Source organism: Pseudovibrio sp. JE062 (assembly GCF_000156235.1).
Lineage (GTDB): Bacteria > Pseudomonadota > Alphaproteobacteria > Rhizobiales > Stappiaceae > Pseudovibrio.
In genome coordinates this window covers 382,501-497,843 of sequence record NZ_DS996805.1, presented here as the reverse complement: position 1 = coordinate 497,843, position 115,343 = coordinate 382,501, and the positions used below count along the sequence as shown (strand labels likewise).

The 115,343-nt window shown below is 51.4% G+C and carries 76 protein-coding genes (2 of these 76 only partly in view); 35 read left to right on the top strand and 41 right to left on the bottom strand.

Annotated elements, in window-relative coordinates:
- A protein-coding gene (locus PJE062_RS02110; RefSeq protein WP_008546434.1) for a response regulator transcription factor crosses the window boundary here: on the bottom strand, window positions 1-688 show its 5' portion. 5 nt of this gene lie to the left of the window's left edge; 688 of the gene's 693 nt are visible here — the first part of the coding sequence; the start codon lies at window positions 686-688; its stop codon lies off the left edge, out of view.
- Between the two features lie 91 nt (window positions 689-779).
- On the opposite strand from PJE062_RS02110, the gene PJE062_RS25915 reads away from it, so the two are divergent.
- The 4 genes from PJE062_RS25915 to PJE062_RS02090 all read left to right on the top strand — a co-directional run bounded on the left by PJE062_RS25915 (window position 780) and on the right by PJE062_RS02090 (window position 8,532).
- The gene (locus tag PJE062_RS25915) at window positions 780-2,276 is read left to right on the top strand and encodes an ATP-binding protein (protein ID WP_083793195.1); all 1,497 of its coding nucleotides are present in this window, start codon (window positions 780-782) and stop codon (window positions 2,274-2,276) included.
- A 144-nt stretch (window positions 2,277-2,420) separates the two neighbouring features.
- Window positions 2,421-5,288: a discoidin domain-containing protein gene (locus PJE062_RS02100; protein WP_157039019.1), complete on the top strand. Its 2,868-nt coding sequence runs from the start codon at window positions 2,421-2,423 to the stop codon at window positions 5,286-5,288.
- A gap of 141 nt (window positions 5,289-5,429) precedes the next feature.
- A complete protein-coding gene (locus PJE062_RS02095; RefSeq protein WP_008546966.1) occupies window positions 5,430-7,223 on the top strand; it encodes a type I secretion system permease/ATPase in 1,794 nt (597 codons plus the stop codon).
- Window positions 7,216-8,532, top strand: a complete 1,317-nt coding sequence (locus tag PJE062_RS02090; RefSeq protein WP_008546794.1) for an HlyD family type I secretion periplasmic adaptor subunit — start codon at window positions 7,216-7,218, stop codon at window positions 8,530-8,532. Before PJE062_RS02095 ends, PJE062_RS02090 begins: the two co-directional genes overlap by 8 nt.
- Window positions 8,533-8,655: 123 nt before the next feature.
- Here the strand turns inward: PJE062_RS02090 and PJE062_RS02085 are convergent, their stop codons facing one another.
- Both PJE062_RS02085 and PJE062_RS02080 read right to left on the bottom strand, forming a co-directional pair.
- Window positions 8,656-9,288 (bottom strand): tyrosine-type recombinase/integrase, encoded by a 633-nt coding sequence (locus PJE062_RS02085; protein ID WP_037035810.1) that lies wholly within the window; start codon window positions 9,286-9,288, stop codon window positions 8,656-8,658.
- A gap of 370 nt (window positions 9,289-9,658) precedes the next feature.
- Complete coding sequence (locus tag PJE062_RS02080; protein ID WP_008546799.1) at window positions 9,659-10,555, bottom strand: LysR family transcriptional regulator; 897 nt, start codon at window positions 10,553-10,555, stop codon at window positions 9,659-9,661.
- Between the two features lie 116 nt (window positions 10,556-10,671).
- Between PJE062_RS02080 and PJE062_RS02075 the strand changes: the two genes are divergently transcribed.
- The 6 genes from PJE062_RS02075 (at window position 10,672) to PJE062_RS26820 (ending at window position 23,604) form a co-directional block, all read left to right on the top strand.
- Window positions 10,672-11,547, top strand: coding sequence for an MBL fold metallo-hydrolase (locus tag PJE062_RS02075; protein ID WP_008546846.1), 876 nt, complete (start codon window positions 10,672-10,674; stop codon window positions 11,545-11,547).
- 66 nt (window positions 11,548-11,613) lie between these two features.
- Window positions 11,614-12,492, top strand: coding sequence for an MBL fold metallo-hydrolase (locus tag PJE062_RS02070; RefSeq protein WP_157039018.1), 879 nt, complete (start codon window positions 11,614-11,616; stop codon window positions 12,490-12,492).
- Between the two features lie 71 nt (window positions 12,493-12,563).
- Window positions 12,564-13,247, top strand: coding sequence for a glutathione S-transferase N-terminal domain-containing protein (locus PJE062_RS02065; RefSeq protein WP_037035808.1), 684 nt, complete (start codon window positions 12,564-12,566; stop codon window positions 13,245-13,247).
- A complete protein-coding gene (locus tag PJE062_RS02060) occupies window positions 13,244-14,428 on the top strand; it encodes a multidrug effflux MFS transporter (RefSeq protein WP_008546761.1) in 1,185 nt (394 codons plus the stop codon). The genes PJE062_RS02065 and PJE062_RS02060 overlap by 4 nt, the downstream gene beginning before the upstream one ends.
- Before the next feature lie 1,076 nt (window positions 14,429-15,504).
- Complete coding sequence (locus PJE062_RS02055; RefSeq protein WP_008547051.1) at window positions 15,505-16,806, top strand: Hint domain-containing protein; 1,302 nt, start codon at window positions 15,505-15,507, stop codon at window positions 16,804-16,806.
- A 54-nt stretch (window positions 16,807-16,860) separates the two neighbouring features.
- Window positions 16,861-23,604: a type I secretion target repeat protein gene (locus PJE062_RS26820; protein ID WP_008546970.1), complete on the top strand. Its 6,744-nt coding sequence runs from the start codon at window positions 16,861-16,863 to the stop codon at window positions 23,602-23,604.
- Between the two features lie 250 nt (window positions 23,605-23,854).
- Here PJE062_RS26820 and rtcR read toward each other — a convergent pair whose 3' ends face one another.
- On the bottom strand, window positions 23,855-25,444 hold the full coding sequence (gene rtcR / locus PJE062_RS02045) for an RNA repair transcriptional activator RtcR (RefSeq protein WP_008547262.1): 1,590 nt from the start codon (window positions 25,442-25,444) through the stop codon (window positions 23,855-23,857).
- A 316-nt stretch (window positions 25,445-25,760) separates the two neighbouring features.
- On the opposite strand from rtcR, the gene PJE062_RS02040 reads away from it, so the two are divergent.
- Both PJE062_RS02040 and PJE062_RS02035 read left to right on the top strand, forming a co-directional pair.
- On the top strand, window positions 25,761-27,176 hold the full coding sequence (locus PJE062_RS02040) for an RNA-binding protein (RefSeq protein ID WP_247643093.1): 1,416 nt from the start codon (window positions 25,761-25,763) through the stop codon (window positions 27,174-27,176).
- Window positions 27,177-27,819: 643 nt separating this feature from the next.
- Window positions 27,820-29,214, top strand: a complete 1,395-nt coding sequence (locus PJE062_RS02035; protein WP_008546360.1) for an RtcB family protein — start codon at window positions 27,820-27,822, stop codon at window positions 29,212-29,214.
- 626 nt (window positions 29,215-29,840) lie between these two features.
- On the opposite strand, the gene PJE062_RS02030 is transcribed toward PJE062_RS02035, so the two are convergent.
- The 6 genes from PJE062_RS02030 to PJE062_RS02000 all read right to left on the bottom strand — a co-directional run bounded on the left by PJE062_RS02030 (window position 29,841) and on the right by PJE062_RS02000 (window position 45,951).
- A complete protein-coding gene (locus PJE062_RS02030; protein WP_008546869.1) occupies window positions 29,841-32,297 on the bottom strand; it encodes a hypothetical protein in 2,457 nt (818 codons plus the stop codon).
- Between the two features lie 269 nt (window positions 32,298-32,566).
- Window positions 32,567-39,079: an autotransporter domain-containing protein gene (locus PJE062_RS26645; RefSeq protein ID WP_050773814.1), complete on the bottom strand. Its 6,513-nt coding sequence runs from the start codon at window positions 39,077-39,079 to the stop codon at window positions 32,567-32,569.
- 403 nt (window positions 39,080-39,482) lie between these two features.
- Window positions 39,483-40,172, bottom strand: a complete 690-nt coding sequence (locus tag PJE062_RS02020; protein WP_008546574.1) for a Crp/Fnr family transcriptional regulator — start codon at window positions 40,170-40,172, stop codon at window positions 39,483-39,485.
- A 211-nt stretch (window positions 40,173-40,383) separates the two neighbouring features.
- On the bottom strand, window positions 40,384-41,634 hold the full coding sequence (locus PJE062_RS02015; RefSeq protein WP_008546438.1) for a site-specific integrase: 1,251 nt from the start codon (window positions 41,632-41,634) through the stop codon (window positions 40,384-40,386).
- A 468-nt stretch (window positions 41,635-42,102) separates the two neighbouring features.
- Window positions 42,103-42,513, bottom strand: a complete 411-nt coding sequence (locus PJE062_RS02005; protein WP_008547222.1) for a hypothetical protein — start codon at window positions 42,511-42,513, stop codon at window positions 42,103-42,105.
- Window positions 42,514-42,615: 102 nt separating this feature from the next.
- The gene (locus tag PJE062_RS02000) at window positions 42,616-45,951 is read right to left on the bottom strand and encodes a M10 family metallopeptidase C-terminal domain-containing protein (protein ID WP_008546177.1); all 3,336 of its coding nucleotides are present in this window, start codon (window positions 45,949-45,951) and stop codon (window positions 42,616-42,618) included.
- A 1,385-nt stretch (window positions 45,952-47,336) separates the two neighbouring features.
- Between PJE062_RS02000 and PJE062_RS01995 the strand changes: the two genes are divergently transcribed.
- The 5 genes from PJE062_RS01995 to PJE062_RS01975 all read left to right on the top strand — a co-directional run bounded on the left by PJE062_RS01995 (window position 47,337) and on the right by PJE062_RS01975 (window position 53,327).
- Window positions 47,337-47,597 (top strand): DUF4212 domain-containing protein, encoded by a 261-nt coding sequence (locus tag PJE062_RS01995; RefSeq protein WP_008546250.1) that lies wholly within the window; start codon window positions 47,337-47,339, stop codon window positions 47,595-47,597.
- Between the two features lie 12 nt (window positions 47,598-47,609).
- Window positions 47,610-49,397, top strand: coding sequence for a sodium:solute symporter family protein (locus PJE062_RS01990; protein WP_008546604.1), 1,788 nt, complete (start codon window positions 47,610-47,612; stop codon window positions 49,395-49,397).
- A 106-nt stretch (window positions 49,398-49,503) separates the two neighbouring features.
- Window positions 49,504-51,330, top strand: a complete 1,827-nt coding sequence (locus tag PJE062_RS01985; protein WP_008546762.1) for a DUF294 nucleotidyltransferase-like domain-containing protein — start codon at window positions 49,504-49,506, stop codon at window positions 51,328-51,330.
- A 60-nt stretch (window positions 51,331-51,390) separates the two neighbouring features.
- Window positions 51,391-51,912: a hypothetical protein gene (locus tag PJE062_RS01980; RefSeq protein ID WP_037035803.1), complete on the top strand. Its 522-nt coding sequence runs from the start codon at window positions 51,391-51,393 to the stop codon at window positions 51,910-51,912.
- Window positions 51,912-53,327: an exonuclease domain-containing protein gene (locus tag PJE062_RS01975; protein ID WP_008546435.1), complete on the top strand. Its 1,416-nt coding sequence runs from the start codon at window positions 51,912-51,914 to the stop codon at window positions 53,325-53,327. The genes PJE062_RS01980 and PJE062_RS01975 overlap by 1 nt, the downstream gene beginning before the upstream one ends.
- A 2-nt stretch (window positions 53,328-53,329) precedes the next feature.
- On the opposite strand, the gene PJE062_RS01970 is transcribed toward PJE062_RS01975, so the two are convergent.
- The 6 genes from PJE062_RS01970 to PJE062_RS01945 all read right to left on the bottom strand — a co-directional run bounded on the left by PJE062_RS01970 (window position 53,330) and on the right by PJE062_RS01945 (window position 62,996).
- Complete coding sequence (locus PJE062_RS01970; RefSeq protein WP_008546904.1) at window positions 53,330-54,646, bottom strand: hypothetical protein; 1,317 nt, start codon at window positions 54,644-54,646, stop codon at window positions 53,330-53,332.
- Window position 54,647: 1 nt separating this feature from the next.
- Window positions 54,648-55,205, bottom strand: a complete 558-nt coding sequence (locus tag PJE062_RS01965; protein WP_008546931.1) for a hypothetical protein — start codon at window positions 55,203-55,205, stop codon at window positions 54,648-54,650.
- A gap of 10 nt (window positions 55,206-55,215) precedes the next feature.
- Window positions 55,216-56,607: an FAD-dependent oxidoreductase gene (locus PJE062_RS01960; protein WP_008546517.1), complete on the bottom strand. Its 1,392-nt coding sequence runs from the start codon at window positions 56,605-56,607 to the stop codon at window positions 55,216-55,218.
- Window positions 56,591-57,409: an FTR1 family protein gene (locus PJE062_RS01955; protein WP_008547300.1), complete on the bottom strand. Its 819-nt coding sequence runs from the start codon at window positions 57,407-57,409 to the stop codon at window positions 56,591-56,593. Before PJE062_RS01955 ends, PJE062_RS01960 begins: the two co-directional genes overlap by 17 nt.
- Window positions 57,409-60,819 carry a multiheme c-type cytochrome gene (locus tag PJE062_RS01950; protein WP_008546985.1) on the bottom strand — a complete coding sequence of 1,137 codons (3,411 nt, stop codon included), beginning with the start codon at window positions 60,817-60,819 and terminating at the stop codon, window positions 57,409-57,411. The genes PJE062_RS01955 and PJE062_RS01950 overlap by 1 nt, the downstream gene beginning before the upstream one ends.
- A 143-nt stretch (window positions 60,820-60,962) precedes the next feature.
- Window positions 60,963-62,996, bottom strand: a complete 2,034-nt coding sequence (locus PJE062_RS01945; protein WP_008546407.1) for a hypothetical protein — start codon at window positions 62,994-62,996, stop codon at window positions 60,963-60,965.
- A 516-nt stretch (window positions 62,997-63,512) separates the two neighbouring features.
- Between PJE062_RS01945 and PJE062_RS01940 the strand changes: the two genes are divergently transcribed.
- Together PJE062_RS01940 and PJE062_RS01935 are read left to right on the top strand one after the other, a co-directional pair.
- Complete coding sequence (locus tag PJE062_RS01940; RefSeq protein WP_008546415.1) at window positions 63,513-64,661, top strand: iron-containing alcohol dehydrogenase; 1,149 nt, start codon at window positions 63,513-63,515, stop codon at window positions 64,659-64,661.
- A gap of 145 nt (window positions 64,662-64,806) precedes the next feature.
- Complete coding sequence (locus PJE062_RS01935) at window positions 64,807-65,763, top strand: ornithine cyclodeaminase family protein (RefSeq protein ID WP_008546514.1); 957 nt, start codon at window positions 64,807-64,809, stop codon at window positions 65,761-65,763.
- 19 nt (window positions 65,764-65,782) lie between these two features.
- Here PJE062_RS01935 and PJE062_RS01930 read toward each other — a convergent pair whose 3' ends face one another.
- Both PJE062_RS01930 and PJE062_RS01925 read right to left on the bottom strand, forming a co-directional pair.
- A complete protein-coding gene (locus PJE062_RS01930) occupies window positions 65,783-66,508 on the bottom strand; it encodes a transglutaminase-like cysteine peptidase (RefSeq protein ID WP_208982104.1) in 726 nt (241 codons plus the stop codon).
- A gap of 117 nt (window positions 66,509-66,625) precedes the next feature.
- Window positions 66,626-67,981 carry an HlyD family type I secretion periplasmic adaptor subunit gene (locus PJE062_RS01925; RefSeq protein WP_008546480.1) on the bottom strand — a complete coding sequence of 452 codons (1,356 nt, stop codon included), beginning with the start codon at window positions 67,979-67,981 and terminating at the stop codon, window positions 66,626-66,628.
- 159 nt (window positions 67,982-68,140) lie between these two features.
- Between PJE062_RS01925 and PJE062_RS01920 the strand changes: the two genes are divergently transcribed.
- The gene (locus PJE062_RS01920; protein WP_008547086.1) at window positions 68,141-70,468 is read left to right on the top strand and encodes a type I secretion system permease/ATPase; all 2,328 of its coding nucleotides are present in this window, start codon (window positions 68,141-68,143) and stop codon (window positions 70,466-70,468) included.
- 9 nt (window positions 70,469-70,477) lie between these two features.
- Here the strand turns inward: PJE062_RS01920 and PJE062_RS01915 are convergent, their stop codons facing one another.
- Window positions 70,478-70,876: a hypothetical protein gene (locus PJE062_RS01915; protein WP_008546829.1), complete on the bottom strand. Its 399-nt coding sequence runs from the start codon at window positions 70,874-70,876 to the stop codon at window positions 70,478-70,480.
- A gap of 11 nt (window positions 70,877-70,887) precedes the next feature.
- Entirely contained in the window at window positions 70,888-72,315 is a 1,428-nt protein-coding gene (locus PJE062_RS01910; protein ID WP_008547328.1) for a TolC family outer membrane protein, read from the bottom strand.
- A 305-nt stretch (window positions 72,316-72,620) separates the two neighbouring features.
- On the opposite strand from PJE062_RS01910, the gene PJE062_RS01905 reads away from it, so the two are divergent.
- Window positions 72,621-77,885 carry an S-layer family protein gene (locus PJE062_RS01905; RefSeq protein WP_008546791.1) on the top strand — a complete coding sequence of 1,755 codons (5,265 nt, stop codon included), beginning with the start codon at window positions 72,621-72,623 and terminating at the stop codon, window positions 77,883-77,885.
- A gap of 54 nt (window positions 77,886-77,939) precedes the next feature.
- Here the strand turns inward: PJE062_RS01905 and PJE062_RS01900 are convergent, their stop codons facing one another.
- From PJE062_RS01900 to tpiA, 4 genes are all read right to left on the bottom strand, one after another.
- Window positions 77,940-78,794 carry a VOC family protein gene (locus tag PJE062_RS01900; RefSeq protein ID WP_208982103.1) on the bottom strand — a complete coding sequence of 285 codons (855 nt, stop codon included), beginning with the start codon at window positions 78,792-78,794 and terminating at the stop codon, window positions 77,940-77,942.
- Between the two features lie 23 nt (window positions 78,795-78,817).
- Window positions 78,818-80,446: a CTP synthase gene (locus PJE062_RS01895; RefSeq protein WP_014285907.1), complete on the bottom strand. Its 1,629-nt coding sequence runs from the start codon at window positions 80,444-80,446 to the stop codon at window positions 78,818-78,820.
- A gap of 177 nt (window positions 80,447-80,623) precedes the next feature.
- Complete coding sequence (secG, locus tag PJE062_RS01890; protein WP_008547142.1) at window positions 80,624-80,989, bottom strand: preprotein translocase subunit SecG; 366 nt, start codon at window positions 80,987-80,989, stop codon at window positions 80,624-80,626.
- A gap of 122 nt (window positions 80,990-81,111) precedes the next feature.
- Window positions 81,112-81,861 (bottom strand): triose-phosphate isomerase, encoded by a 750-nt coding sequence (tpiA, locus tag PJE062_RS01885; RefSeq protein WP_008546634.1) that lies wholly within the window; start codon window positions 81,859-81,861, stop codon window positions 81,112-81,114.
- Window positions 81,862-82,106: 245 nt separating this feature from the next.
- Between tpiA and PJE062_RS01880 the strand changes: the two genes are divergently transcribed.
- From PJE062_RS01880 to lexA, 6 genes are all read left to right on the top strand, one after another.
- Window positions 82,107-83,993, top strand: a complete 1,887-nt coding sequence (locus PJE062_RS01880) for a SurA N-terminal domain-containing protein (protein ID WP_008547123.1) — start codon at window positions 82,107-82,109, stop codon at window positions 83,991-83,993.
- Window positions 83,994-84,138: 145 nt separating this feature from the next.
- On the top strand, window positions 84,139-85,176 hold the full coding sequence (trpD, locus tag PJE062_RS01875; protein WP_008546766.1) for an anthranilate phosphoribosyltransferase: 1,038 nt from the start codon (window positions 84,139-84,141) through the stop codon (window positions 85,174-85,176).
- A 13-nt stretch (window positions 85,177-85,189) separates the two neighbouring features.
- On the top strand, window positions 85,190-85,981 hold the full coding sequence (trpC, locus tag PJE062_RS01870; RefSeq protein ID WP_008547018.1) for an indole-3-glycerol phosphate synthase TrpC: 792 nt from the start codon (window positions 85,190-85,192) through the stop codon (window positions 85,979-85,981).
- 59 nt (window positions 85,982-86,040) lie between these two features.
- Window positions 86,041-86,544, top strand: coding sequence for a cyclic pyranopterin monophosphate synthase MoaC (gene moaC, locus PJE062_RS01865; RefSeq protein WP_008547268.1), 504 nt, complete (start codon window positions 86,041-86,043; stop codon window positions 86,542-86,544).
- Window positions 86,541-87,755: a gephyrin-like molybdotransferase Glp gene (gene glp / locus PJE062_RS01860; protein ID WP_008546724.1), complete on the top strand. Its 1,215-nt coding sequence runs from the start codon at window positions 86,541-86,543 to the stop codon at window positions 87,753-87,755. The genes moaC and glp overlap by 4 nt, the downstream gene beginning before the upstream one ends.
- Before the next feature lie 263 nt (window positions 87,756-88,018).
- Window positions 88,019-88,741, top strand: a complete 723-nt coding sequence (gene lexA / locus PJE062_RS01855) for a transcriptional repressor LexA (RefSeq protein ID WP_037035800.1) — start codon at window positions 88,019-88,021, stop codon at window positions 88,739-88,741.
- Here the strand turns inward: lexA and PJE062_RS01850 are convergent.
- Complete coding sequence (locus tag PJE062_RS01850) at window positions 88,637-91,216, bottom strand: ComEC/Rec2 family competence protein (RefSeq protein WP_008546786.1); 2,580 nt, start codon at window positions 91,214-91,216, stop codon at window positions 88,637-88,639. The genes lexA and PJE062_RS01850 overlap by 105 nt on opposite strands.
- Window positions 91,217-91,341: 125 nt before the next feature.
- Between PJE062_RS01850 and gltX the strand changes: the two genes are divergently transcribed.
- From gltX to PJE062_RS01830, 4 genes are all read left to right on the top strand, one after another.
- Window positions 91,342-92,766 carry a glutamate--tRNA ligase gene (gene gltX / locus PJE062_RS01845; protein ID WP_008546549.1) on the top strand — a complete coding sequence of 475 codons (1,425 nt, stop codon included), beginning with the start codon at window positions 91,342-91,344 and terminating at the stop codon, window positions 92,764-92,766.
- Between the two features lie 231 nt (window positions 92,767-92,997).
- Window positions 92,998-94,290 (top strand): citrate synthase, encoded by a 1,293-nt coding sequence (gene gltA / locus PJE062_RS01840; protein ID WP_008546659.1) that lies wholly within the window; start codon window positions 92,998-93,000, stop codon window positions 94,288-94,290.
- A gap of 241 nt (window positions 94,291-94,531) precedes the next feature.
- The gene (locus tag PJE062_RS01835; RefSeq protein WP_208982102.1) at window positions 94,532-94,984 is read left to right on the top strand and encodes a hypothetical protein; all 453 of its coding nucleotides are present in this window, start codon (window positions 94,532-94,534) and stop codon (window positions 94,982-94,984) included.
- Window positions 94,985-95,159: 175 nt separating this feature from the next.
- Window positions 95,160-95,645, top strand: coding sequence for a hypothetical protein (locus PJE062_RS01830; protein WP_008546591.1), 486 nt, complete (start codon window positions 95,160-95,162; stop codon window positions 95,643-95,645).
- A 13-nt stretch (window positions 95,646-95,658) separates the two neighbouring features.
- On the opposite strand, the gene PJE062_RS01825 is transcribed toward PJE062_RS01830, so the two are convergent.
- Complete coding sequence (locus PJE062_RS01825; protein WP_008547276.1) at window positions 95,659-96,123, bottom strand: GNAT family N-acetyltransferase; 465 nt, start codon at window positions 96,121-96,123, stop codon at window positions 95,659-95,661.
- 297 nt (window positions 96,124-96,420) lie between these two features.
- Here PJE062_RS01825 and PJE062_RS01820 point away from each other — a divergent pair, with 297 nt between their 5' ends.
- Genes PJE062_RS01820 through PJE062_RS01810 form a run of 3 tightly spaced genes read left to right on the top strand, consistent with a single transcriptional unit; the run spans window position 96,421 to window position 97,861 of the window.
- Window positions 96,421-96,876 carry a hypothetical protein gene (locus PJE062_RS01820; RefSeq protein WP_008547313.1) on the top strand — a complete coding sequence of 152 codons (456 nt, stop codon included), beginning with the start codon at window positions 96,421-96,423 and terminating at the stop codon, window positions 96,874-96,876.
- 12 nt (window positions 96,877-96,888) lie between these two features.
- Window positions 96,889-97,395, top strand: coding sequence for a hypothetical protein (locus PJE062_RS01815; RefSeq protein WP_008546552.1), 507 nt, complete (start codon window positions 96,889-96,891; stop codon window positions 97,393-97,395).
- A gap of 10 nt (window positions 97,396-97,405) precedes the next feature.
- Window positions 97,406-97,861, top strand: coding sequence for a hypothetical protein (locus PJE062_RS01810; RefSeq protein ID WP_008546844.1), 456 nt, complete (start codon window positions 97,406-97,408; stop codon window positions 97,859-97,861).
- Between the two features lie 135 nt (window positions 97,862-97,996).
- Here the strand turns inward: PJE062_RS01810 and lpxB are convergent, their stop codons facing one another.
- The 14 genes from lpxB to rpsB form a co-directional block, all read right to left on the bottom strand.
- Entirely contained in the window at window positions 97,997-99,193 is a 1,197-nt protein-coding gene (gene lpxB / locus PJE062_RS01805; protein ID WP_008546491.1) for a lipid-A-disaccharide synthase, read from the bottom strand.
- Window positions 99,190-100,050 (bottom strand): LpxI family protein, encoded by an 861-nt coding sequence (locus tag PJE062_RS01800; RefSeq protein WP_008546584.1) that lies wholly within the window; start codon window positions 100,048-100,050, stop codon window positions 99,190-99,192. The genes lpxB and PJE062_RS01800 overlap by 4 nt, the downstream gene beginning before the upstream one ends.
- Window positions 100,051-100,067: 17 nt before the next feature.
- Window positions 100,068-100,868: an acyl-ACP--UDP-N-acetylglucosamine O-acyltransferase gene (gene lpxA, locus PJE062_RS01795; protein WP_008546289.1), complete on the bottom strand. Its 801-nt coding sequence runs from the start codon at window positions 100,866-100,868 to the stop codon at window positions 100,068-100,070.
- Window positions 100,869-100,876: 8 nt separating this feature from the next.
- A complete protein-coding gene (gene fabZ / locus PJE062_RS01790; protein ID WP_008547327.1) occupies window positions 100,877-101,353 on the bottom strand; it encodes a 3-hydroxyacyl-ACP dehydratase FabZ in 477 nt (158 codons plus the stop codon).
- Between the two features lie 123 nt (window positions 101,354-101,476).
- Window positions 101,477-102,541: a UDP-3-O-(3-hydroxymyristoyl)glucosamine N-acyltransferase gene (lpxD, locus tag PJE062_RS01785; protein WP_157039015.1), complete on the bottom strand. Its 1,065-nt coding sequence runs from the start codon at window positions 102,539-102,541 to the stop codon at window positions 101,477-101,479.
- Window positions 102,542-102,608: 67 nt separating this feature from the next.
- Window positions 102,609-104,990 carry an outer membrane protein assembly factor BamA gene (bamA, locus tag PJE062_RS01780; RefSeq protein WP_008547293.1) on the bottom strand — a complete coding sequence of 794 codons (2,382 nt, stop codon included), beginning with the start codon at window positions 104,988-104,990 and terminating at the stop codon, window positions 102,609-102,611.
- A 201-nt stretch (window positions 104,991-105,191) separates the two neighbouring features.
- Window positions 105,192-106,328, bottom strand: a complete 1,137-nt coding sequence (rseP, locus tag PJE062_RS01775) for an RIP metalloprotease RseP (protein ID WP_008547147.1) — start codon at window positions 106,326-106,328, stop codon at window positions 105,192-105,194.
- Window positions 106,329-106,367: 39 nt separating this feature from the next.
- Window positions 106,368-107,540, bottom strand: coding sequence for a 1-deoxy-D-xylulose-5-phosphate reductoisomerase (gene dxr / locus PJE062_RS01770; protein WP_008546639.1), 1,173 nt, complete (start codon window positions 107,538-107,540; stop codon window positions 106,368-106,370).
- Between the two features lie 55 nt (window positions 107,541-107,595).
- A complete protein-coding gene (locus tag PJE062_RS01765) occupies window positions 107,596-108,486 on the bottom strand; it encodes a phosphatidate cytidylyltransferase (protein ID WP_008546463.1) in 891 nt (296 codons plus the stop codon).
- On the bottom strand, window positions 108,486-109,259 hold the full coding sequence (locus PJE062_RS01760) for an isoprenyl transferase (protein ID WP_008546902.1): 774 nt from the start codon (window positions 109,257-109,259) through the stop codon (window positions 108,486-108,488). The genes PJE062_RS01765 and PJE062_RS01760 overlap by 1 nt, the downstream gene beginning before the upstream one ends.
- Window positions 109,260-109,282: 23 nt before the next feature.
- Window positions 109,283-109,840 (bottom strand): ribosome recycling factor, encoded by a 558-nt coding sequence (frr, locus tag PJE062_RS01755; RefSeq protein ID WP_008546529.1) that lies wholly within the window; start codon window positions 109,838-109,840, stop codon window positions 109,283-109,285.
- A 97-nt stretch (window positions 109,841-109,937) separates the two neighbouring features.
- Window positions 109,938-110,657 (bottom strand): UMP kinase, encoded by a 720-nt coding sequence (gene pyrH, locus PJE062_RS01750; RefSeq protein WP_008546436.1) that lies wholly within the window; start codon window positions 110,655-110,657, stop codon window positions 109,938-109,940.
- A 64-nt stretch (window positions 110,658-110,721) separates the two neighbouring features.
- Window positions 110,722-111,645, bottom strand: coding sequence for a translation elongation factor Ts (gene tsf / locus PJE062_RS01745; RefSeq protein ID WP_008546834.1), 924 nt, complete (start codon window positions 111,643-111,645; stop codon window positions 110,722-110,724).
- Between the two features lie 168 nt (window positions 111,646-111,813).
- Window positions 111,814-112,611 (bottom strand): 30S ribosomal protein S2, encoded by a 798-nt coding sequence (gene rpsB / locus PJE062_RS01740; protein WP_014285935.1) that lies wholly within the window; start codon window positions 112,609-112,611, stop codon window positions 111,814-111,816.
- 358 nt (window positions 112,612-112,969) lie between these two features.
- Between rpsB and PJE062_RS01735 the strand changes: the two genes are divergently transcribed.
- The gene (locus PJE062_RS01735) at window positions 112,970-113,656 is read left to right on the top strand and encodes a hypothetical protein (RefSeq protein ID WP_008546493.1); all 687 of its coding nucleotides are present in this window, start codon (window positions 112,970-112,972) and stop codon (window positions 113,654-113,656) included.
- Between the two features lie 105 nt (window positions 113,657-113,761).
- Here PJE062_RS01735 and dnaE read toward each other — a convergent pair whose 3' ends face one another.
- Window positions 113,762-115,343 carry the 3' portion of a DNA polymerase III subunit alpha gene (gene dnaE / locus PJE062_RS01730; protein ID WP_008546382.1) on the bottom strand. The gene runs 1,853 nt beyond the window's last position, so only the last 1,582 of its 3,435 coding nucleotides appear in the window; its start codon lies off the right edge, out of view; its stop codon occupies window positions 113,762-113,764.

The window sequence follows — 115,343 nt, the reverse complement described above, 5'->3', positions numbered from 1 at the left end:
TCTGGAACGTATAGCCCTTACCCCATTCGGTCAGAATGTGCATTGGGTTTGAAGGTTCAACTTCGATTTTTCGTCGCAAGCGCTTGATTAAGGTATCTACAGAGCGATCGTCTTTGCCAGCGTGCTGGCGTGTTCTGGCAACAGCTAGAATGTCTTCTCGGGAAAAAACAACGCCGGGACTTTGCGCAAAAAAACGAAGGACCGTTGCTTCACTTTGTGTGAGAGGCACGGTGAGTCCTTTAATGTTAGACAGACGGCGAAGCTGAAGATCGAATGTCCAATCACCAAACTCCATTGTAGAGGTTGTGTGCTGTTGAGTGTGATCTTTGCGACGACGTAGCACGGCACGTGCGCGTGCCATGATCTCTGCGAAAGCGAATGGTTTGACGATGTAATCATCAGCGCCAATGTCAAGCAATGCTATGATTGTGTCCTGATCACTGAGTGAGCTCATCATAATGATAGCAGTATCAGAGCGTTCTCTAATTTCGCGGCAAAACACTTTTCCTGAAGGGCCAGGCATTACGATATCGACAAAGCAGAGATCGATTTTTGTCTTGTTCCAAACCTGCCGAGCCTCTGGAACACTCGTCGTGCGATGGGTCGAATAGCCAACATTGGACAAGGCTGCTTCTAACTCTTCTCCGAGAATGTGATCATCGTCTACGATCAAAATACTCTCGCTCATCCAGTATAAACCTCAGATAATCATTTGACTTTGCAGCACGCATATATTGTAGCATCTTTGCGTCAACTTGTCCCAATGTCGAGATAGTTAAATGAAATCAATGAGGTTTTTAGCCCGTTTTACTCTTGGTCAACAGCTAATGTTACTGGTTATTGGGCTGGTAATGGCAATTCAGCTCGTAAATGTGATTGTAGCACGTATAGCTGATGTACAGTTTGTATCAGCTGGTCAAAAAAGCCTTCACTTTACACTGGCAGGGAGGTCATTTCGTGGAGCTCTAGCCCTGCCAGAAAACCAACGTGTCAGATATACGCAAACCCTATCTAATTTAACTGTCCATGTAGAATGGGGAACTCCGCGAGCACTTCTTGAAGGTGACAAGCGACGCCCTGATATAGAGGCTGAAGCACTTTCTTGGTATAACCTTGCGGGGCTGCCAGTTTCAGAAGTGATTGTGACAGAACGTGGCTTTCCAACTCCTCCTCCGCCCCCTGGAATGAAGGCAAATCAGTCACCTATATTAGGTCTTGGAGAACCTCCACGTACCCTCTTTGCACATGAGCTTGACTGGAAAACAGCCCCAAGATGGGTCTTTGAGGAGAAACCGATTTCACCAGAGAGCCTTCTGGATTTTTTTCGACTTCAGCCACGTGCAGAAGTGCACAGGATAGCATTACGCCATGATGCGACTGGTGAGTGGCTAACAGTCTATCATCTTAGACGTTTGCCACCGATCAATGTCGCCTACACAAATCTTATCATCTCGAGCCTCATTTCTCTTTTAATAGCAGTAGTCATTTTCTTGATCAGCCGGCGCGTTATGAGGCCCTTTTGGCGTCTTTCACATGAAGCAGAACGGCTTGGCCGTGGTGAGACTACTTCCATTTTGGCTGTAGAAGGACCTCGTGATACCCGAGAAATCATCAAGTCATTTAACCGTATGAATGAGCGTGTTTCATTGGCTGTCGACTATCAAGTCGGCCTTTTGCGCAGTCTTGCTCATGATTTAAAGGGGCCTTTATCCGGGGTTAAAAGGCTTAGTGAAGCAATCAAACCAGATACGGCGAGACATCAAATTTCAGCTCGTTTGGATCAAGTACAGAATACCTTGGACTCGATAATGATTTTTTCACGTGCGGTGATGCGAGATGGAGACTTCCAGCGTGTAGACCTCTCACTTCTACTGGACGTGGTGATTGAGGAGCGCTGTGAGCTGGGAGATACCGCTGAAATGGCAGATGCAGCGCCTGTCATCGTGTCATGCCGCGTGAATGCAATCCAGCGCTGCTTATCCAACCTCGTTGAGAATGCCTGCAAGTATGGTGGGGCAGCTTATGCAACTGTTTCTGAAGATGGCGATGAGGCTGTTATCACCATTGATGATAATGGCCCTGGCATTCCAGAGGATGAGCTGGAACTCGTATTCCAGCCGTTTGAGCGTTTGGTGACAGACGTACCCGGCAGTGGCTTGGGGCTAGCAATTGTGAAGACAATTGTAACGGACCAAGGTGGTTCTATACGTCTGTTAAACCGCGCTGAAGGTGGGCTGCGAGCTGAGCTTTGTCTTCCGCTCCACCGACAGGATTAATCAGCCTTTCAAACTGTGACAGATGTTTGTCACAGTTTGTCACGAGACCCGAAAACAGACCCGCAGTATCCATGTAGGAGTTGGACAATTCCGTCCTTAGAAACTCGGCGTTGCGCTCACCTAAGGTTTGCTTAGGTAAAAAGCGTGCGCCCAACACTTGGATTAGAAAAAATGGGCACCAAGTACGTTAACTCCAAAAATACACATATTGACGGCAGCGTTACCCTTGGCGGAATCTCAAGAAAGAAAAGAAAAGACTCTAACCTTCTGGGTTCTGAGGATAATGATTCAGTGACGCTGGACTCATTCCATAGGTCCGGTAGCGGCGTAAAGAAAAACTCGAACCTCCATTACTATGGTGATGAAGGCATAGATGCATTGAAATATAGCGGAAATAATATTCAGTCGACTGAACTCACAGTGCTGGATGGAGACACCGTCAATGTCGAAGGAGGCTATTCGAAAAATGATGGACACATCAGGTTCAATTCGCTGAGTGTCGTTGCACACAATGTTGAGATATTCGACTTTACTTACAACAATGACACTGCTGACTTTTACGGTCTGTCTTATGGCGTTACAGCCTATATGGGGGATGGTAACGATGATCTAAATGGTACTGGCCATGCTGATACGTTTTATGGTCAGGATGGACATGACGAGATTTATGGTCGTGGGGGCGATGACCACATTGATGGCGGTGCAGGCATCGATACAATATGGGGTGGTGATGGGGCTGACCAAATCGACGGTGGTGATGACGCGGATACGATCTACGGCGGTGATGGGGCTGATCGGATAGAAGGTGGCAAAGGCAATGACATAATCTGGGGTGGTTCATCTGGAAACACAGTAGCCAGTGCCAATGAAATGCATGGTGGTGCAGGTGATGACATCATTCATGGGGCAACCTATGTAGCGACAACACCCAATGTCGATATAGCTGTAGACCATATCGACATAGCTTATGGTGGTGAAGGCGACGATGTAATTTACGGATATGACGGGAATGATATTCTCGATGGCGGTACCGGCGCTGATACTATCTATGGGGGAACAGGGAACGACATTCTTTCCTCAGGCTCGCTAAAGGACCAAGCCGTAAGTGACCAGCTTTGGGGCGGGGCTGGCGCGGATATGTTCATCATTGGTGATGGCAGCACTGATTATACCAGCGACTTGGTTATTGATATTTCGGCAGCTTTTCCTGACAAAGGCAATGATTGGACATCTATCCTGGATGCGGCTGGCAGTGCAGCGGGGATTATACCGGGTGTGAAAGCACTCGGTACAGTTGCGAAAGCAATAGCTTCTGGCTTTGATGCTTATTACACAGCAACAAACTCATCAAAGACGACATTTACCATTGATGCTAGTTGGGGCAAGACAGCCGAAGTTCAGATTAATGACTTTAACCCATTTGAAGATCACGTCATGATTCCGGTTGCAGTCGAAAATGGTAATTTTGACACTAACTACGAATTTATATGGAATCCCGCTGGCAGTATCGCGTTCGCGGTAACAGACAAACGTCAGGGTGAAAACCAACAAATCGTTGTCGCCAATTGGGCTGAGGATCTAGTTGACTATGTTCCCGACTATATGACCAAAGATTACCTAGGCGAAACAATTAATGATGAAGTTCTTAAAGCGATCGGATTCAGTATGCGAGAGAGCTACTCCATGTATGATGGGGAGAACTTCTATTATGGAACCGATAAACAGAATATGGGTGATTGGGCCGGAGAAATGCAAGGCTCCAATCTGGGTTACATAGATATTGGGGCCTACTCAGGTCGGACGATTTACGACGACGTAACCGATAACTATCGTTGGGCGGGAACCAATTATGGTGATATCCTTGGTGGTTTCGTACCAACCGCAGTCAATTCCACCTCAACTGCGAAAGCAAATAAAGCTCAGGACGTAGTACTGTGGGGTATGGGAGGAGATGACCTGCTGTTTGGCGGTAAAGGTAAGGACTTCATTTTTGGTGGTGAAAATCTCGATGGCTCATCTGACAGTGATACCGTGGCCTTTTTTGATGCGGTTTCTGTAGACGTTGATTTGGGCTTCAAGCAATGGGATAGCAGCTACAGAATGTACTACGCAACCTCTGAAGCCCTCTATGAGGGTGAAGATGAGGCAGATGGGGACCAATTATTTGAGATCGAAAATGTAATCGGATCGCATGGACACGATATCATCACAGGTGATGACGAGGGGAATATACTGTCGGGTGCTGGCGGAAATGACAGGATAACCGGCGCTGGTGGAAACGATACGCTAGTTGGTGGCATTGGTGTCGATGCCTTTATCTTTACCGCAGATTCTGGGCAAGACACGATAACGGATCTAGGCATCAATGATATTCTTGTTTTCAAAGGGCTAACTGCATCAGAACACGAAGCGTTGATCAGTTCTCTGTCCGATGCAGGCAATAGTCTTTCAACTGACAATAACAACTCAGTCACTTTGACAGACTTCGATAAATCTTCGTTGCAAACAAGTGTCTCCGTCAATGAAGACAATGCAGCAACTTATGACGTGACTTTAACGGCATCTGAGTTAGCTAAACGGGTGTATGATGAAGATATCACAAACCTGACAGACACGCTGATTGCTACCAGCGCAGCAGATCAATCAACCAACTACTCGGATAGTGACTACCTCGCGTACAACGTGCTTGATGGTGACGTTGATACAATCAACCACACACATAGAGATGATGCTGCTCCATGGCTTAGCATTGATCTTGGTGAAGATGCTCTGATTGAGTTCATTGACCTAGAAAACCGTCAGGATAATTGGACAAGTTCTCGTCTAAAAGGCGCTCAAATCGAAGTCTGGGATGATGACGTAAAGGTGTGGTCATCCTCAAATCTGACTTCAGCACATAACCAGCTGATCGAGGTTGGTGGTATCATTGGTGACGAAGTCCGTATCGATCATCCAAATGGCGATTATCTGCACATTGCTGAGATCGATATCTATGGTGATTTCATAGCCTAAGAAATCACTAGGACACGGGCCAAGGAAGGCCCGTGTCTCTCTGATCTCTGGTGTGACTGTTGTTTGTGGTTACGCCTAGCACAGCCGCCACCTATCTAACCTGTCTTTATGGGTTTCTTGCTTACTGATCGTGAGTGAAACATGTCTTCACAACAATCTATTGCACCTAAGCGCCCGCTGGTATCTGAGGCGTTTGGTGCGTCGCGGTCCGGGTATGCGGGCGTTGGGGTTTTAAGTCTGGTCATCAACCTTTTGATGCTGACTGGCCCGATGTTCATGCTGCAGATCTATGACCGGGTTCTGGCCAGCCACAGTGTTCCAACACTGGTGATCATCGCCAGCTTCGCCGGTATCCTCTACCTGTTCTTTGCTCTGCTTGAAGGCATTCGTGCCCGCGGCCTGTCACGTATCTCGCAGGAGATCGACGCCCGCCTGTCACGCACCGCGTTCCTCGCCAACCTGCGCGTTCCGCTGCGCATGGGCAACACCGGCAAAAACGTCGACCCGATCCGCGATCTGGAGACCATGCGCCAGTTCTGGGGCGGTCAGGGTCCAGCCGCGCTCTTCGATATTCCATGGATGCCGATCTATCTGGGTCTGGTGTTCGTGCTGCATTTCTGGCTTGGCATTCTGGCCCTGGCCGGTGCCGTGATCATCTTGTCTCTGGTGCTTGCCAACGAGTTCATGAGCCGCGCGCCTGCCAAGGAACTGGCCGCGCAGAATGCTCAGCGCAGCAACACCCGCACCGGCGCCCGCCGCAATGCGGAAGTGGTGCGCGCCCTTGGCATGAGCGCAACGCTCACCAACAAGTGGGATGAAGCCAACGCCCGGTTTTATGATGCCCAGACCAAGGCCGGTGACCGCGCCTCCCTGTTTGCCACCGCCATCAAAGCCTTCCGCTTCCTGCTCGGCTCCGCCGTTCTGGCTGTTGGCGCCTGGCTGGCGATCCTTCAAGAAGTCTCTCCCGGTGTCATGATTGCCGCCTCCATCATCACCTCCCGTGCCCTGTCTCCCGTTGAGCAGGCCGTTGGTCAGTGGCGTGTATTCATCGCTGCCCGTCAGGCCCGTGCCCGTCTGGAAAAAGCGCTGGAAGGTCTGGATGAAAGCGCACCAGAAACCGAACTACCTCTGCCAAGCAAGACCCTTAACGTGCAGCAGATCGCAACGGCCCCTCCAGGGGCCCGCGCCGTCACGCTGGCTGGTGTGAACTTTGAACTCAAGGCCGGAGATGGCATGGGCATCATTGGCCCGTCCGGGTCCGGCAAGACCAGTCTGGTCCGCGCGCTTGTGGGCGTCTGGCCGATCCATCGCGGCTCCGTGCGCCTTGATGGCGCCGAGCTGGGCCAGTGGTCTGAGGACCGTCTCGGCACCGCTATCGGCTACCTGCCGCAGGACGTGGAACTGTTCGACGGCACCATTGCTGAAAATATCTCGCGCTTTGCGCCTGAGCGCAATGACGAGAAAATCCTCGAAGCGGCTCAGCTGGCCAATGTGCATGAGCTGGTGACCGGCCTGACAGATGGCTATGACACGCAAGTAGGCGAAGGCGGGGCTCTGCTTTCTGCCGGTCAGCGTCAGCGCATTGGTCTGGCCCGCGCGCTTTATGACAGCCCGTTCCTGATCGTACTGGATGAACCAAACTCCAATCTGGATGCAGAAGGCGAAGCCGCATTAACCCGCGCCATCAAACTGATGCGCCAGAACGGCAGCATCGTGATTGTTGTGGCGCACCGCCCAAGCGCGATCTCAGCCGTTGAGCTGCTGCTTGTTGTAAAGGATGGCCAGCAGGCCGCCTTTGGCCCGAAAGAAGAAGTCCTGCCAAAAATCAGCGCCCCAACCGGCGTGCCTGCACCAGCTGGTGCTCCGGCCCCTGGCGCTAAGCCAGCGCCAGCTGCTGCAAAAACAGGACCATTGAGCGTGGTGCCACATGCCTGAGCAAACAACACTTTCCTCCATTCAGTCCTCTCGTAAAAAACACCTGCGCTGGGGCATCGCTCTTGTGGGCGTTCTGGTTCTTGGCCTTGGAGGCTGGGCTTCTGTTGCCAAGATCAACAGCGCGGTGATCACCTCCGGCTCCATCGCGGTTGATGGTCAGGCCAAGAAGGTGCAGCATCAGGAAGGCGGCATTGTCGGTGAGATCCTCGTCAAAGACGGCGACGAGGTCAAAGCCGGTGACGTGCTGTTCCGCCTTGATGAGACCGTGGTCAAAGCCAACCTTGCCATCACCCGCAAGCGCCTGCATCAGATGCAGGCTCAGGAAGCCCGCCTTTCCGCTGAATGGCGCCGCGAACAACGTGTGATCTTCCCGGAAACTCTTGTTGAGCTGGCCAAGACTGACGAGATTGCCGCCACAGCTCTCGATGGCGAACAGGCTCTGTTTGACGCCCGCCAGCAAGGCATCAAGGGCCGCAAAAAACAGCTTGGCGAACAGATCGCTCAGTTGGAGCAGCAGATTGAAGGCCTGCAGGTGCAGCGCGATGCCAAGGCAGAAAGCATCGATCTGGTCACCCAGCAGCTTTCTGACTTCTCCTCACTTTTAGAAAAGCGCCTGATCAACGCCTCTCAGGTCACCGCCATCAAACGCGAGCGCGCCGAGCTGATCGGTGATCGCGGCGGGCTGATCTCCCAGATCGCCCAGACCAAGGAAGCCATCAGCGAAAAACGCGTGCAGATCCTGCAGCTGGACGAGGAGTTCCTTGAAAAGGTGCTCTCTGACCTGCAAACCATCCGCTCTCAGATTGCAGAGCTGGAAGAACAGGAAGTTGCCGCAGAAGATCGCCTCAAGCGCATCGACATCCGCGCGCCGCAATCCGGCTATGTGCACCAGCTTGCGGTTCACACCGTGGGCGGCGTGATTGCACCGGGTGACACCCTGATGCTGGTGGTGCCGGAAGACAGCGAACTGGTGATCGAAAGCCGTGTTCAGCCAATCGACGTGGACCAGCTGCAGGTGGGACAGGACGCTTACGTGCGCCTTGCCGCCTTCGACCAGCGCACCACACCGGAGCTCAGCGCAGCCGTGCTCAACGTCTCTCCGGACCTGACCCGTGATGAGGTCACCGGCGAGCCGTTTTATCTGGCCCGCCTGAAGATCCTGGAAAGCGAGATGCCAAAGCTGAACGGCCAGACCCTCGTCCCCGGCATGCCCGTCGAAGGCTTCATCCAAACCGGCGAACGCACCGTCCTCTCCTACTTCATAAAACCCCTCCAGGACCAGATCGCCCATGCGCTTAAGGAGAAGTAAGGGCCCCTTACTTCCTTGGAGGGTGAGCAATCTGCCAGCAGAGAGAGAAGGCAATCAGTCTATAGGCTTCAGGTCAAACACTGAAAGAAGATATGGAGCTGCTCCCTTCCAGCTCCTTGTCTTCTAAATGTCTATTTTCTCTGACAACGAAAGTGCATCTTCAAGGTCTATACCTAGGTATCTGACAGTACTGTCCATCTTTGTGTGACCAAGAAGAAGCTGCACCGCTCGAAGATTACCTGTCTTCTTGTAGATCTGCGCGACTTTAGTTCTGCGTATTGAGTGTGTGCCGTAAGAGCTTGGTTCTAGCCCGATTGATAAAACCCACTCTTTCAGCATGCGGCCATACTGTCGCGTCGAAATATGCGGCTTGTCATGAAACCGACCAGGCCATAAGTACTCTGACCCGACCATTTCTGGACTGTCGATCCATTTTGACAAGGCTGATCTGGTTCCCTCCATAAGTTCAAACTGAACAGGCTTGCCGGTCTTACTCTGTATTATTGAAGTGCGCTCTTTCATTCGCCCCGCAACAAAAACGTCAACTACTTTCAAGCGGACAAGATCGCACCCTCTGAGCTTGCTATCAATTGCTGTATTGAACAAAGCCAACTCACGCGTTTTCCCTGCAAGTTCTAGGCGGACACGAATAGCCCAAACGTGTTTCGGTAGTAAAGGCCGTTTTTGACCGATGATCCTGCCACGATTCCAAGCAGGCTTTGTTGGTCGGATCATAGGAAGGTTTGTAATGGTCATAACAGCTCCTCCATGCCATCCCTCAACCACCACATCAAACCGATTTTACTGCATGTAGAAGACGGTTTTGAGATCTAGATTTATAGACGTCGGAACGAGCGATGTGCTCGGAGGATGAGCTTAGACTTCAATAAGAAAACTAAGCCCTTATCTGGTTGGCATTGTCATGGGCCACAAGCGGACATTCGAGCAGGTCTATCAAGGGTTGAGTTAGCTCGCGGGGAAGTTTTTGTAGCAATACTCATAAATTATCTTTGATGACGTGTGGGCCATGACTACCACCGTATGGCCAGGACCTGGCACTGCAATAGAGCTGTTTAAACTAACATGCGGACAGAAATGTTCTGTTAGAGATTTCTGCTGGCACAAATCACTCCACCTTGCCAAACCTTTCTGCCAAATGTTTGAGGAATAGGCTCACACGTTTGGGTTGAAACTCCCGGTTAGGATAGACGGTATAAATGCCGACTTCTGGCAGAGTGACATCAAGTGATAGAGGCGTGAGTGAACCGTCTTCGGCCTGCTCTGCTACCATAATCTCAGGCAAAAGACCGATACCCATGCCCTTCATCAAGGCTTTTCGATAGAACTGTGTTTGATTGACCACCACTCGCCAGGGCAGACGATACTTGGAGAGACCCATATCGGTCACTATGGGCCAACTATCTCCGAAACGTGAGGCACCGAAAGCCAGACAAGCGTGCTGATCTAGGTCCTCTAGCTTTTTGGGCGTGCCATGCTTGGCCAAATAAGAGGGCGCAGCATAAAAGCAAAGGCGCGTGTCTGTTAATTTGCGCACAATCAGCGAGCTATCTTGCATGGAAATGGCCAACCGGATGGAGAGGTCGACATTCTCGCTGATGAAATCAGTCTGGCCATTATCCAAAACCAGATCAAACAGGATATTGGGATAGAATCCCTGAAAGCTCTCGATTGCGCTGAGCAGATGGGGGGCGCCCAGCCCTTCTGGTGCAGCCAACCGAATGATACCGGAAAGGGCCTCGCCTTCTTCGTTCGTCATGTCCTGTTCAAGCGCCGCCAATTGCGCTAGTGAAATCTTGCAGCCCTGATAATAGCGATGCCCGACTTCAGTCACTTCCATGCTGCGAGTGGTGCGATTGATCAGGCGCACCTTCAGCATCGCTTCCAGATCACTAACATGCCTCCCGACAATGGCTGGGCTGACATTCTGGTCCTGCGCCGCCGCAACAAAGCTCCCCAGTTCCACGACGCGGCAATAGAGAGCCATTTTCCGCAATTTATCCATTCGATACTTTTTGTATTTTATATTGTTAATAGAAGACCAATTATCTCAACAGAAGTCAATTGTATCTTTGCCTTATCCGCGCGGCCCTTCCGTGCAGTCCAAGAAAGGGAAAGACGATGAAAAAGACAATGTTGAGCCTGCTGGCCGCCGCTGCCATCTCAGGTGCCACCTTCACCGCCCCCGCCATTGCTGCTGGCGATCATGACGAAATGAAGCCAGTCATGATCCAATTGAAAGATGGGGTCTATCAATTCCACATGGCCCATTATTCCAGTCTGGTGGTGATCACTGATGAAGGTGTGGCAATTGTGGATCCCAACCACGAATTTCGCGCCAAAGCCTTACGAGCAGAGATTGCCAAACTGACCGACAAGAAGGTGGTCAAGGTGATCTATTCCCACGCTCATTTCGACCATTCACGCGGCGGCAAGATCTTCAAGGATGAAGGTGCGGAATTCATCAGTCATGAGAATTGCACCGAACTTCTGGGTCGTGATCTGGAAAAACGCGTGGTGCAGCCGGATGTCACCTATGAGAAGGAACATCGCATCGAGCTCGGCGGCAAGGTGATCGATCTGAAATATTTTGGCTCCAATGACGGCCAGTGCAATAGCGTGATCCATATGCCCGAAGACAAGGTGCTGATGGCTGTCGACTGGCACTTGCAGGGTTTTGTCAATCTGCCCGGCCGCCTGAACACCCACGATTATGTCGGCTCCCTCAACACCTTGCGCCGCGTGCACAAGGAGCTGGAATTTGACACCGTGATTTCCGGTCATATGGCAAAGTCATCACCTGCTCAATTAAAGGAAGATTGGGACTTCAACGAAGCCCTGTTCAAGGCGGTATGGGATGGCATGCAGGCAGGCAAATCTATCGAGGAGCTGAAAAAGACCGTCAAGCTGCCCGACTTCAGCCACTGGGCCATGTATGAGCAGAATCTGCCAGCCCATGTGGAGCGCATGGCCTATTCCATCTGGCATGGCCACTAAGCAACGCCTCAATCAGTGCCGGGTGTAAACCACCCGGCCTGTCAGCCAGCACAATGGAAGAACAAGATGAAAAAGCTCTCAACCCTGTTGGCCGCGGGCATCCTTGCCCTTGTCGGTTCCACCATCCCCGTACTTGCTGAAGGCCCAAAGATCGAAACCCAAAAACTGGGCGAAAATATCTATGCCATCAGCGCATTGCACTATACCTCCCTCGCCGTCATTGGCGACAAGGGCGTGCTGATCACAGATACAGCCAATCCTTATCGGGCCTCACTGCTCGCTAAGGAAATCAGCAAACTGACGGACCTTCCCGTCACCAAGATCGTCATGACCCACGAGCATTATGACCATGTGGGTGGTACCGAGGTCTTTGCTAAGGCCGACGTGATCGCCCATGAGAATTTCGAAATGTTCATGGATCAGGATCCCCTTGGTCTGTTGCCCGATCAGATCGATGTGACCTTTGAAGAAAAGCTGACCCTGAAAGTGGGCGAGACCAAGGTGGAGCTGAGCCATTTCGGCCCTGCTGATGGCACTGCCGTGGCCGTGGTGCATCTGCCAAAAGAAGGCATTGTCGTCACCTCTGACATGTATTTGGAAAATGCTCTCACACCGGGCTGGGCACTGACGGATTCAAACCTGCTCGGCTCCCGCCAAATCCTCAATGAACTGGCCAGCTGGGACTTGAACCATGCCATCAACACTCACTCAAACAATACCGATCCGGCTCTACTGAAGGCTTCTGCTCAATTCTATAACGATCTCTATGATGCAGTCTTTCCTGAGATGCAAAGGCTGGCAAAGGAAGACCCCCGCCAGTTGATCAAACGTGTCTTACAAATGCGCCAGGAGGTCAGCCTGCCCGCCTATGAGCAATGGGAGAATTACAAAGACCTTCCCGATTATGTCCTGAAAATGGGCTTTGCCATCATCCATGGCGGCTAACCAATGAACCTCAAGGCGCGGTCTTGTTGCGCCTTTCCCCCACCCTTCTCAGTATTTGCGGGACACATGACATGAAGCTCTATTCCTTTGACACCTGCCCCTATTGCATCCGAGTCAAGATCATGGCTGGCCTGAAAGGCATCTCTCTTGATGTCATCACCCTTTCACCCGGCACCATCCCGTCCGAGCTGAAAAGCCACATTGCCAGCCTAACCGTGCCCATCCTGAAAGACGAGGATCTCGTGCTGCAAGACAGCTCGGACATTATCCATTATCTCGATCAGAAGGGACCACCGCTGCTGCAAAACTATGAGATGAGTGAGGAGCTGGAAGCATGGCAACGCGAGGTCAATGTCGCGCTGAACAGCCTTTGCTATCCGCGCATTCCGCATCTCTTGCCAGGCGAGCTTTCCAGCATCGGAGCCCGTGGCTTTTTCAATACAACCATGCCCAAGCGCATTGGTCGCTCATTTGAGGATGCCTTGGCATTGAGCGATCAGTTTGCCGCCCAGATCAAAGCCAGATTGGCAAAGGTAGAACACATTCTCACCTCAGACACTTTGAGCCTCGACAGCATCATCTTGCTTGCAGATTTGCAGAGCCTTTCCATGGTGGCTGAGTTCACCCTACCTTCCGACTTACGAGCGCGATTTGATGCTCTGATGAAGAAAGCTGCCATCCTGCCTTTCACCAAAATTGATCGGCACGGCAAAGTCCAATGTCCCACGGAAGCAAGACAAGGAGAACCAGCATGAGCCGCCGTACCTTTGCCCTCATCATCATTTTCATGCTGACGCCTTTGGGACCATTGGCCATCGATATCTTTTTGCCCTCTGTCCCGGAAATGCTGAGCGTGTTTGAGGCCACAAACCAGCAGATGCGCCTGACCATACCGCTCTATATCTTTGCTCTTGGTTTCGCCCAATTGGTGGGTGGCCCGATCTCGGATCGCTTTGGCCGTCGAGCCTCCGCCATGATCGGCCTCTCGCTCTATGCATTGGGCAGCCTAGGCGCCGCCTTTGCCCCCAGCCTCGACTGGCTTTATGGCGCGCGTCTGGTGCAAGGCTTTGGAGCATCGTTTACCATGGTCACCACCTTTGCCTGGGTGCGCGACAATTTCGAAGGCGATGAAGCAGGCAAATGGCTGAGCTATATGAGCGGCCTGACCGGCTCTGTTCCCATGATTGCACCGATGATTGGCGGCATATTGGGTGTTATTTGGGGGTGGCAAGCAGCCTTCTTCCTGATGGCAGCAGCAGGCCTTTTGCTTCTGTTCCTGACACCTCTTGCCTTGCCACCGACCCAAAAGCGCCACCGCACGCTTGGCGCACCCGATCAAATCACCTGCAATCTAGGCGACATGGCCCGCAACCGCGCCTTTATCCTTTATAGTCTTGCCAATGCTGCCACCTTTGGCGCGGTCATGACCTATGTTTCCATCGCACCGGAAGTTGCCATGGAGCAAGGCGGCATGAGCGAGATGCAATTCGCAACCATTCTTGGTGCCATTGGCCTGCTGCAAATGCTGTTCAGCTTCCTCGCTCCGCGTATGGTTGAGATGATTGGGGCACCTACAACCGTTCTGGTCGGGCTGTCTCTATCCGTCATCAGCGGGCTTGGCCTGTTGTTTGTGCCGCAAAGTGTCACGATGACCTTCTTTGCCTTTGCTGCTCTTGGCAGTGCTGGCTTCAGCTTGATGATCGGTATCTCTACGGGCCTCACCTTGCAACCCTTCCCCAATTGCGCAGGCCTTGCAGCGTCCATAGGCGGTTTCTTGCGCATGTTCGGCGGAGCATCGATCGCCACACTTACCAACCTTACAGACCTTCAGGGACCAGCTACTCTAGCCACTGCTCTGCTATTTTCGCTTCTTCCGCTCACCTTTTTGCTTTTCGATAGAAGAATGGAATCTAAGATCGAAGGAGAAACTTTTTAAGGAAAATCATCTTCAAAACGGCATGCCAGTTTTGTAGCTCTAGCTCATCGTCACGATCTCAATTCTATAGTAAATCTCTTCAATGTTCGTTTTTTATAGATGACATCAAAAAATTCACATCTGCAGCAAAAATCAGCAGTCCGCCCTAAGTGCCATGCTGAATGAGATCGACATGAAGTTGAGAACGCAAGCCGTCCAAGCCAACCTCTGCTTTGGTCATGCAGCTATATGCCAAGCGTACCGAGACAGGGCCAGAAGCCGCCATTCGGGGACTTCAATCTTAGATTGAACGATAACCTCCGCTTAGTGGAGCAAGTTCCCATAGGCTAATACTTGTCACAGATTAACAAAGTCATCAGTGCTTCAAAGGAGATCACTATTAAGAGACGATGAGATCACATTTTGCTCCGTGGTGCGCTTTAAATTGGAGCACTTCATGAATGTGGGAGATATATTCTGTGCCGAAAAGCACACACTTAAAAGTAGCAATGTGCAGAATGAATACATAATGTCACTAGATGGACTGTGTTTGTGAAAGGAGACAGGTGGATTTACGCGATCTTTGGCGTTTTGACATTTTAAAATGCTATCAAGCCTGGCCTAGTAAATAGATTAGATGAATGTAATTGCTCTAAGTTTATATTATAGTCAAAGCTGTAGGATGAATTAAATGCCTATAAATAATACCAGCAGAAATATATCGTATATTTTGTTTTTTGCTATTCTTACAACTTCCTGCGTTAAGTTAGCTTACAAGACCTCAGACCCCTCTGAATTGGGCTGTAATATCTACGATGTGGTGTATTACAGTATTGATAACACTGTTGATACTGGGCAGGAAAAATCTTCACATACTCTAACGTTAGCGCTGACTATTCTTAACAATAACAAGTGCATTGATACTTACACTGCGGACTTTTCTAAGGTCAGTTTAGATAGGTTTCCAGACGCAGTCTTCCCAAGGTCCACACTTACTTTTGCAAATCGGTGTGTTCAGGTGAAGCAACATGGAAGCAATGAGACGCATACTCCTGTCAAAGAGAACGTTTATTGCTTGAATAGCAAGGTAAATTAAAATGACCTCTAATGGGAAATACACAATCGGCGTTGCAGAACTCTCTCTAGAGTTACCTGTATTGCCATTATCATTACCTGCATCGCACATTGTCATTTTGGCCAAAGACCCGTTTGGAAACACCTTATGGCAGTTGAATGGTATGTCAACGGACACTCAAGGGAAGCCCGCACCAGTTGGTTATCCATGGGATGTAAATGATACAATTCAAGGATTTTTTGGTACAAATCCATTCGATGGAGAAGTGTTCTTAGATGAATCTAAGATGTCAAACTACACTCCTATCGTTTTTGGCGATTATGACGAAATCAAGGTCAATGGTACCTTCTATGAGTTGTTCGAAGATGTAACACAAAGTATCAATGAACAAGGCTTGGCATACGAGCTATTAGACCAAAATAGCAATAGCTTTGCTGGTACAGTTCTTCGGGCGTTAGGAATTTCACCTTCTGTTTGGTTCCTAAATAAAGATTTGAATTTCACAAGACCTGTCCCCGGCTTTTCAAAGGATTTACTACCAGAAAATCCTAGCAAAAAGAACTGTTTCCTTTCGGGCACCCCCATCTTGCTGGCAGACCGGTGTGACAAGCCTATCGAAGAGATTGTTGTTGGCGACGAAATACAATCTTACAATGCATCTGGCGAGCTTGTTGCCGGTCGGGTTTCCAAGATATTTCGCAAACAGTCAAAGCACATCTTAGATGTCTTTGGCCTGATGATAACACCTGGCCACGTAACTTATTGTGGCGATGGTCAGTTTGCTGGTCAGCATGTTCCGATCATTGATATTTTGCGTACAGATGGTGCTCTTGTTCAAGCTGATGGTTCGATGATCCGTGCCACAACAGGTTACAATGTTGGTAGTGAGGAAGATCTGTTTGTATGGGCTGTGACGGGGACATCCCAATCAGAAAACACAATCAACATTGAAGATAAAAAACAGATCCGTGTTGGTTCACGATTTATCTTAGATGATGGCCGAGATGTTTGTGTGCTAGATTTGATCAAAGCAGCAGGTGGAACGTTGACAGAGGACGGTTACATCCAAACAAGCGCTTCTTCTGAGCAGTTACCTTTCCTTTGGATCTTTTCTAACGAACTTCCTGCTCCTGAAGATTATATTCTTCAGCGCTCTCAAGTTAGCCTCACCGAAATTTATGAAGTAGGTGAATGGGATGGGAAATGCTCAAGACTGACTGGAAGCGATATCCAGTCGCCTCGCACTATCTTCACTCGTTCAGAAGATGAAGTTAAACGAGGCAAACCCAATATCCCGTTGTGCTTGCAAGATAAGCCGCAATAACTTCTTCGCCATTTCTTTTTCGCACCGCTGTGCACCATTTCTGCGATAAATCCAATGACCCAAACTGACACTGTGGCTGGCATTCGCACGCCTATCTTTGATTGCTCATCTGTTTTAAACGATGTTGCCGATAACACAGCAAAAGCGCTCGTTCCTCCCTCAAGTATCTCTCACCGCCGACACTTATCTGAAGACGGCGCGTCATATGTCACTTATAATTTTGAGGTTGAGGAAACCCATACCTACATTGCTGGTGGCATTCGCGTTCATAACACTTCATTGCTTGATTACCTCCCTAAGGATGCAACTAATGTACAGTACATTCCATCAAATGAAGATGGTTTTCAGGAGATGTCATACGATGTACCGGATGGAGGCTATGTTGTTGAAATAGGTTCCGGTTTTGACCCTGATAGTGACACTATCAGGCGGGAACGGACTGTCACTTACGAAGAAAAAGACTTAACTCTAAAGGCTGTTACCACTTACGACAAAGAGACGGGGGCAATCAAAGATGTTGAGGTTAATGCCTTTGAGTATCGCGGTGTCGATTATGGTGGAGCAGTTGGACAAACACTTGGCTCGCAGTTTGGAGCGTTGATTGCCGGAGATAACGCATTTGCTCAGATTGCTGGTTCAACCATCATAGGTACAATTGGCCAGAACTTTGGACAGTTCCTGCAGAACTCGCTTATTTATGTGACGCGTGACGCGACTGATACGACGCTCGGCGCACTTGGAGATATCTTAGTAGATTATACGCTTGACAACTTCGGCGAGGAGTTAGTCCTCAATCTGAAAGGTCAAGTTACGGGCTATTTTTCATCTGTTTTACTTGGTGAGGCGGCAGAAGCTCTGGGCCTAGAAGGGTTTGAGGCAGGATTGTTTACAACGACCGGGAACACCATTACTCGGCAGTTGACAGATAACCTCACTAAACCAGGAGTATGGGCAGGTGGGTTGCAAATTGAAGAGATCACTGCCGGTTTTGATGCTAGCTTGTTTGGCAATGCTATAGGTAGCTACATTGGCTCAACCCTCGCAAATGAAGTCATCGACATTGATTCAGCTGGTGAGGGAATTTTTGCCTCAGTTGGTTCTACTGCTGCCAGCTTATGGCTTGGTGCAAGCTCAATCGGCTCAGCAATATCGAGTGCAGCCAGTGGCGTCGCTTCGGCGGTAGGTTTAGGCGCATCTGCTGCGGGTTTGTTCCTCACATCAATGATTTTGCCCGGTATTGGAGCTTTCATTGGTACAGTTGGCGGTGCATTTATATTCGAAACTCTGGATCGATGGACTGGTGGTTGGTTATCAGATACCTTCGATCGTTGGATCGGAAACAACCCTGCCTATTATAGAGATCTCTCCTTTGATCAGGAACTAGACACATTCTCAGCCTCAACAGGCTTAAGTAAAAATACGCAAAGTAACCACCGTGATACAGTTCGCAGCATGGAGAGTGCATTTAAAGAAACAATGCAGTCTATCATCGATGATATCGGAGGCGACGTCGAGTGGATAGGAGCTGAAGAAGCCGTCAGTTTCGGTTTTCACCATCCCCGAGGAACTTATGGTTGGGGAGATTTTAAGGTCTCCGTTTATGATACGGATAACAACCAAAGGATCATAGTTCACGGAACTGACATTCGTGGCATGATTAATGTTGCAATTCAGCATAACCTGCAAAATATTCAGTTTGTTAGTGGTGATGCGATCAAAGCAGCAGCACTTGCGAAGTGGCAAGAAAGTGTAGATCAATTAGGAAATGGGCAAACGTCAGTTAAGATTTTAACTTCAGTTCCAGAGAACATTGAAGCCGATCTGGCTACCTATCTTCGCTATTCTCAAATCGCCTCAGATTATCGTAAGTATCTCGACAACAAAGGAGCCATTGACGAGTTACTCATCAGTGAACCTGACAGCGCATTTACAGCTGGTTGGATTGCAACGCTATTAGCTGCTGGTGAACTTGGCTTAGACCAAGCTCATAACATGACAGGGAATGCGGGAGACAATACGCTACTAACCGGAGAACAGAACGATATTGTAAGGGGTCTTGCCGGCGATGATCTTATCAAAACCTACAGTGGTGATGATAGTCTCAAGGGTGGTGCTGGTGATGACCGACTGTTTGGCGGTGCTGGTTCAGATGAGTTGAACGGCGATAGTGGTAATGACTATCTTGATGGCGGCATCGGTGATGATGAACTCTATGGAGGTTCAGGTGATGACACTTACATCTTTGGCCGCGGATATGGCCGAGATGAAATCAACTCGAGCGCTGGCGGTAACGATACCGTTCGCTTTATCGATCTGAACCTGGAAGATGCTTTTATCAATATCGCAAACTATGGTCGCAGTTTACAGTTCACCTGGGAAAAGGACGGCCAGTTTGACCAGCTCTTGATCGATGCCAGTGGCTCTTGGATTGAGCGCTATGAGTTTGCTGACGGGACAGTCCTGAAGAAGATTGAAGTTCTGGACGATCTCAGTGTGAAGGCAACGCTAATAGATGATACAATCCGAATTCTTGAGAATACTGGTCTAAGTTCCACTCCAATTATTGGTACAGCTCAGGGTGAGCGCATTGATGGCACTTATCTTGGAGACACTGTTCGTGGACTTGATGGTGATGACAAACTCTATGGGCTGGATGGTAGAGACACGCTTGAAGGTGGCGAAGGTAACGATAGCCTTTATGGCGGCAACCATGATGACCGACTGTTTGGCGGTGCAGGTTCTGATTTCCTGAGAGGCGATAGTGGTAATGACTATCTTGATGGCGGCATCGGTGATGATGAACTCTATGGAGGTTCAGGTGATGACACCTACATCTTTGGCCGCGGATATGGCCGAGATGAAATCAACTCGAGCGCTGGCGGTAACGATACCGTTCGCTTTATCGATCTGAACCTGGAAGATGCTTTTATCAATATCGCAAACTATGGTCGCAGTTTACAGTTCACCTGGGAAAAGGACGGCCAGTTTGACCAGCTCTTGATCGATGCCAGTGGCTCTTGGATTGAGCGCTATGAGTTTGCTGACGGGACTGTCTTGAAAAAAATAGAGGTGCTGGATGATGGTCGAATCCAGATAACTAAAATAAATGATCTGGAGGAAGTGCAAGAAAACACTGACTTCAATACAACACCTTTGGTTGGTACTCAGAGTGCAGAAACACTAAAAGGAACATATCTTGGTGATACTATTCGTGGGTTGGATGGCAACGATACCCTCTCTGGGCTGAATGGTAATGATACGCTTGAAGGTGGCGAAGGTAACGATAGCCTTTATGGCAATAACCATGATGACCGACTGTTTGGTGGTACAGGTTCTGATTTCCTGAGAGGCGATAGTGGTAATGACTATCTTGATGGCGGCATCGGTGATGATGAACTCTATGGAGGTTCAGGTGATGACACTTACATCTTTGGCCGCGGATATGGCCGAGATGAAATCAACTCGAGCGCTGGCGGTAACGATACAGTCCGCTTTATCGATCTAAACTTCGAAGACGCATTCATCAGACTTGCAGATTTTGATAACAAACTTCAACTTACTTGGGAATATAATGGGGTATTAGATACTCTTCTCATAGATGCTCGCGGTGCTTGGATTGAACGTTATGAGTTTGCTGATGGCACAATTTTGTCCAAGATTGAAGTACTAAGTGATGGCTCTATACGAGTCACCAAACTAGATAATGAAACTTTCATTCTTGAAAATGTCGGTCTAAGTTCTACTCCAATTATTGGTACAGCTCAGGGGGAGCGCATTGATGGCACTTACCTTGGAGACACTGTTCGTGGACTTGATGGTGATGACAAACTCTATGGGTTAGATGGTAGAGACACGCTTGAAGGTGATGAAGGTAACGATAGCCTTTATGGCGGCAACCATGATGACCGACTGTTTGGCGGTGCTGGTTCAGATGAGTTGAACGGCGATAGTGGTAATGACTATCTTGATGGCGGCATCGGTGATGATGAACTCTATGGAGGTTCAGGTGATGACACCTACATCTTTGGCCGCGGATATGGCCGAGATGAAATCAACTCGAGCGCTGGCGGTAACGATACCGTTCGCTTTATCGATCTGAACCTGGAAGATGCTTTTATCAATATCGCAAACTATGGTCGCAGTTTACAGTTCACCTGGGAAAAGGACGGCCAGTTTGACCAGCTCTTGATCGATGCCAGTGGCTCTTGGATTGAGCGCTATGAGTTTGCTGACGGGACAGTCCTGAAGAAGATTGAAGTTCTGGACGATCTCAGTGTGAAGGCAACGCTAATAGATGATACAATCCGAATTCTCGAGAATACTGGTCTAAGTTCCACTCCAATTATTGGTACAGCTCAGGGTGAGCGCATTGATGGCACTTATCTTGGAGACACTGTTCGTGGACTTGATGGTGATGACAAACTCTATGGGCTGGATGGTAGAGACACGCTTGAAGGTGGCGAAGGTAACGATAGCCTTTATGGCGGCAACCATGATGACCGACTGTTTGGCGGTGCTGGTTCTGATTTCCTGAGAGGCGATAGTGGTAATGACTATCTTGATGGCGGCATCGGTGATGATGAACTCTATGGAGGTTCAGGTGATGACACCTACATCTTTGGCCGCGGATATGGCCGAGATGAAATCAACTCGAGCTCTGGCGGCAATGATACAGTCCGCTTCATTGATCTGAACCTGGAAGATGCCTTTATCAATATTGCCAATTCTGGTCGTAGCCTGCAGTTTACCTGGGAAAGAGGTGGCCAGTTTGACCAGCTCTTGATCGATGCCAGTGGCTCTTGGATTGAGCGCTATGAGTTTGCTGACGGGACAGTCCTGAAGAAGATTGAAGTTCTGGACGATCTCAGTGTGAAGGCAACGCTAATAGATGATACAATCCGAGTTCTTGAGAACACCGGTCTAAGTTCCACTCCAATTGTTGGCACAGCTCAGGGTGAGCGCATTGATGGCACTTACCTTGGAGACACTATTCGTGGACTTGATGGTCGTGATAAACTCTATGGGCTGGATGGTAGAGACACTCTTGAAGGTGGCGAAGGGAACGATAGCCTTTATGGCGGCAATCATCATGACCAACTGTTTGGGGCTGCTGGTTCAGATTTCCTGAGAGGAGATAGTGGTAATGACTATCTTGATGGCGGCATTGGTGATGATGAACTTTTTGGTGGTTCCGGCGATGACACCTACATCTTTGGGCGCGGATATGGCCGGGATGAAATCAACTCGAGCTCTGGCGGCAATGATACAGTCCGCTTCATTGATCTGAACCTGGAAGATGCCTTTATCAATATTGCCAATTCTGGTCGTAGCCTGCAGTTTACCTGGGAAAGAGGTGGCCAGTTTGACCAGCTCTTGATCGATGCCGAGGGGGCCAGGATCGAACGTTATGAATTTGCTGACGGGACTGTCCTGAAGAAGATTGAAGTTCTGGACGATCTCAGTGTGAAGGCAACGCTAATAGATGATACAATCCGAGTTCTTGAGAACACCGGTCTAAGTTCCACTCCAATTGTTGGCACAGCTCATGGTGAGCGCATTGATGGCACTTACCTTGGAGACACTATTCGTGGACTTGATGGTCGTGATAAACTCTATGGGCTGGATGGTAGAGACACGCTTGAAGGTGGCGAAGGGAACGATAGCCTTTATGGCGGCAATCATCATGACCAACTGTTTGGGGCTGCTGGTTCAGATTTCCTGAGAGGAGATAGTGGTAATGACTATCTTGATGGCGGCATTGGTGATGATGAACTTTTTGGTGGTTCCGGCGATGACACCTACATCTTTGGGCGCGGATATGGCCGGGATGAAATCAACTCGAGCTCTGGCGGCAATGATACAGTCCGCTTTATCGATCTGAACCTGGAAGATGCCATGCTGAGTTACACTAGATACGGTAGTAATCTGCAGTTTACCTGGGAGAAAGATGGTCAATTTGACAACCTTTTGATTGACTCCAAGGGCAATAGGATTGAGCGCTATGAGTTTGCTAATGGAACAGTCCTTAGTAGTCTTAGCGTCAGAGAAAGTGGGTTTGTTGATTTAAGAGGCTTCTCAGATGGTTATGATAATGTAATTTTGGGTTCAGCTCATGATAATTGGGTATATGGCGGCTCAGGTAACGATACGTTGAGTGCAGGCAAGAGCACAGGTACAAGCTGGCAATATCTTTCGGGTTACGATGGCAATGACATGTATCTGTACAGTCAAGAAAACAGGTACACATTTGTAACTTACGACGAGGTAGCAAATGGTGGCTATGATACAGTAAAGTTCACAGATCTAAACTTATCTGATTTGAGTGTTGGAGCCTATAAAATCAATGAAACAGACCCTAATGGTTTAAGCCTAACGTTTATTTGGTCCAAAAATGGTGTCGATGGTCAACTCAGAGTGGCAAATCTAGCAGAACACGTAGAAAGGTTTGAGTTTGCCGATGGCACCTCTTTGAGCAAACTTGAAATTCTTGACGACGGTCAGGTAACGTTAACGGGAACAACTTCAAGCGACGTTATTACTGCAGGAGAAGGCTCTGACATCTTTGTCTTTACTGATACAGAAATAGGCAATGATGTTCTGACTGACTTCAAAGCTGGTGCTAACTCTGAAGATGTTATTCACTTCAATGCAGCTCGTTTTATGAACTTTGACGAAGTCATCGCAGCAGCTCAAGATAATGGAGTTGATACTGTCATTAGCTTGGATGCAAATAATACAGTAACTTTGAAAGATGTTGTACTGTCCGATCTCCACTCTGATGACTTTCGGTTTGTTTGATAGGTAAGGAATTGTTTAACCGACGTTCAAGCAATATGGACGTCGGTTAAACCTTCGCCTAACAACCAGTAATGGCATGGACGCTTCGATAGTATATGCTTAGAGATATCTCGAATGTCCGGTTATGGTCAAAAGCCTTACAAAGAGATTACTGGCTTTAAACTATGATCAGATTATACGATCCGAAGCAAGCTAACCACTGTTAGTGATAGACTGGCTCCAAGGTTTGGGTATGGCCTAGACTTGATGCTCACCTTTGTTCTGATAATAAGCCCCACGATAAGTCAAACTTATCGAGGTACTTCCTTAAGCGGTCTGCGTCGTTTTTGCTGGTTTTGGTTTTGCGGGAGGTGGCGAATAGGGTTCGGCCGGCTTCGCTTAAGCTGGTGCTTTGTTTGCAGGTGCGGATGACGTAGGCGAGTTGGACTTTATCGAATGGATCAAGTGAGCTGAGTTGGTTGCCCATTATTGAAGCCAGAAGCTGTTCATCTGGATCTGACATTGCGCTTGCCCAGTGTTGCTCAAGTGTTTCAATCTCTTGCTCAACTAAACTAAGTGTAATACGTGCGCGTGGAGCCAGCGTGCATAAGCGCTGTATTGAAGCGCCCAAGTCGCGGAAGTTGCCAGGCCATAGGGTTGCTGGTGATGTGGCAAAGCCCAAGTATCGGGTATATGCGTCTGCGTTGAAACCTACTCGGGTGCCGAGCAACTTCTCGCAGCGGTTAAGCTCATACTCAATGTTTGGCTCAATATCCTCTCGCCGCTCAGGCAGTGAGGGGAGATGAAAGGTCCATAGGTTGAGGCGGGCGTAAAGGTCTGGGCGGAACTTGCCTTCAGCAACCAACTTGCCAAGGTTTTGGTTGGAGCCTGCTATCAGCTGAAAACGACTAGTGATTTCATGGTCTGAGCCAACTGGAAGGAAGCGCCCTGTTTCAACCGCATGCAGGATCATGGCTTGCTCATCCAAGCCGAGTTCGTTGATTTCATCCAAAAACAGGACGCCACCATCGGCCTCCCTCAAAAGGCCACGGCGGTCTGAGTTGCCATTGCCCATTGCGCCGCGACGATGGCCGAACAAACTGGACATAGCGCGCTCTCCTTTGAGCGTTGCGCAGTTCACATGCACCAAGCGGCCTTTCACTCTCCTTCTCTGTAGCTTTAACTCATAAATTCGCTGCGCTAATTCGCTTTTTCCTGTGCCTGTATCTCCTAGCAACAATAGAGGGGCATCAGAGTTGATGGATACAAGCTCAATGCGTTCGATCAGTTCGTTGAATGCTTTGCTCTTGGTTTTAATTCCGGACTTGAGGAGCGCATTGTACTCCTCGGAGATTAGATCAAAGCGTTGCTGCAGAGCATCATAGCGCGACAAGTCCAGATCTACGATGGAATATGAACCGCTGACATCATCTTCACCGGCACGAGGAGGAGATGTTTGTACCAGCTTTGCAGGGATGTGCCGAGACTCTGTGAGTAGGAACCAGCAGATCTGTGCGACATGAGTTCCTGTCGTTAGGTGAACGAAATAGTCCTCCCGGTCTTCATCAAACCCATAATCCTGCGCAAAATCCAACAGAGCTCCGTAAACCTCCTGAAAGTCCCAGGGATCACGTAGGTCGACTTGTTGTAGCAGGACTTCTGTTGCTGGGCTTGCTTCTTCAATTTCTGCTTTGACGCGATGAGCAAGTCTGCTGAAGTTATGATCATACAGTAGCTCTAAGCGATGAATAGGGAAGCTGCCATGCTGTGTTACTGCGATTGAGGGACGCCAACGACGCTTCTTGCCTGCATCTAACTGTGTCCCGAGAAACCCAATAATTACGTTCTTTTTCAAAACCATATCCAAAATAATAAAATGCGATACAAATATATATGAAATGCTGGCGGTAGTTTTGTCAAGATTGGTTATACATTAGATAAATCAGTTATTTAGGTGATTTTTGCTTTTTTATTTTCCCGTTTCAGAGTTCGAGCCATTCTTATGGACATGAACGAACGCAAGGAACGGAACCATGGCAAACAAATCACTGTTTGCGTCATTGAAGGGACGCTTTTCAGGTAAGACCGATGCCATCAACAAGTCTGGTGGGCAGGCTTACAAATATGAGGATCGACACAAGCTGGCTCAGCTTGCAGTAACCGGAACCATTGGCGACTTGTTTTATCAAGATGCGCAGATGGAGCTGGAAACGGTTCTTAAAACTGCTGAAAATGTAACTGATGAATTTCTGGCAAAAACAGCAATATACGCATGTCGGCACGGTAAAATGAAAGACCTACCCGCTTTGCTGCTCGCGGTTCTTGCCTCCAGAGATCCCGTTCTGCTTTCTAAAGCGTTTCCGCAGGTTATTACCAATGGCAAAATGCTGCGCAATTTCGTGCAGATCATGCGATCTGGTCAAACAGGACGAAAATCACTTGGTACGCGACCAAAAGCACTTGTGCGTGACTGGTTGAATGGGGTGAGTGATTATCAGCTGCTGCAAGCTAGCATCGGTAATGATCCTTCTCTCGCAGATGTGATCAAGATGGTGCACCCGAAACCAGATAACGCTGAACGCGAAGCGTTTTACGCATGGCTGATTGGCAAACCTTGCGATGCAAGCAAACTGCCAACGCAGGTGAAGGAGTATTTGGCTTTTAAGGAAAAACCGACGGAAAGTGCACTGCCAGATGTACCTTTTCAGATGCTGACGCATTTGCCGCTGTCTAAGCAAGATTGGGCTGAGATTGCGGTGCGCGGCAGCTGGAACATGGTGCGCATGAACCTAAACACATTCCTTCGCAAGGGGGTTTTTGAAGATAAGAAAGCCGTGAAGAAAATTGCGAATATCCTTCGCGATCCAAAACGGGTGAAAAAGGCAAATGCCTTTCCGTACCAACTTCTTACCGCTTATCAGGCGCTATCTCCTGAAATGCCGCGGCAAATCAGAGAGGCACTGCACGACGCAATGGAAATTGCCGTTTCAAATGTGCCGGTGTTTGATGGAAGTGTTGTTGTCTGCCCGGACATATCAGGTTCTATGAGCTGGCCTGTAACAGGGGGAAGAGGCGGCGCGACAACAGTCACTCGCTATGTAGATGTTGCGGCTCTTGTTGCTGCTACTGTGCTTCGGCACAACAAAAAAGCGACAGTTCTGCCCTTTGACTTTAAGGTTCAAAGCATTCCGCTCGAGCCTAAAGATACGATTATGACCAATGCCAGACGGCTTTCAGAACAATGGGGCGGAGGGACAAGCTGCTCAGCGCCACTGCGCTGGCTCAACCAAAGACGAGAGAAACCAGATCTTGTGATCTTAGTTTCTGACAACGAGTCTTGGGCTGATCAGTGTCGTGGAAGTACGACAGGCCTGATGAAAGAATGGCAAGAGCTGAAACGTCGGAACCCTGATGCGAAGCTCGTGTGTATCGACATTGCGCCTTATGGGACAACGCAAATGCAGTCACGACCAGATGTACTGAATGTCGGCGGGTTCTCTGATGCAGTATTCAAGCAGATTGCTGCCTTTGTAGATGGGAAACTGGATGCTGACCAATGGGTTAGTGAGATAGAAGGGATCGAATTAAAATAGCAATTTAGGGTAGTGCCTGTTGCTCGTCAGCACCATTGCCCGCTTTGAAAAATCAGGCGAATGCTGAAGGAACTACATTGCACCATACTAGGGACCACCCGAGTGGGTTCGACTCCCCTCCTTGCAGGCGCTCTTAGGCTTGAGCGGGGCCCCAATTGTTTCTTCCCTCCTTGTCGCCATATCTAATTAAACAGTCAGGGCGAATGCCTGCAGAACTACATCGATTGTTAATCGCCAGGTCGCGGGTTCGAATCCCGTCACTGCCGCCATCTATGGCAGTGTAGCTCAGCGGTAGAGCAGGAACCGTTTTGCAAACACCTTGTCGCCCTGACTGATTATTGAAACATAAATTTGCCTTGCAGCTTCGGCTGCAAAACGGGGATGCAGGTAGGATTACAGGTAGACGCATCTTAGTGGTGAAAGCCACTGAGATAGGAGGTGGAAAACCACTTCTTGTGCCAGTTCAAATCTGGCTCGGAGCAATCCGATGGCGGAAATTTATCTTACCAAACCTTGCCCTACAAAGGCTGGCGGATGCGAGCGGGACTACATTGGATATTGCTGGTTCGAACCCAGTCTGCATAAGCAGAACGTCCAGCTAACCTCTTGCCGCCGGTTCTTTGTAAATACTCTATGAGAGATGATGATGGAAACCGAAACTCTTACAAGTGAATTGCTGAAAGAATGGGGACACGTACCGGGTAAGGCGTTTGGCGCAGCTCTTCGAGATGGCCAGATGGCCCTTGACCAAGGCCTGAGCTTTGATGATGTCCGTCAGCAGCTTGCACCATATATTCCAACCCCAACACTTCCGCTTGCACCTTCTGGCACAAAGCCATTTTATGCAAATATTGAAGCACAAAGCGTGGATGAAAAGGCCAACTTAGAAGCTGTTCAGCATCATATGACTGAGCTTATGCGTACACCAACGGTAGAGGCCGGTGCCATTATGCCAGATGCATGCCCGGCCGGACCTTTGGGAACTATCCCGGTTGGTGGCGTGGTTGCTGCACGTAATGCGATTCATCCGGGAATGCATAGCGCGGATATCTGCTGCTCAGTGATGATCACTCTGATGAAGGATGTTGACCCGAAAGCCGTTTTGGATGCAGCGCAATCAGTTACTCATTTTGGTGGTGGAGGGCGTCCGAACGGGAAGCGCTTTACTGTTTCATTGAAGCTTTTGGATCAGTTCCGCAAGAATAAGTTCTTGAGCAACCCGAAGATCTTGCGAGCTGCGCAGGAGCATATGGGAACACAGGGGGATGGTAACCACTTCTTATTTGTTGGTGTTTCTCGCGCAACAGGACAAACCGCGATTGTGACACACCATGGATCACGTGGACCAGGTGCTCAACTTTACAAGATTGGTATGAGTATTGCGGAGAAATACCGCAAGAAACTATCACCAAAGACCTTGAAGCAGAATGCTTGGATTCCGGCCGATAGTGAAGAAGGGAAAGCGTATTGGGAAGCACTGCAGCTTATCCGTAAGTGGACTAAGGCAAACCATAATGCACTTCATCAGGCAACAGTTGAGGTCTGCCAATCAGAGATGAGTGAGAGGTACTGGAACGAGCACAACTTCGTGTTTGAACGGGACGGACTTTATTACCATGGAAAAGGTGCGACCCCTGCATGGGACGATTATGCCAGCGATGCAACGGGCCTTACGCTTATTCCGTTGAACATGGCTGAGCCTGTGCTGGTTGTGCGCGGTAAAGATGCCAAACATGCGCTGGGGTTCTCTCCTCACGGCGCGGGACGAAACTACTCCCGTTCTGAGCATAAACGCCGTATGTCCACCAAAACTGCAGAAGAGATTTTGCAGGAAGAGACGAAGGGGCTGGATATCCGTTTCTTTGAAAACAAGATCGATATCTCAGAACTCCCTTCCAGCTACAAGAAGGCTGATGCAGTCGTCGATCAAATCAAGAAATTCGATCTAGCTGAGATCGAAGACTACATCGACCCTTACGGCTGCATCATGGCAGGCAACATGGAGCCATTCTGGAAAAAGAAAAAAGCAGGGCGCTAAGGTGCCCTGTTTGATGCTTCCATGAAGCCTACTCAAATAACATCAAAGCGCATTTGACGTGCTATTTATTCATTCCGCCAATCACGTGATACTACTTGCGAAATGCACAATCGCTAGCAAGCATATCTTGAAGTAGCAAAGCCCACAGCCTATTGCACTTTGCAAATTTGAAGTGGAATATCAGCAATAATCGCCTCGATAGTAGGTGGGGTAAAATTCACCTATAATTGAGTCCATGTGCTGGCAGAAGGCTTCTAGATTTATGTCGAACGTCCGCAAATGGTCACAAGCTATTCGCTGCACCCGCGAAGCCCTGTGTTCCGGTTAAAGTTTGCAGAAGCCCCTTCGGTATAAATCTATACTACTCAAAAGCTGTTGTTGTGAAAATGTGTGTTGCGACCAGTATGCAACTCTATTTTTCGATCGGCAGATTTCTGCCTCTTTGTCTGCTTGTCAGAATGAAAGTTTATTACTCTCCAACATCTATCCCTAGTTTATAGGTCGGGTACAGCGGACGTATACAGCTTTTCTATGCCCATTCTTCATCGCACAAATCGCCGCTCATACACAAAACTCCCCGTCACCACGGGGAGTTTGAAGAACACTCTGCTCTGCAAAGGAAAGACTTAATCAATAGGGGCCAGATCCGGTAAGCCAATTTTGTAGTATAACTTATTGCTGTCATCGCCACCTTCCGAATGCCTGTGCACTTCTATAAGGTGGCCATTATTATCCATGGTTACAGCAAGATTAGAGCCATGGTCGTATTTCTTACTTTCACTCCAGTCTATCTTTTTTTTCTCAAATTGTATTTTTCCAGTACGGTAGTATAGGTCAACGCTGCTACCGCGACCTCGATGAACCTCCACACAATTACCACTATTGTCCATCGCTACTGAGTGATCAGAGCCTGAATCGTATTGGATACTATCACCCCAACTTATGGTCTTCTTGCTGAAGTCTATTCTGCCAACGCGGTAGTAAAGTTTATCGTCGTTACCAGAAGCCGGGTTGCCTCTATGTATCTCTACGCAATTACCATGATCATCCATTGCGATGGCAATGTCAGCGCCCGTGTCATACTTGTCGCTATCTCCCCAATGTATTGTCTTTGCAGTGGAGTTAATGATCCCAACCATGTAGTAGAGATTGTTTTTGTCGTCACCGCTACCGGTGTGTAGCTCAACGCAGTTACCATGATTATCCATCGCGACTGCGACCTTGGTCCCGGTGGTGTAATTTTGATTATTGCCCCAATTGACTGTCTTGGTACCTATATCCGCAAGTCCAACGGCATAATATAGCTTATTGCCACTCCCACTTTCCCTATGTACACAGATACAGTGGTCTTTATTATCCATAGATACGGCAAAGTCGGAGCTGCTTGTAAAATATATACCGTTTCCAAAGTCGATACGATTGTCGGAGAAATGTGCCCTTCCTACTCGGTAGTAAAGTTTGTTGCTGTTTCCGCCGGAGCCACGGTTCATTTCCAGGCAGCCTGAGTTGTAATCTGTAGCGATCGCCACCGAGGAGCCTGTAGTGTAATTAATGCTAGGCCACCAGACAGCATCGATAGCGGTGTCCGCCTTCCAAGTCGCGACTGAAAACACTCCAGGGAAGAAAGGCGGATATGGGAAAGCACTTCTGGATGTTGCAAAAATTTCAATACTGGTGGGTGATGTAATCTGAAGACCCTTTCCCCATCTGAAATTGGCGCCCAGTTCAGACGGTGTCATCATATCCACACTTGGCATATAGTTCGCTTTGAGACCAGCTAAGCTGATAGCACCTGACATATCATCGTATCTTGCTTCCGCGTCGGCTGATGAGGAGGGGCCAGTTTCCAATAGTATTGGAGCACGAACTTGCGTTACAGTTGCGCTATGATCTCCTTCAATCTGGAGCCGATATAAACCAAAACTTCTATCGGTGCCGTGCATCGTGAAAATAAAGAGCTGGCCATCTTCCTGTGTCGCGAGAGCGAAGCCACCCTCCGGACTAAATGTGTCAGGAAGATCTTTTTTTGAAATCAACTGAATGAGATCAAACTGGTCGGGTTGTGTACTAATTTCAGCTGTTTTAGATCGATAGACGCTTAGCCCCGGGCTATCCCCTGCAATGACAATGTATTTCCCTTTTTCATCACCTACTGACTTTTCTTTCGTCATCCCTGCGCCATTTACCCCGCTATCGTCTCTCGGGATCGTGGTCAGAAGTTTCATCGGTTTGTTTTTTGCCGTGGGGCGGACATCGTAGATTTGTACTTCTGAGCAGGTGTTATGTTTGTCACTTTTCTCCAGAGCAAGTGCCATATAGCTACCGCAGACTTGAACACCTCCTGGATGACCCCATGCGGGATCATGTTCGGTATTATAAGTTGCTTGAATTATGTCACTGCCTCCATATTTTTTTTGGATTTTATTTCCAATCATATATGTACCTTGCTGATGGGGAAGCAGTACGTCTGTGTGTGTGAAAATTAACTTTGATCCAAAAGCGCCAACTCCTTTAAAATGTGAGTAGATCGAAGTGTGGATGGTCAAATAGTAGCCAGTCCCGCCAGAGTTTGCATTGACACTGTCAAAAGTCGCTGCTGCATTTACCAACTGTAGGTTCTCCGGAATAATTTCCGCCGCATCACCGCTTTCAATCACAAATCTGGCGTTGTTGGTTTTTCCATTTGTGCTACTTGCATCCACCGTCCAATAGTGCCCCTCGGAACCTTCGGTTGGGAAAACTCTCTGCACCGGCAGGAACTGAGAAGTCATGGTTTCGTATGTCTGATCGCTTGTGCCTGCATCGATTTTGTTCACGTTCCCAATCGGATTGGCGAATGTGAAATAGATGCTGATAGGGTTTTCAGGCGACGCAGATTTGTATTTTACCCAGCCAGCGCACCCTGCAACGGACCTGTTCGCTTCATCACACTCGACGGTTACTTGGCCACCATCAGCAGTTATTTCTTTTGGCCACTCGTTATCATCTGCGAGTTGACCATATTCTAAGTGAGCTTGCTCAAAAGTGAAAATGGATGAGGTGTTATTGGTGATTTCTAAGCGAATGCGGTGGTCTTTTTGCATAGGCTCTCTCCCTAATGTTAATACGCTGCCATCGAAATAATGTTGTTATTTGGCTAAGTGCCGTTACACATTGCTATCATTGGTTACGAGAACAGATGCTGTGGCCATCGTGCGATGAGGTAAGTGCGCAGGGAACAGTCCAGTCGCCATGCGTCTCATGCAAGGATATCGCATTTTAATTCTCGTTCTGTTTTAAGAAAGTTCGCCCGCCGCTGTCGATTGCGGACAGCGGCGTGATGGTCTGTGCGGTGATGGAAGCTCAAAGATGATCAGAAACGCAGGGTAAGGTTTGCCCTGACCCCCTGATCGGTGAGCCCAGAACCGAACCGACCATTGTAGGACAATCCAATGGCTGCATCCTCTCCCAGGTCAACTGCAGCGCCCACATCAAGCACCAGGGCATCTCTGGCAACCGGTGCACCCGCGACAGAAAAGTTACTTCCACCATTAAAGGCATGGCTGGCAAACGGCTCCTTGCCGCCGAACGCATGCTGCCAAGCGGCTTGAGCTGAAAGCTTCGCGCTGAACTCACCAAGATCAGCCAGAGTTCCTATTCGCAGCCCGATAGTGGTGAAGGTGCTATCCATGGTTTCGTGACCAGCCGTCAGAGCCGCTGTACCGCCGGTTTCAGAGTACCCGTCGCTGGATAAGCGGACGTAAGACACATTGGCAAAAGGCTCCAGACTGCTTGTGTTGTGATCAAAACGATATCCCACCTCACCAAAGAACTGGGCAGTTCGAGCATCATAGGAACCAGCCAGGTTTTCAGAGAGGCCAGTAAAAGCAACCGAGCGTGCTGTGTCGATATCATGCCATGCATAGCTGCCACCAACACGGAGCCCCAGAGCATCAAACTGAGCTCCACCATAGGCACCCAAATACACTGTATCTACTGTTACAGAGGACCTTCTGCCATTCACCTCTAATCTGTTATTATCGTAGCCGCCAAAAGCTCCAAGACGGGTATTATCACCGATCAGGACATCGCCTCCCACAAACAACCCGCCGACCGAGCGATCAAGCCCTGCAGTGTTGTGGTTTCCACTCCAGCTCCCCCAGCCGCCAAAGCCTTGCCCCCAGAAGGAAGCACTCTCGCTGATACGTTTTTCAGCCTGCGCCTGTCCGTCGGCGGCCACAGCTCCGGTTGCAATGCGCATACGGTTCAGCACTGCTTCGCGTGCAAAGCGGCTGTCCTCAAGCAGTGCTGTCCTGATCGAAGCGTGTACTTCGCCAGAGAGCTGATCAAGTGCCTGCGGAGCTTCTTCGTCAGCAAGGTTGAGCACCGCGTTGTATAAAGTCCCGCTGTCAAGCGAAAACACACCGTCGCCCGTTGCGCATTGATTAGCGCTCATTCCTGAAACGCAGAACGTGGGCACGGCAAGTTCTGAAGTCAGAAAAACACTATTAGGATCATAGGACAGGGCAAAATTGAAGAATGCAAAATCATCGGTTGGTGTAGGGGAATCGAATGTTCCATTAATGCCACCGCCTGCAGTGATGATGGTATAAGTCGTGCCGGCGGTATAGGTCGATCCATTATCAGTTCCGTTCTCCGGCATGACATGCACCGTTCCACCATTGATCGTAACGGTGTTACTGGCAGCTAGAAGATCACTATTGACACCTGCTGCAGCGCCCCCGTTGTTCAACTCAACCTCATAAACCGAACCGGCATTGAAAACAGTTGATGTCGTGTTCATCGTACCAATGGAGTTACCAGGTGCAATCACAGCACCGGAGTTGACTGTAACTGCTCCAAGAGTACCCGACCCTCCAAGGCTGCCGCCATCAGTCCTAACATCTCCAATGGATCCATCAACAACCAGTGCTCCACCAGACACTGTGGTGTTGCCAGAAAAGGTATTGGTGCCGGTTAGGATGAGTGTTCCGAGACCAGTCTTTTTGAGAGAACCGGTTCCGGTCAAATCGGAGGCAATAACGGTCGAATATCCTGTACCTGCATCAGTGCCATCTCCGACCCGGATCGCAGTTGCCCCTGTTAGTGCAATATCTCCGCCAGAAACACTGTATCCGTCCGTTGCAAACTGCATGCCTTTGGAGACAGATACCCCAGCACTATCTACCGTGACAGCACCCGCCTCTGCCTGAAAGATCAGGAAGCTGTCTGGATCGTGGGGTGCACTTCCCGTGCCGTCGGCATCAGTCCAGTTGGTACCAGTTGCGCTCCATGTCCCCGAGCCGCCATGAATGGTGCCGTCTGTACTGGTTACCGCTCCGTTCCAAAAACTCAGCAGGTTTGCATTGACCAACAGATTGACCTGACCCGCTGTGGCGGTTTGGATGTCGTAGTTGAACTCCGTTGGCGCTAGACCTATCTCAAGGTCGTTATCGGTCAAACTGCCGCCATAAGTGATCAGGTTATAGACCCCGGCGTCAAAACCACCCACATCAGTGATATTGAGCGATCCATCCAATGTCAGATCACCGCCAACAGCAATGAGGTCGCTGTCCACGCCTGCTGTCCCGGACGGAGAGCCGAGTTCGAAATCCAGAACGGATGCGGAGGTCAGATTGAGGTCACCGCCGACCGTTAGCGTACCCGGGCTATTGCCTGCAGCAATCGTTCCGCTTGTGACTGTTGCCGAACCGTTGATCGTGCCTGAGCCGCCAAGGACGCCGCCGTTGACTGTAACATCACCAATGGTGCTATTAACAACCAGCTCACCGCCTGAAACAATGGTGTTGCCGGTATAGGTGTTGGCGCCGGTCAGGATAGTGGTGCCTGCAAGCTGATTGACAATGCCGTCTCCCGAAATTGCAAGTGAGAAGGTGTAGTCAGTATCCGTATGGTTGAAGTTAATTACCCCGTCACCATCACCAAATTTAACCGCTGCAGCATCTAAAACACCTGCTGCCAGAGCCAGATCACCTGCTGCAGCACCAATGTTGAGCGTGCCACTGGAACCTGTCATCCTGCCCAGATGAGCGCTATTCTCCACCTCAACCACACCACCATCTGAGATCGTCAGAGTACCCCGTCCGAGCAATCCGATGTTCATATAGTGGCTGTTTTCCCAGAGAGACCCATCTCCAGTCACGACTACGTCCCCCGAAGAACCAGCTCCAGAACCGATAACCCCTTTTTGACTGGTCACCCGACCACCTTCGGCAATGGTCAGAGTTCCGGTCCCGTCACGTCCCACGGCAAGACTGATACCTTGTGTATCCAAACCGAAATCGTTCTTCCAATGCGACCCTTCTCCAGTCACCTCCACAGTTCCGGTGGAGCCTGCATACGAGCCGATATTGCCAGAAATGCCGGAAACTAAACCGCCCTCCAAGATACTCAGGGTTCCGTTTCCATGGTATCCAATGCCAAAAGTACTCCCAGCTTGAAAACGTGTACCAGGGCCTGTTACCGTTACAGCTCCAGACGAACCGGCGCCCGTAGCGACAAAGGTATATATTCTTGCAGAAACATCGCTGCCATCTGCAATGATCAGAGATGCTGTTGCAGAACCGCCAACGCGAAAAAATTGGCCTTCACTGAGGGTAGCACCATCCCTGAACTCCAGTACTCCTTTTGAAACAGTGGTGCTGCCGTTGTAGGTGTTGTCACCCGTCAAGACGAGAGTTCCAAGACCCGTTTTTTGCAGTGATCCAGTCCCGGTCAGGTTGGAAGCAATGGTTGAGGTGAAACCGGTGCTCAAGTTGGTTCCGTCCCCAACCCTGAAAGAAATGTTATCAAACTGAGAACGAGCATTCAGAACCACATCTCCGCCAGTTACGCTGTAGCCGTCCACGGCAAACTGCATGCCTTTGGAAACCGAAACCCCGGCGCTATCCACCGCGACTGTGCCTGGAGTTCCCTGGAAAATCAGCGTGCTATCCGGTTGATAAGGTGCACTTGCTGAACCGGTGGCATCGGTCCAGTTGCTCCCGGCACTGCTCCAGGTGCCAGAACCACCATGAACAGTTCCATCAGCACTTGTCACCGCTCCATTCCAAAAGCTCAGCTGGTCTGGATTTACCAGAAGATTGACCTGTCCGACTGTTGCAGTCTGCACGTTGTAAAGAAAACCTATAGGTGCAGTGCCTACGACCAGACCGTTATCGGTCAAACTGCCGCCATAGGTGATTAAGTTATAGACCCCAGCGTCAAGGCCACCCGCATCGGTAATATCGAGCGTTCCATCCAGCGTCAGATCACCGCCAACGGCGATGAGGTCACTGTCCACGCCCGCTGTGCCAGACGGAGAGCCGAGTTCGAAGTCCAAAACAGATGCGGAAGTCAGATTAAGATCGTCAACGATGGTCAGTGTACCGGGGCTGTTGCCTGCAGCAATAGTTCCGCTTGTGACTGTTGTCGAACCGTTGATCGTGCCCGAGCCGCCAAGGGTGCCGCCATTGATTGTCACATCACCGATGGTGCCATTAACAACCAGCATGCCACCGGAAACAATGGTGTCGCTGGTGTTGGTGCCCGTCAGGATCGTAGTGCCGGATAGCTGATTGACGCTGCCAGTCCCGCTGATATCTGCGGAGAAGGTGTAGTCCGTATCCGTATGGTTGAAGTTGATTACCCCGGTACCTTCGCCAAATCTAACTTCCTCTGTATCAAGGGTGCCTGCCTTCACAGCCGTCTCCCCTGCCGCAGCGCCGATATTGAGTGTGCCTTGCGAAATAGCATCATAGGCTAGGATGAAAACGTCATCCGCATCCACGATCGCACCATCCGCGATCGTAAGCGTCCCCGGCGCTTTATCCCCGACGACAAGACGATCACGGTTCTCCCATACGGAGCCTGCGCCCGTCACTATAACCAGGCCCGAACTGGTCCCACTGAAGCTGGTACTGTCAAAGCCAATGATGGTGCTGTCAGAAGTGACCTTGCCACCATTCTCTATTTTTAGGGAGCCGACACCATACTGGCCAACATTAAGAGAACCGGCCTCCCAGACGGAACCCTCATCCGTCACAGTCACGGCACCTGTGGCATCAGTTCCACCTATGGCGCTGGCCTGACCGCTGGTAACCCTGCCGCCATCGGAAATGGTCAGCGTTCCGGTCCCGTACAAGCCAATTATAGAGTTGGTAGTAACATCTAACGAAGCTGCTGAACCCGTCACTGTCACGCTGCCCGACACACGGCCAATAAACATATTTTCGCTATTAACCTCACTGCCCTCTGCAATGATTAATGCGCCGGTGCCGGCATAGCCGACCCTCAGCTCTTGAGTGTCGGTCAAAGCACTCAAGCCGCGCAACTCCAGCGTACCGCCGGAAATTATCGTGTCGCCGGTGTAGGTGTTGGTCCCTGTCAGTGTCACGGTGCCGTTGCCGTTCTTGGTCAGCGCGCCGGTTCCGGTAAGCGCGGTGGCAATGTTGCCGCTTTCGACTGTATATGAGCTGCCCAGAAGGGTGCCGCCCATAACTGTTCCATCTACTAGTGTGAATGCACCAGTGGTTAAGGTTTCGCCTGTTGCGATGGCAAGTGCCCCACCATCGACCGTGGTATCGCCAACTGTTTCGCTGTTGGTGACCTGCAATCGGCCGCCGGTGATGCTAATCTCACCGGAGTCTGACGATGCAGACCCGCCCCTTAGCTCCAAAGTGCCCCCCGACACTGTGGTGCCTCCGGTATAGGTGTTGGCCCCAGTTAGGATAGTGGTGCCGGAAAGCTGATTGACCATTCCGTTTCTGCGGATAGCAGACGAGAAAATGTAGTCGGTATCCGTGTGGTTGAAGTTGATCACCCCGGTACCGTTTCCGAACTTAACCGATGGGGCATCAAGCATGCCAGCAGCAACAGCCGTCTCGCCGCTAGCCGCACCGATGTTCAAAACGCCAGAACCCGTCGCGTTAGAGCCCAGCCGGGTCACACCGGAGACGCTCACTATTGCATCTTCTGAAATCGTCAGAGTGCCATCGCCGTCGCCCCCGACATCTAAAGTGCCCGAACTCTCCCAAGTCGACCCGGTACCGGTCACCTCAACAGCACCGGTTGATCCGCTGCCCGAACCGATATTGCTGTTCGCATTACTCACCGAGCCACCATCAGATACCTTCAGAGCACCTTCACCAAAATCGCCGACAGTCAGCCACGACGAGTTGATCCAGGCTGATCCGGTGCCAGTTACTTCGACACTACCGGTTGAAGAGGAGTAATGGCCGATACGGCCGTGCGTATTGCTCACTGTGCCGCCATCAGACACCATCAATGTACCATCGCCGCTGACACCGATAACCAGGTCGTCGGTATTAGTCCAAGTTGATCCGGTGCCTGTCACCTCAACACGACCAGAAGAGCCTCCAATGCGGCCGATCTTGCTGAATGCATTGCTAACTGCACCACCATCAGACACCGTCAAAGTACCATCGCCGTTGTCACCGACATAAATCCAGTATGAAGACCCCCAGGTTGACCCAGTGCCTGTCACTTCAACTCTACCAGTTGAACCGTTGTTACTGCCAATATAGCTGCCGCTATAACTCTCCAATGCGCCGCCATCAGAAACAATCAGAGAACCTTGGCCATAGTCGCCGACAACAAGATCTTGAACGTCTGCGGTTCCATTGGTGCCTTTATCCGTAATGGTGGCCAAATTGGGGAGCGTGGTGTCAATGGTAACATCTTGACTGTAATCCGGAGTAGTATTGCTACTCCAGTTCTCTCCAGTAAACCAGTCGGCTGAAGAGCTGCCGTCCCAAGTCTGTCCAAGGGCATCGCTTGCTCCGGACAACATCAGAGGCCCTGAGGCAACTACCGCAGCTGCAAGAAAAGGTGCATGGCTTGCTATAGTGCCAGCCACTTTGGTCATGCGTCCACCGCGCCGCAGATGGTTCAGAAAGTGCTCAAAACATGTTCTTCTGGGGGAAGTAGTCATAGGGCTGTCGGAACTCTTGGTTCAAAATCTTTGATGTACCCATCTCACCTCAAAACCTGAGTGTTTTGACGTGAAATGACGCGGAACTTATCGGTGACTTGCTTAGGAACGCTGGTCAGTGAAACGCCCCTAAGCTAAGTCGCTACAGATCTTTCTTCCCAATCATTCGTCAGACGGCACGTCGATACCGGCGGCAGCGGTCAAAATGCTGACACTTGAATATCAATGGGATGAAATTACATAGGGATTGTACGTAGCAAGCACCGCAAAGAATGCTAAGAACTTAGCAATCTGGCTATTTACTCAGATTTATGCACACGGCATGAGCCGTCAGATCTCAGAGAGACAAATGCTCGGCTCTGGCGGCATCAATCCAATCTGACAGAGCTTGCTCGTCCGGTACGGAAATTGCGCCATACTTCAGTACGATCAGGCCATTTTTTTCCAGCTGTTTGAGCGCTTTACCCATAGAAACACGTGAGGTGCCCACAGCGATAGCCAACTCAGACTGGTTCCAGTTGAGCATTCCTGGCACTTCTGAAGCTTCGAGCATGTTCTGCAAAAACACCGCGGTATAAGCAGGCAAAGGCAGCAAACGCAGATCGTCCAGCATATTCAGCGCCACGTTCAAACGGCTCAACGTTGCTGGCAAAGCTGCGCGGGCGATCTCGGGATGAGCGTCCATTAGCGTCAGAAAATCAGCTTTGTGAACATAACCAACTGTCGTTTTACCAACTGCAACAGCATTTTGCGTCCGTTTGCGGCCGGTTAGCACGCCTATGATGCCAATGAAGTGACCCTCGCCAAGCACTGCAAGAATTGTTTCTCGGCCACTGGGGCTGAAACGTCCCATTCGAACTGCACCTGAACGCACAATGAGCAGACGATCACCCTCATCACCAGTCGAGAAGATCGTGCGGCCGTCCTGATAGGTGTGGCGCTGCTCGACAGCTGCAAAAGCGGCCTCGACCTTTGGGCTGAGCAGGCCAAGGAACTTGAGGCTCCCGTGATCCAGTAATCCTGTCATGGCCAAGGTTCCTTAAAAAGCGTTGAGGGCATACACTTCATCACGTATCCCGATCATCGCCATTGTTGTCAACACACCATACTGCTAGTTGCAGAGCTTCAATCGTGACCGCAGCTAGCGATAGCCACGAATGTCTGCTTGTGGTCAAAAGCCTCATACGGTGCTCACAAATATCCAAATAATCACCTCCCATAGGCCTGGAACCGAGCTCTCACTCCCCTCCTTGCAATCCTGCTTCAATCCGTTCACCAATCGCCTCTGACAGCACCCGGATTGGATGGGCATCATGGTTCACATAGCGATTGGTGATGGTCACGTTGCGGTGGCGCAGGAGGTGACTGATGAGGAAGGCGTTGCTGCCTGCTTGAGCTGCGAAGGTGCCAACCGTGTGGCGAAGATCGTGAATACGAACATCAGGAATATTGGCATGGATGCGGATGCGCTGCCATGCATTCTCAATGACTTCAATCGAAATAGGTTGTGTCGGATCTTTACAACCGGGCAACACATAAGGTGAACCATCCACTCGTGGGAATTCAGAGAGGATTTCGATGGCACTGCTACTTACCGGATGAGGTTTACGTTCATCTCCTTTTCTTGAAGGCAGTGCAAACGTGGCCAATTCAAAATCAATATGCTTCCATTTCAGGGTTGCAATTTCACTCAAGCGCGCACCGGTGTAAAGCAGCAGGCGTAAGCAACAAAGAGCTCTTGGATTCACAGGTGTCTTCCGCTTTGCAACATCCTTGGGCAAGTGCTTGGCTGATCTCTTCCCGGCTTTTATGATCCAGGGAAGACCTTCCTGATCTGCCAGCTCAAGGGTACGCCCCAGTCTTTGCAGCTCTTCCTCTGACAGGAAACGATCACGCTCATTTTCCTTGTACCGCTTGACCAACCGAACCGGGTTGCTGTGCTCTGGCCTTAGGCCCCATACTTCAGCCAGATTGAACGCCTTAGATAAGACCGCCAGAACTTGATTGGCTTGACGAGGTGTTGCTCTCAACGAGTGATGCAGCTTTGCAATATCCTGCCGTCTGACAGAGTTGAGTTTCATGAGCCCCAATCGTGATCGAACACACCGCTTTAAGAGACGTTCAATGTCTTTCATTGTCTTAGGTTTATTGTGAACCTGCACATGTTTGCTCATGTAGATATCAAGAAGCACATTCACCGTTGGAGCAGCTCGTTTGTTTTCCCGCTTTAAGAGGGGATCATCTCCGTTACGGACTGTTGCCAACACATTGGTCGCCAGATCTCTGGCTTGATCTGGGGTTAGCTCACCATATCTGCCAAGGCTCATACGACGGGAGCGGCCTTCATGCGTGCGATATTGCACAATGAATGTTTTTGCACCGCTCGGCATCACCTGAAGGCCGAACCCTTTGAGCTTGCTATCCCAGAGGAAGTGCTTTTTGGTTGCTGGACTTGCCGCGTCCACCGTTCGCTTCGTTATGTTTGGCATAGACACACCTCTTCCGCTGACGGCTCCTGACAGGAGCCACCACACATACGAAAATGTCAGTTGAAATATGTTACCGATTGCTGCTGTTTCTGACGGCCTGACAGCTAGTGACGACCTTTAAGGTTTTCTTTTAGGACCTGTGCAAAACAGCATCCAAACCTTTATAGGTCAAAACTTAGCTGCTTACCGTTCTGTGTCAGCACTATGTAAGCAAATGTATGAGATTGAGCGCGAAAAGCAAGGTAGGCAGGCGCAAATAATTTTCTACAACTATTTGATTCATAGTAATGAATCGCTATTCATCGCAAGTGAGCGCTCTATGCTGAAGCGCCTTTTAATCAGTAGGTCCACGGTTCGAACCCGTGCGGGCTCACCATTTAACCTCATGGTATATAAAGAGGTTTAGCAAAGCTCCCTACTGGGAGCTTTTTGCTTTTCTGGAGTGTATTGGAGAATAGCTCTAAGGGCTCAATACATAACCTTATAAAGCATCACATCCGTGGAAGTTTCCCCACCCCTCACCTTTTCACTACCGCGAGCAAGTAGCCAGCCGTCGGCTCTTTCTAGGCGGACCTCGATGAGTTGCATTTGATAATCTTTAGTTTTTGATGGCATTGCGAATGTATAGGCCAGTGTTTTGGCTTTACCCGTGCTTATAAGCTGGGTTTTGGATGTGGAGACTTGAGACTTGGACTGCGTTTCGCTGTCTTTCAGGAAAATCTTAATCTGACCTTTTGGGATAGCCTCATCGCCTGCGTAGGTGATTGTTCCGCTAATTGTTTTGGGTTGGCTTTTCACGGTTTCTGCGTTGGTTGAGACTGCTGAGATCGCAAGACCTGCAGCAAGCAGAGCTGAATGGCGGGTAACTTTGGTTTTCATTGATTTACTCCCCAATCCTCAAAATAAGGCCGAAAGGCCTGACAACGCAGTGATATGTGCAAAAACAGGAGGGGAACCTGAAAGCTCCCCTCCCGGATCTTATCAGACGATCACGAAGTCGTCTGCGGATAGAGTTAGGCCAGCGTTCAACTGAGCGAACTGTACCGCTGCAATATCGCCGGAACCGTCAGCATCGTAGAACAATGCACCACTATCGGTGTCATAGATGATGCGGTCATTTGCATCCTGACTGACACCGGCTGCACTCTTATGGAATGCATTAAGTGCAAGCGGACCGTCACCACCAAGTTCAGCAAAGATATTGCTATCCAACATGATCACATCTTCATCAGTGTTGAAGTCCTTGATCCGGTCAACATTGTCTTCACCAAGCTCGGTAGAGAAGCGGAAGGTATCCTCTCCTTTACCACCGACGAGAAGGTCAGCCCCCAGGCCACCATCAAGGAAGTCACTACCGTTACCGCCATAAAGCTTATCATTACCGGCTTCGCCCGGCTGGATCGGCTCAGGTGGGAACTCAACAGAGACATTCAGTTTATAGGTAGAGCCTTCCGGCACAGCTTCTGACCAGCCATCACCTGGAACATCCGGTGACCATGCGCCCTCCAGAATGTAGTAGGTACCAGTCTCTTCAACCACGAAGACAGTACTGGAATCGCGGTTGGTTGCAGAACCAGGATCTCCGCCACCATCATCGTTCTGTGTGACGATATTGCCATCGCTGTCGAGCAGGCGAACCCAGCTGTCATGGACGTTTGGATCTGCAATGCCGTCAATATCGATCGTGATAATCGTACCGGCAGCCAGCTCAATACTGTAGTATCCACCCTTGCCATTTCCGGTCGCGTTAACTGTTGTGTGAAGAACAGTCGTTGAATCGAAGATGTCCGTGTCTTCTGTCAGAGAGAAGTTGTTGGAGATATCGAAGGCAGTTGCGATCGAGTTGTTCGTGGCATCTGGACCAAGGGTTGCGTAGCCCGTGCCCATGCCTGGGCGTGGAATAGCTTCACCCTGATCAGCAAAGTCACCAAACAGGATGTCATCGCCACCGCCACCGCGGAGCACATCATTACCACCCTGACCAGTCAGAGTATTGGCAGCTTTGTTGCCCTTGATCTTGTCATTATGGCCAGAACCAGAAAGGTTCTCGATGGAAATGTAGGTATCACCTTCAGACTTACCGCGAGCCAGATTAAGCTTCACGCCGCTGGTTGCATCGGAATAGTCTGCAGTGTCGCTACCAGCACCACCATTCAGAACATCAGCACCTTCACCACCAGTCAGTACGTCATTACCTGCACCGCCAGAAAGTTCGTTGGTCTGATCGTTACCTATCAGGTGGTCATCGTAGAACGAGCCAACAACGTTCTCAACATCAACAATGATGTCGTGCTTGATGGTTGTACCACGACCTACGATCTGTACTGGACCGTCAGCATCACCACCGCTGGCAGTGCCATTGGCAAGATCTACGGTTACGCCATCAGAGCTGCCGGAATACACAACGGTATCAATGCCTTCACCGCCATTCATGTAATCCTGCCCGGAGCCGCCAATGAGGATGTCGTTGCCTTCATCACCATAAAGCAGGTCACCGTCACGACCACCATCCAGAATGTCATCACCGCCGCCGCCGTTAAAGACGTCGCCGCCACCCTGACCCCAGAAGTGGTTGTTGTCGTCTGTACCGATAAAGCGGTCGATACGGTCATCAGAACCAATCAGGTTTTCAATGCTGTAGAAGGTGTCGCCTGAAGCTGTACCACCAACAGCAACGTTGGTTTCCAGGTTGACCAGCAGCTGGAACGGGCTTTCATGGCTGAAGTCGACAGTATCAACACCATCACCACCTCTGAACACATCAGCACCAGCCTGACCCATCAGGGTATCGTCGCCGTCTCCTCCGTCCAGAATATCATCACCAGCGCCACCGAAGATGGTGTCGTTGCCACCACCGCCGTAGAGGACGTCGTTGCCATCATCACTCTCGGTCTGGTCTTCAAGCTCATCAAACGGAATGGTGTTGTTGATGTCGCGGCTCGCAAGTGTATCGCGACCACCGATGATCAGATCATCGCCATCCAGACCGAAGATGGTGTCACCACCTGCACCGCCGTCCAGCGTGTTGTTGCCTTCATCACCAAAGATGATGCTGGTCAGCGTATCGCCTGGGTTGGCTGGGGTGTCATCCTCTTCCACAGGAGGCTGCGGAGGAGTGCCGCCAACATAGATAATGTTTTCAACGTTCTCAACTTCACCAAGATCCAGATCGCTGTTCACGACGATGATGGTGTCGTTTCCGCCATCAGCTTCTTCACGAACAATATCATCAATGGAGTCAACAAAGTAAATGTCGTCACCAGCACCACCAGCCATCTTGTCAGCACCGCCGCGACCGTCCAGAACGTTGTCGCCATCGTTACCAATGATGATGTCATCGTAGTTACTGCCGATGCCTTTTTCGATGTAGTACTCCGTTTGATCTTCGTTGTGACCAGCAAAGATCGAAACGTTATTGCTATGGCCGTTCACGGAGGAGAATTGACCAGCTCGCAGATCAAGAATTGTCCCAGCAGTTGAACCGGAGAAGTCGATGGTATCCATGCCGCCGGTATCGTGGATTGTAAATCCGATATCGTGTTGCATACCGTCAGATGTCAGCTCATAGCCGTATTCTGTGCTGTTGAAGCCGTAGATATTGTCGCCAGTGTTCAGGTCGATTTTCTGATACGTCCGTACACCATCTTCATCCACTTCAGAGAAGAAGCGACGAATGGTGGATTCAATATCCGCCATCAAAGGTGTGGATGCCGACCAGCGTGTTGTTTCTCCAACATCGATGCCATCGAAATACGACATCACGCTGTACTGCTGGCGGTCATAGATCCATGTTGCGTTGTTCAGGTAGTTGATCTGAACGCCACCAGGACCGCTGTAGTTGTAAAGACCCGGGTGGTTCAAGCCAAATTCATGACCGAACTCATGGATGAAGCTGTCAAACACATAGCCGCCAATATCGGTTTTGTTTGGCTCGGTGTCATGGAACTTCTGACCGATGCTGACTTTGCGGTTGCTAGAAAACGCACTGCCATCACTTTGCTCACCAATTGCCGGGCTGACAACTTCCATCCAGTGAAGGTCAGGATCATATGGAGCATCATCCACAATCTCAAACTGCAACGGGGTAACAGCTGACCAAACTTCCAAAGCACCGATGGCCGCCGCCTTATACTCCGGATAGTCGTTCAAACCTGTCACATTGATTACCAGCGGCTGAGCGGCGATCTCCGGTGTCAGGCTGCGTGGTAGTGCACTGATGTAATCGATATAAGCTTCGTAATCCTCGCTTTTGCCAAATGGATTATCAGGTGTCTGATCATTTACCCACCATTCATCGGGCTGATTTTGATTTGGCATCTTTGTGTCTCCCTCTCTTACAAAGCTTGGGTTTTTAATGCTGCGTAGTATTGGTGCTCCAACTCAAACCGGTCGTCGCACAGGACGCCGTCGTCACCGGCGTTTTCAGTAAATTGATATGCTGAAGAACTGGAAATTCCGTAGCGAACTCCTCCTCCAAGGAACTCACTACGCAATCATTGGCACTTGTCTCAGATCCACCTCGAAACGAAGCAGATGATTGACCAATGATCACCTTAACCGTGCCATTGAAATGGCGTGTTCTCGACCTGAACACAAATGGAAAAGTGGTCCGTTCGTGATGAGCGCAATTGCGTAGCAATATGCTCTGAAAACAGTCAGGAAACCCCAAGGGCAAAAGCCTTACTTCCTGCCAGTTATCAGACGCGATTAACCATTGGTTATCGATACATCCAGCAACAGAATTTGCGTAGTCATCAAACATGTTTCGATAACTCCAAAATTGCGGCCCACGCAATTGGATCAAGAGAAGGTTCGGTTAGAATTCTATTTATTCTTCAGCGTGTTACGTCACATTATGCATGAGCATTACTCATACAATCGCAGAATTGTTGGCCTCTTTTGACGTAAAGTCAACGCCGATTGAGATGATAATTTCTAAGTGAATAAACGTAATTTTTGATTTTTGTCGAGATAATCGATTAGTTTACTTAACTATTATTTTAGTGAAATTTAGCGGCAATTTATGGAAATATGACAAAGTCAAAAACTGCCAATAAATATTAAAAATTACTAAAGATTTTAACAGTCATAAATTAGAAACGATCTCTCATTTCTATTACGTATGAAGCTATAAAGCTAAAAGACAAACAGCCCACTGAAGTCAGCTATCAAATCGGATTAATGAAGCCAACTTCGACTTGATGAACTCCGTACGTCTCAATGGTACGGAATTCCGGCATCAATCACTTGCAACCAGCTCAAACTCCACAAGTATCTCCAAGTTCTTTCGATCTAATACATAAGTCTTCTCTACGTAAGTAGCCTTGTAAGAGGTTGCCTGTAGGGAACACACTGAGTGGTGAAGGTGGTTTGTTTGGGGAGCGTGAGGATCTTAAGGGATCTCAATCTGTGCCTGTAGGACTTGGTGAAAAACGCCTTTGCTCAGAGAATAGCTGAAGCAAGGAGCTGGCTGGGGCAACTGGATTGCGAAGTGGGTGCGTACGTAATCTGAAATCCGGCTTACTGGCAGGTTTAGTGCCTGTGCTGCAGTGAGAATTGAACTCTAAGAAAGATCCAAAGCTTATCTCCAGTTCTGCTGATCGGTGGGAGGAACCGGTCGTTTCGGCAGGGCCACTTTGTGATTTGGGGGGCGGAAATGCCGTCCGGTCGAAAGTCATCCGGACCCGAACGGGAGGAGATTTATGTCCGAGAACTCATCCAACAACGCTTATTGGGCCGCCAATAAGCGTATCATTATGGTCAGCCTCGTCATTTGGGCGGTGGTTTCATTTGGGTTTGGCATTTTGCTGCGCCCGTTGCTGAGCGGCATCGCTATTGGTGGAACAGACCTTGGCTTCTGGTTTGCGCAACAGGGATCCATTCTGGTCTTCCTGGGAATCATCTTTTTCTACGCATGGCGTATGAACCGTCTCGACCGTGAACACGGCGTTGAAGAAGAGTAAGGGCTGCAAATCATGGATCAGTTTACTATCAACCTGTTCTTTGTGGGCAGCTCTTTTGCGCTCTACATTGGCATCGCGATCTGGGCTCGTGCGGGCTCAACCTCTGACTTTTATGCCGCTGGCCGGGGTGTTCACCCTGTCACCAACGGTATGGCAACAGCTGCTGACTGGATGTCTGCAGCGTCTTTCATTTCCATGGCGGGTCTCATTGCGTTTACCGGCTATGACAACTCGTCGTTCCTGATGGGATGGACCGGCGGTTACGTGCTGTTAGCACTGCTGCTTGCACCTTACCTTCGTAAGTTTGGTAAGTTCACCGTTTCTGAGTTCATCGGAGATCGCTTTTACAGCCAGACCGCCCGCATCGTGGCCGTTGTTTGTCTGATTGTGGCGTCAACCACCTACGTTATCGGTCAGATGACCGGTGTTGGTGTTGCGTTTGGTCGCTTCCTCGAAGTGGACAATACAACCGGTCTGTTGATCGGCGCGTGTGTGGTGTTTGCATACGCTGTGTTCGGCGGCATGAAGGGCGTGACCTACACACAGGTTGCACAATACGTGGTGCTCATCACCGCTTACACCATTCCAGCAGTCTTCATCTCTTTGCAGTTGACTGGCAATCCAATCCCAGGTCTTGGCCTGTTTGGTAACGATGCTGCAAGCGGCGTTCCACTGCTGACCAAGTTGGATCAGGTTGTGACTGAGCTAGGCTTCAACGCTTACACCTCGCACCACGCTGACACCTTCAACATGGTGCTGTTCACGCTGTCTCTGATGATCGGTACAGCTGGTCTTCCACACGTGATCATGCGCTTCTTCACCGTGCCGAAAGTGGCTGATGCGCGCTGGTCTGCTGGTTGGGCACTGGTGTTCATTGCACTGCTTTACATCACAGCCCCAGCTGTGGGTGCGATGGCTCGTCTGAACATCACTGAAATGATGTGGCCAAACGGCGGCGTGAAAGGTGAAGCTGTTGCTGTTGAGCAGATCCAGAACGATCCGAAGTACGACTGGATGCACACCTGGCAGAAGACTGGTCTTCTCGCTTGGGACGATAAGAACGGCGACGGCAAAATCCAGTACTACAACGACAAGAATGCTGACATGCAGACACTTGCCGGTGAAAAAGGCTGGGTTGGCAACGAGTTGACTAAGTTCAACCGTGACATCCTCGTGCTGGCGAATCCGGAAATCGCCAACCTGCCAGGTTGGGTGATTGGTCTGGTGGCTGCCGGTGGTTTGGCTGCTGCGCTCTCAACGGCAGCAGGTTTGTTGCTCGCGATCTCTTCAGCGGTCAGTCATGACCTCATTAAAGGGGCGATCAATCCGTCTATTTCGGAAAAGAGCGAGTTGATGTCGGCCCGTGTGGCGATGGCTGTCGCGATTGTTGTGGCAACTTATCTCGGGCTTAATCCTCCGGGATTTGCGGCACAAACAGTGGCATTGGCCTTCGGTCTTGCAGCGGCTTCGATCTTCCCGGCGCTGATGATGGGTATCTTCTCAACCCGCATCAACAACACCGGCGCTGTTGCTGGCATGCTGGCTGGTCTGGTTGTGACACTGGTCTACATCTTCCTGCATAAAGGTTGGTTCTTCATTCCAGGCACAAACAGCTTCACCGATGCTGATCCGCTTCTGGGTACCATCAAGTCAACGTCCTTCGGTGCAATTGGTGCTGCGGTGAACTTCGCAGTGGCTTACATCGTGGCTGGTATGACTAAAGAAACACCGGAAGCGATCAAAGATCTGGTCGAAAGCGTTCGTATCCCACGTGGTGCTGGCGCAGCTGCAGACCACTAAGTTCAGGGAGCGGCTTACATAAAATCTGTAAGCCGCACTCTACAAAATCAATCCTGCCCGGCTTAGGCTGGGCAGGATCTTACTTCTTCTACCCAAAGGTGGAATCATGCCTCTCACATCTGCGCAAATCCTGCACTTCCTGAAATCTGTGCATCCTTATGATGCCCTTCCAGAGGCGGATCAGGAGGATTTGGCTGGACAGATCGGCGTCTGGGAAAAAGCGTCAGGTGAAGGCATTTACCAGCTCGGCGATGACCTGCCGGGCCTCTTTCTGATTTATGAGGGCGCAGCCGAAATCCGCGACAAGAACAATGCGATGATCAGTCGCCTTGGAATCCGGAACTCATTTGGCGAGCGTGGACTTCTCCTTGATGGTCGCGCTGTCACATCAGCTTACAGCGCAGAACCGACAATTTTATTGGTGTTTTCACCTGAGATTATCGCTGGCCTGATCGCAAAGTATCAACCTGTTGCCCGTTTTTTTGACAGAACACAGAAGCCGCGAAGCCGTGAAAATGATCTGACGGCTATTCCCATTGAAACCTTCATGGCGTCCAATCCACTGACCTGCCGCCCTGAAGATACGGTAAAGCAAGCAGCGCAGCAGATGCGTGACGCACGAGTTTCGTCCCTGTGCGTGACTGATGATGGCAGACTGATTGGGATCATCACCGTACGCGACTTATCTTTTAAGGTGCTGGCATCCGAGCTGCCGGCGGAGACACTGGTTGAAGCTGTGATGACGGCAAATCCAATTACTCTTGGTCCTGCTGCAATCGGATCAGATCTGCTTCACCTTATGATGGAACGTCGCATTGGGCACGTGCCAATCGTGGAAGGGGGGCATCTGGTCGGCATGGTGACCCAGACAGATCTAACCCGTTTTCAGGCCATCAGTTCTGCTGAATTGGTGAGCCAGATTGCAACGGCTAAAGATGCAGAAGAGATTGCTCAGGCGACAGCCAGGATACCAAATCTTCTCGTTCAGTTGGTCGCAGGTGGCAGCCGACATGAGATCGTAACACGCCTGATTACGGATATTGCAGATGCGGCGACCAGACGCTTGTTGTCTTTAGCAGAAAAAAAGCTTGGCCCACCGCCGGTGCCTTATCTATGGCTTGCCTGTGGCTCTCAGGGGCGCCGGGAGCAGACCGGCGTCAGTGATCAGGACAACTGTTTGATTTTGCATGACAGTGTCTCTGAGACTGATCGTGAAGGGTACTTTGTTGATCTGGCTCAGTTTGTCTGCGATGGCCTGAACACAAGTGGCTATGTCTATTGTCCTGGTGATATGATGGCTACCAATCCACGATGGACACAGCCTCTCGCCGTCTGGAAGTCCTATTTTGAAGGTTGGATCAACAAGCCGGATCCGGAAGCGCAAATGCTGAGTTCGGTAATGTTTGATCTAAGGCCAATTGGCGGAGACACATCGCTTTTTGAGAACCTGCAGGTCGAAACTTTGGAAGCTTCCAGCCGCAACTCAATCTTTGTTGCACACATGGTCAGTAACTCACTCAAACACACTCCACCTTTGAGTTTGCTGCGCGGATTGGCGACTATCCGCTCCGGAGAGCACAAGAACACTTTAGATATGAAGCACAACGGAGTTGTGCCTGTGGTTGATCTGGCGCGTATCTACGCGCTGCAAGGGCAGATTGGTGCCGTAAACACCAGAGCCCGTCTAGAAGAAGCACGAGAAACTGGTCAATTGAGCAAGTCAGGCGCTGGAGATCTGTTGGATGCTTATGATTTGATTGCAGAAACCCGCATCCAGCATCAGGCAGACTTGGTCAAACAAGGGGCTGAGCCGGACAACTTTTTGCAACCATCTACTCTGTCAGATTTTGAGCGGGCCCATGTGCGCGATGCGTTTGTAGTGGTCAAAACCATGCAATCAGCCGTTGGGCATGGCCGCGGAATGCTGAGCTAAATAATAATCATAATGGCTGGATTGAGTGAAGGCTTATGAGAGCTGCTTGGGAGGAATAGAATGTTTATCGAATTGATCGGGACCTTTATCGCAGGTATCGCCGGGGCTGGTCTTGTGATGCTGATCAATCATGTTCTTCTTGGTCGCTTGCCGCGCTGGTTCGCTCCTGTTGCAGCGGGCCTTGCAATGCTTCTGACAACAATCTCGAGTGAATATAGTTGGTTTTCCCGCACCAAAGACACCCTGCCAGAAGGTATGGTTGTGGCGCAAACGGTTGAGAGCAAAGCCTTCTATCGGCCCTGGACGTATGTGCAGCCCTTTACTGAACGATTTGTGGCAATTGATACGGCAACTATTCAGAGGCATCCGGATCAGCCAGGCATGAAGTTGGCGCAAGCTTATTTCTTCGGGCGTTGGGCGCCAGTGAATAAGCTTCCTGTACTCACTGACTGCGCGGAAGGTCGGCGGGCAGCTCTGGCAGATGACATTGCCTTTGAAAAAGGCGGTGCGGTGTCGGGGGCGCAATGGGTTGCAGCTTCCAAAGATGACCCGATCATCTCAACAATATGCGGGGCAGGATAATGCTTGTAGGGCTCAGTCTACGACTTCGGATTTTTCTTCTGTTTGCAGGTGTTGCCGCAGCCAGTTGTGCCGTTGTGGGAGCTGCGCTCTATTTCGGATACACCCGTATCCCTGAAACCAATGCTGCCTCCGGATTTATTCTCGCCGGATTGCTTTCCAGTTTTGGTCTGCTCGCCATCTCTGTCAGCATCTGGCTACTTTTTGATGAAAACGTCGCCAAACCGGTGCAGCAACTTTCCGCAGCGATCCGCACAAGAACGCACGCAGATGTGGAAGCATCAATCGACTTACAAAGTGCAAAGTATTTGGGCGACCTTGCACCAGCTGCACAGGCTGTAACAGGGCGATTGACTGACGAAGCCGCCGGTGTGGGTGATCTGGTCGCCGATGCAACTGCGCAGTTAGCTGCTGAACGCGAACAGCTTGCTTTGCTTCTGACTGAAATTCCTGTCGCCATCGTTCTTGTCAGCCCAGCTCACAAGATCATGCTTTATGATGGACAAGCAGCAGATATCCTTGGGCAGGTCCATGTTCCACGTCTGAGTGCATCTATCTTTGATTACTTTGCAGAAGACGAGATCCTTGGTGCTTATAAACAGCTCAAGGAACTGCGCACCGAAATTGCAGTGAGGGCCAAAGGGACAAGAGGTAATCTCAACTTCCAACTGCGCCTTAAAAAGCTCAGTCAGGCATCGGGTTACATGATCCTGATCGACGATGCCACGGCACGCATCGCACCAGAAGCACCCCGACCATTGATCTACGATTTTGACGCCACTCAGCATTTTGAGACTGAAAAAGCGATCGAGCAGCAACTTCTGAAAGATCTGAGCTTTGTTGTGTTTGATACCGAAACCACGGGTTTGATGCCAAACAAGGATGAAATCGTTCAAATCGGTGCTGTACGGGTTGTCAACAGACGGATCATTCCCGGTGAAACAGTAGATCAACTGGTGAACCCAGGTCGCCCGATCCCAGCAGCGTCCACGGGAGTGCACCGCATCACCGACGACATGGTGGTAAATGCCCCAGATCCAGTCACGGCAACTTCAGATTTTCACGTGTTCGCTAAAGATGCTGTAATCGTTGCCCACAATGCCCCATTCGACATGGCCTTCCTGCAACGATACGGCCATATGTCTGGTCATGTATGGGATCATCCTATCCTCGATACCGTTTTACTCTCAGCAGTAGTCTTCGGAGCAGAACAGGAACACACCCTCGACGCCCTCTGCGCCCGACTTGATATCGAAATCCCCGAAGCCCTCCGCCACACCGCCCTAGGCGACGCCCAAGCCACCGCCCAGGCCCTCTGCAAACTCCTCCCCATCCTTACATCCCGCGGCTTCGATACCTTTGGGAAAGTCGTCGAACAGACAAGGAAACATGGGCGGTTGTTGAAGGATATGAACTGAGGCTAGCAGCTATCGTGGGACGTCTTCGAGGCCTGTTTACTAAGGTTCATCTCCTTTTCTCCAGCAACTCTGCCTATAAAGCTGGCCCCTCCGTTCAACTGCCCCACTCCTGCAACCTGAGTTGAAAGCATAAAAACATGACAAACGTCCTGCTTATGCTTCTGATACTCGCTGCTATAACGATAATAAGCATCCGAAATACGAAAATGCATTAGGTGGCTTCTTAAAAAGTCTACACCGTGATTTGTAGTCAGTTCTCCAGTGTCTGCCTTCATTAGAAAATTCTTTGATGCTTCTAATGGTGACAGCCTTGGCACTTGCCCAAAATAATTTGGCCACAAGCTCAACTGAAATAAAACATTGATAAACAATACATAATTCACATACCTCACCTGCAAACTTGCCAACCAAACAACCAACAACACAGACGGTAGCAAAACGTGACGCAAGTTCTCTGGATTTTGGGCAAATCCAGTCCATAGGAGAGCTGATAGGGTGGCGATTGTGAGTGGAGAGAGGTGGGGCTTTCTGAAAATCGTATAAGCTGCAGTGCAGATGAGCAGGGATAATGTGATGAAAGCGAGTGGTTCGCGGGTTGCTGCGTCGAACCAAGTGTCGCGTTTTGTTGCTTGCTCGAACGAGGTGTTTCCCCAGACTGTGAAGTGGCCCTCTGTGAACCGCAGCGCTTCTAGGAAGTAGCTTTCGCCTTCTAACAGAACAACTGCGCCGAAAAACAGGAAGAGTACTCCTGTCGTTGTAAGGAACAAGATGACGCGCACCTCTTTCTTCAAACACCATTCGGTGAAAAGAGAAAGTCCGATAGGGACGAGGAAGGACGGCCTGCAGGCGAGCGCCATTCCTGCGCAAGCACCGGCGAAGCCGTGATGCCCCCTGCCCATGCTTGCCAGAGCCGCAAGGAAGAAGGCGATACCTGTGGCGTCGCTCATCATGCTGAGGCTGACAAGTGGTAGAAACGGGAGGGTTAGAACTCCGGCAAACGCGAGTAATGTGCCTGCTGGTGTGGCTCCATGTGCTCTTGCCACCCATGCAGAAAGTGGTGGCAGTGAAAGCGCAGATAAGAGCGTGAGGTAGAAGACCGCTTGCTTAGCGGTTAGTCCTGCAAAATACAGGAGTTTGCTGAGAGCGATAAAACCGGGGTAACCGGGGAAGTGAGGCCTGAACTCAAGAACACTGAAGCGGATCGTGCCATTGACGAAAAAGAATGCATCGTCAGTCGGAATGCTGGGAGGGTGGCGGAGCAGCCAGATGGACAGCACTGCATAACAGCAAAGAGCAAGGCCCCACCCTACCCGCAGCATCTTAATTTGCCAAAGCTTTCAGAGTGGCTTCGACGGCCGCGTTGTATGCAGCTAGATCAGGCTCACGTTTACCCACACCGAACACGCCTGGATTGCCAATCGCCTCCAGTGCCTGACGCAGGGCTTCATCTGCTGCCTGACGTTTTTCGCCGGGCAGCTCGCCGGCCATTGAATCGAAGAAACGCTTGGATTTAACCACCAGAACCTTCGCGGTTTGATAGTCGTTCAGGTTCTCAGCTCCAGCCTGTAGGCGCCGTGTAATCTCCGCGATGAACGCGCGGTTGATAGCGGCTGAAAGTGCAGGTGTATCCTGCGATGCGAATGCACTCTCGAACGCTTCAGAAAGACCGCTATCATAATCTTTCGTCAGATACGTCAGCTCCTCAGAGATCTCACTTGCAGCGGCTTTTGCAGCTTCAAAGTTGCCTTCAAGTGCGGCCTTCAACATTGCTTCACGTGCATCAATCAGCGGTTCTTTGCCCGCAGCGGCATAAGAATAAGCATATGCCTGCCCTGCTACAAACAGGGAAATCAGTAATGCATAAAACACTCTCATCATGGCAAATCTCCTAGGCGACGCTTTCCGTTTCAATCACAGTTCGCTCGCTGCGGTGTTCATAAATCGTTGTACGGTTGTTCTCACCGTCAATCAGCGCATTTGCAGCCATCTGGCCCATCTCCATAGAGGTGTCCGTGAAGATGTAACGGAAGGTGCCTTGCCGACCACATTGGATCAGATTGTCGAACTGATTGAGGTGAGCAGTTGCTCTGGCTCTTTTTGCTTCATAGCCAACAGACATCAAAGGATAGGCTTGGCTCTGGTAAGTCGAGAAATACTCACCTGTCGCCGCTGCGCTATCAATGCCGAGCTTGTTCAGAACCTCGCACGCCTTGGCGAACATCTGCTCGTTATCCATGTCCCAAAGCGGACTACCCGGATCACATGGGATTTCAAGCATAACCGAGGTATGTCCCTCAGGCGCCATAAAGGGAGAGCGTCTCTTGGGCTCCTGAAGACGAGTGGCCATGATGTTAGGATCAGAGAGATACTGCCAGGTACAATCAGATAGGTTGTCCATCTCCAATGGCATATTGAAGAACCTCAGGCCTCTGAAGGCAAGATCGCTCTCTCCGCCAGTCAGGTTGACCATGTAGGGAAGCGAGAGTGTCGAGAGCACCGCGTCAGCAGAGTAGGAGTTGCCGCCAGCCTTTACAGCTTTGACGCACCCGCCTTGGTAATCAAATCCGTCCACGGGTGCATCATAGATGATCTGTCCACCGAGTGCTTCGACCTTCTGCGCCATACGCTCAAAGATTATGCCAAAGCCATACTTGGGATAGCGATAGCTTTTGGCGTAGGTTCGTGGTGTATCCCTACCAACAGGCAACAGGCGTTTTGCGACATCTTTCAGATCCAGCAGACTGATCCGCTGCCCTGCCCAATCAGCCGAAAGCTCTACCGGATCAAGGCCCCAAAGCTTAGCCGTGTATCCCTCAAAGAAGTTCTTATAGAGCGTCTTTCCAAACCTGCTGGTGATCCAGGTCGCGAAGTTGTCATCATTCGGCTTGGCGAATGGCAACACCGCCAGATCTTTTAGCGCACCGGCTAGCAAAGATGCTGGGGCCGTTTTGAGGATATTGCCCATCGCCAACGGGTAGTCATAAGTACGGCCCTGAAAACGAATGACGCTTTTGCGCTGGCTGGTAAGCAACTCATCACCAACGAGGTCCTCCACCAACTGCAACAGCCCTGCATTGTGGGTGATGAAGCGATGACCGCCATAATCAAAGCGATAAGTTCCATGACGTCCTTCAAAAGTGGTTGTCCCACTTTGACCACCCTCTTTGGCAGCTTTTTCAAGCACAGTGACTTGAATACCGGCTTCCAGCAGACGCAGTGCGGCTGTCAGGCCAGCTGGGCCCGCCCCCAGCACCAAAACGTGATCAGGCCTTTTGAGCATAGCCGCGGCTCCAGAAACTCAGGAATAGTCCAAGATATAGCACCCAGCTTGTAAACTGGATCAGCGTTGGAGATGCGTTATAGCCGAACAAGGCGCGCATGAAAGTGCCAAAGGTTCCCTGATCATCAAGAATGAACGAGATATTGAAGATCTGCTCCACCACAATCGGAACCACATCAATCGCCTGCAGCATATTGATTGCAGAAGAGAACAAACCGGCTGCAATAATGATGATCAGCAGGCTGGTGTACTTAAAGAACGGAGCAATCGGCACCTGACGCGTACCACGCATCATGGCCCAGACCAGAACGATCGATGCAATCAGACCAATGGAGGCGCCAATCAGGCCATTCTCCAGAGTTACACCCTGCCCTGAGTACATAAGAGCGGAGAAGAACAGAACTGTTTCAAAGCCCTCACGCAGCACAGCGATGAACGCCAGAAACACCATGCCCCAAAGGTTGCCAGAGGAGATATGGAACTCCAGCTGTTTCCTAACATGATCAACCTGTGCTTTGGCCTGTCTGTGCATCCAGATAGCCATGTAACTGAGCACCAGAGTGGCGAACAGCAGGATGAAGATCATCAGAAGGTGCTGATAGTGCTCGTTTGAGAACTGATCGATCACCACCTGGAAGACAAATGCAAGGCCAAGAGAAACGAGGAGGCCCAATACGACACCCAGATAAACGTACTTATTGAAGTGGCGAACACCCAGTTTATGCATATATGACAGGATGATACCGACCAGTAGGAATGCTTCCAGACCTTCGCGGAAAGTGATCAAAAAACTAGCAAACATTATGGCTGCTCCAGTGTTTCGTTTAGTTCAGCCATAACAACAGCTTCAGGGTTTGGCAGGTCAGGGTAGGATTGACGAACGGCATCTGTCACCCATTGTGGGTAGATGCGGAACATCATCTTCACATCAACGCTGAGTGGATACGAAACACCTTCTGGCAGAGCAAAGGCTTCATCCCGATAGCCATCCGCTGGGATCTTGGTGTCCTTGATCATCTTTTCATAACGCCAGAACAGCAGACCAACAGGATTGCCATCCTTGTCACCAAAAACCTTCTGGAACATACGGGCATCGGCTGGCACAACGCCTTTTTCATCCATTTTGCCGTCTTCCAGAATGACAGTTCCTTTGGCGTCTTTGACCGTCACATCCAGCCAGAGCTGACGGAAGTCAGCCACACCGGTTGGTAAAGCATGCCCTGCCCCAACATTCTTGACACGAACAACCAGCTGACCATCGTCATCGATACGGCTTTCCAACTCAGCCGCAGTTCTCAGCAACTCGATACTCATGTCTGCGAGTTTTTTGTTGCGCAGGCCAACGAGGTGATGATTGGCACCCGTGAACTGGTGGGTCACCACATTATCTTTAACTTTACCGCCATCCGTAGAGATGCCTGGAACGTTCTCGCCGATCTTCTGAACATCCGCCATCATGTGGCAACTGATGCAGGTTCGGTTTTTGGAAGGATCATCCGGATTGTTGTAGGAGGATTTCTCCCACTCACCATAGGTGTTCACAATCACACTGCCTGTGCCCGGAGCAACCTCGTTATGGCACGTGCTGCACAGCGCAGAGTCTTTGTAAAATGGCTGAGAGTATGACTTGGCATGCACTTCCGGCTTGGCGTTGATCTGGCGGTTTCCAACCCAATGCAGCAGCGCATTGTCATTATCTTCGAATATGTATTTCTCTCGGTCCTTCACATTCACAGTGAAGCTGGCGTTGGTTCCTGCTGTTTTGCCCATGGCCGCTTCAATACGTGTGATGCGGTGACAGAACAGACAACCAGTGCCTTCATCGGAATCCGGGATGCCTTCTTCGAGCGCTTTGAAAAGGCTTGCTCCGCCTTTTTCAAACATATGCCCCTGCTGTGGAACAGTCTTTGGTTCCGTAAACTGCTCTTGCGGTTCATGGCAACCAAGGCACCACTTGCCGAACTCCTTGCCCTCGGTCTGCTCTGCAACAGACTTCACGACCATAAAGTACGGATTGGATTCCCCCATCAGGCGGTGATTTGAGTCAGCCCATTGCTCGAACATATCTGAGTGACAAGAGGCACATGCGGCGGAGTTCACCCAGTCCTTTTCGTGTAAAAGCTTGCGATCATCATCCAGCCGGACCCAGCTTGCACCCAGAGGAAGGTTGCCACGAGACATAATAAAGGCCTGCAGCGCTTCCATGTCGCGTTTAACAGGTTCGGTAGGTTCATCCGGATTAATCTGCATCGCACCGTCGCGATCGTCGTGGCCCATCCCGCCCTGTGTTCTCTGCATAATACGCAGGTAGTCGCTGACAAAATCACCCGAAATCATGTGTTTCAGATTGTCGTGGCCAATAACGGATCTGTCGAACTTTTTGGTAGGCGTAGAACGGTAAAGATAGCCGTTGGTAAAGTTAAACCCGTCCACATGGCAACTCTGACAACTCATCCAGAAATCACCTGTGGTTGGTGTCAGCTTGGCATCATCTGTGTTGCCGCTGTTAAAGAGCGTTTTGCCACGGCGAAGCTTAGGTTCAACCGGATCATTCTTCACAAGGCGAACAGATGGTTTCTCGCTCAACGCTACTCTGGCAAACGGACCGTCACCACCGCGCTTCAGCTCAACCAGATCAAGCGTCATCGCATTTTGCACAAAGATGTCTTGGCCTGAGACCACAAGACCGCGCGGGTTATCGCCCGGGATATGGCGGAAAATCTGCGTAACCTTTGCCCCACCCTGATTGAGTTTACCTTTCCGGCGTGCACGGCGTTTTTTCTTGCTGGTCAGTGCAGTTCTGCGTGTCAGATCAAAGACCATCAGGTCTTCACTGCCCGCCAGTGTTACATAAACCTTTTTGCCATCTTCAGAGAACGCTGCATCATGAGGATTGGAAACAATGCGTGTGCGGTTGTTGGTGTCGATGATATTGATCTGTTTGAACAGATGCTTACGACGCTCAGCAACTTCTTTTTCCTGCCCTCGCTCAAGGCTCAGCAGTGAAACACTTGGGAATACAGTAGACTGAAACTGAAACGGATGATCGAAGTTCCAAAGAACGTGAGGCAACCAGGCTTCTTTTTCATCTGGACTCACCGCGATATCATCCAGAATGCGCGGAACACCTTGAGAAACGGCTTCATCCTTATCCTGCGTTTCAGCAAGAGTAATGGTCTTGAGCCATTTCAGTTTTGTGCCAGCAGTATCCCAAATGGATACCTTGCCAACCATCGCATGGGTAACAATCAGGCGACCATCATTCAGTAGCGCAAGACCGCGCGGCGTTTCTTCACTCTCAACTTCCTGAAGAACACCACGGTTGGGATCAATCGCAATGAGTTTGTGTGCTTCGAATAGAGACACCCAATAAACATCGTTTGCCTTGTCATAAACGATGCCAAATGGACGATAATCTGTATTGAATTCAGAAAGCACCTTGTTGGTCTTCAGATCAACAAAGACCACACGATCGCCTGTGTAATCAGTCAGGCCAACAACATTGCGCTGACCGTCCAGCGCGACACGGCGAACTTCTCCACCAACTGTGATTTCGTGGAGCAAACGGTTAGTGCTGCGATCAAGAACAGACACGCTGCCTGCATCAAAATTGGCAGAAATCAGCTTTGTGCCATCCTTATTCAGAACAAGGGAGCCACTTTCAACGGCAGCATAAGCTGGCACCATGAGTGCCACCAGCGCCAGCAGAAATGGAAAGATCCAGGCTGCAACCTTGACCATGGAATAGCGTTTGGCGTGATGGAACACCAAAATGGATACAGGAAGTGCTGGCAACAGGTGCAGCCAATAGGCCAGCTGCCCTAACACGTTGCCTCTATTGCCAAAAAACGCGAGATATATGCCGCTCAGCACCAGTAAGGCCAGCGCAATCTCAATCATCTGCCCTGTTCTGCGCAAAAACGAACGACCGTTACGCTTGATAAGATCACGATGAGAAAACCAGAATGGAAGAACGAACAACGGAAAGAGGACGAGAGAAACAACAAAGTGGACGGCAAGCGTGGGCTGAATGAGCTGCCACGGAAGACCAACCACATCCCACAGCATCAATCCGCTGATAGTGAGGAAGTAAAGCACGAACTCAGCATGTTTGCTTTTATAACCAAGACGCTTCCAAAACGCTGCTATTGCGCCGGGTTGTGCTGGCTTAGGTCCGTTTGCAGGTACACTATTTTTGCTTGCATCATCCATGAGTGCGGATCGATTCTTTTGTGGGATTATTAGTTTTGTTGTCTCTATAGCTAAATGCGAATGCTTCGCATTTGACTTAAGTTAACAAGCAGAAGAAGCCGGGATGTTTTACACCCCGGCTGTCGCAGTTTTCGGTAAACTACTTATTTTACAGCAGAAACTTTGACCTTACCGGCCATCACCATAGCAGTACCAGCCTGCACGACCTGAGGAACACCATCTGCATCAGTGTCGATGTCTTCACTGCCTGCAACCACGTTCTCACCACTGTCGCCGAGCCACTCCGCCAGCTGCATGCCTTCGTTGACATTGCGGCCATTGATAACAGTGCGGAACCAGCTTTCATAACGCTCAGTAAGGCTTGCCAGATCCAGCAGAGGCTCGCTTTCACCTTCACTGTTGCGCAGGATCAGCATTGCACTACGCAGGCCCGCACTGATTGCAGCGGCAGTGTATGGTGTGTGCTCAGTTGGCTGACCTGGAACCGCAGCATAAGTACCAATTGCCTTGTCATACATCTTCGCTTCAATAGTCAGGAACAGCTTGCGCGCTGCTTCTTTGTAGGCTTCATTCTTGGTCGCAAGGAATGCTGAGGTCAGGCCATGAACAACTGCAAACTGAGTGCCAAGGCTCTGCTCACCTTGCGCGCCTTTACCGATCTCAAAGCCATCAACTGCCAGACCGTTGTCAGCAATCAGGTTCTTCAGGATGAAGTCTGCCTGTGCTTTGATCAGCTCCAGAGCGCGCTTACCACGTGCAGTATCAAGGCTTTCACCGGCATCAGCTGAAGCGTAACCAACCGCAAGAGCATCCTGAGAACGCTGGAAGATGTTCAGCGCCTGCAAAGCGTATGCTGCATCATAGGTGGTTACGGTAGCGCCCTGCTTGCCGTCATAAAGATCAACCAGAGTGCCTGCATCTTTATTGAAATGAAGCGCATCAAGGTTTTTGAAGGTTGCGTTGGTCAGAACACTGGCCGCAGAGAAGACATCGTCAGAAGCAACGTCATTCATTGGATCACTGTCTTTGTTCAGATCCGCAGCTGCTGCAAACGGAGCACCATCAAACACCGCCAGGAACGCAGGGTTCTGGTTGGTGTTCACTTTACGCTGATCACTGTACGCGTAGATCTCAGCAAGTGGCCACAGCATCAGCCATGTATCACGCAGTGTCGAAGCGCCGTCGATCACCTTCAAAGATCCGATTGCCTTCACTGAGTTTTCGGTCTTTTCGGTCACTGCCACTTTACGCGGGAACCAGATTGGTCCGTTTGCAGGGTCATAGAACGCAGTCAGCTTCGCGCCCAGCATCTTGCCATCATAGCCAAACTGGTCACGCAGTGTGACCAGACGATCATTGATCATTTCCGTCAGGATAACACCGTTGAAACCGTCCGCAGTGGAAACGCCAAGTGCATGTACGCCGTCCTGATCCATGACAGCGCTTTCAGCTTCAACTTCCAGATCATCAGCAATGGTGTGCATGCCGCCCATGAAGTCCTGCGCCCACATCACGTCCTTCAACATGATACCGGCAGCCGCACCCGGGTTGAAGGACTTGTCCATGCCGTCTTCCTTCCACGCAAGCGATGCGTAGTCGCGGAAGTAAGCAGGAATGTCGACCTTTACGATCTTGGACTTTCCATGTGCGTTCAGAATCTCGGCTTCATCACCAGAAACAACAGAGGTATCGACTGCCTGCCCAAACTCAGGAAGAGCTGAGATGTATGGGAAGGTAATCGGATACATGTTGAGCGGAATTTCTTCTGCTGGGAAAGCAACGGAGCCAGCCAGCTCAATCACGCGCTTGCCAAGACTTTCCAGAGAACCACCACGAGCTTTGTTCAAAGGTCCGTTGACGATATGCGGGCCCATTTTGGACTGGTAGTTCACCGCATACATTGCTTCTTCAGAGTACTCGTAGCTCTCGATGCCGGCTGCATAGTCAAAAGCAGTTGGCTGGTTGACGAGGTTTGGATCCAAAACATCAAGATCCAGACCAAGGCCTTCGGCCAATGGCTCACCGGAAAGCTCGAACTCGGTGTATGCCAGGAAGCCACCTGCCGGATCAAAGACCTTATCGAGAACCTCGACTTTTACCTCAGGAGAACCAGCCAGTGCTGCGGAGCTGATTGCCACTGCGGATGCGAATGATAGAAGTGCTGTTTTGTTCAACATGCTTTAACTCGGAATCTCTTTATGAGGATATGGCCCAACATGAGCAAACCTCCCCTATCCCCCTCCAATGCGCCGAACCAACCAGGGCAAAACTGATCGCTTCCCGCAATTGAGAATGATTTGCAATCCGAGAAATATGGAAGAGATTTCCTGTCGCAAATGACAAAAGTCAAATATGAGTTAAATAATCAAGATTTAGAAATACTCAAAAATACAATAGGTTATATGGATTAGTGACTACATTACATATCTTCAGGACCACCTTATTTCAATAATCCCAAAATCAAATCAGCACCTTAAATCATAACAGGGTTGTCACCTTACACCCTACAAATGATGCAGCGCGACGAGCTGGCCTTGGTGTAGAACTTACTCCCTCTCATCAAGCACTCGCCTTTCAGAAAACATATCCTCACCCAATCATCCATTTAAGTGAATTAGTTTCACTTCGGCTCTTCAAACTCGGGAAATGTGCATTAAATTCAGGCTGCACAATTTAATTGTCCGGGCAATCAAATGAAATTTAATTATCAAAATCCGACCAAGCTGCTGTTTGGTCAGGGACAAATCTCTGAAATTCGCGGCCAGATCCCAGCAGGTAGCCGTGTGCTGTTGGCGTATGGTGGTGGGTCCATCAAAGCCAATGGCGTCTACGATCAGGTGATGAGCGCACTGGAAGGCTTTACTGTGGTGGTGTTCTCAGGCATTGAACCAAACCCGCATTTTGAGACGCTGGAAAAGGCTGTTGATCTGGTAAAGGAACACGACCTTAACTTCATTCTCGCTGTTGGGGGCGGGTCTGTCGTTGATGGGTGTAAGTTCGTCGCTGCAGCCACTCATTATGATGGCGACCATTGGGACATTCCAAGCGGCAAGCACCGTATTCAGAAAGCCATTCCATTGGCCTCCGTATTGACATTGCCAGCAACAGGCTCTGAGTCCAACGGCAATTCCGTCATCACGCGCAAGTCTACTGGTGAAAAGCTGGCCTTCGGTTCACCACATGTCTATCCGGTTTTCTCAGTGCTGGATCCGGACACGATGAAAACGCTACCTGAGCGCCAGATTAAGAATGGCTTGGTCGATGCATTCGTTCATGTATGTGAGCAGTATCTGACTTTCCCGACGGGCGCACTGGTTCAGGACGGTTACGCAGAAGCACTCCTGCGTACGCTCATTCAACTAGGGCAAACATACTCTGAGCGAGACACAGACGAGTGGCGTGCAAATTTGATGTATGCAGCCAATCAGGGTCTGAATGGATTAATCTCCTGCGGCGTACCGCAAGACTGGGCAACTCACCAGATTGGCCATGAGTTGACTGCTTGTTATGGGATCGACCATGCTCAGACACTCTCCATCATCCAGCCAAGCCTTCTGCGTAGCCAGATTGAGTTGAAGCGGGAAAAACTGGAGCAGATGGGCACCACGGTTTTTGCCTTACCGAAAACCGAAGATCTTGCGGAAAAGACGGTTGATGCTATTGAAGATTTTTATCAGGAGCTGGCAATGCCAATCCGCCTCTCTGATGCAAAAATCACAGAGCAGAACGACATCGATACGCTGATGCAGATCATCGAGGGACGAGATTTCTTGCAGGCCATTGGTGAGCACGGCAAGATCACCTCTGACGTGATCAAAGAAATCGTATACGCAGCACGGTAAACTGATCAGCCCGCCGATCAATCGGCGGGCTTTTTTGTGGGTACCTGTCGTCCTCTATGAAATCTCAAGTGACAAACACAGCCCTTCGCCAGTAATCCTGTGAGATATCAGAGTACTCTTCGCAGATTATGAGGGAGCAACGGGGATGTTGCAGCTGTCCGACACTCAAACAAAAAACGCCCTGCCCTTCCAGCCACTGGTGGAAGCCTTGAGAATCATGTTCAGGGAAGGCTGCGAAATGCCGGTTCGGCATCATCATACCATGGGTGTACCAGACAAAGCAGACGCCACTCTCCTTCTCATGCCTGCCTGGCAGTCAGGTGCCTATTTCGGTGTGAAGCTGGCAAGCGTCTTCCCAAGCAATGCAGACCTGGGCATTCCAGCAGTTTCAGCCACCTATCTTCTATCCGATGGAACTACGGGCGCTCCGCTTGCCTTGGTTGACGGCGGAGAACTGACAGCCCGCCGCACCGCAGCGGCCTCAGCTCTGGCTGCAGATTATCTTGCGCGCAAAGATGCGAAGACATTGACCATGGTCGGTACCGGTCGCCTGTCCGCCAACCTCATCGAAGCGCATTGTGCAACCAGACAGATCACAACCGTATACCTCTGGGGCAGAAACTTCGAAAAGGCGCAGCAAAATGCACGAGAGTTGAGTGTAACGCTCGGCCTCAACGTGATTGCCGAACAGTCATTGCAAAAGGCCGTTGGACAAGCAGACATTGTTTCAGTGGCAACACTCTCCAACGCACCGTTAGTCAAAGGCGAATGGCTGCCAGAAGGATGCCATCTCGATCTCGTCGGCGGGTTCACCCCGAATATGCGCGAAGCAGATGACATAGCAATCACCCGTTCCAGAGTGTTTGTCGACACGCGTGCCGGTGCCATGAAAGAAGCAGGTGATCTGACCATTCCGCTCGCAAACGGCACTCTGAAACCTGAGGACGTAGTTGCAGATCTATACAACCTGACACGAGGCGAAAATCCGGGCAGAACGAGTAATCAGGAGATCACCTTCTTCAAGTCCGTCGGGGCTGCTCTAGAAGATCTGGCAGGTGCGATTCTGGCCTACGAAAACTCAAAGGAACTCCAAAGCGCCTAAATGCAACGGCTCAGCACAACTATCCATTACGGTGCTGAGCCCAGAACCTTTGCCGCATCTCCGCAGTTCTGAAGTGAGTAAAGTACGCATCTCGCTGCATGGAGACCAAAGGCTGGTAATGGAGAAGGTCAACTTCCCTGGTTGCCACCGGACGCAGACTGTCGAGCACATACCGCTCGCCGTGAAGCTGCACTGAAGTCACAGCATGGATAACCTGCCTGCGACTGTCTTTTACCACTATAAAGCGTATATCCGCTTCCGCGTAGCCCAGCGCAAGCAGGCTGAAGTACTTGGCGATGGCATAGTCCTCGCAATCCCCCCGATACCTGAGAAACTGCAAGGGTGCACGCCAGACGTCTGCATGCCCAGCGGCGACAGCTTGCGGGTCATAACCCGCACTTTCATTGATGTAAGAGTTCAGCAAGGAAAGCTGGCGCACCGACGGTGTCTGCCCTACCCCACGCACAATACGAGACCAATAGTCAACCGAGCCAGCACAGCGTACATTACCAGCAATGCACTCTTTCAGCGAAGCCAGCTGCTGATCACATTCCGGCAGCACAGCCTCCCACTTCTTGAAAGCCCGGCTGTTTCCGCCAGAAATCTCAACAGAACCAAACAGCCCAAAGCTTTCATGTGACTTTCGGTTTGCCGGATTGGTGAAGCGGATAAACGAAAACAGACGGCGACGGCGTATTTTGCTGGGATAATCAAGCTTTACAGTATGCGCCTGCCCCTTAGTCATGCTGGACACAATTCCGGAAAGAAAGGCAGCTTTCACCACCATCCCTATAAAGCTTCGTCGCAGCAAACCGCGTTTTCTACGATGTTTGCCCCGGTATTCCGGAAGAGCCATAACGCATTACCGTTCTCTTAGTGCCTCCTCACGTGCACGATTAACCGGCTTAAGAATGTAAGCAAGCACACTCTTCTCACCGGTGAGAATATCGACGGAGGCGACCATCCCCGGCAGGATGGGAAGACTCTTGTTGCGACTTTCTAACTCCGTTTGCTTGGTTTTGATAATTACGGAGTAAAACTGCTCATGGGTCACTTCATCGTAAACAGTATCTGCAGAAATTCCCTCAACTTCTCCATCAAGCCCACCGTAGATGGAAAAATCATAGGCACTCAATTTTACAAGTGCCTGCTGGCCCTGATGGATAAAGGCAATATCCTGCGGTTTGACCTTAGCTTCCACGAGCAAAATATCTTCAACGGGCACGATGGTCATCAATTGCTGCGAAGGTGATGCAACGCCGCCAATCGTGCTCACATCAATTGTATTCACAATGCCATCCATAGGAGCGCGAATTTCTGCCCGCTTGACCTTATCGCCAGCCCCTTTTGAAGTTTCTGAAATGATATCCAGCTGTGCCTGAACCTCACTCATCTCGGCACGCGCTGCTTGACGGAACTTGATGTAAAGGCTCTCAATCTCCTGTTCTGCCTCATCAACGGCAGCTTGCAGCCGCCCCTCAGTCACCTGAAGCGTGTTGATCTGCCCTTCCAGATCCCCAATCTCCCGCTGCAACTTGAGCATATCCGTTCGCGGGATAATCTGTTTTTCAGCAAGAGGCGCTTTCAACTCACGCTCTTCGTTCGCAAGACGCAGTAACTCCATCAGTTTACGCTTCTGGTTCTCAGAGGCTTCCAGTTCCGCCATACGCTGCGCAACACGAGATCGATTGATGGCGACCTGTCCTTTCAGGCCTTCCACATTGGCTTGAAACAGAGAAAGCTCTGAGGCAACAATTTGAGGGGCTTTCTCCTGATAGTGGTCAGTATAAGACAGCTCCTCCCCCCGTTGTGGCCAGACCGATTGGAACTCCAACCGCTCCCGCGCGATCTCCAAAGCAAGCTGCTTCGCGACAAGTTCTCCAAGATTGGAAGAAAAGCCAGTATCATCCAACCGGATCAGCACATCCCCTTTGCTGACGAGATCACCGGTCTTAACCAACACCTCCTTGACGATCCCACCTTCAAGGCTTTGGATCACCTGTATCTTTGCCGATGGAATGATCCGCCCGTCACCACGTGTCACTTCCTCCAGTTGAGCCCAACTGGCCCAAACAACAAATGCCACAAGAAGAAGACCGATGAGCAGGATCAACAATCGTGTTCTGGCAAACACAGCATGCTCCAGCCCGACGGAAACCTGAGCAGCTCCTTTGGGAAGCTGGACAGTTTCAGAGCCTGAGCTAATCCACTTTCTCATCAGCTCCTTTAGATTTAACAGGCGCAAAGATGATCCCCCTAGAAACTCCCCAACAAGTTCCAGAGGCACGCAGCCAACCGGAATCAAGCTATCCTAACCAAGGGTAACTCTCCTTGTTTTTTCTGAATACTACGGGGATCTATTGCGGAGAATTGCAGGTTGGAACTGACAGAAACGGCAACGCCAAAAACAAAAAAAGAAAAGACGCAGGTTTCTGGAAAAGAGGCCAAACCAGACGTGCCCAAAGCGTCTTCTCATGAAGATGATGCATTGGTGATTGAAGGACATGCTTCGGAAGTCGCACCTGAAACTGAAATGCCCCAAGAAAAGAAGTCACCAAAAACACGGCCCAAGGAAGATACGGCAGAACCCCATATCTTAACCGAGATTGATCCTCTCAGAGGATGCCTTGAGATCCTACTTGTCCAGCACAACATGCCCGCTAACTCGGAGAACCTGATCGCAGGACTTCCTCTGGTAGATGGCAAGCTGACAGAAGATCTGCTGCAGAGAGCCCTGCAGCGCGCTGGCTTCTCTACGAAGGCATTCCATCAAAAGATCACCGACCTGTCTTCTCTCTTGTTCCCTGCTGTACTCATGCTGAAATCTGGCGGCGCGCTGGTGGTACTGGAAAAATACGATGAGCACTCTTATGCCGTCGCATTACCCCATGCAGATGGTGGCGCAGTCCTTGCGAAACTGGAAGAACTTCAGGCTCTTTGCAACTGCACTGTGATTGTCGCCAAACCTTTTTACAAACCCGAACGCACTGAAGAAGAAGTAAAGGATCAAGAACAGTCTCACTGGTTCTTTGGTGGCATTAAAGCGGTTGCACGCGATTATGTCTTTGTCGCACTCGCTGCAGCCTTCATCAATTTACTGGCTTTGGCCTCACCTCTGTTCACAATGAACGTCTATGATCGCGTATTGCCCAACTCGGCATTTCCTACGCTCTGGGTCCTAACTCTTGGTGTCACCGGCGCCTTGCTCTTTGATCTGCTTTTGAAGACATTACGCGCATCCCTCATTTTCTTTGCTGGCAAACGCGCTGATCTGATCATCTCGTCCCGGCTGTTCGATCAGGCCATGCACCTGAAGATGTCTCACAGACCCAGCAGCACCGCTGGCTTCCTGAATGAGATGCGCGAGTTTGAGACCATTCGCGAATTCATGACATCAGCAACAATCACCGCGATTACGGATCTTGCCTTTCTGGGAATGTTCCTCGGACTTATCTGGTACATCGGTGGCCCAATGGTCTATCCGCTTTTAGCTGCCATAATCGGTGTGGTCGCAATTGGCTTGATCATGCAGTTCTCAATCAAGAAAGCCGTTGAAACCACTGTTGCAGATGCCACACTCCGAAACGCCTTACTGGTGGAGAGCCTGTATGGATTGGAAACAATCAAGCTTCAGCGAGCGGAGGGCCAACTGCTGGGCAAATGGGAAAGTGCCAGTGCAGCAGCTGCTGCAGCCCAAAACAAGGTCAGATCCTTGTCCACTTGGGCATTGAACCTGACAGGCTTCCTGCAACAGCTCACCACCGTCGCTCTCTTGGTAACAGGAGCCTATCTCTTCTCAGAAAAGCTCATATCCATGGGTGGCATTGTAGCTTGCGTTATTTTGGGCGGTAGAGCCGTTGCCCCGCTCGCTACGCTCTCCAGCTTCCTTGCTCGTTTCCAGCAAGTCAAAGCCGCATACAAACGCCTTGATGCCATCAATCAGTTGCCAAGAGAAAAGCCTTGGGCTTCCAGACATCTGACCAAAACCATTGATGAAGGCCAGCTTGCTCTGAAGAACCTAAGCTTCACATACCCTCAGTCGGAAGAACCATCTCTCAGAAACCTCAATCTTTCAATCAAGGCAGGCGAACGCATCGCGATTCTCGGCCCTGTTGGTTCTGGAAAGTCGACACTAGGCCGCCTCCTGAGCGGTCTTTATGCCCCAGAAGCAGGCAGTTACTCTGTCGACAATCTGGACCATCAACAGTTCGCTCCCACTGAACTAAGAAGATCCATTAGTTACATCGGACAGGATTCCAGCCTCTTTTCAGGCTCGATCAGAGACAACATCAAGTTGGGACGTCCAGAAGCCTCTGATGCTGATCTGGTCAAAGCCTGCGAGCATTCCGGCGCTTTAGAGTTCATCGACGCGCACCCACATGGCTTCGCCAGACTGATCGAGGAAGGTGGCAGAGATCTATCTTCGGGACAGAGACAAAAGCTGATCCTTGCAAGAGCGTTTATGGGCAATCCAAAGATGCTCTATCTGGATGAACCGACTGGCATGATGGACGGGCAAACAGAGCAGCAGTTTATCAACGCGCTGTCATCTGCCATAAAACCAGAACAAACACTGGTAATCGCAACACACCGAACCGCGCCACTCTCACTGGTCGACAGACTTATCATTCTGGATAAAGGCCGCATTCTGGCAGATGGACCAAAAGAAAAGGTCATTCATATCCTCTCAAAGGGAAATGGATGACCAAGCGGCCTAGTACGCTCTCATGTACTCATGGAAGCAAAGGCAGCGGTTGATGGCCTCATCATCCCAAACCGCCTCTTTCATGTACCCAATGGCCACGCCGCACCAGTCCCGCGTTTCTAAGGCCCAGTCAAACCGCAGCTGCACAATGGTTGCCTGCTGAGCAGCCACAACGATTGTGTTGGCCTCCTCAAAGTAATCACGCACCCGAATGGAGATCTCGTTGTGCAGCTCCTCAGGATGCTGAAGATTGAAGTTGTAGCAAACGCCACCACGGTAATAGTCAGAGGTCGCTACCGAAAGATCCGCACTTGTCGCTTCACTCGCCCAAATGCTAAACGATGCCGCTGCCCCCCAAAACAAGAGCACGGGACCACTCACCAGCTTTAGCAGCTTATGCATGTCCATAATCCCCTCCCTCACTGTTTTGGCTTAGGCATAGCAACAGGCGTGCCTCGCACCCATTGAGCAGTAACTCCCGGCAAGGCTTTACCCGGCAACCAGCTCTCTGTCTCTTCATCATCCCGTGCTTTACGATAACCGGCTTCCGCTTGTGCCGGTGGCTGAACGTCAAACGCCTCCAGCAACCCGCCCATAGCCGCAAGCAGCCGGTAATTCGCAAAGGTCTGCGCATACCGCGCAGAAATCTCAGAAACCTCAGTGAAGAACACCGTGTTCTGCGTATCCAGAACATCCAGCAGAGTTCGTTGACCAACTGTGAACTGTCCTTCATAGGAAATCAGCAGCTGCTGTGACGCTGACAGCTGCTTTTTGATGATCGCAAGCTGTTTGGAAAGCTCCACCCGCCGGATCCAGGAAGCCCGCGTCTCCCGTTCCACTTCACGATACGCACGTGCCGTCCGCATGCGCGCCTCTCCAGCGCGTTCTACCTGTTCTGCACGCCGGTTCTTTGTGATGTTGCCGTTAAAAAGATTCCAGCGCATCACAACCAACGCGGTCGCCTGATTGTTCACGCCGGGAAAACCGTTGAGGTTCTCGCCCACACGAGACGACAATTCCAGATCAAATCTGGGATAGTAATCCGCTTCCGCAATCTTAATCTGAGCGTTTGCAGCATCTACATCCGCTTTGCGCAAGGCAATAAGCGGGTTGTTGCGCCGCGCCACATTCAGGACCGCTGGAAGCGTACCCGGAATGCGGCGCGTCACACTTGGCACGCCCCCCAAGCGTCCCACTGGTTTGCCAACCACCTCAATAAACGTCGCCTCGGCCAGTTCCAGCTCTTCAACGACTTCTTCCAATGCCAGCGTTGCAGCAAACACTCTCTCGCTGGCCTGCTGAACATCAGCCACCGACACAACACCGCGCGATAAGCCGGCACGCATATCCGAAGCAACCTTGCTGTGATAGGCAATGTTACGCTGCGCCGCCTGCTTGACCTCAGAAAGGCGGGAGACCTCTACATAAGCCCGCACAGCACTCAAGCCAATGAACTCAGAGCGCTCCCATACACGGAAAGAAGTCGCATCCAGTCGCGCCCGTTGACGTTCAATCTCATAGGTCGTCGCAAAGCCGTCAAACAGCTTTTGCCGACCTGTTGCGCGAACTTCATAAGGACCATAGAAGAACTGATCGCGTTGGCGAGTAAAGCTTCGGTCCGCCCATTCCGCACCTCCACGAAACTCCAGATCAAGGCGCGGCAGCCATTCGCCTTTGGCCTGCTTCAGCTCAAAGCCGATCGCATTGCGATCAAACACTGCTTCACCAATTTCGGGATTGCTGTAAACGGTCAGATTCACTGCGTCTCTGAGAGACATCGCGTGACCTGCTCCGCTCAACAGGCCAACTGCAGCAACGCCAAGGAAAAAAGGCGCAAACAACTTCATACACACGCCCTCTACGCAATACTTAAGACAACCGGGCAACTGAAGCTTTAATTTACTTTATTTTAATATAATGTCATTCCTCAACCAATTAAGTGTAATAAATATCGATACCTCAAAAATTAATAACAATATCACTTTGCAAATTTGATCACGAATACATGTCATTTATACGTATTGCATAATGTATATATAAATTTGAACCCTATTTGATTTAGAATTCAGCGACACAATTTCATCCTTGCAACATTTTCCTCCTCGGAGAATGCCCGCCAACGTCTTGTTCCTGTTTGCAAAGGAAGACCTGTATGCCGACGATCAGAACTGATGAAACGCAAGTCCCTTCAGTCCAGGACACTTCTTCAGAACAAGTTGTTGAGCTGCAACCTAATGAGGGTACATCCGCTCCCTCTCAAAGCCGTCTCATCATTGAACTTCCACCAGATATTGCAGTCGATCTAGAGAACCAGCCGGATGCCCCACCACGCGGCATAAACCTGCTGCTGAATGAGGTTGAATGGGACCCGGTCAGAGAGGTTTTGCTGCTTCCATCAGGCTTAGAACTCGCAGGCATCCAGACAGCCAATAACACTACCCAGATCACACTTGCTGATGGTACACTGCTGATCATCCAGGGACACAGCGAAAATCCTCCATCCATTGAGATTGAAAATCAGATCCTCACTGCACAGGAGATTCAAACAGCGTTTGCCGCTGCAAGAAATGCAGAACCAAGCGCTGGCCCGGAGGCCTCATCAGGCCCGTCCAGTGGGTCAGAACCCTCCAGCGGCAACAACGAGCCACAGTCTCCATTGCCAGCAAGTGAGGACCTGACTGGAAGCGGTAATGATTTTGAGCCTATTCCGATCGCTGTTCAGCCTTCCTTTCCAATCACTCCGCTCCTACTCCCTTCAGAACGCAGCGAAGAGTTTCTGGAAAGAGACTTCGGGGATGGAGCCTTTGAAAGCAACGAACCAATCATCTCCAGCGCAGATCCATCTGATCCAACAGTGCGCCCTGCTTTCTTTGAAGGCAACACCGATGATGTGTATGAGGCAGGCCTGGCATCAGGCAGCGATGCCGGGCAGGCAGAGACCCGAACAGCAGGCCCTATGAACATCCAGAGCGGATCATCGCCGCTCCAGACACTCGAAGTCTGTGATCCGACACAGGATATTTGGATTGATGTAACCAATGGCGGCCAAATCATCACACCTCATGGCACCTACACCATCACAACTCATCCAGACGGAACATACAGTTGGACGTACACCCTCGATGCAGCGGGTGATCACAGCAACAACGCCCAACAAGATATGTTGAAAGTTCGTGTTACGAACGAAGAAGGCAATCAGGCAACCGGCGACATCACCATAAACATCGTCGACGATGAGCCAAGCATCGATATCACCGATAACCCGGCTCAAGTGGCTGAAGGCGATACCCTCGCAAGCACATGGTCTCTCAACCCCGGAGCAGATGGCGTCACACACATAACCGTGTCTGTCCCCGGTGAAGTGGACCAGACAATCACCCTGTCCGGCAACACACCCGCTACCTTCACGTTGCCGAAGGGAACCTTAACCGTCAATCCAGACGGCACCTACGCCTTTGAAGCAGCAACCAATCTGGATAACGACGACCCGCAAGAGCAAAGCTTCACCATCACCGCAACGGATGCGGATGGAGACACAACAACCGACACCCAGACCATCACCATCACAGACGGCACTCCACCAACACCGCCAGACAATCTCCCCGGAGAAGCTGTCGACCTGATCCTGACAGTCAACGAAGCTGCCCTTGATACAACGCAGGATCAGAATGATCTGGCCGCCGGCAACATCACTGGATCCGATCCAACAAGCACTGCTGAGACAGAGGTCTCCAGCACCCTCACTTTCACAGCTGGCTCTGACAACCTCTCAACCTTCGCTTTTGGAGATCTCTCAGGCATCACCATTACTAACGGCGATGCCGCACTCAATGTGAGCTGGACAGTTAGCAACGGCCAGCTCATCGGCTCCATAAACGGCACGCCAGCAATCATTCTGGCACTCAATGCATCTGAAATCCCCGCAAGCCAACAAGGCTCTGTTCAAGTCACAGCAACACTCACAGACGCCTTCCCGCATGATGCAAGCGGAGAGCCAATCAAGATCAACGGCATCACCATCAACGCTTCAGACCACGATGGCGACACTGTTACAGCCGACATTCAGGTCAACATAATCGACGACGCACCACAGCTGGATATCGCTGATACACCTGCATCAGTTACAGAGGGCAACACGCTTAACGGAACATGGACGCTCAACCCAGGAGCAGATGGCGTCATGCACATAACTGTGTCTGTCCCTGGTGAAGCGGACCAGACAATCGCATTATCCGGCAACACATCCGCCACCTTCACGTTACCGAAGGGAACCTTAACCGTCAATCCAGACGGCACCTACGCCTTTGAAGCAGCAACCAATCTGGATAATGACGATCCACAAGAGCAAAGTTTCACCATCACTGCAACAGACGCAGATGGAGACACAACAACCGATACCCAAACCATCACCATCACAGACGGCACATCACCAACACCGCCAGACAATCTCCCCGGAGAGGCCGTCGATCTAATCCTGACAGTCAACGAAGCAGCCCTTGATACAACGCAGGATCAAAGCGATCTAGCCGCCGGAAACATCACCGGTTCCGATCCAACAAGCACTGCTGAGACGGAGGTCTCCAGCTCTGTCACGTTCACAGCTGGCTCGGACAACCTCTCCACCTTTGCCTTTGGTGATCCTTCCGGCATCACCATCACCAACGGCGATGCGGCTCTCAATGTGAGCTGGACAATTAGCAATGGCCAGCTCATCGGCTCCATAAACGGCACGCCAGCAATCATTCTGGCGCTCAATGCATCTGAGATCCCCGCAGGTCAGCAAGGCTCTATACAAGTTATTGCAACACTCACAGACGCCTTTCCGCATGATGCAAGCGGAGAGCCGATCAAGATCAACGGCATCACCATCAATGCTTCTGACCACGACGGCGACACGGTCACAGCAGACATTCAGGTCAACATAATCGACGACGCACCACAGCTGGATATCGCTGATACACCTGCATCAGTTACAGAGGGCAACACGCTTAACGGAACATGGACGCTCAACCCAGGAGCAGATGGCGTCATGCACATAACTGTGTCTGTCCCTGGTGAAGCGGACCAGACAATCGCATTATCCGGCAACACATCCGCCACCTTCACGTTGCCGAAGGGAACCTTAACCGTCAATCCAGACGGCACCTACGCCTTTGAAGCAGCAACCAATCTGGATAATGACGATCCACAAGAGCAAAGTTTCACCATCACTGCAACAGACGCAGATGGAGACACAACAACCGATACCCAAACCATCACCATCACAGACGGCACATCACCAACACCGCCAGACACTCTCCCCGGTGAGGCCGTCGATCTAATCCTGACAGTCAACGAAGCAGCCCTTGATACAACGCAGGATCAAAGCGATCTAGCCGCCGGAAACATCACCGGTTCCGATCCAACAAGCACTGCTGAGACGGAGGTCTCCAGCTCTGTCACGTTCACAGCTGGCTCGGACAACCTCTCCACCTTTGCCTTTGGTGATCCTTCCGGCATCACCATCACCAACGGCGATGCGGCTCTCAATGTGAGCTGGACAATTAGCAATGGCCAGCTCATCGGCTCCATAAACGGCACGCCAGCAATCATTCTGGCGCTCAATGCATCTGAGATCCCCGCAGGTCAGCAAGGCTCTATACAAGTTATTGCAACACTCACAGACGCCTTTCCGCATGATGCAAGCGGAGAGCCGATCAAGATCAACGGCATCACCATCAATGCCTCAGACCACGATGGCGACACGGTCACAGCAGACATTCAGGTCAACATAATCGACGACGCACCCCAGCTGGACATCGCTGATACACCTGCATCAGTTGCAGAGGGCAACACGCTTAATGGAACATGGTCCCTCGACCCGGGAGCTGATAGCGTCACGCACATAACCGTGTCTGTCCTCGGTGAAGCGGATCAAACAATTGCGTTGTCCGGCAACACACCCGCCACCTTCACGCTGCCAAGAGGCACACTCACCGTTAATCCAGACGGTACCTACTCTTTTGAAGCCGAAACCAATCTAGATAACGACAACCCGCAAGAGCAAAGCTTCACCATCACCGCAACGGATGCGGATGGAGATACGACCTCTGACACTCAAACCATCACCATCACAGATGGCCCTAATCCGTTTGGGGGCGATATCATCGCGCTGAGCCTTGATGAAAGCGCGCTTGGAGAGCAGATTGGTAACAATGACCCCACTGGAGATGTCATCGGCTCCAACCCGGCAAGCACAGCAGAAACTCAAAGCGATACACTCAGCTTCACCGCTGGTTCTGACAATATCGTCAGCTTCACTGTAGGAGATACCTCCAGCATCGAAGTTCGGGACGACAGCGGTGCTGTTGTAACTTCTATGAACTGGACATTGTCTGCTGACAAGCAAACCCTGACTGGGTCAATCAACGGTCAAAATGTCATCCAGCTGTCTCTAACCGGATCAACCATCCCTGCAGGCTCCACGGGCACAGCTCAGGTCACAGCAACACTTCTTGCCGAGTTTCCTCACGTGACCAACGGAACCAGCGACTTCACCATTTTGGGTGTGCCCATCATTGCGACCGATACAGATGGGAGCACAGCTCTTGGTTTCACAAACATCTCAATCAAGGATGATGGTCCTGACATCGATATTGCTGATGTTCAGGATATCGTCTCTGAAGGTGAAACCATCACCGATACGTTCTCCCTAAGCTCTGGAGCCGATGGGTATAAGCAGGTGACAGTCTATACAGATATCAACGACCAGCACATCGTCAGTCTGGCTCCTAATACGCAAACCACGCTCTACACGAAACAAGGTGAGCTCACCATCCATTCAGATGGCACGTGGGAGTTTACAGCCAGTACAGGACTGGACTTCAACCAGCCACAAACTCTGCAGTTCTTCATATCCGTTGAAGATGGGGATGGTGATACAGATACGGACAGTCATCTCATTTCTATCAAACCAGCGGCGTCGCCTATTCTCGGCACCTCAGGCAACGATGTCCTTACGGGCACACAGACAAGCGAACTCATCAAAGGCCTTGATGGTGATGATACGATCAACGGCGGTGGTGGGCACGATAAAATCACAGGTATGGGCGGGAAAGATACGCTCACCGGCGGAGAGGACAGCGACACGTTTGTACTCGATCTTTCCAACCTCACCGTGGCAGATCTAATTACAGATTACGATTCCACCGGAGAAGATGCAGACAAACTGGATGTAACGGAACTGATTGGTACAGAAGAGATCACACAGCAAAATGTCGGAGACTATTTCCAGCTCTCAGGCGGCATCTTGAGCTTCGATCAGGATGGGGCTGGCACCAATCATAACATGGTACAGGTTATGGAGTTTGCATCACCACCAGCTCAGCTGGAGCTGATCGTGGATGAAAATCAGGCACCAGTGGTCGTAACAGCTTAAGAACTCAGGCAAAGAAAAACCCCGGAAACAACGCTACCGGGGTTCAAAACACGATCAGCTACAGAAAACAGCCACACCGGCCATTCGCTCAGGCTCTATAACCCAAAAGTCACCGCGCTTGCGTCCGCCAAGAGCCTTGGCATAGGTAGCAAAGCTCTCTAGATCTTCTGCGGCAAAGCCCAAGGCAGCCAAATTCAGACCTTTGCGGTCAGCGGGCGCTTTCACACCATAAAGGCTTACATAAGCGCTTGGTGACAGCACTTTCACAGTCCCACGAGCAGTCTCAATCTCAACGCCGAGACTGGAAAGTCGTGCAGTACGCTCCCCAATGAACGCCTTGAGGAACTCGTGATGGTCTGCCGGATCATCAGCCACGAAAACCACCTCAGTCAGATCGCGAACAGTGTTCGGATGCGACTGATAGTCAGCCTTCCAGAAATTCTCAGGAAACTTGTTGTGGCAAGTGAAAAAGCCAATTTCCGCACTAAGCGGATCAGTAGTGAACGTCAGATCAAACGCGACCTGGCGTTCTTCACCTTCTGGCGTCACAGCAATCCGCTCAAAGGAAAATGGCGCGTACTCAGCAAGACCAGCAGCATTGTAGGCTCTGCGATCTTCCGCAGCGCTGATGCTGTCCATAACAAACATGGAAGCACCTTCGCCCTTCAGCAGAAAGTCACGGTTGAATGCACCGAAAGAGAAAACACCTTCACTCGGTTCTGTCAGCTCAGCACCTTCGCCGATCACCAGAACCTCAAGGAAACTACCATTCAGCTGGACGAGACGGTTCTCAGTCCCCCAAGGATGACGCGCGGTTGGCGTCACCTTGAAACCCAGCTGTTCCCAGTGTCCTGCTGCATCCTGCAAAGAGTTTACAGCAAGCACAATGTGGTCAATTCCCTTAGTCAAAGCGTTTCCCCCAAAACAGCAAATTAAACCAGACGGCTGTTGTCGCGCGCAGCACCTACAAATGAAGAGAATAGCGGATGCGGCTCAAATGGACGGGACTTCAGCTCTGGGTGATACTGTACACCGATGAACCACGGATGGTTGTCGATCTCTACAGTCTCAGGCAGAACGCCATCTGGTGACGTACCAGCAAAGATTAGGCCAGCTTCTTCAAGCTTCTCACGATAGCCGATGTTCACTTCATAACGGTGACGGTGACGCTCAGAGATCTCGGTAGAATCGTAGATCGCAGCAATCTTACTGTCAGCTTTCAGAACTGCATCATAAGCGCCAAGACGCATGGTGCCGCCCAGATCGCCTTCAGCATGACGCTCTTCTTTTTCGTTACCGCGGGTCCATTCGGTCATCAGGCCAACAACCGGCTCTTTTGCAGGACCAAATTCGGTGGAGCTTGCATCAGCAATGCCAGCCATGTTGCGAGCAGCTTCCACAACAGCCATCTGCATACCAAAGCAGATACCGAAGTAAGGAATGTTGTTCACACGTGCGTAGTGTGCAGCAGCGATCTTACCTTCAGATCCGCGCTCACCAAAGCCGCCAGGAACGAGAATACCGTTCACATTAGCAAGGAACTCGCTTGGGTCTTCTTTTTCAAAGACTTCAGATTCAATCCACTCAAGATTGACCTTCACACCATTCGCAATACCGCCGTGAACCAGCGCTTCAATCAGGGACTTATACGCGTCCTTGAGAACGGTGTACTTGCCAACGATTGCGATGGTGACTTCACCCTCTGGGTTAAACAGAGAATGAACGATGGTTTCCCAACGGGACAGATCAGGAGCCGGAGCACCTGTGATGCCAAACGCATCCAGAACCTGCTCATCCAGACCTTCTTTATGGTAGGCCAATGGCACTTCGTAGATGCTCTTTGCATCGTATGCCGGGATAACAGCTTCTTCACGAACGTTACAGAACTGGGACAGCTTGCGACGCTCATTCTCAGGGATCTGGCGATCACAGCGAACCATGAGAATATCTGGCTGAATACCGATGGAGCGCAGCTCTTTAACAGAGTGCTGTGTTGGCTTGGTTTTCATTTCACCAGCACTTGCAATGTAAGGCAGCAGTGTCAGGTGGATGTAAACAGCCTGTCCGCGTGGCAGATCGTTGCCAAGCTGACGGATTGCTTCAAAGAATGGCAGACCTTCAATGTCACCAACGGTACCGCCGATCTCGCAGAGCACGAAATCATAGCCTTCATTACCGTCCAGAACGAAGTTCTTGATCGCGTCAGTCACATGAGGAATCACCTGCACGGTACCACCCAGGTAATCACCACGGCGTTCTTTCGCGATAATGTCCTGATAAATGCGACCAGTGGTAATGTTATCCTGCTTGTTTGCCGGACGACCAGTGAAACGCTCGTAGTGACCAAGGTCCAGGTCAGTTTCAGCGCCATCATCGGTCACATAACACTCACCATGCTGGTAAGGGCTCATGGTACCTGGATCAACGTTCAAATAAGGGTCGAGCTTACGAAGTCGCACCTTGTATCCGCGCGCTTGTAAAGCCGCACCAAGAGCTGCGGAGGCAAGTCCCTTCCCGAGAGAAGAAACAACACCACCGGTGATGAATATGTACCGTGCCATGGATCGCTACCACGTTAGAAAGGGCGGAATTTATCAGTAGGGAAGCACACTTAGCTTGGTGCCTGATAATCCAATACCCTGGATATTTGAGTTATGCCTGAACGCACGAATGACGGACACTGCACAAGGTGCGGTGCCGTCAAACGTATATTTCAACTGTTTCTGCTCTACAGCAGATTACTGTGCAGGTGGAACCTGCGGGCCAGTTGGCTGACTTTGCTGCTGAAGCTGGTCAAGAAGACCATTGCCGCTGCCCTGCTCTGTGCCCTGAGTTGCGGAACCAGCTGGAACCTGATCAAGCAGAGAACCTGGACGCTCGTCGTAGCGTGCCAGCAGAGAAAGAGCGAGTGAAGTTGCAAAGAAGCAGACAGCAAGAATCGCAGTACCGCGTGTCAGCACATTTGCTGTACCACGGCTGCTCATCACACCACCGCCGCCACCGCCGCCAATACCCAATGCGCCGCCTTCAGAGCGCTGCAGTAGAACCATTGCTACCAGCGCAACGACGACCATCAGGTGGATAACAATCAGAACGGTTTCCATAGGTATCCGTAGGTTTAATGAATTCGTTAGTCGGCCTTCTAACCGAATTTGCTGCGCCTTTCTACCCTAAAGGCGCAGCAAATTGGTGGACTGCTAAGAATATTATTATAATCCGACTAATATTAGCCGCGATAAGCCTCAGCGATTCCAAGGAAATCCGCCGCTTTCAGGCTTGCACCGCCAACCAGTGCACCGTCAACGTTTTCAACCGCAAGCAGTTCTTTTGCGTTGGTAGGCTTAACAGAGCCACCATAAAGGACGCGCATTTTGCCGCCAATCTCATCGCCAAACTGTTTGATGAGTGTCGCGCGGATAGACGCATGGACTTCAGCCACATCAACAGGTGTTGGCGTCAGGCCGGTACCGATTGCCCAGACTGGCTCATAAGCGATCACAGTGTTCTCAGCAGTTGCGCCTGCTGGCACAGAACCAAGAACCTGTTTGGTAACAACATCAAGAGTGGTGCCAGCGCGGCGCTCGCTCTCAACTTCACCAACACAAACGATCGCGACCAGACCAGCGCGGTAAGCAGCTTCAGCCTTCTCGCAAACATCTGCATCAGATTCGCCATGGTCTTCACGGCGCTCGGAGTGACCAACAATAACAAACTTGCCGCCAGCATCACGGATCATCTCAGCGGAGATGTCGCCAGTATGCGCGCCGCTTTCTTTAGCGTGGCAGTTCTGGGCGCCAATCGCGATTTTGTCCTGAGAAGCAAGCTGTGCAACCAGCAATGCAGGAGGGCAAATCAGAAGCTCTACTTTTTCGGCAAGTGCTGAGTCGTATCCCGCACCCATAGCTTCCAGCTCTGCAGCAGAAGCTTTGGTGCCATTCATTTTCCAGTTACCAGCAACAAGTGGCCGATTAGTCATTTGATCCGTTCCCCAAATATGAATTCTAGATTCCCATATGGAATGTGTGCTCACTAGCAGAAAAAACACTTAAGTCCCATAGTGGATTACCGCTAGTGCGATGAACTTCGTATCTCACGGCGAATCTCACAGGCTTTATGTTGTGTAAACTTGCCCCACGGCGAAAGGAACACTATTATCCGGCGGCCTTGCATGTGTGCGCGGGGAGACTGTCCCTCGCCTTCAACAAGAGAACGGATAAAATTATGCTCGACGCGCTACGTAATAGCGTAGGTTCCTGGTTTGCAAAGATCCTGATCGGCCTTCTGGTGCTCAGCTTTGCAGTTTGGGGGATCGCTGACGTCTTTACTGGAATCGGCTCCACATCTGTTGCCTCAGTGGGTGACAAAGAAATTTCAGCTCAGGATTTCCAACGAGCTTATTCACGCGAGCTCGACCAGCTGTCACGCCGCGTCGGCCAGCCTGTCACACAGGAACAGGCCGCTGCATTTGGCGTACCAGCTCAGGTTCTGGGCCGCCTGGTCGCTGAAGCTGCGCTTGATAATGAAGCATCAAAGCTGCGCATCGGCGTTTCAGATGAAGCAATCATCAAAACCATTCAGGAAACACCTGCCTTTCAGGGTGTGAATGGTTATGACCGCAATCGCCTCGGTCAGGTTCTTTACAATCTCGGCATGAGCGAAGACGAATTCGTCATGCAGCAGCAGCTCGTCGCAGAGCGCCAACAACTCGCCGAAGCCGTCATTGGTGGCATTGTAGTGCCAGAAACCATGCTCGAAGCTTTCGACAAGTACGCAATGGAAGAGCGCACTGTTGAGTACCTCGTACTGCCAAAAAGCTCTCTGACCGACGTTCCTGCGCCGACTGACGAAGAACTCAACGCGTTCTTTGAAGAAAACAAAGGCAACTACAAAGCACCTGAATACCGCAGCGCGACCATCATCGAGCTGACATCAGACAAAATCGCAAAGCCTGAAAACGTAACGGATGAAGAGATCGCTCAGGAATATGAGCGCACCAAAAACCGTTACCAGTCTCAGGAACAACGCCGCATCTATCAGATCTCCTTCCCAACCAAACAGGAAGCAGAAGCTGCTGTGGTTGAGATGGATTCCGGCAAGACCTTTGAAGACCTGATGAATGAGCGCGATCTGACCGAAAAAGACGTCGATCTCGGCCTCATGAACAAGGCAGGCTTCCTGGATCAGAAGATCGCAGACGCTGCGTTTGCTCTGCAAGAAGGTCAGGCAAGTAACGTGGTCGAAGGCCAGTTCACCAACGCCATCCTCTTTGCAAAAGAAGTCAAGCCAGCTGCAGTTCAGCCACTTGAAGACGTAAAAGACGAACTGCGCACCGTAGTTGCTCAGGCAAACGCCGCTGATGAAGTGGAAGACCTGTTCAACGAAGTGGAAGATGCACGCGCAGGCGGCAGCACCTTTGAAGAGATCGCAGAACGCTTTGATCTGGAACTGATCAACACCCCTGCTTTCGACGCCTCCGGCAATAACGAAGCGGGCGAAACAGTTGAACTGCCAATCGCGAACGAGCTGACCACCGCTGTCTTCTCAACCGATGTTGGCGTTGAAAACGATCCACTGGAAATCGGCCGCACCGGTCACCTCTGGTACGAAGTCAAAGAAGTCACACCTTCCCGCGACAGAGAACTCTCTGAAGTTAAAGAAGCTGTGACCGCTGACTGGACAGCAAACCGCACTGGTGAACTGCTGGAAGAAAAAGCCAAAACTCTGATTGCAGAAGTGGAAGCAGGAAAGTCGCTTTCCGAGATCGCGGCAGCTGAAGGCCTGACAACAACGACCTCTCAGCCATTCACCCGCAACGGTGGCGTACAAGGCCTTTCCGGCTCAGCTATTACAGCAGCCTTCTCCGGACCTAAGGGCACCGCCGCACAGGTTCCTGGCAATAATGAAGATCGGATCCTTCTGGTTCTGACGGACACAACAGCTCCGGCCTTCATGACAGAGTCAGAGAACGCTCAGCGCATCAACACCCAGCTGACAGGCGCACTGGAAAGCTCATTACTCAACCAGTTCATCAACCAGCTGGAACAGACAGAAGGCGTCCTCGTAAATCAGGCAGTCTTCAATCAGTTGACCGGCCTGGATCGCCAGTAGACAAAACCTTGTCGAAAACAAGCCCGCCACACTTTTAAGTGTGGCGGGCTTTTGTTTATCTCCTAGACAGCCCTCCTAAAGCTATCTAATAGTTAGCCTTTGTGTGCATTAAGGAATTACCTGAGGGATTGAGGGAGTTTTCGCCGTGAGCAATTTGAAAAATCTCATTGGAATTGTCGCTGACGGCAACGCACTGGACCGGTCTCAGGCCCGCGAGGCATTCGAGATCATCATGTCAGGCGCCGCAACTCCTGCTCAGATCGGAGGCTTCCTGATGGCCCTGCGCTTGCGCGGCGAAACCATCGATGAAATCTCCGCAGCAGTTGAGACCATGCGCGCCAAGATGATCCCGGTAAAAGCACCAGACCACGCCATCGACATTGTCGGCACTGGCGGTGATGCATCCGGCTCCTACAACATCTCGACCTGCACGGCGATTGTGGTCGCAGGCTGCGGCGTAACCGTTGCCAAACACGGCAACCGCTCCCTCTCTTCAAAGTCCGGCTCTGCTGAAGCGCTGGCCGAACTGGGCATCAATCTGGATCTGGACGCAAACGGCATCAGCCACTGCATTCACGAGGCAGGTATCGGCTTCATGTTCGCGCCAAACCATCATAAAGCTATGCGCCACGTTGGCCCAGCTCGCATCGAGCTTGGCACCAGAACCATCTTCAACCTGCTTGGTCCTCTTGCCAACCCGGCAGGCGCAAAACGCCAGATGACCGGCGTGTTCGCGCAGCAATGGGTTGAGCCGCTCGCTAATACGCTAAACGAACTGGGCACGGAAAAAGCCTGGATCGTCAACGGCTCCGATGGCATGGATGAAATCACCACCACCGGAACAACCTTTGTCGCCGAACTGAAAAACGGCAGCATCAACACCTTCACCATCTCACCAGAAGATGCAGGCTTACCTGTTGCAAAGACGGAAGACCTGAAGGGCGGCGATCCAAAAGAAAACGCTCAGGCCCTGCGCGAAGTACTGCAAGGCGCCAAGAACGCGTACCGCGACATCGTCCTGCTCAACTCTGCAGCCTCCCTGATCGTTGCAGACAAAGTCTCCACCCTCACAGACGGGGTAGAGATGGCTGCACAGGCGATCGATACAGGTACCGCCCTTTCCCGACTGGACAAACTTGTTGAAGCCTCCGACGCTGCAACAGCTGCTAACATGAAACTCTAAGACCACGGATCCCATGTCAGATATCCTTAAGAAAATCGAAGCTTACAAACGTGAAGAGATTGCCGCTGCAAAAGCGCAAACTTCTCTGGCTGATCTGGATGCGGCAATCAAGGCAGCAACTCCAACCCGCGGCTTCGCAAACGCACTGAAAGCAAAGCACGCAAACGGTGAGTACGCCCTAATCGCTGAGGTAAAAAAAGCCAGCCCGTCCAAAGGCCTGATCCGCGCTGACTTTAACCCGCCAGTACTCGCAAAAGCCTATGAAAATGGCGGCGCAGCCTGCTTGTCCGTGCTGACCGACACGCCGTCCTTCCAGGGAAAACCAGAGTACCTCGTCGCAGCCCGTAATGAAGTCTCCCTGCCAGTTCTGCGCAAAGACTTTCTCTATGACACCTATCAGGTGCATGAGGCCCGTGCCTGGGGTGCAGACTGCATCCTGATCATCATGGCAGCCGTTGATGATGCATTAGCCAAAGAGCTGGAAGACACCGCCTTTGAGCTTGGTATGGATGCGCTGATTGAGGTGCATGATGAGGCTGAGTTGGAACGCGCGCTGAAGCTCACCTCACCACTCGTCGGCATCAACAACCGCAACCTGAAAACATTCGAGACATCACTGGAGACCAGTGAACGCCTTGCTCCATTGATCCCGCAAGATCGGATCATCGTGGGCGAAAGCGGCCTGTTCACTCCGGAAGATCTTTCCCGCATGGAAAAATCTGGCATCTCCACCTTCCTCATCGGTGAAAGCCTTATGCGGCAGGACGATGTCGAGAACGCAACAAAAGCGCTGCTTAAACGCTAAGAAAATCAACTGCCTGCAAAAGGCAATGACCTGAACAAACTGTGTCCAGAGGCAAGAAAATGTCAGAACTTTCTCCAAAACTCACTCACCTTGATGACAGTGGTGCGGCTCATATGGTCGACATCTCGGAGAAAGAGGTCACCTCACGCATCGCCCGCGCCGGCGGTCAGGTGAAGATGCAGCCTGACACTCTGGACATGATCCTTTCCGGCAACGCCAAGAAAGGCGACGTGCTGGCAACGGCCCGCATCGCTGGCATCATGGCTGCCAAGCGCACCCATGAGCTGATCCCGCTGTGTCATCCGCTGGCTCTTTCCAAGGTGCAGGTGGACTTCACACCGAACCCGGAGCTGCCGGGCATTGAGATTGAAGTCTTCGCAAAGGTCTCTGGTCAGACCGGTATTGAGATGGAAGCGCTGACAGCTGCTTCTGTTGCGTGCCTGACGATCTACGATATGGCCAAAGCCGTTGATCGTTCAATGGAGATTGGTGAGATTCGCCTGCTGGAGAAGAAGGGCGGTAAGTCCGGTCACTATCTGGCTGAGGAGGATAACTCCAAATGAGCCTGATCAGTATTGAAGAAGCACTCGACCGCCTCCTTAAGGACGTAAAGCCAACCGCAAGCGAGAGCCTCCCACTTCTGGAAGCTGGCGAACGCGTTTTGGCACAAGATGTTGCCGCAACCCGCACCCAGCCTCCGTTCTCCGCCTCCGCGATGGATGGCTATGCCGTAAAAGCCGCTGACACCGAAGATCCTGAGTGCGCACTGAAGGTCATCGGTGAAGTCGCTGCCGGGCATAACTTCGACGGCACACTGCAAGACGGCGAAGCCCTACGTATCTTCACAGGCGCGCCGGTACCAGCGGGTGCGGATGCGATCCTGATGCAGGAAAATGCCCGCCGTGACGGGGATAACCTATTCTGCCAAGAGAGCGTAACTGTTGGCAAGTTCATCCGCCCTGCCGGACTGGACTTCCAAGAAGGCCAGGTCCTCCTCAAAGCAGGCGCCCCACTCGGCTTCCGCGAGCTGTCCCTTGCGGGCGCAATGAACCACGCGAGCTTGCCAGTGCGCAAGAAGCCGGTTGTCGCAATCCTTGCAAACGGAGACGAGCTCGTTGAGCCGGGCCAGACACCAGGTCCGAATCAAATCATCGCATCCAATCAGGTCGGCATCGCAGAATTTGTGAAAAACTGCGGCGGCATCCCAATGATGCTAGGCATAGCCCCGGACCAGCCTGAAGAAATCACAGCCCGCGTCAAGCAGGCAATTGAAGCCAAAGCCGATGTTCTAGTCACGCTCGGCGGCGCATCTGTTGGCGACCACGACCTCATTCAGGACGTGCTTGGAGCAGAAGGCATGGAGCTCGGCTTCTGGCGCATTGCCATGCGTCCGGGCAAACCACTCATGGCAGGCGCTCTTGGCCCGATGAAAGTCCTCGGCCTGCCGGGCAATCCGGTATCAAGTCTTGTCTGCGCCCTCCTCTTCCTTGGGCCTCTCCTCGACAAAATGCTGGGCCGCTCAGTACCTTTGGCAAATCAAGGTGTTACCAAAGCCACGCTGACCGCTGACCTGCCTGCAAACGACCTGCGTCAGGACTACCTGCGCGCCAGCCTGAGCACCGATGCACAAGGCAATCTGACAACCGAGCCGTTTGGTAAGCAGGATTCCTCAATGCTTGCACTGCTCACCAAAGCAGACGCTCTGATTGTTCTCCCGCCACACGCACCGGCTGCATCGGCAGGCGAAAAAGTTGAGCTTCTCAAGCTACGCTAAATCCGAAAGACGAGAGTGGACAACCCCTGTCCACTCACCCGTCAAAATCCAATTCCCCCAGTTCTAGCAGGGCTTAAACGCAACAAACCCATTGCAGAACACAATGAGAACAGGTAGAGTACGTTCGTGTTTTGTCCTCCCAATCGCAGAAGTTGAAGTCTTTCAGCTTGTTGGGATTACAAATCAACGAATGGTCATCTCCGGAACCGGAGAGTATGGCCGCTCACTTTCAATCTGCGCTTAGGAGCGAACGGGGATAAAAGATGCTTACACAGAAGCAACACGAGCTTTTGATGTTCATCCATCAACGCTTGAAGGAAGCAGGTGTTCCACCCTCCTTCGATGAGATGAAGGACGCGCTGGACCTCCGTTCCAAATCCGGCATTCACCGGCTGATCACAGCTCTGGAAGAGCGCGGCTTTATTCGCCGCCTGCCAAACAGAGCCCGTGCGCTGGAAATCCTCAAGCTACCAGAGTCCATCGCACCAGGCCTGAAGCCTGCGGCCAAGGAAAAGGGCTTTGCGCCTGAGGTCATCGAAGGATCACTGAGCAAGAAAGTCGCGGCACCGCCTCCACCACGCACGCCGTCTCCTGACGAAGTGCCCACGCTGGAGATCCCGGTTATGGGCCGCATTGCAGCAGGTGTGCCGATCGAAGCAATCCAGCATCAGAGCCATTCCATTGCAATGCCTGCAGATCTGATGGGTCGCGGAGAACACTATGCGCTGGAGGTCAAAGGCGACTCCATGATTGACGCTGGCATCTTCGACGGGGATACTGTGCTGATTAAACGCGGCGACACCGCGGATAACGGTGAAATCGTCGTGGCGCTGATCGATGATGAGGAAGCAACTCTGAAGCGCCTGCGCAAAAAAGGTGCTTCAGTCGCGCTTGAAGCGGCCAACCCCGCCTACGAAACTCGCATCTTCGGCCCGGGGCGTGTCCGCATTCAGGGCAAGATGATTGCGCTCTTCCGCCGCTATTAACGCACTGGTTGTTATAGGCAATTTAGGATTCCAAGGTCTGCGCTGAGCATCATATGCCCAGCGCACTTTTTTTATTTTATGCCCGCTTTCTGCTTGATCTGACAACCAGATATAAACTGAACCTCGTTCTCCAAAAGTCTTCTGATCCAAAACCAGCTCAGCATTGCAGCTGGAAGGGGCCTGAGCCTGGGTGACAATGATGGAAGCAAGCTGACAATCAGCCTTCAGAACGCCCTCCACCTTCGACTGCGCCAGAACAACTGATGGCTTTTGTTCCCCTCCACCACCTATCGCTCTGTGCGGGTATAACGCCAGCACACAGCCCTCCTCATCACAGGAACGGTCTGCTGCCCGCGTTTTATGCTCTTTAAAGGAATTTGCAGAGTATCCCCCTGCCCGCAGCAGGCTATCGGCGGCAAATGATATACGCGAGGATGTCAGACGGAAAGACCCGTCCTCGCCATAAAACCCGATATGCTTACCTGCATCGGCAATCATCACATCAGGTGGCCGCTCCACTACGAAACCTATGAGACCCGCTGCAAATACTGGCACAGAAAGCCATTTCAGGCGTAAGGGCATGATGCAAAGTATGATACTCGCAAGGATCACCAGCAGGTAACCAGAGACACTGGCAACGCCCAGATTGGTTAACCCATCACTCAGCGCGCTCACCCAGTAGGCCGCCTTCAGCACCAGAGATAATCCCACTTCCATGCCCTGCAGAAAGAACGCATCGGCCCCAAGCGGGATCGTCAGTAATGCAAGCAGACCAAGGGGCATAACAACAAAAGTCACCAGCGGCATGGCCAGCACGTTACCAACCACCCCATAGGGGGCGATCTGCTCAAAGTGCATGGCCGCAATTGGAGCAGTGGCGGCGCCTGCGATCAGGGAGGTCATTGCGCAGGCAAAAAGCCACTTCGCGGGCTTTTTAAGAGTACGCAAAACGCCAGTTTTCCCTTTTAAAACATAAGCTTCCCGATCATCCCGAAGCCAGTCTTTGCCAAAGGAGTAAGCTGACAACAAAGCGAGGACGGCGATGAAGGACATCTGGAAGCCCGGGGATAAGACCTCCTCTGGGCGCAGGCTTAAAAGGAGGAGGCAGGCGAGAGCAAGTCCGCGCAGGCTGAACGCGCGGCGACCAAGCAACCCGGCGCATAAGATCAGCACCGCCATCAGATAGGCCCGCTGCGTGGCGACAGAAGCCCCTGACAAACCAAGATAAACCGTCGCTGCAATCAACGCGGCAATGCTGGCGTAAACGTGGATATGTCCTTTCAAAGCAAGGCTTTGACTAAGAGACAGAACCAACCGCGCGGCGAGGAAAACCAGTGAGGTCACCAACCCCATATGCATGCCGGAAATAGCGAGGACATGTGCGAGGCCTGCATTACGTAGGGCGTCTTTATCAGCAGAAGCCAGATAGTCCCGCTTGCCTACCAGGAGAGCAACAGCAAAGGCACTTTCTGGCGAGTAATCCAACACCCGCCGGATGCGCCCAGCGATACCGCTTCGTATCGTGTCCACATGCTGCAGAAATCCAGTGCCCCCATCACGGGCGAGCATGACAGGTCTGGAAAGCGCATAACCAACCGCACCGATCCCATCAAAAAACGCAGTTCTGGCAAAGTCATAGCCGCCGGGCCGCACAGCACCACCGGGCGGCAGAAGACGCGCCTTCAGCTGCATCTTATCCCCCATCACCGGAGCCTCTTTCATCCCCTTCAGGCTGAGCCGGATTTTGAAACCAAGCGGAGTTGCCCCCCTCTTGGAATACTCCTGCACCTCCCCGAGGATAACAGAGTATGAGTGCTGCCCGGACTGCTTGAGCCCGGTGACAACTCCCTCCACCTTCCGCGTAACAGGACGCTCCAGCGGATCACCTCGGGCGAACTCCACGCGCAAATCCGAGAGGAAAAAGCCGAGCGCAAAAAATAAAAACGCTGTGAGACCAACCGTCGGTCGGCCATTCTTCATTCTGCGAAAAACAAACAGTCCCAATAGGATAGCGGCAAGTCCGCTTAAAACACTGTAAGGCTCGGCGGGCAGCGAGAAATACACCAGTACGCCCGCCATATGGCTCAGCGCATACCAGACGATGCCCTGCCCGCGATCCCAGTCCTGAGAGAGAGCCGTGCGGGCATAACTTACTGCCCCCGGCCAATCCGGCCTCACTATCCAGAATATGGCACTACGAACGGTCAACGCAGCCGCAACACATCGCTCCCGCACCCCAACACGCTGATTTTCCTCACAGATCACTTCAGTTGCGTTGCTATGTGCGTTTTTTGCGTTGATTTGCGTTTTTCTGCGTTGCTGTGTTTTAGCAGCCTCCAGAACATCCTCAGCGGGCAACAGATCCCCCTCAAAGGCAGCGGAAGAAAACTTATCCCCCTTCAGGCAAAGCACGTCTATTCTGGGAGCCGAACCACCAGATTGCGTCTTGTCTGAGGATGATTGTCCCTCGCGCACCCTTAAGTCCCTTTCTGCCACTTGGGAACTTTTCAATGCTATGGTACACAGCCCGTCAAGATACGGCGCCCCGCCGTAATTACCCCAAACTATTCGAAGTAACTTGAAACTTTTCCGGACGAGCTATGACTAAACCTGTCGTCACGCGCTTTGCGCCTTCTCCTACCGGCTACCTGCATATTGGTGGCGCCCGTACAGCCCTGTTCAACTGGCTGCTGGCCAAACACAGCGGCGGCAAAATGCTGCTGCGTATTGAAGACACAGACCGGTCCCGCTCCACCGAGGAAGCTGTAGACGCGCTTCTGGATGGCCTGTCCTGGCTGGGCATGGACTGGGACGGCGAGCCGATCTCTCAGTATGGCCGCGTAGACCGTCACCGCGAAGTGGCGGAGCAGATGGTTAAGGAAGGCACAGCTTACTACTGCTACTGCACGCCGGAAGAAGTGAACGAAATGCGCGAGAAGGCCCGCGCAGAAGGTCGTCCGCCGCGCTACGACGGCACATGGCGCGACCGTGACCCGTCTGAAGCGCCGGAAGGCATCGCTCCTGCAATCCGCCTGAAAGCACCGCTGGAAGGCGACACCATCGTGGAAGATCAGGTTCAGGGCACAGTCAAATTCGCAAACGAGAATCTCGACGATCTGATCCTCGTGCGCTCTGACGGAAACCCGACCTATATGCTGGCCGTTGTTGTCGACGACCACGACATGGGCGTGACCCACATCGTGCGCGGTGATGACCACCTGACCAACGCTGCACGTCAGACCCTGATCTACAAGGCTCTGAACTGGGATGTACCAGTTATGGCGCATATTCCGCTGATCTACGGTCCGGACGGAGCAAAGCTCTCCAAGCGCCATGGTGCGATCGGTGCAGAAGCATACCGTGCAATGGGCTACCTGCCGTCCGCGATGCGTAACTATCTGGCACGCCTCGGCTGGTCCCACGGCGATGACGAGATCTTCTCCACCGAGCAAATGATCGAATGGTTCGGTCTGGACGCATGCGGCAAGTCTCCTTCCCGCTTCGACTTCAAGAAGCTGGAAAACCTCAACGCCCACTACATGCGCTCTGAAGGCGACGAAGAGCTCTACCAGCACTTCCTCACCTACCTGATGGATGTGGAAGGCGGCGCTGACGTCATGGCGTGGATGGCAGGCAATGGCAACCAGGACAAGTTCATGGCCGCTCTGCCTGGCCTGAAAGAGCGCGCAAAGACCCTTGTGGAGCTGCAGGAATCTGCACGCTATCTGTGGGTTCAGCGTCCGCTGGATCTGGATGCAAAAGCGGAAAAGATCCTGTCTGATGAGGCAAAAGCTGTTCTTGGTAAGGTGCTCCCAGCTCTGGAAGCCCTCACCGACTGGACCGTGGAAAGCACTGAGACTGCCGTTAAGGCAGTAGCGGAAGCAGAAGAGCTGAAACTCGGCAAAGTAGCTCAGCCATTGCGCGCTGCACTCACTGGTCGTGGGACATCCCCAGGCATCTTTGATGTGCTTGTGGTGCTCGGAAAAGACGAATCTTGCGCACGCATTCGTGATTTTGCAGCGTAATCCGCTGAAATTTCAGAGAAACTACCGCTACAAATGCCCGTTGGTCGTAGCGGTAGTTTCACTTATAACTAAAAGCGGTGGTTGCGGGTGCTTGCCCCATCGCGGCAAATGATATAGGCAGTTCCACGACAACACTCTCCTCCGGGCGGAAACGTCAGATCATGCAGTGTATTCATTTGTACACAAATGGAACAAGTCGCATGAGGAGATACAAAATGGGGGTTGCCTGATATGAGCGACAAAACAGCGAAACTGACTATTGGAGACAACAGCTGGGACTTTAACGTCCACTCTGGCTCCATGGGCCCTGATGTTCTGGACATCGGTTCGCTTTACAAGCAAACTGACCACTTCACTCTGGACCCTGGTTTCACATCAACTGCCTCATGCGAATCCAAGATCACTTTCATCGATGGTGACGCAGGTACTCTGCTTTACCGCGGTTACCCGATTGAACAGCTCGCTGAACACGGCGACTTTTTGGAATCCTGCTACCTGCTGCTGTACGGCGAACTGCCAACACGCGCAGAAAAGGACGACTTTGTTCACCGCGTAACCTACCACACCATGATCCACGATCAGATGAGCTCTTTCTTCAAAGGCTATCGTCGTGACGCCCACCCAATGGCAGTCATGACCGGTACCGTTGGAGCTCTCTCGTCCTTCTATCATGACAGCACCGACATCTCCGATCCACACCAGCGCATGGTTGCTTCCCTGCGCATGATCGCGAAGATGCCGACCATTGCTGCAATGGCCTACAAATACCACGTTGGCCAGCCTTTCGTTTACCCAAGAAACGATCTGGACTACGCATCCAACTTCCTGCACATGTGCTTCGCAGTTCCATGTGAGGAATACAAAGTAAATCCGGTTCTGGCTCGCGCTATGGACCGTATCTTCATCCTGCACGCTGACCACGAGCAGAACGCTTCCACCTCTACAGTCCGTCTTGCTGGTTCTTCAGGCGCGAACCCATTTGCATGTATTGCAGCTGGTATCGCATGTCTGTGGGGTCCATCCCACGGTGGTGCAAACGAAGCAGCTCTGAACATGCTCTCCGAAATCGGCTCTGTTGACCGTATTCCTGAGTACGTTGCACGTGCAAAAGACAAGAGCGATCCGTTCCGCCTCATGGGCTTCGGTCACCGCGTCTACAAAAACTACGACCCACGCGCACGCATCATGCAGAAAACCTGTCATGAAGTGCTTGCTGAGCTGGGCCACCAGGACGATCCGCTTCTCGAAGTGGCAATGGAACTGGAAAAAGTTGCTCTCACCGATCCTTACTTCGTTGAGAAGAAGCTTTACCCGAACATTGACTTCTACTCCGGCATCACTCTGCGTGCTCTGGGCTTCCCAACCACCATGTTCACCGTGCTCTTCGCACTGGCTCGTACAGTAGGTTGGATCGCACAGTGGAAGGAAATGATTGAAGATCCTTCCCAGCGCATCGGTCGTCCACGCCAGCTGTACACCGGCTATTCCGAGCGTGACTATCAGCCAATCGACCAGCGTCGCTAAAAACATTCTGCCGAAAAGCGATCACCGGTTTTCGGCAAATGTAGCGAAGCTCAAGAAGCTGAAAAAACTGCTATCGAAGAAGGAGGCATTTTGCCTCCTTTTTTATTTGAAACATTCCGTTTGCATTCAGCCCTTGCAAACCATGAGGCATCTTAATCCTGTTCATGCCTCGCCACTTCCCTATCCTCAACCTTTGAGCCAGCGTCTGGCCATGCCACCGGCATCAGGAAAGGAAGTGTTGATGCGCCTTGTACCTCTCCCCGTTTTTGCGGCTATTGCCCTCTTCTCAACCAGCCTGGCACCCAACGCATTAGCCAACACAGACGTTACAGAAGCAACCAGAGACGTTTCCATCTCCGAGCTCAGCATGCAGGACGGCACCTCAGACAACTCCATCTGTGTTGAGCGTTACGGTGACGGCTACACGGTCTCCCCCTCCAAGGAAGCGCCAAAGCGCACCTACATCAGCGACAAAGGCCATACAGTCACTCTGGTAGACCGCAGCGAGATCATGGGAGAAGGCATCTTTGCAGAACATGACCGGTTCATGATGACATTCCCGGGCAATGAAGAGGAAGAAATTGAGGTCACCCAGTTCGTCACCGGCCTGATTGGCGGAGACAGCTACAGCGGTGTCTTTACGGATGGCACCTGCACGGGCAAGGTTTCCGTTGGCCCATGGACACTGCCCTAAGCTCTCTCAAACCCAACCGCAGAGCCTAGGATTTTTCTCAAACACAGGCTGGTTCAGAACTGATGCGTTAAGCGGCACTCTCTAAACTCCGCAGGCAGGCAACTGGCAGCAACGCAGCCGCCACACTTTCCGAAATGAGAGGTAGGACACAGCAGGGATCGAAATGGGAGTGTATATGCGCCTAAAACAACTGAAGTATGCAGGTGTCTTGCTCGCCGTCACCCTTGCTATGCCGGGGCCAGCCCACAGCCAGTTCATCCATCGCGACAACCGGGCCAATCCATTCACCGACTTAAAACGCCTCTCCACATCCCGCCAGATCTCTATTCAAAGCCTGACTGTCCTTACAGATGCGGTAGGCGTTGAGTTCTGCAAGGAACGCTATGGCAACGGCTATACTGTTTCTCCGAACCCCAACGGACGGCGCGGTCAATTCGTCAGCGATAAAGGCCACAAATTCAGCCTCTACGCCCGCAGTGAGCTGCGCGGGGATGGCATCTATGCCGAGCACTCACAGGTGCTCATCACCTTCCCCAACGAACCGGATCAGGAAGTGGAGATCACCCAGTTCATCACCGGTTTCATCAACTCAAAAATGTTCAGCGGCGTCTTTTCTGATGGCGTCTGCTCAGGCAGGTTCTCCGTCATTAATGTGAAATGACAGTGCCTGCTGATTACGCGCTCACTTCCAGACACTTGCTGATGGATGTCTCAGAGGTTTTGTAGGTCCGGAACCCAATCGCTTCATAGTAGCCCAGCCCTTCTGGATTACTCGCCCCAATGGTTGCGTCAATCTTTTCAAGGCCCGCACCTTGCGCTGCTTCCAATGTGGATGCAAACAGCACCCGCCCAACACCACGGCGCGCAGCACTCGGACGCACATGCGTGCCGATGATACCCCAACCCGGTGTCACATCGTATGGATTGCCTTCTGAAGCACGTTTCAGGATCTGCAGCCCGAGCAGCGACCCATCCTCACCTTCAACCACAGAGCAGCGAATTCGGTCTGCATGGGCAATGTAGTTCGAGCGCACATACTCTTCATCACTCGGCAGACTCCGCTTTCCAAGCGCTGCCAACTCCTGCAAAAATCCGCTGACTTCCGCAGCATCCGCCAGAACGGCTTCTCTGACTTTCATGAAAGACCTCAAAGTGTGGATGTGCCCTAAACCACGACTGCGGCGGGCAATAAGAACAATAGAGCAACAACTCTAATACAACGCCTCAGGCACAAACGCCCGAACAAGGTGCAAACCTTCAGTTTTCACCTATGTTTATGTGTAGTGCATTAGAAACTGGCTAAATCCAAAAGCACGCTTCAAACCTATTCTTCATCCTAATGAAAATCAAAGCGCAACAGGAGCATTTGCGTTAACGCAGCAGGACTACTCTTTGCGCGGCCTTTGGCCGGAAAAAGCAACGAGTGGTGGCACCCCATGAAGAAAATTATCTGCGCAGCAGCAAGCCTCGGCGCAATCGCCTTTGTCAGCACCGCAGCACTGGCAGACAATCACAGCCTCGGCAGCGACAACGAAACCGTCACATTCTCCGACCTGACAATGGCGGACGGAACGCCCGACGACGGCACCTGCGCAAAACGCTACGGAACCGGTTACAAAACCACCGATCACCCCGACACAAACTCACAGGAAGCCCAGAAAACAACGACTGAGGGCCACGACATCATCATCTCCTCCACCGGAGGCACCATTGGTGATGGCATCCTGTCCATCGAGAATGAATACGAGATCATCTTCCCCAACGATGAGCACAAAGAAGCCATCGACGTGAAGATGTTCGCCACCGGCCTGATCGGCAGCGGAACAGCCTCCGGTGTCTTCTCCGACGGCACCTGCCGCGGCAAGGTCACCATCCAATCTGCGCAGCAATAGGATAAACGCCCTATGAAAGCTGTCATATGTGCAGCTCTGAGCTTGTTTATTTTTGGCCACACAACAACCGTGGCTGAAGCGCTAAGCATTCGTGTTGGCCTCGGCGATAAAATCACGACCTTCTCGAATGTCACCCCGCTCCACAACAAGGCAGATGCAAACATATGCAGACAGCGCTACGGCAAGAGTTTCATAACAAAAGGCCATGCAGCGACGATTGAAAAGGAACGTCTGGTAACAACTTCCGAAGGCCAAAAGATCGAACTCATCTACCTGGGTGGATATGTCGGAAGCGGAGTGTACTCCATTGAAAACCAATACAAGTTCACCTTTCCAAATGAAGGAAACCAACAGCCAGTCAAACTGCAACTCGCAGCTACAGGCTTTATAGGCGCAGGCCGCGCCACCGGCGTTTTCTCAGACGGCACATGCGTCGGCGAAATAACAATCGAGCTGACAACCTTGCATAACGGCAAGACCTACTCATCAAAACAGAGCAATGGCCCAGACAAGAAGTAGTGAGAATATCATGAAAGCTCTATTCTATCCCGCGATCATCCTTACGACACTGGCCATCACCAGCACCTCCGCGCTGGCCGTCGCCCAAAGGTTGGGTCCGGGCAACAAAGAAATCACCTTCTCCAACCTGTCCATGACCGACGGCAGCCCGGACGACGGCACCTGCGCCAAGCGCTACGGCGAAGGCTTCACCACCAAGAACCACCCAGACTCCACCAATGACGCCCTCAAACGCGGAACCGACAAAGGCCACGACATCCTCGTGATTTCCATCGGCGGCAGCGTGAGCGCTGGCATCTTCTCCATTGAGAACGAGTATGAAATCATCTTCCCGGATGACGAGAGCAAAACACCCGTTGATGTGGAACTGGCCGCCACAGGCCTCGTAGGAAGTCAGGAAGCCACTGGCGTCTTCTCAGACGGCACCTGCCGCGGTACTCTCGACATCAAGGTGCTGAGCAACTGAGCACATACAAAAAAGGCCTGAAGTTCTCCTCAGGCCTTTCAGATCTCAACTTAAAGCACCACTTTAAGTGACAGACCAAATGACTCTTCGTTTTCAATGAGCTACGCCCATTTTATGAATCACTTTGAAAAGCTCTTAAACTGAGAGCCCAGCGGTCTCTAAGATGATCCGCGCAGCCTTACCCGCCTGGCTTTCACCTTCAGGCAAACGCATCTTTTCATCAATACGAGAAAACGCATCCAGCTGCGCCTGCCGCTCCGGACTATCAGAAAGCAGCGCCAGAACACCCTTGCTGAGCGCCTCAGGGCTGGCCTCTTCCTCGATGTATTCTTTGATGCTGTGATCACCCAGAACAAGGTTCGGCAGCACAATAGTGTCCACCGCGACAATCTTGATAAAGCGGTTGATCTGCTTCAGGCGGCGGAAGAACCAGTCCAGCTTATACGCGATCACCATGGGCACACCGGCAATCGCCAGCTCCAGAGAAACCGTTCCGCTCGCCGCAAGCGCGGCATTGGCACACCGCAGAGCTGCAAACTTTTCAGCCTCTCCCGTCACGATGCGTGGCTGCACTTTCCATGACTTTACACCTTCGCGAATGCGCTGCTCCTGATGCGGCACCGCCGGAATGATCACCTCCACATCCGGATCCTGCGCACAGATCAGCTCTACAGCTTTGCCAAACGGCTCCAGCAACCGCGAAACCTCACTGGTTCGAGACCCCGGAAGCACCACCAGCTGCTTCTTGCCATCTCCTAACTCGGCACGTTCACCCGCAGCAGGACGCAGATCATCCAAACGCTCAATCAGTGGATGCCCCACATAGTCGCAAGGTGGTCCACCAAGGCGTTTATGCGCATCAGGCTCAAACGGCAGCAGCGCAAGCAGCTGATCCACATAAGCCGCCATCTTCTTCGCCCGGCCGGGACGCCACGCCCAAACAGACGGGCTCACATAATCCACCACCGGAATATGCGGCGCTTTCTTGCGCACACGCTTGGCCACATTATGCGTAAAATCCGGAGAGTCGATGATAAGCAGCAAATCCGGCTGCTCGGCAATCACTGCATCAACTGTCTGATGCACGCGGCGAATAATGGTCGGCAAACGCTCCAGAACAGCCGTGATGCCCATCACGGCAATATCATGCAGCGGGAAGATAGACTGAACACCCTGCGCAGCCATCCGCTCCCCACCAAGCCCGCAAACCTCAAGGCGATCCCCAATGCGTGCCCGCAAGGCTTTGATCACCTCAGCACCAAGCTGATCACCGGATTCTTCACCAACAACAAAGAACAGTTTGAACGGCTTTATGGCTTCCAACTCGCTCATGTGTCAGCCTCTTCGCCGCGTGTACAGCCATAAAGAAACACACCCAGCTCATCGCAGAGGCGCTCAACTTCATCGCGATGAGCAACAAGCACACGCCCGGCCTCCACGCAAACGCCTTGCAGCTGCGCCTCAGCGGCTTTCCGAATAGTTTGCGGCCCAATGCCCGGCATATCCAAACGCAGGTCCTGCTGCGGCTTAGAACACTTCACAAGCACACCCGCAGCCCCCTTAGAGCGAACACGCCCGTTTTCACGCAAGACCGCAACACGCTCAAGCATGGCATCCGTGCCTTCCGCCCCTTCAACCGCCACAACGCGCGCATTAACAGCAATCGCACCTTGCCCGATATCCAGCCGTCCAAGTGCATCCACCGCCTCAATAGCAAGCGTCATATCACTCAAGGCTTTTTTGCTCGGCTTAGGACCAGCCACATGCCCCGGGCTTGCAACCAGTTCAGGAGCAACTTCATGAGCACCAACCACGTGCAGTCCCTCTCGCTCAAATATCCCAGCAACTTTCACCAACAGATGATCATCACCACCAACCACAGCAGCAATAATACGCGGCAAGCGCCACATCGTACCAAAATCCCCAAGGATGGACGTAAAATCCGGGCGCCGCTGCACACCGCCGATCAAAACAACGTCACGCACGCCTTTAGATTTCAGCGTCGAGAACAGCTTACCAATCTGCCCCCAGCCAAGCTCGACGGGATTAAACGCAGAAAGGGAGGCATCTGCCTCCCCCTTAATCGCGATGGTAACGACTTCACGTCCTTGCGCCATAGCTGAACGAATGACCAAACCCGGTAAGTCGCCACCACCAGCAATCACAGCAATAGGTGCCTGTTTCACCATGAACTCAAAACAGACCCTTATTCGCCATTGTTGCGCGGCGTACAGAACCGGCGCTTCTCATCTTCCAGCATGAACGACGTCATCGTCTGCACACCTTCAAACTCAGCATATTTGGTGCGCGCAGCCTCAGCGCGGGACCGCAGCGTTCCTTCCTCGCTGTTGAAGACTTCCTTATAGGCTCCACGAAGAGCATGGATTTCTTCACGAGAGAAGTTGCGGCGCTTCAAACCAATCAGGTTAAGTCCGGCCAGGCGCGCACGATCACCAATAACGGAACCATAAGGGATCACATCAAACTCAACGCCGGTCAAACCACCAACGATGGCATGCGAGCCAACACGGCACCACTGACGCACAGCAGACAGACCACCAAAGATCACGAAGTCTTCAACTTCCACATGACCGGCAAGCGTCGCATTGTTCGCCAGAATGACGTTGTTGCCCACGATGCAGTCATGCCCCACATGGGTGCCCATCATGAACAGACCGCCATTGCCAACCCGCGTGACACCACCACCTCCGGCTGTGCCAGGATTCATGGTCGCATGCTCACGGATCTGGTTGTCTTCACCGATCTCCAGAAGCGTATCTTCGCCGGAAAACTTCAGATCCTGCGGCTGATGCCCCAAGCTTGCAAACGGAAAGACCTTGGTCCGGGCACCGATAGTTGTCCGTCCAGCGATCACCACATGTGAAACAAGCTCTACATCATCGCCAAGTGTTACCTTGGGCCCCACCATGCAGTAAGGACCGATCTTGACATTCTCTCCAAGTACGGCCCCATCCTCGATAATTGCGGTGGGATGAATCTGTTGCATCAATGACCTCAATTCGCCTCGTCTGAATCGACAAGCATCGCGCTGATTTCAGCTTCAGCGACCTTCTGACCATCAACCATTGCAACACCTTCAAACTTCCAGATGGTTGCGCGGTTGCGGATCTTCTTCACATGAAAGCGGACCTGATCACCAGGAACCACTGGCTTACGGAACTTACACTTATCGATGGTCATAAAGTAAACCAGAGAAGGCACATCCGTCTTTTCACGGGCATGAACGCAAAGCGCACCAGCAGTCTGAGCCATCGCTTCGATAAGCAGAACGCCCGGCATCACAGGCTGGCTAGGAAAATGCCCCTGAAAATGTGGCTCATTGATGGTTACATTCTTGATACCAACACCAGAATTATCTCCGTCCATATCTACGATACGGTCGATCATCAGGAATGGATAGCGGTGGGGCAGCAGCTCCATAACCCGCATGATATCCGCAGCTTCCAGTGTTTTGGTCTCTACATCACTCATAATAATGCCTCAGCAATATTGGTTGGACTGGCGCTCATCTCTCTTAGAGACAGTGAGGACACGCCCTCCTCGTTCACCAGCCACCCCAGTTAACTATCGGGAGAAACTCCCGGTTCTAATCTGTTATTTCTTGCCGCTCTGCGACGTCAGGCGACGCAGTACGGTCATTTCCTTGAACCACTCACGGATCGGCCGCGCCGGAACACCACCATAACGCCCACCTGGCGCCAGATCGTCGTGTACGGCGCTCACACCTGCAACCTGAGCACCCATTCCAATGCGAACATGACCGGAAACACCAGACTGCCCACCCAGAACGACATAATCCTCAAGGGTCGAACTTCCAGAGATCCCCACTTGAGAAACAATCACACAGTGCTTGCCGATATTCACGTTGTGGCCAACCTGAACCTGATTATCAATCTTGGTTCCATCGCCCACAGTCGTATCACGGTTCGCACCGCGGTCTATACAGGAGCCAGCACCAATTTCAACATCATTTCCTAGCACAACTCGGCCCAGCTGGGGAACCTTGATATGTCCGCCTGGACCCATCGCAAAGCCAAAGCCATCCTGCCCCAAGCTTACGTTTGGGTGAATAATGACACGGTCGCCAAGCACACAATGCTGCAGGCTGGCACTTGCTCCGATGGAACAGTTCTCACCTAACTGACAGTTGGCAGCAATCACAGCATTCGGACCAATGCGAGACCCGGCCCCAATCACCACACCAGCACCAATCACAGCACCTGCTTCAACAACAACGCCTTCGCCCAGCTTTGCACTTTCTTCAACATAAGCACGCGGACTGATGGAAGTCTCACGGGTTACAGAAAGTGGCCGCATAGCGTCAGGGTAAAGCTCTGCCAGAACCTTCGCGAGCGAGCGATACGGCTCCTTAGAAAGCAGCGGAACAACGCCCTCAGGAACCTTATCCAAATGCTTTTTGCTCACAAGACAAGCAGTTGCCTTGGTGTCTTCAAGCTGATCCAGATACTTGGGGTTATCGATGAACACAAGCGTTCCGGGAACGCCTTCATCCAGCGGAGCGACACCAGAAATGGTCAGCTCACGATCACCACGAACAATCTCCGCTCCAGCCCATTCAGCAACTTGCTTAACTGTTATTGTTTGAGCTTCAGGGAAGAAAACCGGGCTCATTTCAGACTGATTTGATGGTTCTGTCATAGGGTCCTACAAAAAAAATCGGCCGCCGAGGGTTTCGGCGACCGATTATATTCAAATTTTAAGCGGATCAGAAGCGTGTACCACCGCTGAGCTTGAATACCTGCGTTTCATCAACATCGTTTTTGAGCACAGGCCAAGCAAAGTCAGCACGCAGCGGTCCAAACGGAGACTGCCACAGCACGCCAAAGCCGACAGACGCACGAAGATCAAAGTCCTCTGACTGGATCTTGCCTGGTGTCGCGCTTCCACCTGGGTTTGTGATCGCATTTGCAAGATCACTATCAACACCCCACAAGGAACCTGCATCAGCAAACACAGCACCTGACAAACCAAGCTCTTCCGGGAAGACCGGGAATGGGAACTGACCTTCAACGGTAGCAGCTACATAGTATTTACCACCAAGAGCGTCACCACCCACCTCATCGCGAGGACCGTAACCGTTCGTAGCAAAACCACGAATGCGATCAGGTGAGCCCTGGAACTGATCAGTCACACGTAGACGATTACCGATGGACTCAATGTAACCAGCTGAGCCTTTCACAAGACCAACAAGGCCCCATTCAGCATAAAGCTCTTCAAATGCGCTCGCTTTGAACTGGCCGCGAAGATACTGAGACTGCCCACCAAGACCAGCAACTTCTTGCTCATAAGTAGCAAGATACCCATCACGCGGATTCAGGTTGTTGTCCAATGTGTTGTAAACAAGTGAGAAACCGGCAAGAGACGTAGTGTACTCGCCGAGAGAGTCACAGACACCCAAAGATACACCGTCTGCACAATCGTTAATGCCATTGGAGTCACTACGTGTCAGATCACGCTGATAAAGCTTGTAGAACAAGTTCAGCGTCAACTCGTCTTCACGAAGAGGAAGGCCAAAATTGACCGCACCACCAGTTGTCTGCTCATCATATGCACGAGAGCTATTCTGATTGTATACCCGACGGTAAACATCCAGACCTGCAGAGATACGGCGTCCCATGAAGAATGGCTCAACAAACTTGAACTCATACTTCTGGTTATCGGTACCACCACCAACAGCAGCTTTAACGTACTGACCACGACCAAGGAAGTTGCGCTCGGTGATGGAGATATCACCGATCACACCATCAGAGGTGGAGTAACCCACACCAAATGAAACTTCACCGGTTGGCTGCTCTTCAACATCCACATTAATGATCACACGGTCAGGAGCACTGCCCTGCTGACGGGTAATGCGAACATTTTCGAAATAGCGGGTATTGCGCAGACGACGTTCAGCCTTGTCCAACAGAATACGGTTATATGCATCACCTTCAGCAAGATCAAACTCGCGGCGGATTACGTATTCGCGTGTGCGGTCGTTACCACGAACATTGATACGCTCGATGTAAACACGAGGACCTTCTTCGATCAGGTAAGTGATCGAAACAGTCTTATTCTCGTAATCACGCTCACCACGAGGGCGAACCTGAGCGAACGCGTAGCCTGCTTTGGAAACTTCCAGCGTCAGAGCTTCAAGCGTCTTTTCAACTTCGAGAGAGTTGTAAGTATCGCCAGATTGCGTACGCAGATACTGACGCATAGCTTCTGGGTCGATCGCGGATAGAGAGGTATCGATTTCGATATCACCGAACTCGTACTGCTCACCTTCATCAACAGTGAAAGTCACGTAGAAGATGTTCTGCTCACGGTCCAGATCTGCAACGGCAGAAACAACGCGGAAGTCAGCGTAACCCTTCTGGTAGTAGAACTGACGCAGAGCTTCCTGATCCACCTCAAGGCGGTCTGGATCATAAACGTCGGTTGTACGCAACCAGCCGAGGAACCCACTTTCACGGGTCTGGATTTGCTCACGCAAGTAGCCGTCGGAGAAAGCTTTGTTACCAATGAAGGAAATACGGGCAACGCCAGTTTTATCACCTTCTTCGATTTCAAAAACCAGGTCCACACGGTTATTAGCGCGCTCAATAATCTTCGGCTCAACAGACGCACGATAGCGACCGGAGCGACGATAAGCTTCCAGAAGGTTCTGAGCATCAGACTGAACACGCGCCCGTGTCAGCATGGAACGCTCGGAAGAACGAACAACTGATTGCAGAGCCTGGTCTGTCAGTCGCTTGTTACCTTCGAAGGAGATTTTGCCGATAACTGGGTTTTCTTTAACATCAACAACAAGAGTGCCGCCGCGCTGCTCAATGGAAACATCAGCAAACAGACCGGTCGCATAAAGCGTGGTCAGGCTCTCGTCGATATCAATTGCAGAAAACGATTTTCCTGGACGGATAGTCAGGTAGTTACGAACTGTTTCATCTTCGATGCGGGTAGCACCGTTGACGACAATCTTGTTAACCACCGCGGCCTCGGCAACCCCTGCTCCGATGAACGGAACCCCAACCGGAGCAACTGTACTAGTAGCTGCAACGGCCATTGCCAAAAGCGACACACGTGACAGGTTCTTAAATGACTGCATAGAACTGCTATGCCTTTTATTTTCAGCCTGAAGTTGCACTAGTCCCCTGATCCTCAGATCACTAATGCGCTTCAGGGTAATGGATAGAATCTGAAACACCTAGGAACTTTGTACAAGGTTTTCAGAGTAAAGCAAGGCGCCACAACCGGATTTAATGCAATTTGCCCAATCCTTTGCTCAGGCTTTGGTTACGCAACTTACCTAAGAGCCGATTATCGACCGCAGATCATTCCAGGTCGCAAAAACCATTAGAAGTAGAACCAGAGTGATTCCGATACGGAACCCGAAATCCTGCAGTTTTTCACTCAACGGCTTCCCCCTTACAATCTCGATGATGTAGTACAGCAAGTGCCCCCCATCCAGCATGGGAACCGGCATGAGGTTGAGTAAACCAATAGAAATTGACAAAACTGCGGTAAGGTTAATTAGCGGTAAAATACCATGGGTCGCAACTTGCCCTGAAATTTGCGCTACGCGAATCGGACCACCCAGTTGATCCGGATCTTCTTTACCAAGGAAGAGACCGCCAATATAACCCAATGTCCTGTCTAGAATATACCATGTCTCTTTTACCCCTTCACCTACGGCTTCCACGGGGCCAAATCGCTTCACTATGATATCTTCTTGGGAAGTATTCCTCTGAATACCCAGAATGCCAACTTTCTGAGTGTTTCCAAAACCATCACTGATTTCCTGCAGTTCCGGCGTTGCCGTCAATCGTTCAATCGCATCACCGCGCTCAACATCGATTTCCATCGGAACGCCTGCGCTCGCAGTCACGAGACGCTGAACATCGCTGAAGCTCTCTACAGGGCTGCCATCAATGGCAACAATCAGGTCCCCTGGCATCATGCCAGCCATCTCGGCAGCACTGCCCGGACGCACCTGATCCACACGCGGCAATGTTTCGTATTTTCCTAAAAATCCAAACATTGCTGCAAAGATAAGAATAGCGAGGATAAAATTGGCAATAGGCCCTGCGGCCACAATTGCGGAGCGCTGCCACGGGTTTTTTGCAAAGAATGCAGTCCGGCGCGTCTCTTCATCCATTCTGGCCTGTTCATCGCGATCCGGAACACTTGCAGCATTCTCATCACCGGAGAACTTCACATAGCCACCCAGCGGGATGGCGCAAACCTTCCAGCGCGTACCGTGCTTGTCATCACGGCCAAACAACTCCGGTCCAAACCCGACTGAAAACGCAAGAACCCTGACGCCGCACCAACGCGCAACGAGGAAATGCCCTAACTCATGGAAAAACACGACCACGGTAAGCACAGCCAAGAAAGGGATGATGACTCCGAGCGAACCACCAAGAACTGAACTCAGAACGTCCATGCGAACAGCCTTACCTTATTTTTTAAAGGAAGCGCCGGATTAGGCGGCCATCTTCCCAATAACTTCGTTTGCAACTCGACGCGCTACCTGATCCAACTGAAGAATCTCCTCCAGCTGATCCGAACAATCTAGCATATTTTGCGTATGAAGCCGATTCAGAACATCCTCAAGAAGCTCTGATATCTGCAGGAAATCGATCTTCCGTCCAAGAAACGCTTCCACGGCAACTTCGTCCGCTGCATTAAAAACAGTGCCTGCCCCGTCACCCATCTCCATCACACGCCGTGCGAGTGAAAGAGCAGGAAAACGCTCTAAATCAGGCTTTTCAAAGTCCAGACGCCCGATCATCCCCAGATCAAGATCCGCAACCGGAGCTGTCTTTCGGGTTGGCCAGGCCAGACAGTGAGCAATAGGTCCACACATATCCGGAACGGACATATGGGCCAATAATGACCCATCACAATATCTAACCATCCCATGGACAATTGATTGTGGATGGACCACCACATCCAGCTGATCCGACGTAATCGGGAACAAATGGAAAGCCTCAATCAGCTCCAAACCCTTGTTCACCATGGAGGCACTATCAATGGTGATGCGCTGCCCCATGGACCAGTTAGGATGCTTCAAAGCCATCTCAGGCGTAGCAACCCGCATCTCGTCCAGCGTGGATTTACGGAACGGCCCACCAGATGCAGTCACAATCACCTTGTCGACGGCTTTAGGGTCATCCTGCTCAAACACCTGAAAGATCGCATTATGCTCAGAGTCCATTGGCAGCAGCTTGGAGCCGTGCTTCTCAGTCAGGTCACACACAATGGTGCCCGCACAAACCATGGTCTCTTTGTTGGCCAGCGCAATATTGCTGCCAGCCTTGATGCCTTCAACGGTCGGCTCAAGCCCTGCAGCGCCAACCATGGCAGAAACAAGCAGATCAACTTTCTGGCCTGCAGCCTCTAGCACCGCTGCACGGCCTGCAGAAACCTCAACACCAGAACCAGCCAGAGCGGCTTTCAGTTCGTCATACTTGCTGGCATCGCCAATCACAGCACGTTTTGCATTGGTTTCGCGGCACGCTTTGGCAAGTGCCTCAACATTCCGGCCCGCAACAAGTGCGTTGACCTCATAGCGCTCAGGGCTGTGGGCGATAACTTTGAGCGTACTGGCTCCAACCGATCCGGTTGCTCCCAACACTGAGAGGGACTTTGTCATATCAACAACCCTTGCAAATCAAACAGTCAGCACATGAAGCTGCAAACAGGCATCCTTAGGATGCAAAGAGCATCAACCCAGCGTTTGGATTAAACAGCTGACCGCCAAGCACAACACCAATCACATAGGAGAACACTGCAGCAGCAACAAGACCATCCACACGATCAAGCAGGCCACCATGCCCCGGAATGAGACGGCTGGAATCCTTGACTTTAAAGCGACGTTTCATGGAGCTTTCAAACAGATCACCAAGCTGGGAGACCGCAGAAAGCACAACTGCAAGACCAAACGCCCAAATCAGTTGAGATCCACCGACAACAGCAACAAAACCCATTCCCAGCAGGGAAGAGAAGAAAACGCCGCCAAGCGCACCGCTCCAGGTCTTATTTGGTGAAACAGCAGGCCAGAGCTTAGGACCACCAAAGCTGCGACCACAGACATAGGCTGCAATGTCAGTGCCCCAGACCACGAGGAAGAGGTAAATGATGAAGAACAGTCCTTCATCCCCTTCCCGCAATGCCAGAAGCGAAACAAAAGTCAGGCCTGCATAAACAAAGCCTTCACTCACCCAGCGCGAAATACGGTCGAAACCGCCAGCGCTATAGAGCACCACAGCACCAGCAATCAGCGCACCGGCAATCCAGAGCGGCTGAGCCTGAAAATAGGCAAATCCAATAAACAGAAGAAATAGGTAACCCAACAGCACAACAGGGCGCTGGGTGTTTTGCAGAATGATCTTGTACCATTCCCAATAAACAATCAGCATACCAACCAGCACAAGACCGGCAAACCAGAAACCACCTGCCCATGTCAGCGCCAAGGCGACAGGAGCTAGAATAACTGCGGAAAGAGCGCGTACCAGCAAATCAGGGTTTGCAGTAAGTACGCGCCGGATAATTCCTCCGGAGGCGCCTTCAGAATTGTTCTGATTGTTTTTATCAGGCATTACGTCCCAGTCGCGTCAGAGCTCAAACCCCCGTACCGCCGGTCGCGGTTAGAGAACGCCAGCAAAGCATCGTCAAAAGCACCTGAATCGAACTCAGGCCAGGGCGTAGGAGCGAAATAGAATTCGGCATATGCTGCCTGCCACAACAGGAAGTTGGAAAGACGCTGCTCTCCCCCCGTGCGGACAATGAGGTCCGGATCCGGCATTTCATGGGTATCCAGACAAGCACTGACATCATCCTCCCCGATGTCAGCAGCCTTCAACTCACCAGCTTCCACGCGTTCGGCCAGCTTACGGGCAGCCCGGACGTATTCGTCCCGCGCACCGTAGTTAAAAGCAATCACCAGAACCAACCCGGTGCAATGCGCAGTTTTCTGCTCCGCATCATTAAGCAGGGTCAGCATGGATTTATCGAGATTTTCCTTGGACCCGATAACGCGAACCTTCACATTGGCTTTCACCAGATCTTTAAGGTCGTCGTAAACAAACCGGCGCAGCAGAGCCATCAGGAAGGAAACTTCCTGTTGCGGGCGCGACCAGTTCTCAGAGGAAAAACTAAACAGCGTCAGGTAGGAGATCCCGCGCTTTTGTGCGTGTTTAACGGCTTCGCGCAGTGTTTTCACACCGCGCCGATGCCCTTCAGTACGCGGAAGACCACGGCGCTGAGCCCAACGCCCATTGCCATCCATGATGATGGCGACGTGACGAGGCACACTCAAAAGTCCGATGTCGGAATTTGTATCTACTGCCTCAAATTCAACAGTCGCCGTCATATAGTCCCCGCTCTCAAACAGGATTAAACCTGCTTGATCTCCTGTTCTTTTTTGGCAAGTACGGAATCGACTTCGCCAATGATGTCGTCGGTCATCTTCTGAACCATGTCAGAAGCAGAACGCGCATCGTCTTCGCTCATTTCACCAGCTTTTTCGAGCTTTTTGATGGTGTCCATACCATCACGGCGAACATGACGTGCAGCGATCTTTGCTTGCTCGGCATATTTATGCGCAACTTTGACGAGTTCTTGACGACGCTCTTCATTAAGCTCAGGAATTGGCAGACGCAGGATCTGACCATCCACAACAGGGTTCAGACCAAGGCTGGATTCACGGATTGCCTTTTCAGTGGCAGCAACCATGGACTTGTCCCAGACCTGAACAGAAAGCATGCGAGGCTCTGGAACACTTACTGTTGCGACCTGGTTGATCGGCATTGGAGCGCCATAAGCGTCCACACTGATTGTGTCCAGCATACTTGCAGAAGCACGACCAGTACGAAGACCAGCAAATTCATGCTTCAAAGCTGTGATCGCACCATTCATGCGGCGGTCAAGATCGTCATAGTCCAGCTCTGACATAATTTCCTCTTTCACCTATCATTTATCGGACCGGCTTCCGAAAATTGAAAACCGGCCCAGGTCAAATTCTAACTTTAAAAACGCCAGTTGACGTTGATCAGTCTTCAATGACCGTAAATAGCCCCTGCCCGCGCAGCACATTAACAAGCGCGCCGGAGGTCTTGATGGAAAAGACAACTACAGGAATAGAGTTGTCTCGGGCAAGTGCAATCGCGGTCGCATCCATGACTTTCAGGTTCTTTTCAAGAACTTCCCCTGGTGTAAGCGTCTCAAAACGCTTCGCATCAGGCTTCAGCTTAGGATCAGCGTCATAAACGCCATCAACACTGGTGCCCTTAAGGAACACATCACACTGCATCTCTGCCGCGCGCAGCGCCGCACCAGAATCAGTGGTAAAGAACGGATTGCCCGTACCACCAGCAAACAGAATAACGTCCCCGTCTTCCATGTAACGCTCTGCACCGCGCTGAGTAAAGCTCTCACAAATGGAAGGAACCGGAACAGCAGAAAGCACACGCGCCTGAATACCGCGCTGACGCAGGGCATCGGCAAGCGTGAGCGAGTTCATGATTGTCGCCAGCATACCCATGTGGTCACCGGTGACGCGGTTTCCGCCTTTGGCTGCCAAAGCCACACCACGGAAGATGTTACCACCACCAACAACGATGCCGAACTGCGCACCCAGGTTTACAGCCTCTGAAATTTCCGCTGCGACCCGTTCAACCACCTTTGGATCGATGCCAAAGTCCTGGTCGCCCATCAGCGCTTCCCCTGAAAGTTTCAGAAGAACTCGTTTCCAGCGAACACCATCAGACATAGTAAACCTCTTTTCATGCATCCAATACAAAGAGGGCGTCGACTGAGTCGACGCCATCAATAAATTATTTACCAGCAGCAGCAGCGACTTCAGCTGCGAAATCTGTTTCTTCTTTTTCAATACCTTCACCAAGGGCAATGCGAACAAAGCCGGTGAGTTTGATTGGAGAACCGATTTCTTTAGCTGCTTCTTCAACGGCCTTCTCTACAGTCAGATCAGGGTTGATAACGAAAGACTGCTTAACCAGTGTAACTTCTTCATAGAACTTACGCAGGCGACCTTCAACCATCTTTTCGATGATGTTTTCAGGCTTACCGGACTCACGAGCCTGTTCCATGTAAACAGTGCGCTCACGCTCAACTGCTTCTGGGTCCAGTTCGTCAGTGTTCAGTGCCATTGGGTTGGTCGCAGCAACGTGCATTGCGATCTGCTTGCCCAGCGCTGCCAGCTTGTCTGCATCGCCTGCAGATTCAAGACCAACCAGAACACCGATCTTGCCGAGGCCTTCGCCAGCAGCGTTGTGCATGTAAGAAGCAACAACACCTTCGGAAACAGACAGACCAGCAGAACGACGAAGGGTCATGTTTTCACCGATGGTGCCAACAGCTTCCTTGATTTCGCCTTCAACGGTACGGTCTGTGCCTGGGTAAGGAGCAGCAGCCAGCTTCTCAACGTCGCCATCAACGGTAAGAGCGGTCGCAGCAATGTCACGAACCAGTTTCTGGAAGTTGTCGTTACGTGCAACGAAGTCTGTTTCGGAGTTAACCTCAACAACAACAGCTTTGCTGCCTTCAGCTGCAACTGCAACAAGACCTTCAGCTGCAACACGGCCTGCTTTTTTAGCAGCCTTTGCAAGGCCTTTGGTGCGCAGCCAATCAACTGCAGCTTCCATGTCGCCGCCTGTTTCTTTCAGGGCAGCTTTACAATCCATCATGCCAGCACCGCTAGTTTCGCGGAGCTCTTTCACCATAGCAGCGGTAATGCTCATCGTACGCCTCATGGACGGGAGTGTGTCTAAAAAAATCGGAGGAAACCGACTTCCCTACGGATCTATCCGATTTATCGCATAGCGATTGTGACGGTTCGGCGCATGCGCACAAACAATCACATAAAAACTGGAGGGGAAGCGCATAAATGCGCTTCCCGAGAGAAAACCTTAGCCTTCGCTCTTGTCAGCAGCAGCTTCTTCAGAAGCTTCTTCAGCAAGTGCAGGCTCTTCAAGGAGTTCTTCAGATTCGCCGAGATCGATACCCATGGAACCGGATGCGCGTGCGATGCCGTCAATAGCAGCGCGAGCGATCAGATCGGTGTAAAGGGTAATTGCACGACCAGCATCATCGTTACCCGGAACAGGGTAAGTGATGCCATCTGGATCACAGTTGGAATCCAGGATCGCAGCAACTGGAATGCCCAGGCGACGAGCTTCCTGAATTGCGTTAGCTTCGCGGTTGGTGTCGATAACAAAGATCAGGTCCGGAATACCGCCCATGTCTTTAATACCACCAAGGTTGCGCTCAAGCTTCTGACGCTCACGGTCAAGGAACAGACGCTCTTTTTTGGTCATGCGGTTTGCATCACCACCGTCGAGCAGCTCTTCAACCTTACGCAGACGCTGGATAGACTGAGAGATCGTCTTCCAGTTGGTCAGCATGCCGCCGAGCCAACGAGCGTTGACGTAGTACTGAGCAGAGTTGCGAGCAGCTTCTGCAACAGCTTCCTGAGCCTGGCGCTTGGTACCAACCAAAAGCACGCGACCACCAGCAGCAACAGTGTCAGACACAGCTTTAAGAGCCTGGTGCAGAAGTGGAACTGTCTGACCAAGATCAAGAATGTGAATGTTGTTGCGAACACCGAAGATGTAGTTGTTCATCTTTGGGTTCCAGCGGTGCTTCTGGTGACCAAAGTGTACGCCTGCTTCAAGCAGCTGGCGCATGGTAAAATCAGGCAAAGCCATGCCTTTATTCTCCTTAGTTTTCCGGTTTAATCCTCCGCAGGGCAGCACAACCGTGCAACTCTCTAACCGGATGGAGCTCGCCACAAGGACAAACCCCGCCCTGCGTGCGGGATGGGGCGCTTATAGAACCCCTTTTCAAGAAGATCAAGCACTCAAGGTTTAAGATCAACATATAGGCCCGATTTAGTAAATCAGATCCCCCCTCACCGCGCTCTCGCAACCAGAAAGTTTACCCCTCAAACCAAAGCAACCTGTTGCGAAACCAAACTGTGGGTATGCGCATTACATATTATGTTTTTGGAAAAATTCATGGTTAACAAATCATCAACAAAAAGACTCAATTCGGACACATTTCAATATGGCACTGAAGAAACTCGTCGTAGCAGCACTTATTGCTATGACACTGGGCGGCTGCGCCAAAACCATCAAGCTTTCTGACGTTGATGCAAAGACAATCTCCAAATCCGCGGTAAAACCCGTCAAGAACCGGCATGTGAAAGAGAGCCACATCAATACCCATGGCATCCAGCATGGCCTTCTGGGTGTTGTTGTGACAACTGCCATGAATGCAGCCTCCGGCGCGTATGGCGAGATGGCCTCCATTCCGGCAGCAAAGCACGACCCACAAACCGCCATGCGCGAACGGTTGACCAAATATCTGCAGAAAACCCACAAGTTCCGCTTTAAGGGTACGATCAAGGGCCCATACAGCAAGCCAACCATCAGTGAGGAACAACGCGCAAAAGCCCTCACCAAGCTTGCCAGAGAAACCGGCTACTCCGGCTATTACCTGGATGTATCAACGGTCTTCTATCAGTCAATAATGGAAGGCGCAGGCTGGTTCGCAGATCTCGCCTACCGTTACCGCGGACGCGCGCTTCTCGTTTCAGCAAAAGACGGCAAGATCCTCGCCGCATCCACCTGCGACGTGACTGATCATTCAGATCTATCTGATCTGGCAGGCAAAGGACAAAAGAGCGTAGACCGCTTCGCCAGAAACCTTGGTTACGCTTGTGCTGAACAAGTCATCCAAAAAATCTTCTAAGACAGAAGTGAATGGCATGACCACCAATCAACGTAACATGCCCTGAAATAACAAACCCCGCCGAACATCTTCAGCGGGGTTCTTTTGTGCAAATGCCAATGCAGACTAAGACATCTGAACGTCCATCACACCGGGGAGCGTTTTCAGCGCACCCGAAAGCTGAGGGGAGAGCTGATAATTGCCCGGCAGTTTGACCTCCACCTCACGCTGACCATCATCCAGCAGCACAACGCAGCTCACTTCACCATCCCCACCGCGGCGCAACTGACGCTGCAGGCTCGCAATCGGCTCATCAGAGCCAAGGAAGATGCGAAGGGTCCGATGCACCCTGCCCGCCACTTTCTCTAGCGGCTCCACTTGCGAGATGCGAACGCTGACTTCCTCGTCCCGCATATCCGCCTGCACCAACAGTACGACAGAAGCCCCCGGCTCCAGAAGATCGCGGCACTGGTTCAGCGTTTCGGAGAACATCACCGCTTCATACTGCCCGGTCGGGTCCGAGATGCGCACAATACCCATCTGGTTTCCGGTGCGCGTCTTGCGCTCCTGCTTGGCAGTAACCGTGCCTGCCAGACGCCCGGCGGAAGAACCAGCCTTCACCGAGCGCTCAAAGTCCTTCCAAAGCTGCACACGCAATTTGGTAAAGAGCTCACGGTATTCATCCAGCGGGTGTGCCGAGATATAGAAGCCAACGGCAGCATGCTCTTTCTGCAAGCGCTCCGACGGCAACCATGGATCGGTCGGATTAAGGATCAATGGCTCAGGAGCGTTGTCACCGCCAAAGAAGTCGTTCTGCCCCGAATTCTTATTCTCTTCTGTACGCTGCGCCATGCCGATGATGCGATCAAGACCATCCAGCAACTGGGCGCGGTTTGGATTGAGCTCATCAAAGGCACCAGCAGAGATCAGGTTTTCGATGGTGCGCTTATTCAGAACCTTCGGACTGATGCGGGTCGCAAAGTCGGCCAGATCCTTGAATGGTTCGTCGCCGCGCACCTCTACGATATGCTCTACAGCCTGCTCACCCACGCCTTTGATCGCGCCCATGGCGTAAACAATCTTGCCGTCCTGCACATCAAAGTGCACACCGGATTTATTGACGTTCGGCGGCACCACCTCAATGCCCATACGCATCGCTTCCTGACGGAAGTCACTCAGCTTATCAGTGTTGCCAAGATCGAGCGTCATGATACCGGCCAGGAACTCCACCGGATAGTTCGCTTTGAGCCAGGCCGTCTGATAAGCCACCAGCGCATAAGCAGCCGCGTGTGATTTGTTAAAGCCGTAGTTCGCGAACTTAGCCACCAGGTCGTAAATCATACCGGCCTGGTCTTTATCCACCTTCTGCTCAACAGCACCCTCAACGAAGCGGGCACGCTGGATCTCCATTTCAGAGGCGATCTTCTTACCCATCGCACGGCGCAGCAAATCCGCTTCACCGAGAGAGTAACCAGAAAGCACCTGCGCGATCTGCATCACCTGCTCCTGATAAACGATAATACCGTTCGTCTCTGTCAGGATCGGCTCCAGCAACGGGTGAAGATAATCAGGCTCCTGCTCGCCATGTTTCACGGCGTTGTAAATCGGAATGTTGTCCATCGGGCCCGGACGATACAGAGCCACCAGCGCAACGATATCTTCAAAGCGGTCAGGCCGCATACCCGCAATCGCGCGGCGCATGCCCTGA

Coding starts and splice junctions, on each gene's coding strand:
- PJE062_RS25915 (WP_083793195.1), top strand. CDS start 780: ATGAAATCAATGAGGTTTTTAGCCCGTTTTACTCTTGGTCAACAGCTA.
- PJE062_RS02095 (WP_008546966.1), top strand. CDS start 5,430: ATGTCTTCACAACAATCTATTGCACCTAAGCGCCCGCTGGTATCTGAG.
- PJE062_RS02090 (WP_008546794.1), top strand. CDS start 7,216: ATGCCTGAGCAAACAACACTTTCCTCCATTCAGTCCTCTCGTAAAAAA.
- PJE062_RS02085 (WP_037035810.1), bottom strand. CDS start 9,288: ATGACCATTACAAACCTTCCTATGATCCGACCAACAAAGCCTGCTTGG.
- PJE062_RS02080 (WP_008546799.1), bottom strand. CDS start 10,555: ATGGATAAATTGCGGAAAATGGCTCTCTATTGCCGCGTCGTGGAACTG.
- PJE062_RS02075 (WP_008546846.1), top strand. CDS start 10,672: ATGAAAAAGACAATGTTGAGCCTGCTGGCCGCCGCTGCCATCTCAGGT.
- PJE062_RS02070 (WP_157039018.1), top strand. CDS start 11,614: ATGAAAAAGCTCTCAACCCTGTTGGCCGCGGGCATCCTTGCCCTTGTC.
- PJE062_RS02065 (WP_037035808.1), top strand. CDS start 12,564: ATGAAGCTCTATTCCTTTGACACCTGCCCCTATTGCATCCGAGTCAAG.
- PJE062_RS02060 (WP_008546761.1), top strand. CDS start 13,244: ATGAGCCGCCGTACCTTTGCCCTCATCATCATTTTCATGCTGACGCCT.
- PJE062_RS02055 (WP_008547051.1), top strand. CDS start 15,505: ATGACCTCTAATGGGAAATACACAATCGGCGTTGCAGAACTCTCTCTA.
- PJE062_RS26820 (WP_008546970.1), top strand. CDS start 16,861: ATGACCCAAACTGACACTGTGGCTGGCATTCGCACGCCTATCTTTGAT.
- rtcR (WP_008547262.1), bottom strand. CDS start 25,444: ATGGTTTTGAAAAAGAACGTAATTATTGGGTTTCTCGGGACACAGTTA.
- PJE062_RS02035 (WP_008546360.1), top strand. CDS start 27,820: ATGATGGAAACCGAAACTCTTACAAGTGAATTGCTGAAAGAATGGGGA.
- PJE062_RS02030 (WP_008546869.1), bottom strand. CDS start 32,297: ATGCAAAAAGACCACCGCATTCGCTTAGAAATCACCAATAACACCTCA.
- PJE062_RS26645 (WP_050773814.1), bottom strand. CDS start 39,079: ATGACCAAAGTGGCTGGCACTATAGCAAGCCATGCACCTTTTCTTGCA.
- PJE062_RS02020 (WP_008546574.1), bottom strand. CDS start 40,172: ATGACAGGATTACTGGATCACGGGAGCCTCAAGTTCCTTGGCCTGCTC.
- PJE062_RS02015 (WP_008546438.1), bottom strand. CDS start 41,634: ATGCCAAACATAACGAAGCGAACGGTGGACGCGGCAAGTCCAGCAACC.
- PJE062_RS02005 (WP_008547222.1), bottom strand. CDS start 42,513: ATGAAAACCAAAGTTACCCGCCATTCAGCTCTGCTTGCTGCAGGTCTT.
- PJE062_RS02000 (WP_008546177.1), bottom strand. CDS start 45,951: ATGCCAAATCAAAATCAGCCCGATGAATGGTGGGTAAATGATCAGACA.
- PJE062_RS01995 (WP_008546250.1), top strand. CDS start 47,337: ATGTCCGAGAACTCATCCAACAACGCTTATTGGGCCGCCAATAAGCGT.
- PJE062_RS01990 (WP_008546604.1), top strand. CDS start 47,610: ATGGATCAGTTTACTATCAACCTGTTCTTTGTGGGCAGCTCTTTTGCG.
- PJE062_RS01985 (WP_008546762.1), top strand. CDS start 49,504: ATGCCTCTCACATCTGCGCAAATCCTGCACTTCCTGAAATCTGTGCAT.
- PJE062_RS01980 (WP_037035803.1), top strand. CDS start 51,391: ATGTTTATCGAATTGATCGGGACCTTTATCGCAGGTATCGCCGGGGCT.
- PJE062_RS01975 (WP_008546435.1), top strand. CDS start 51,912: ATGCTTGTAGGGCTCAGTCTACGACTTCGGATTTTTCTTCTGTTTGCA.
- PJE062_RS01970 (WP_008546904.1), bottom strand. CDS start 54,646: ATGCTGCGGGTAGGGTGGGGCCTTGCTCTTTGCTGTTATGCAGTGCTG.
- PJE062_RS01965 (WP_008546931.1), bottom strand. CDS start 55,205: ATGATGAGAGTGTTTTATGCATTACTGATTTCCCTGTTTGTAGCAGGG.
- PJE062_RS01960 (WP_008546517.1), bottom strand. CDS start 56,607: ATGCTCAAAAGGCCTGATCACGTTTTGGTGCTGGGGGCGGGCCCAGCT.
- PJE062_RS01955 (WP_008547300.1), bottom strand. CDS start 57,409: ATGTTTGCTAGTTTTTTGATCACTTTCCGCGAAGGTCTGGAAGCATTC.
- PJE062_RS01950 (WP_008546985.1), bottom strand. CDS start 60,819: ATGGATGATGCAAGCAAAAATAGTGTACCTGCAAACGGACCTAAGCCA.
- PJE062_RS01945 (WP_008546407.1), bottom strand. CDS start 62,996: ATGTTGAACAAAACAGCACTTCTATCATTCGCATCCGCAGTGGCAATC.
- PJE062_RS01940 (WP_008546415.1), top strand. CDS start 63,513: ATGAAATTTAATTATCAAAATCCGACCAAGCTGCTGTTTGGTCAGGGA.
- PJE062_RS01935 (WP_008546514.1), top strand. CDS start 64,807: ATGTTGCAGCTGTCCGACACTCAAACAAAAAACGCCCTGCCCTTCCAG.
- PJE062_RS01930 (WP_208982104.1), bottom strand. CDS start 66,508: ATGACTAAGGGGCAGGCGCATACTGTAAAGCTTGATTATCCCAGCAAA.
- PJE062_RS01925 (WP_008546480.1), bottom strand. CDS start 67,981: ATGAGAAAGTGGATTAGCTCAGGCTCTGAAACTGTCCAGCTTCCCAAA.
- PJE062_RS01915 (WP_008546829.1), bottom strand. CDS start 70,876: ATGGACATGCATAAGCTGCTAAAGCTGGTGAGTGGTCCCGTGCTCTTG.
- PJE062_RS01910 (WP_008547328.1), bottom strand. CDS start 72,315: ATGAAGTTGTTTGCGCCTTTTTTCCTTGGCGTTGCTGCAGTTGGCCTG.
- PJE062_RS01905 (WP_008546791.1), top strand. CDS start 72,621: ATGCCGACGATCAGAACTGATGAAACGCAAGTCCCTTCAGTCCAGGAC.
- PJE062_RS01895 (WP_014285907.1), bottom strand. CDS start 80,446: ATGGCACGGTACATATTCATCACCGGTGGTGTTGTTTCTTCTCTCGGG.
- secG (WP_008547142.1), bottom strand. CDS start 80,989: ATGGAAACCGTTCTGATTGTTATCCACCTGATGGTCGTCGTTGCGCTG.
- tpiA (WP_008546634.1), bottom strand. CDS start 81,861: ATGACTAATCGGCCACTTGTTGCTGGTAACTGGAAAATGAATGGCACC.
- PJE062_RS01880 (WP_008547123.1), top strand. CDS start 82,107: ATGCTCGACGCGCTACGTAATAGCGTAGGTTCCTGGTTTGCAAAGATC.
- trpC (WP_008547018.1), top strand. CDS start 85,190: ATGTCAGATATCCTTAAGAAAATCGAAGCTTACAAACGTGAAGAGATT.
- moaC (WP_008547268.1), top strand. CDS start 86,041: ATGTCAGAACTTTCTCCAAAACTCACTCACCTTGATGACAGTGGTGCG.
- glp (WP_008546724.1), top strand. CDS start 86,541: ATGAGCCTGATCAGTATTGAAGAAGCACTCGACCGCCTCCTTAAGGAC.
- lexA (WP_037035800.1), top strand. CDS start 88,019: ATGCTTACACAGAAGCAACACGAGCTTTTGATGTTCATCCATCAACGC.
- gltX (WP_008546549.1), top strand. CDS start 91,342: ATGACTAAACCTGTCGTCACGCGCTTTGCGCCTTCTCCTACCGGCTAC.
- gltA (WP_008546659.1), top strand. CDS start 92,998: ATGAGCGACAAAACAGCGAAACTGACTATTGGAGACAACAGCTGGGAC.
- PJE062_RS01835 (WP_208982102.1), top strand. CDS start 94,532: ATGCGCCTTGTACCTCTCCCCGTTTTTGCGGCTATTGCCCTCTTCTCA.
- PJE062_RS01830 (WP_008546591.1), top strand. CDS start 95,160: ATGCGCCTAAAACAACTGAAGTATGCAGGTGTCTTGCTCGCCGTCACC.
- PJE062_RS01825 (WP_008547276.1), bottom strand. CDS start 96,123: ATGAAAGTCAGAGAAGCCGTTCTGGCGGATGCTGCGGAAGTCAGCGGA.
- PJE062_RS01820 (WP_008547313.1), top strand. CDS start 96,421: ATGAAGAAAATTATCTGCGCAGCAGCAAGCCTCGGCGCAATCGCCTTT.
- PJE062_RS01815 (WP_008546552.1), top strand. CDS start 96,889: ATGAAAGCTGTCATATGTGCAGCTCTGAGCTTGTTTATTTTTGGCCAC.
- PJE062_RS01810 (WP_008546844.1), top strand. CDS start 97,406: ATGAAAGCTCTATTCTATCCCGCGATCATCCTTACGACACTGGCCATC.
- lpxB (WP_008546491.1), bottom strand. CDS start 99,193: ATGAGCGAGTTGGAAGCCATAAAGCCGTTCAAACTGTTCTTTGTTGTT.
- PJE062_RS01800 (WP_008546584.1), bottom strand. CDS start 100,050: ATGGTGAAACAGGCACCTATTGCTGTGATTGCTGGTGGTGGCGACTTA.
- lpxA (WP_008546289.1), bottom strand. CDS start 100,868: ATGCAACAGATTCATCCCACCGCAATTATCGAGGATGGGGCCGTACTT.
- fabZ (WP_008547327.1), bottom strand. CDS start 101,353: ATGAGTGATGTAGAGACCAAAACACTGGAAGCTGCGGATATCATGCGG.
- lpxD (WP_157039015.1), bottom strand. CDS start 102,541: ATGACAGAACCATCAAATCAGTCTGAAATGAGCCCGGTTTTCTTCCCT.
- bamA (WP_008547293.1), bottom strand. CDS start 104,990: ATGCAGTCATTTAAGAACCTGTCACGTGTGTCGCTTTTGGCAATGGCC.
- rseP (WP_008547147.1), bottom strand. CDS start 106,328: ATGGACGTTCTGAGTTCAGTTCTTGGTGGTTCGCTCGGAGTCATCATC.
- dxr (WP_008546639.1), bottom strand. CDS start 107,540: ATGACAAAGTCCCTCTCAGTGTTGGGAGCAACCGGATCGGTTGGAGCC.
- PJE062_RS01765 (WP_008546463.1), bottom strand. CDS start 108,486: ATGCCTGATAAAAACAATCAGAACAATTCTGAAGGCGCCTCCGGAGGA.
- PJE062_RS01760 (WP_008546902.1), bottom strand. CDS start 109,259: ATGACGGCGACTGTTGAATTTGAGGCAGTAGATACAAATTCCGACATC.
- frr (WP_008546529.1), bottom strand. CDS start 109,840: ATGTCAGAGCTGGACTATGACGATCTTGACCGCCGCATGAATGGTGCG.
- pyrH (WP_008546436.1), bottom strand. CDS start 110,657: ATGTCTGATGGTGTTCGCTGGAAACGAGTTCTTCTGAAACTTTCAGGG.
- tsf (WP_008546834.1), bottom strand. CDS start 111,645: ATGAGCATTACCGCTGCTATGGTGAAAGAGCTCCGCGAAACTAGCGGT.
- rpsB (WP_014285935.1), bottom strand. CDS start 112,611: ATGGCTTTGCCTGATTTTACCATGCGCCAGCTGCTTGAAGCAGGCGTA.
- PJE062_RS01735 (WP_008546493.1), top strand. CDS start 112,970: ATGGCACTGAAGAAACTCGTCGTAGCAGCACTTATTGCTATGACACTG.